This window comes from Aliiroseovarius sp. B-4 (assembly GCF_056857795.1).
In genome coordinates, this window is sequence record NZ_JBSXNV010000039.1 from 57,428 (window position 1) to 172,770 (window position 115,343).

Here is a 115,343-nt window from a genome sequence, read left to right on the forward strand (position 1 = left end):
CGCCCGTCACGTCGCCAACGTTGGCCCCGTCCCGGCGCGCCTTCGCGACAACTTCTTTGCGCTTGATGTTCGCTTCATTGAACAGCGCCGCAAAGACGGTCAAAACAACGATCATGAAAGCCAGCGCCGAGATCGCGGGTGTGATGCCATAGCGCACCTTCTGCGCCAGTTCGATGGTCAGTGTAGGGTATTCGCCGAAGGTGAAGGTGGTGGTGTTGTAGTTCTCGAACGAGGCCAAGAACGCCAGCACCGCCGCGGACGCAATCGCAGGCCGCATGAACGGCAACAGGATCTTGCGGAACGCTTGGGCATGGGTTGCACCCAAGTCCAGAGCGGCTTCTGTCAGCGCCAGGTCATAGCGTTGCAGGCGGGCCACCAACACCAACATGCAGTAACTGGCGATGAAGGTGGACTGACCGATGATGGTCAGAAACAGCCCGTTGGACAAGAAGCTGTCCGCACCCAGCCCCAGCATCCTGTTGATCCGGTCCCAGAACACCAGCGTCGAGATACCCAGCACCACGCCGGGGATCAGGATCGGGGCGATGATGATTGTGTAATAGGTTGCGCGCAGCTTGGGCCAGATTTGCGTCAGCATCAGCGCACCGGCCAGTCCCATTGAGACGGACAGGATGATCGTGCCGATGCCCACCAGGATCGAGTTCTTGATGCCATTCAGGATACGCTCATCCTGAAACAGGGCCGAAAACCACTCGAAAGTCAGACATTCCCACGGCGTTGCCCGCGGAAAACTGGGCGAGTTGAACGCCGTGATCGACATGATCACAAGAGGGCCGAGCAGGTAGGCAAAGAAGATCGCCAGATAGATCCAGATCGAAATACGGATGACGGGATTGTTCATTTGCCGATATCCCCCATGTTCACCTTGAACAGGCGCATCACGGCCAAGACCAGCATGATACAGGTCACCAGAAGCACAATCGCGTAGGCCGCGCCTTGCGGCCAATCGGAATTGTCATTGAACTGCTGATAGATCAACTGCGTGAACCACAGCGAAGATGGTCCGCCAAGGATCTGCGGCGCAGCCAGTGCGCCGGCAGACAGCATGAATACCATCGTGCAGCCAGAGCTGATGCCGGGTTTGGCATAAGGGATCACCACACGTTTATGGATGCGCCACCACGGGGCACCAAGGTCGCGCGCGGCCTCGATCTGGTTGTGATCAAGGCTTTCGATCACGTTATAGATCGGGAAGATCATCAGAAGGATATAGGCGTATCCAAGACCGGCGTAGAGCGCGATGTCATTGCGAATGAAGTCAAACGGCGTATCGAATATCCCGGTGCCGACCAGCAGAGTGTTCAGGACGCCGCTTTCTCCGAAGATAATGCGCAAGGCAAACGCCCGCAGGATTTCGTTGATCCAATAGGGAATGATCAACATCAGGGCAAAAATGCGGATGTGATTGCCCTTGGTCTGGCCCAGATAATAGGCGATGGGGTAGCAAATAATAAGGTTGAAGATGGTCACAAACACCGCCGCAACAAGCGTGCGAAAAAACACCTTCAGATCGACCGCATTGTAATCCTGACTGCCGCCTTCCGGCCCGTAGACCAGATATTTGTAGTTCTCAAGCGTATAGACATCTTTCGGCCCGCCGATTTCAGGTGGCGGCAGGTTTGGACGGAACGAAAAGTCGAGCATCGACAACTGTGGCAGGATAATCAGGCCAATGGTCCAGAACAGGACCAGCCCCAGCATCACCGACCCCATCATCGTGCCGTTTCGGTTGAAAAACTCCCGCAGGAAACGTGGCATGACGACCCCCTATTCCGCAGCCAGTTCGCCGGCAGGGACTACAACGGCGTTGTCGACCTCGTATTCCAGCGTCATGGCTTGCCCGGTGTGGTCATCGAAAGATTGCCCGTGGTTCGGGATCGCGACTTTGATCTCTTTCCCGCCGTCGCCTGCCATGAAGATATTGAAGGAGTTTCCTTCGAACTCTTCGTGGGTCACTTGCGCGGTGACATAGTGGTCGCCGGTTGATCCCTTGGCCGCCAGCGACAGCGCCTCGGGGCGAATGAACATCATTGCATCGTCACCCACATTCATCCTGCCGACATTTGCCGTCGAAATGCGTGATCGCAAAACGCCTGAACGGTTGGTCCGTATCAGGGCTTCAGTCCCGTCCACCTCAAGCACCTTGCCACGGAACACATTATTTTCGCCTACAAAGGAGGCGGCGAAGGCAGTGGCGGGATCGTTATAGATCGTCTTGCCATCTCCGATCTGATCAATCACGCCAGCGCGCATGACGGCAATGTCGTCGGACATGGTCAGCGCCTCGCCCTGGTCATGGGTGATATAGATGAAGGTGATGCCCACACGCTTTTGAATCTCGCGCAGCTCGGTGCGCATATGTTGGCGCAGCTTCAGGTCCAGCGCGGACAAGGGTTCGTCCAGCAGCAGCACATGCGGTTCGGCGCACAAAGCGCGCGCAATCGCCACGCGCTGACGCTGACCGCCTGAAAGCTCGCTGGGCAGCTTGTCGCCCTGATCCGACAACGCGATCATGTCCAGCAATTCATCGGCCCGCTTGCGGCGCTCTTTCGCCGAAGCCCCCGCGATTTCCATTGAAAACGTAATATTCTCCCACACCTTCATCAGCGGGAACAGGGCAAGGTTCTGGAAGATCAAAGCTGTCGGGCGCTTGTTCGGGCCGATGCCCTTCATGTTATTGCCACCGATCAGCACATTGCCTTCGCTGGGTTCCAGAAACCCGGACACGGCGCGCAGGATCGTGGTCTTGCCGCAACCCGATGGGCCAAGAAACGAGAAGAAATCGCCCCCGTTGATGTGCACATTCGCATCGCGAACCGCGACGAAATCCCCAAAGCGAATCCACAGGTTTTCAAGATCGACGCCTACTCCGGCACTCATATGGCTTCTCCCCGTGCACGAATTGATCACACCCTTCTGGCGGGGTGCGGCTCCGTGTTTATCGTTTCAAACTGAGCTATAACGTTCCCCCACCAGCAGGCAGGGGAACGCAATTCCAAAGCGATCAGGCGCTCTTGAACTTGTTGACGAACTCTGTCCGCACATCTGCATACCAAGGCGCTTCTGCTGGCCACGGGTTCAGGTTGGCCAGACTGTCACCCGGATAGGCTTCCGAGAAGTTCTTCTTGTAGGTGTCACCTGAATAGGTGTCTGCCCCGAGAACGGGCGAGTTGTAGCCATGGCTGTCAATCGCTTTACCTGCCGGTTCCTGACGATAGGCATAGTCGATGAAGGCATAGATCTCGTCCATATTCTCGGCACCCACCGGCATCGACATGCCGTCGACCCAAGCCATCGCACCTTCGACCGGTGCTTGGTAATGCACCGGCTCTCCAGCCGATTTAAGCGCCAGTGGCGGGCCATCCCAGGTCTGACCAACCACTACACCTTCGTTCAGAAGGCCGTTCTTCTGCGTGTCGGCATCGTTCCAGATCAGCTTGATGCGATCCTTGCGAGCCACACACCAATCGGTGACCTGACCCCAGACCTTGCGCATCGTTTCCTCGTCTTCATATGCCGACCAGATCGAGCCCGGCTCCATCTCGCCCGATGCTTCCATGTACAGGCCAGCGCCCAGCATCATCGAATGCGCACGGCCCATGGTCTTGCCAGCGTTTTCTTCCGACCAAACGTCGCCATAGCTTGGCGCGTCACCCGCGGGCAGCCACAAGTCGGTGCGATATGCGATGCCTTCGGTGCCCCAGATATGCGGCAGCCAATGGACGCCAGCATCCCCGAAGTTCCATGCATCGGTGCCGATTTTCGCCATGGCAGGGTTCACCGCATCAATGTTGACCTTCGACAGATCAAACGGTTGCAGAAGCTCCAGCGGCCCCCATTGCAGCGACCGGTTGTTGGTCGGCGATATGATGTCGAAACCCTGACCCTTGGTGGCCTTCATCTTGTTGATGATCTCTTCGTTCGAGCCGATCCCGGTATAGTTCACCTTGATCCCGGTTTCCGCCTCAAAGCCAGCGATAAACTCGGGCGGCAGGTAATCCGACCACATCAAGATGTTGACTTCACCGGACGACGCCAGCGCGCGTTTCACATAAAGCGGTGTGGCAAGGGCAGCAGCACCCATTGTCGTCGCCCCTTTCAGCACCGACCGGCGGCTGAATTTGGTATCCGTTGTCATTTTATTCTCCTGTTGATTACGTTTTTTCTGATTTTTGTTTTGTGCCGTCAGTCTTTGTCATTATCCCGGCATGAAATAGCGCCAGCTGGAAACGCCCAATCAGTCCAGTTCACCTCGCTTTACCATCGACACGGTTTTGGCGGCGGACATCGTACTGCAAGATGCAATTTGAAAGAACACGAGCCCCCACTTCTGCGCCCCACATCCGGGGTGCCTGTCACAGAACGCATGTGGATCATCAATCAGGAAAGAATCGATTTGATGACACGCGACTCTGCGACGATCGTGTAAGTGTCATGCGCTATCACCGCCGCTGTCAACACTCTGCCAATCAACTCTTTTTTCATCTCCGCTCTCCTGCGGGCTTTGGTCGGGCGTGTTGTCAGCCACAATCCATCACCGCTTCGTCAAGTATTTCTTGAAGGCGTCGGGTTTTTCCTCGACCCTCCTCGCAGATTTTTGGACGGTTTGTGCCGGGTCTTCCATTCGAACGGAAAAAGGGCAGCACGAACAATCCACAACACCGGGATTGACGATATGGCCAAGAAGCGGAATGTCCTTTTCATCATTATTGATCAGTTGCGCGCCGATTGCCTGCACGGCGCCTTGGCCGATCATGTTGACCTGCCCAACCTGCGCGCTCTTATGGCTGACGCGGTGACGTTCCGACATCATTTTTCTGTCACCAATCCATGCGGCCCGTCGCGCGCCTCGATCCTGACCGGGCAATATGCGATGAACCACCGCTCGGTCCGCAATGGCACGCCCTTGCGGCATGATACGCCGACAATTGCCAGTGAAATGCGCAAGGCCGGATACCTGCCAATGCTGTTTGGCTATACCGACACCTCGCACGACCCACGCATTCATGCGCCAAGTGACCCTGCGATGCAGACCTATGAATTTCCAATGGAGGGCTTTTCCGAACAGGTCGAGATGCGGCTGGAAATGTCCTATCCATGGCGTTCATACCTTCTGAACAAAGGCTACACCTTCGACAATTACTGGCAGCTCTACATCCCGGGGGGTGATGGAGGGCGCCTGAACGCCCCGGCCGTTTATGCAGCCGAAGACAGCGACACCGCATTTCTGACCGATCGGTTTCTGGACGCGATGCCAGCCTACACTAATCAGAGCTGGTTTGCGCATCTGACCTATATCCGGCCACACCCGCCGCTGGTTGCGCCAGCACCCTATAACGACATGTATGACCCAGCGTCCCTTCCCTTGCCCAACCGTATCGGGGACCGCAAAACCGAGGCCTCGGTCCACCCCTTCTTCGGGCCAGCCCTCGACACCACGACCGAGGCAAATTTTGTCATCGGCTGCGCAAACGTGCCGCCTTGTGATGACACCACCCAAACCCTGCGCGCGGTCTATCTGGGTTTGGCGACCGAAGTGGACCACCATATTGGCCGCGTGATCGCATTCCTGAAAGACAGCGGCCAGTGGGATGACACGCTACTGATCGTCACCTCGGATCACGGGGAAATGCTGGGCGATCACCACGCATGGGGCAAACACAACGTCTATGACGCTGCCTATCACACGCCGCTGGTCATACACGCCCCTGGCTGTGACAAAGGCTACGAAGTTAACGCGCCAACAGAATCAATTGACCTGACCCCGACCATCCTCGATTGGGTCGGGCAAGGGGTGCCAAATTCGATGGATGGGCGATCCCTTCTACCACTTCTGAACGGCACGGTGCCCGACGACTGGCGCAGCTATTCCTTCTCGGAACTGGACTTTGCCGAACCGGAGGCACCCAACCTGTGGCAAAAACGGCTTGGGACGACCCCCTGCAATTCCTGCCTTGGCATCCTGCGTGATGAGCGTTTCACTTTGGTTGAGTTTGCCGCCGACCTGCCCCCACTTTTGTTTGACCGCGCCGGTCAAGGAGAGATGGAGAACGTCGCCGAAAACCCCGCCTTCGCCGCGGACCTGTCACGCCTGACCCGGCAGATGCTACGCCACAGAATGCAAAACATGGATCACACCCTGTCGCTGGACACGATCACCAATGACGGCCCGAAACGACAAGACCGCCATCACCCCAGCACGTAATCCGCCACGTCGGTCAGTGACCGACCCCGCGCATTCGGCTCGACGCCCAACCGCTCCATCGGTTGGACATAACGGTTCAGCCAGATCGTGTGATACCCAAACCACGTCGCCCCGCAGATATCCCAGCAATTCGAGGACACAAACAGTATCTCAGACACCGCGCACCCAAACGCCTCGGGTCCAAGCTGATAGACTTCGGGCGCGGTCTTGAACACCTGAACACTGTCCGCGCTCAACACGTGATCAAAGAACCCGTCCAACCCGGACGCCCGCAAAGCGGCCCCGATCATCCCCGTGCTGCCGTTGGTCAGAACCGCCATGGGAATACCCGACTCCTGCAAACGGGAAAGCGCCACGCGGTTCTCAGGAAACGCCGTCAGCACTTCATAGGCATCCATCAACGCACGGCGCGCACCCTCTGACAACACCACACCGTGCGCCTCGCACGCATAATCCAATGCGTCGCCCGTCACCTGCCAGAAATCCGCGAACTTGTCGCTCATACTGCGCAGCCGCGTATAGTCGATCTGCTTGTCCCGCCACGTCGTGGCGATTGCCGCACCTTTGCCGGGAAACATCGTTTCCGCCAAAGTGCCGACCGAAAAGACATCCAGCAGCGTTCCGTAGGCGTCAAACGCAATCGCCCTGATCTTCATGTCCCCCCCCCCTCGCAAATATGCCTGCCCTGATGAAACCACCTTGGGTTTCTTCTGGCCATAGATATCTACCGTGTTGCTTCGGTCAACATCTGATAGCGAGGAAGCATGGGCAAAGAATGTGTCGACACCAAGTATCGGCTTTGGCGAGTTGCTCCGTATCAACCCCTCGACATTTTGACGAGCTTTGCAACCATATTGATGTTACGAAGAGTGCCGTTGGACATGGTTGCCAGTCGCAGTCTCGATTTTCCCATCCCGGATGGAAAATGAACATATACCTCGCGCTCCCCGAGTCCGATTTCTTCATCAGCTTGCCCTTTGGCCTCCTCAATCGTTTTGGAAGGCGGTGACGTATCGAGAAAAAGAACGCCGACCTTGCTTGGTTCGGCATTCGGGAACGGGTTTGCATCGAGCACATCTTGCATATCTTGTGCGGTGCGGACAAAGACGCCAACGGGCTTGCCTGCATATGTTTCAAGGCTTTTCTCAATCGCCGTTTTCACCGTCGGCAGGTCGTCGGCGGTAGAGAATACGAGATTTCCTGACTGAATGTAGGTTCGCACATCGGTCAAGCCCGCCGCTTCCGCCATCGAGCGCAACTCTGTCATAGGCAGTTTGCCGGTCCCGCCAACATTGATCGCGCGAAGAAGTGCTACACGTGTTTTCATTCAGTCATATTACCCTTTCACGGCCAGTCGCAACAGCAGTCATCCGGCCTATCCCAAGCAACGGCAACGAAGCCCCGCAGCCTGGGGTCAGGGCCTACTAATTTCTAGCGAGACGCCGACGGTTCTGAAACACTGCCATCCAAAACCAAGAGAGCAGCAAAGCGACCGCATGGAGCCGCCATCCTTCTGTCTGATCTGCGGCCCGCATTCGAACTGATTGGCGATAAGGGATACGACAGTGATAGTTATCGTGAAGCCCCGGAAGCACGTCGGTTCACGCCCTGCATTCCGCCAAGAGCCAGGTGGAGGCGCGCTGCAAGCTCCTGTAAAACCTTATACAAACAGCGCCACAAGATAGAGAATCTGTTCGCCAAGCTCAAAGACTGGCGTCGTATCGCAACAAGAAACGACAGATGTGCAAACGCATTCTTCTCACAAACTGTATCGCAGAAATCGTCATTTTTCAGGTCAATCAATGAGCCCTGAGCCTAGTCCCCGTGCCGCAATAACCGTTGCTTCTGGCGTCCCCAATCACGCTTGGCCTCGGTCGCCCTTTTGTCGTGGGCCTTCTTGCCCTTGGCGATGCCAATCTTGATCTTCACCAAGCCCTTGTGATTGAAATACATGACCAGCGGCACAAGGGTCATGCCCTTGCGCTGGGTCGCATTCCACATCCTCGAAATCTCGCGCTTTGACGCCAACAGCTTGCGCTTGCGGCGCTCCAGATGACCCCAGGTCACGGCTTGCTTGTAAGGTGCAATATAGCCGTTTGTCAGGAACAGCTCGCCATCCTCGACCGCCGCGTAGCTCTCGGCGATGTTGGCACTGCCTTCGCGCAACGACTTCACCTCGGACCCCATCAGAACGATGCCACATTCGACATCTTCCTCAATCGCGTAATCATACCGCGCCCGCCGGTTCTCGGCGATCACCTTGTAGTTGGGGTCGTCTTTCGTCTTGGCCATGACGCGGATGTAGGCGTTCGATCGGGCGCTGTCCAGCCCGGCCATCTGCAATTCACAGACCACCGGGCTGTTTTGATCAGTTCAGCAAACCTGCGTGGCGCAAGGCATCGTCGATCTGTGTCTTGGTGCCATCCGTCACCTCGACCATCGGCAGGCGCAGTTCGCCATCACAAATGCCCAGCCGCGACATCGCGTATTTCGCCCCGGCCACGCCGGGTTCAAGGAAGATCGCGCGATGCAGAGGCATCAGCTTGTCGGACAATTCAAGCGCCTTGGCAAAATCGCCGGCCAGTGTCGCCTCCTGCACCTGGCTGCACAGTTTCGGCGCCACGTTCGCGGTCACGGAAATGCAACCGACCCCGCCCATGGCGTTGTATCCAACCGCCGCCGGGTCTTCGGCGCACAATTGGATGAAATCCTTGCCGCAGGTCATGCGCTGCATGGCAACCCGGCCCGGGTCGGCCGAGGAATCCTTGACGCCGACAATCATGTCCAGCTTCGCCAGCTCTCCCATCGTCGCAGGTGACATATCCACCACCGAGCGCGGCGGAATGTTGTAGATGATGATCGGAATACCAACTTCGGCAAGCACCGAATAATGCGCGATCAGCCCACTTTGGGTGGGTTTGTTATAGTATGGGGTTACGACCAGCGCTGCGTCCGCGCCCACAGTCTTGGCATGTTTCACAAGACGTAGGCTTTCGGCAGTGCTGTTCGACCCAGCCCCGGCAATCACCGGCACGCGGCCGGCGACGGCGGTCACAACGGCCTCGACCACCTGTTCGTGTTCCTTGTGGCTCAGCGTCGGGCTTTCTCCGGTTGTCCCCACCGGCACCAGCCCGTGCGAACCTTCGGAGATATGCCATTCGACCAAGCGTTTGAGCGTGTCGAAATCCACTGCGCCGTCCTTGAACGGCGTGACCAGGGCAGGAAGAGATCCTTTGAACATGACACGCTCCAATTTTGTTGTTTCAGATTTTCAGGGTCGCGAACTGACTCGCGACCTCAAACGCGGCGGAAACTAGCCGGGTTCAACACAAATGCCAAGTTTGTGTGTTGCGTATCCGGCTGCCATTACTAGTTTTTCCAAATGAGCAGGATTTTTAAGCACACAATCGGGGCCATGTCCCTGTCGTTATTGCCCTTGTTTGCCTTGCAAACCGGGGCATCGGCGCAAGAATCAGACGCGGTCAGCGCGTTGAAACAAGCCGTTCAACAGGCGAGATCTGACGATTGGCCATCGGCATTGGCGACCGCACAGTCAAGCGGTCCGCTGGTGCGAGATATCGTCGAATGGCACAGGCTGCGTCGCGGCGAGGGCAGTTTCGAGGATACCCGCACCTTTTTGGCAAATCATCCGGATTGGCCGGGCCTGAAATACCTGCGCAAACAATCCGAAGAAACCATTCCACATCGCTATGATCCCGCGAAGGTTTTGGCCTTCTTCAAACCAGAGCCGCCACAGACCGGTCGGGGCGCATTGCGGTTGGCCGAAGCCCTGACTGCCACCGGTGCAGCCCAAGACGCACGCGCCCACATCATACTGGCATGGCGCACCCTGTCGCTGGACGAGGAAGAGCATGAGGCCTTTATCTCGCGCTATGGCGACACTCTCAGGCCTTACCATTGGGACAGGCTCGACACCCTGTTGTGGCGTGGTGCTACCGCCGAAGCGACCCGGATGCTACCTTTGGTCAGCAAGGATCAGCAAGCATTGGCCAAAGCCCGATTGGCTCTGCGCAAAAAGGACGACGGCGTCGATGCGCTGATCGCCGCGGTGCCGTCCGCGTTGGCAGACGATGCAGGGCTGGCATACGAGCGTTTCCTGTGGCGAGCGTCGAAAGGGCGCAATCAGGATGCGGTTGACCTGATCCTGGCCCGTTCGAACAGCGTGGCGTCGCTGGGGAAACCCCAACGCTGGGCCAGTTGGCGCCGCGTCCTGGCCCGATGGTCGATGCGCGAGGGCAAAGCTAAGCAGGCCTATCAACTGGCATCGTTTCATTATCTGAATGGCGGATCGGATCGGGCCGACCTTGAATGGATCGCCGGCTATGTCGCCCTGCGCAAGCTGAACGATCCGATCACCGCGCTTGAGCATTTTCAGATTTTTCGGCAGAGTGTGAACTCTCCGATCAGCATGGGGCGTGCGGGCTATTGGCTGGGTCGGGCCTATGAAGCCGCCGGCGACACGGTCGCCGCCAAGGCTGCGTATGAATTGGGCGGCGAGTATCAGACCAGCTTTTATGGACTGCTGGCGGCAGAAAAAGCCGGAATGCCAATGGATCCGACCTTGATCGGAAACGAACCTTTCCCGCCGTTCGCCAAGGCGCGGTTCTGGGGTGGATCCGTTATGGAGGCCGCACGTCTGCTGCAAGCCGCAGGCGAAAGATCCTGGGCCAGACGCTTTACCGTGCAACTGGCTGAAAACCTGAACCGCGAGGAGCTCGGCCAGCTTAGCGCATGGGCGGAAAGCGTGGACGAGCCGCATTTGCAGGTGATGGTCGCAAAACAAGCTGCCAGTGTCGGCCTGACGATTCCGCGCCCCTATTACCCAACGCCGGATATCGGTCGCGGCAACCGGACCGTGCCCCGTGCGCTTGAACTTGCCATCGCGCGACGTGAAAGCGAATTTGACCCAAGCGTCATGTCCGGCGTGGGTGCGCGCGGGTTGATGCAACTTATGCCCGGCACGGCGTCGGACATGGCCAAGCGTCTGGATATGCCCTATTCGAAATCACGCCTGATCACCGACCCGGCATACAACACACGGCTGGGGTCCGAATACCTTGCCAAGCTGATCGAGGATTTTGGTATGAACCCAGTGCTGCTTTCGGTGGCGTATAACGCTGGACCCACCCGTGCGACCCGGTGGACCGAGCAGTTGGGGGACGTGCGCGCCAGTTCAACCGACATCATCGACTGGATCGAGCACATTCCGTTTCGCGAAACCCGCAACTACGTCATGCGGGTGGCCGAAAGCCTGCCGATCTACCGGGCGCGGCTGACCGGCAAGACCGAACCCCTGTCCCTGTCGAAAGAGCTTAAGCAATAGGTCGTGTCGCGCGGCGGCTGCGGATCAGGGTGAATATCCCTGCGCCGACCACGATGGCCGCGCCGATCACCACGTTTGTCCGAAGCTCTTCACCAAACAGGGACACGCCAAGAATCGCGACAAACACCAGTTGCAGATAGGCGAAGGGCTGCACCACGCTGGCCTCGGCGAACTCATAGCATTTGATCAACAGCCAATGCCCGAGCACACCGGTGACGCACAAAAGGGCCATCCAGGCCCAATCGCGCGCGATCATCGGTTCCCAGAACGACGCGCCAATGACGGTCATCACGACCGCGCCGACAATGCCCGTCCAGAAAAAGCTGGTCTGGGTGCTGTCGGTTTTCGCAGCCAGCCGGGTCAGCAACCCGTAAAGCGCAAACATCAGGGCCCCGATCAAGGGCACGATCGCCTCGGGGGCGAAAACACCGACGCCGGGTTGCAGGATCACCAGAATGCCGATGAACCCAATGCCGATCGCCAACCAACGCCGCCAGCCGACGGTCTCACCCAATACCGGACCCGAGAACGCCGCGATGAGCAGCGGGTAGCTGGTAAAGATCGCATGGCTTTCCACCAGCCCCAGCAGAACGAAAGACAACACCGTCACACAGATTTCAAGCGCCAGAAGCGCGCCACGAAAGGCTTGCAGATACGGGCGGGCGGGTCGCAGGGCATTCCTTAAACTGCCATTTCGGCGGGTCAGCCAGATGACGAAGGCCGCGAAGAACCAATACCGGATCATCACGATCATCCAGACGTTGTAGGTTCCGCCAAGATGACGTGAAATCCCGTCTTGCAGCGCAAAAACAAAGGTCGCACCAATCATCAGCAGGATACCGGCGCGGGTGTTCTGGTCCATCTGGTGGCTCCTCAACGGCGCAGGGTGCCGCGGCTCATATGCCGCTTGCGCCCGTATCCCGGTGCGCGTTCCACGTCAAAGCCTGCCGCGTCCAGCGCCCGACGCACGAAACCGGCCGCGGTATAGGTCGCGAATGTGCCACCGGGGACGGTATGCGCGCCGACCTGCATCATCAGGTCTTCCCCCCAAAGCTCGGGGTTCTTGGCAGGCGAGAACCCGTCCAGAAACCACGCATCGGCCTTGCCCCGCCACGCGGGCAGGGTTTGGCGGGCATCGCCCATGATCACCTCGACCGCAAAACCGTCCAGATCAAACGTGCGCGCACCATCACCCCATGCCGATAGGAATGGCGCAGCGACGGCCCGCGCTTCCGGGAAGGCATCCAGCGCTTTGGCAATGTCCTCCACCGTCATGGGAAAGGCTTCGAACGAGGTGAAGCGGGCGCGGTTTGGCGCCCCCGCCTCCTGCCAAGTCAAGAACGTCGCCAGCATGTTCAACCCGGTGCCAAAGCCCAGTTCCGCGATATGAAACCCGGACGCCAACCGGGCAGACAGATCGTTGCCGCCCAGGAACACATGACGCGTTTCGGCCAACCCGTCTTCCAGTGAAAAATACGGGTCGCCAAACTGCGCCGCCACCGGCACGCCGCTTTCTTTCCACGAGATGTCTGCGATCTGGTTCTTTGCCATGACTTGCCCTAGAACTCGGCCCAACGCGCGTGACCATGAAGAAGGACCGATGCTTTGGCAATCGTGGATGTGACCATTTATGGCGCGGGCATTTTCGGCCTGTCGGTGGCGTGGAGTTGCCTGAAGCGAGGCGCGAAGGTGAGGGTGATTGATCCGGGTGGCGTCGGGGCCGGATCTTCTGGCGGGCTGGTTGGTGCATTGGCCCCGCATGTGCCGGAACGCTGGAACGCCAAGAAGGCATTTCAATTCGACAGCCTGATCATGGCGGAAGCTTACTGGGCCGAGGTCGAGGCGGTGTCTGGCCTGCCGTCCGGGTATGGCCGCACTGGCCGCTTGCAACCCATTGCCGATGATCGCCTTCTGGCCCTTGCCCACGACCGCAAGACCGAGGCCGCATCCCTGTGGCAAGGGAAGGCCATGTGGGAGGTTCGCCCCATCACCGATTTTCCGGGCTGGGCACCTGACAGCGCTACCGGATACCTGATCCACGACACGCTGACCGCGCGTATGAACCCGCGACTGGCTGCGAAGGCGTTGGCCGGGGCAGTTCAGGCCAAGGGAGGCGAGGTTGCAAGCGCGGCAGACGAAGAAGGGCGCGTCGTTTGGGCCACCGGCTGGCAGGGGCTTCTGGCCCTGTCGCAAGAGCTGAGCAAACACGTCGGCAACGGCGTGAAGGGGCAAAGCGCCCTGTTGCAGCATGACGCCGCCCACCTGCCACAACTGTTCGCCGATGCGTTACACATCATCCCCCATGCCAACGGGACGGTTGCCATCGGGTCCACCAGCGAACGCGATTTTGATGATCCCGTAAGCTGCGATGACGCCTTGGACGATGTGATCGCGCGTGCTCGCGAAGTCTGCCCGGCCATCGCGGACGCCCCTGTCATCGAACGCTGGGCCGGGGTGCGACCTCGCGCAAAGTCCCGCGCCCCGATGCTGGGTCATTACCCCGGCAGGCCCGATAACTTCATCGCCAATGGTGGCTTCAAGATCGGATTTGGGATGGGACCAAAGGTCGGCGAGGTGATGGCCGATCTGGTGTTGGACGGGCGCGACACCATCCCCGAGGATTTCAAGGTCGCGGCCAGTCTCTAACGTCGGGCACGCGCCTAACCACTTTCGACCTCGGCCTGCAATTTCTCCATCAGGGTTTTCAGGGTGGCTTCGTATCGTTCGCTTTTCAACTGCCCATCATCGTCAAATTCCTGACGACTGCCTGCGACGGCCATCTCTGGTCCGGTGATCAGGCGCGGCTGAAATGGCATCATCGCCAGAACCAGAGAGTTCTGGGCCCTCACCCCCCCAGCGCGCCCCGCTGCAGCAGACATGACCGCGACCGGCTTGCCCGTCCATGGCAAGGGCTTCACGCGGCTGACCCAATCAAGTGCGTTTTTCAGAACGCCTGACAGCATCCTGTTGTATTCCGGGGTCGAGATAATGACCGCATCCGCCACAGCAATCTGCCCGGCCAGTCGGACAACACTGTCAGGTGCGCCGTGCACCTCTTCGTCGTCGGCGTTGAACAGGGGCAGATCAAGATCGGCCTCGGTAAATTCGGCGTCGCCATACAGGCGGGCGGCATTTCGGATCAGAAGCCGGTTCGTTGCGTCTTTACGCAATGACCCGGACATGCCAAGCAAACGATGTTTAGACAAGTCAACCTCCTGCTGCATCACGCTAAGGTGCGGTGCGCATCGGGCAAGGTCAACGGTTGAATAGCGATAAGGAGCGAAGACATGCGGCATGGCGGACAGATATTGGTCGATCACCTGAAAACCGAAGGGGTGTGCCGCGTTTTCTCAGTGCCCGGTGAGAGTTTTCTGGCAGCGCTCGACGGGCTGCATGACAGCGGGATCGAAAACATCGTCTGCCGCCAGGAAGGTGGCGCGGCTATGATGGCCGAGGCGCATGGAAAGCTGACCGGAGAGCCGGGCGTGCTGTTCGTCACGCGTGGACCGGGCGCAACCAACGCCGCATCGGGCATTCACGTGGCGCAACAAGACAGCACGCCAATGGTGGTGTTCGTCGGCCAGATCGCGCGGGGCCACCGCGACCGTGAAGCGTTTCAGGAGGTCGATTATCGCGCCATGTTCGGCACACTTGCCAAATGGGCTTGCGAGGTGGATCAGACCGAACGCCTGCCCGAATACCTGGCCCGCGCTTTCCACATGGCCCGATCTGGTCGCCCCGGCCCGGTGGTGGTGGCCCTGCCCGAGGATATGCTGAGCGCCCATGCCGACGTGCCGGACCGCCCGGCGATGGCACGCACGAATGGGCACCTGACAGCCGAGGACGCGCAGGCAATCACCGCGATACTGACAGACGCGAAAACGCCTTTGGTGATCGCGGGTGGACCGGGCTGGACCCCAGACGCCGCCCGCAATCTTGCCGATTTTGCAAAGGCTCATGGCCTGCCGGTCGCCTGCACCTTCCGTCGGCAGGATTTCATGGACAACCGTCACCCGAACTATGTCGGCGACCCTGGGGTTGGAATGAATCCGAAACTGGGCGCGCGTATGTGCGATGCGGATACGCTGATCGTGCTGGGGTCGCGTCTGGGCGACAGTGTAACCGGCGGATACGAAATTCTGGACCCCGCTGCCACAGGCAAGCGTATCGTGCACGTTTATCCCGACCCGGACGAATTGGGGCGCGTCTTTCACGCCGATCTGGCGCTGGTGGCCACCGGGCCAGAGGCGCTGGCCGCCCTTGTGCGCACGAATGGAACGCAAGCGCCCCGCTGGGCAGACTGGACCAAGTCCGCGCGCGCAGACTATGAGGCGTTTCAGCAGCCCGTCACGACACCCGGCAATGTGAAGATGGAAGAGGTCGTTCTGTGGTTGTCCAGAAACCTTCCCGACGATGCCATCGTGACCAACGGGGCCGGAAACTATGCCACCTGGCTGCACCGGTATTTCAGCTTCAAGCAGCATGGCACACAACTGGCCCCGACCTCCGGGTCCATGGGATACGGGTTTCCCGCCGCGGTCGCTGCCAGCCTTGAACATCCAGACCGGACCGTCATTGCGTGGCTAGGGGACGGTGAATTCCAGATGACCCTGAACGAGATGTCCACCGCGATCCAGCATGGTGCCAAACCCATCGCGATCATCGCCAATAACGGGCGATACGGCACGATCCGAATGCATCAGGAGCGCACCTATCCGGGGCGCGTGTCTGGCACCGACATGGCCAACCCCGATTTCGCGGCGCTTGCCCGCGCTTACGGCGGGCATGGCGAGACCGTGACCAATGGCGAAGATTTCGCCGCCGCCTTTGCCCGCGCCAAAGCCGCCGATACATTGGCGGTGATCGAACTGGTGCTGGACCCGCAGGTTGCGACGCCCAGTCTGACACTGAACGCCTTGCGCGAGATCGGGAAACAGCGTTGAAGGGCCGCGACCGGCGCTTTCAGCCCTGCGGCATATCCATCATTTCCGCCAGATGAATGGTGCCCATCTGGAGGAATGAGTTTTCGCTGGCAATCGCCAATGCCGTATCTGCGTCGGCCGCTTCGATTACGCAAAAGCCCATCATGGGTTGCTTGAATCCTTCACGTGCGCCATCGCCATCTACCGTCCATTGCGCCTTGAACGGCGTTTCGGGCATGACGAAAGTGTCGGAATACTTGGCAATCCACGCTTTATATGCGGCTTGCATATCTGCCTTCTTATCATCAGGCACATCGCGCGGCTCGTGATAGGCAATATAGTATTTGGGCATCTCTCGTCCTCCTTCGAGGCCTAGTATTCGACCCCCTGTTGCGCCTTGATGCCTGACCGGAACGGGTGCTTGATCAATTCCATCTCAGTCACCAGATCGGCGATTTCGAGCAGTTCATCCTTGGCGTTGCGCCCGGTTAGAACAACATGCGTCATCTCGGGTTTTTCTTCGGCCAGGAATTTGACGACCTCGTTCGCATCCACATAGTCATAGCGAATTGCGATGTTGATCTCGTCCAGCAACACCATGGTGTTCGACGGATCACGGATCAGCTCTTTCGACTTCTCCCATGCAGCCTGCGCCATTTCCACGTCGCGGGTGCGGTCCTGTGTTTCCCAGGTAAAGCCCTCGCCCATCGTATAGAACGCGCACACATCACTGAACTTGGCATTGATCAGATCACGTTCACCGCAATCCATCCCACCCTTGATGAACTGGACCACAGCGCATTTCATGCCATGCGCGATGCAGCGGAAGATCATCCCGAACGCGGCAGAACTTTTGCCCTTGCCCTTGCCGGTATGGACGATGATCAAGCCCTTTTTGTCGGTCTTGGTCGCCATGATCTTATCGCGGGCGGCTTTCTTCTTGGCCATCTTCGATGCGTGGCGGTCGGGGTCTACGGTCATGGTATCCTCATGAATTGCTCGCGCTTCACTGTGCGGGTCATGAAGACCAGATGCAAGAGAGGGCACGCCGTTTCAGGCACGCCCTCTGCAATTTCGATGGTGTTCAGATCACTCGGCAAGCACAACCTGCGATGTCGCGCGCCCGAAATGCTGCTTGTTCAGGCGGAAAACCATAGCGATCATGGCGAACTGGAAGGCAATGGCGATTGCCGTCACGATCCAGTAGATCACCGAGAATTTGTCCACCAAGCCCGCTTGTACCAGCCCGGCATTCACGAAGAACTGAATTAGCACCGACAAGGCCACACCGGGGCAGACCAGCGCGTAGGACCCCGGCGAGGTTTCGTTGCCGATCACATAGCTTTTCCAGTAACCATGGCGGGCCAGCACAACCAGACCCATCAGGCCGAACAGCACCTGAACCGTCAGCAACCGGGCCAGCAAGACCATGGTTTCGCCCGCCGTCACTTGGGCTTCGAAGGTGGCATGCAATCCGTGGTTCTGACGCATCGCCATGATGCCAAGAACGGTCATCAAGGGGATCACGATCATAAGCGTCGGTGCGGTTTCTTTCGAGGTGCCATAATGCAGCATCGAGTTGAACGCCGTGAACAAGGCCAGCGCTGCATAGATAACCGAGGCGATCCCGAAGAAGGTTGACCCGACGAGAGAGACGCCGACGACCACGGAATTGGTGCTCATCGCGGCGGGGGCCGAGAAGCCAACCGCGATCATGGCCAGCGCGAAGGCCGGCAGCATCTGGGCAAAGCTGTTATGCGCGGTCACATCGAAGACTCCCCCGTTGGTTAACACGCGCCCAAGAAAATCACCGATATAGATCAGCGCCTGAACACCGATGGCCAGAAACGCCGCCATCGCGAAGGGAAACAGGTATTCGACGATTGACCACAGGCCAGGCACAAACACCAAGCCGACAATGAACAGCGCGTTCACGCTCATCGCCAGGGCCAACGGCATTGCCAGTATGGTCGTTTCTGCATTTGATTTCTTCAGCAATTCATAAGCGTCCGATTTACGAAAGGCCAAGAAGGCCTTCAGGTTCCACACCAGATACTTGATGTTCAGAAAAACAAATGTCGCGATACCGACAAGTGCCACAGCAATGGCAGTTTTCAGGCCGACCGATCCGGCCCCAAGGGTCGCGAATATGTCTTCGAAGACAGGCACCGGTCGGTCTTGGTGGGGCACCCAGAACATCAGATACATGAAAAATGTAACCGTCAGGCCACCTGCCCCGACCGAGGCAAGGAAGTAGAGCGGCGAGTACTTGTCCGCTGGGCGATTGGGGTGCATTGGACCTCTCCATTCATATTCATTTTCTTGAATATCAATAGAACTGTTTGTCCCCCAAAGCAAGCAAACGCGGTGCACATGTTGTCGCACCTGCGACCTCACTGGTTCTTAACCGGTTGTTAACCATCCTGTCGCAACCTGCCCAGAAACAGGAGAGTCAGAGTGAAACCCATTCGTACCTGTGCCGCGTTTCTTGTAACCGGCCTGGTTGTTGCCGCCTGCGACAGCCCCAGCCCGCAGTTCATGTCCGCCGACACCAGCGTGAAGAAAGCAACCGTCGACGGCTCAACCTTTTCGGTTCACCGGCGCGAAAACTGGGTTGAGGTTTATCGCACAAGTTTCGAAGCGTTGCCACGAATCCCCGTCATCCTTGCCCGCGCCAAGACCGCCATCGAACAGGCCACTGGTTGCAAGGTGGTCGAGGGGTCATTGTCCGGTGATCAAGCCATCCAGCGGGCCGAGATTGATTGCGGCTAAGGCACTTGGGCGCAGTAATGGACGTTACCCGCGCAGGGATTTCTCAAATCGATACGACGTGGGCCGATCAAACCCGTCATGAGCAATCTCGGCAGTTTTCACGAACCCGAGATGTTGGAATATGGCGTGGTTGTCGACCAGTTCAACGCGCGTTTGCAAAACCAGACGTGAAAGACCAAGCACAGCGGCGCGGTCTTCGGCAAGCTTGATCAGATGCCGCGCCAGCCCTTGCCCCCGCGCTGTAGGGTCCACAGCCAGCTTTCCGATATAAAGATCTGGAGGCGTTGCATCACATTGCGGGGTCAGGAAAATACAAGCCTTATCTTCAATCACCCAGACCTCGCCCATGCGGGCCTGCTCCGCAATCCCAGAGGGGGTCAACCGGTGCAGCGAGCTTGGGGGGTCAATACGCCCCTCCATCTGTGCAAACGCGCGATGCAGAAGCGCGAGGATGGGCGCGGTATCTTCATCAGGCGAAACTTGACGGGGTTTCATCTGAGCGCATCCAACCGCGCCCGAGCCGAATTCGACCGGGGCATCCAAAGCCCGCGTTCTATCGCTTCGGTCAGACGTTCGGCGATTTCCTTCAACGCAGGCGCATTGTGTTCATCAATGAAGTCGCGCGTGTCATCGTCGTCGATGAAGGCTGAATAAACCAGATCGAAATGGTGCCCTTTCACCGCGCCCGTGGTGGCCGCAAAGGCGAACAAGTAATCGACCGTCGCGGCAATCTCGAACGCTCCCTTGTAGCCATGGCGCTTCACACCTTCGATCCATTTGGGGTTCACCACGCGCGATCGCACCACCCGCCCGATCTCGTCATCCAGGGTGCGGATCACGGGACGTTCGGGGCGCGAGTGGTCGTTGTGATAGATCGGCCGATCTCGCCCCTGCAACGTGGACACGGCAGCGGCCGCCCCGCCCTCAAACTGGTAATAATCATCGCTGTCCAAGATATCGTGTTCGCGATTGTCCTGGTTCTGCACGATGGCTTCGACCTGGCTCAACCGCGCCTCGAACCCTTCCCGGTCGCGCGCGCCTTCGCTGCCCGCGCCATAGGCGTACCCACCCCATTCCAGATAGGCGTTGGCCAAGTCGGCCTTGTTTGCCCAAAGCCGTTCGTCGATCATTGCCTGAAGCCCCGCGCCATACGCACCGGGTTTCGAACCATAGACCCTATGCGCGGCCTCACCCGCCCGCACCCGCACGGCAGCAGGGTTCACATCGTCAGGTTCATCCAGCGCCTGCACTGCGCGCGCAGCGCTATCGACCAGAGATATAAGCTGCGGGAACGCATCGCGGAAGAAACCGGAAACACGCAACGTTACGTCTACACGTGGACGGCCCAGCGCGGTCGCCGGGATCACCTCGAACCCCGTGACGCGCCGATTGGCGCTGTCCCATTTCGGCTTCACACCCATCAGCGCCAGCGTTTGTGCGATGTCGTCGCCGCCGGTGCGCATATTCGCGGTGCCCCACGCAGTTACCAACATGGCGCGCGGCCAATCGCCATGGGTTTGCAGGTGTTTCTCAATCAAAAGGCTGGCCGATTTCCAGCCCAGCGCCCAGGCGGTCGGGGTGGGCACGGCGCGGCTGTCGACGGAATAGAAGTTTCGGCCAGTTGGCAGCGTATCCAACCGCCCGCGGGTTGGCGCGCCGGACGGCGCAGGGGCGACGAATTGCCCTGCAAGGGCGGTGAGAAGCCCCGTTTCCTCGCAGGGACCACAGGCTGCCACATTGGGACGCACGCGCGCGGCAATCTCGGTCAAAACGGCAGCACTGGCGTCCCCAGGTTCCTTGATTTCACCGTCGAGCATACGCGATGCCAACTCTTCAAGCCTTTCGACCGTATCACCATGGCTGCGCCATGACCCTTCGCCCGACAACAGGTCGGGGCGCGGCCCGGTCCAGGGCGCGGCCATGTCGCAATCCAGCGGATCGAAGTCCAACTCCAGATCCTTGGCCAAAGCCCGGATGAGTGACGCATCTCCACCCTCGCCCGACCCGCGCGGCACACGAACCAGTGCTTGCACAAGATCCCGCTCCAATCGGCCTTCCGGCGACTGGCCAAAGATGTGAAAACCATCACGGATCTGGGCTTCTTTCAGTTCACACAGATACGCGTCGAGCTTGGCAAGATCCTGATCCTCGTCATCTCCGACCATCCCGACATCAACGTCCAGCCCGGTGGCCGAAGTCAGCGTCAGAATCTCGCGGCGCAGATATTCAATCCGGCGGGGATCAACTCCGGCGGCTTCGTAATACTCGTCCACCAGTGCTTCCAGATCGCGCAGCGGGCCATAGGTTTCGGCCCGTGTCAAAGGCGGTGTCAGGTGGTCGATGATCACCGCTTGTGATCGGCGCTTGGCTTGTGTGCCTTCGCCCGGATCGTTGACGATGAACGGATAGACATGCGGTATCGGGCCAAGCACAGCCTCGGGCCAGCATTCACCGGACAGCGCCACCGATTTCCCCGGCAGCCATTCAAGGTTGCCATGCTTGCCCATATGCACGATCGCATGGGCACCGAACGTGTGGCGCAGCCAGAAATAGAAGGCGAGGTAATTGTGTGGCGGAACAAGGTCGGGGCTGTGATAGGTGTCGGTCGGGTCGATGTTGTAACCACGTGCGGGCTGCACACCGACGACCACGTTGCCATATTGCAGAACAGCCAGGGCGAACGATCCGCAATCGACATCACCGGGGGTATAGAACGGGTCGGCTTCGGGCTTGCCCCAGCGCGTTTCGATGGCTTCGCGCAAGGTCCATGGCAGTTGACCATAGCTGATTTGATAGTCCGCCATCGACAGGGCGACGCCGCCTGCGCGCGCGGCCCGGTCTGTCAGCCAGTTGGTCGGTCCGGTCATCACCGCTTGCATCAAAGTGTCACTGTCGGCGGGGGCACCGGTAACGCGATAGCCGTTGATGTTCAACAGGCCCAGCGCATGAACGACCGCAGCAGGCGTATCCAGCCCGACACCATTGGCCAGCCGCCCGTCCTTGTTGGGATAGTTCGCCATGATCAATGCCACGCGCCGATCCGCCGCTTTCGCCCGCCGCAGCTTGGCCCAACTGGCGGCAAGCTCGGCCACGAATTGCACGCGGTCGCCGCGCGCGCGATAGGTGGCGATGGCGCATTCGGTGGCGTCGTCAAAGAACGCCTCGCCTTTGAAGCTTATGGCGCGGGACAGGATGCGCCCGTCCACCTCGGGCAGCGCGACGTTCATCGCGATGTCGCGGGCCGACAGGCCGGTCAGACCTTCGGCCCATGCCTCTTCGCTGGATCCGGCAAGCACGACCTGAAAGACCGGGGCGGCCTGGCACCAAGGCATCTGGAAGGGGTTCGATGCCCCTGACTGATGCTCGCCCTCATGCGGTGATCCGACCGCGAACGAGGTGCAGTTCAGGATCACATCCGGAGCGGCCTCGGTGAACAAATGCTCCATCGTCGCGACCGACACCGGGTCTTTCAGCGACGCGACGAACACGGGCAGAGGGTTCAGACCCTGCCTGAGCAGCGCCCGAACCAACCGGTTGATCGGGTTCAGCCCGGCCCCCTGCACCAGCGCGCGGTAGAACACAATCGGCACCACAGAGGCACCATCGGTCCAGTCTGCCCGCGCCGTGTCCAGATCGGATACCCCGGCGCCGGGCCAATAGACGCCTGCGCGCAACAAGGGGCGTGCGGCTTCGGGTTTGTCGCTGCCATCCAGCATGGCACGGGTGTAATTCAGGAACCCGACCGCATTTTCCGGCCCGCCTTCGACCAGATAGGCCCAGAGCGCGTCATAATCCTCATCCGAAACCGTCGACAACGCCCGCAATTCGGCATCTGGCTTGTCGTCACCGGGCAACAGGGCCAAGGGCACGCCCGTGTCGCGCAAATGCGCCGCGTATTGCTCGGCCCCGTATTTCCAATAACCGACACCGCCCAGCACGCGGGCGATCACCAGCCTGGATTTGGTCGCGCAATTGTCGATATGCAGATCAACCGACATTGGGTGCGCCAGATGCATCATGTTGGCCAAACGCAACCCGGGTGGGTTGGTCACCTCACCGCGCGCTTGCGACAGACCTGCCAGTTCCGTATCTGCGGCCGATATGAACACCACGTCGGCAGGCGTCTGCCCCAGATCGACGGGTTCCTTTCCGTCGTCGATGGAACCGGGTGTGGCGGCCAGAAGATGCATGTCGCGCCCTTTGCGAATTGGTGTTATGTGACCGGGCAAACACATGCCCAATCAAGGTAGAACGATGGACTATAAAGCAGCCGGCGCGCCCAAGCCCGCCAAAGGCACCCCGCGCCATTCCGAACACAACGCCCGTGGAACCGAGAAGAACCCGCTGAACCGAAAGGACGACAAGGCGGCCCTGCTGGCACGCATGAAAGCCGCCGCCAAGGCGAAGAAGGGCTGAGCATTCGTCACAGCGCCTTCTCCATGAAGATTGAGCTGTTCGCCTCGGGGTAGCCTCCGAACGGACCACAAATGCTGAAACCGGCGCGCTGGTAAAGCCGGTGCGCCGCGTGAAGCACATTGCCCGTTTCCAGCTTCAAGGCGGCCAGACCCTTTTGGCGGGCAGTCTCTTCGATCCGCGCCAGAAGCGCCTCGCCGACACCTTTGCCGCGCGCCTCGGTGGCGACGAACATCGACTTCACCTCGCCATAGCTGCCCTTGTCGGCCAACGCCCCAGTGCCCAGCACGCGACCCTCCTCGCGCGCCACGAAGAATGAAATCGCGGGCACGCAAAGGTCGTCGATGTCCAGATAGAAATTGTCTTCCGGCGGGAACAGTTCTTCCATCAACGCGTGACTTTGCCGAAGCAAAGCGGCGGCCCCGGGATCGCGGGGATCGCCGGGAGTCACGTCGATGGTCATGCCACCAGGGCCTTTTCGATGGCCACGCGATCCAGCCCCGACTGGCCAATCACCACCAGCCGCGTTTCGCGTGGTTGTGCGCCGAAGGGCTGGTCGTAGTAGGTATCCACGCGCGGACCGACCGCTTGCAGGGTCAGGCGCATGGGTTTCCCAGATACGGCGGCAAAGCCTTTCAGGCGCAGGATGTTGTGGTCGCGGATCGTCTGGGCAACCTGTTCGGCAAACGCTCCCGGATCAGCGACTTCGGCCCGCGTCACAACAAAACTTTCGAACGCATCATGGTCGTGGTCATGATGATGGTGGTGATCATCGTCGTGATGGTCATCATCGTGGTCATCATCATGGTGGTGATGGTGATGCACTTCGTGACGTGCGGCCATATCATCTTCGGCACCGACGCCCTGACCCAGCAACACCTCGATCGGAATCGCGCCCATTGAGGTGCGCACGACCTGCACACCTTTGCGCGCATCGCCGGACAGCTTGCCGACCAGCGCCGCGGCTTCATCCTCGCCCAGCAGGTCAGATTTGTTCACGACGATCATGTCGGCACAAGCCACCTGATCGGCGAACAGTTCTGACAATGGCGTTTCATGGTCAAGATTATCATCCATCTTGCGCTGCGCTTCGATTGCCGCAAGGTTCGACGCGAATTGGCCGTCCGAAACGGCTTTGCCATCCACCACGGTCACAACACCATCAACCGTCACGCGGGTCGAGATTTCAGGCCACTGAAACGCTCGAACGAGGGGTTGAGGCAGCGCCAAACCCGAGGTTTCGATCACGATGTGATCGGGAGGCGTATCGCGGTTCAACAGCTTTTCCAACGTCGGAATGAAATCCTCTGCCACAGTGCAGCAGATGCAACCGTTCGACAGTTCCATGATATCGTCTTCGCTGCAAGTTTCGTCCCCGCAGCCTTTCAGAATGTCCCCATCCACACCCAGATCGCCAAATTCGTTGATGATCAGTGCGATGCGCTTGCCGTTTGCGTTGTCCAGCATGTGACGGATCAACGTGGTCTTGCCCGCGCCCAGAAAGCCCGTGACGACGGTGGCCGGTATCTTTGCTTGCATCTTGTCCTCCATACCCCGTCTCCCCGACGGGTGGGTTGCATTTTTGCATGGCAGGTCTCCTGGCTTCGCGGGTCGAGGCCCCTGCCGCCTTCCCAGCCGATCAGGGCCAGTGGCATCGTGCAGGTGCTCTCCGCTTACAGTCGCGGGGGCGGCTGCAACATCAGGCCCCGGATTGGGTCGCCTCCGCTGCATTCCCTCTTGTCCCAATGGGAACCATGCCGGACTTGTTTGCCGCGTGGGGCTTGGCGGGGTCAAGACGGAAACCGACTCGATGGGCGGGTTTGGCGGCAAAGGTTCGGTTCAGGACGGCAGGCAGATGCAATATCTTGTGGATAACCTGCCAATTGCACCCATATATCGACGTCTGCCGTTGACTCGCCCCATTTCCCCCGGAAAACTCCGGGTTCAAGAAGAATCAATGATGAGGCAGACCGCTTGCGGTTTTCGAAACTCCGACTGAATGGCTTCAAAAGCTTCGTGGACCCGACCGATCTGGTGATCGCGGACGGGCTGACAGGCGTGGTCGGGCCAAACGGCTGCGGCAAGTCGAACCTGCTGGAAGCCCTGCGCTGGGTTATGGGTGAAAACCGCCCCACTGCGATGCGTGGCGGCGGGATGGAGGACGTGATCTTCGCAGGCGCGTCAACCCGGCCTGCCCGCAACTTTGCCGAAGTGGCGTTGCTGCTGGATAACAGCGAGCGGTTGGCCCCCTCGGGGTTCAACGACAATGACAATCTTGAGATTGTGCGCCGGATCACCCGTGACGCCGGGTCGGCCTATAAGGTCAACACCAAGGACGTGCGGGCGCGGGACGTGCAAATGCTGTTCGCCGATGCGTCAACCGGGGCGCATTCGCCCGCGTTGGTGCGGCAGGGGCAGATCAGCGAGTTGATCAACGCCAAACCCAAGTCGCGGCGCCGCATTCTGGAAGAAGCGGCGGGCATCTCGGGCCTGTATCAACGTCGGCACGAAGCCGAGTTGAAACTTAAAGGCACCGAGACCAACCTGTCGCGCGTCGAAGATGTGATCGAACAACTGGCATCCCAACTGGGTCAACTCGCGCGGCAGGCCCGGCAGGCCGCCCGGTATCGCACCATCGGCGACGATCTGCGCCGCGCCGAGGGGTTGCTTCTGTATCGCCGCTGGAAAGAAGCCGATGCGGCGCGTGCCGAGGCCGAGGCCCAGCTGACCGAACGCGTAAAAGCCGCCGCTGCTGCCGAAGGGGCGTCGCGCGCCGCCACCAAGGCCCGGCAAGAGGCCGAGGATCGTCTGCCCCCGCTGCGCGAGGAAGAAGCCGTCGCTGCCGCCATCCTGCAACGCCTGCAAGTCCAGCACGACCAGTTGTCGGACCAGGAAGCCCAAGCCCGGCAGCGGATTGAAACGCTGACCGCCCGGATCGCCCAACTGACGCGCGATATGGAACGTGAAAGTGGGTTGAACAAGGATGCGGGCGAAACGATCGAGCGGTTGGAGTGGGAACAGTCGCAGATCACCAAGGCGTCCGACGGGCATGATGCCGCACTGGAAGCCGCAAGTGCCGAAGCGCGCGAAAGTGCCGCGATTCTGCAAGAACGCGAAGGCGATCTGACGCAACTGACCGAAGACGTCGCCCGGCTGGCGGCCCGCCACCAGTCGGCGCACCGCCTGTTGGAAGACAGTCGCAAATCACTTGAGAAAAGCGAAGGCGAAGCCGACCGCGCCCGTTCGGCTATGGACGAAGCAAAGGCCGCATTGGGCAAGGCCGGTGCAGATTACGAAGCGGCCAAAACCGCCGAAGCGACTGCCTCTAGAGCCGCCGAAGAAGCAGAAGCTGCATTGGCCGCTGCCGACGATGCGCGTGCGGATGCACAGGCCCGCGAGGCTGATGCTCGTGCCGCCCGGTCTGCCGCCGAAGGTGAACTGAATGCCCTGCACGCCGAGGTTCAGGCCTTGGCGCGATTGGTGGAGCGTGACGCGTCCGAAGGCGGGCAGGTTCTGGACGATCTGCGCGTGAAGCCGGGATACGAAAAGGCGCTTGGCGCGGCCTTGGCGGATGACTTGCGTGCACCAGCGATTGACGGGGACGCGCCGTCAGGCTGGGCGTCGCTCCCCGCTTATGCGCAGGCGCAATCACTGCCTAAAGGTGTCAGTGCGCTGTCAAACTACGTGACCGTGCCCGAAGTGTTGGCCCGCCGGATGAGCCAGATTGGCTTGGTCAGAACGCAAGACGCTGCACGGCTTCAGACCGAGTTGAAGCCCGGCCAGCGGCTGGTGTCGATGGAAGGGGACTTGTGGCGCTGGGACGGGTTCCGCGCTGGTGCGGAAGATCAACCTTCAACAGCGGCCTTGCGGCTAGAGCAACTGAACCGTTTGCAAGAGCTGAAACAGGAACTGGAAGACGCCTCGGCCCGTGCGGATGGTGCGCGCGCGGCGCATGAAACGCTGAAGGCGCGTCTGGTTGAAACAACCGAGGCCGATAAGCATGCACGGGACGTGCGCCGCGATGCGGACCGCGCCATGGCAGACGCCAACCGCGCCCTGTCGCGCGCTGAAGCGGACCGCAACATCGCGGGTGGCAAGCTGGAAAACCTTGGTATGGCGCTGAAACGCCATGAAGAAGAAACCATGGGCGCGCGTCAGCGGTTGATTGATGCCGAGCGCGGTGTGACCGACCTGGGAGATCTGGAGGCTGCCCGCGCGCAGGTCGAGGACGTCAAGATGGCAGTGGAAGCCGCGCGCATGACGATGATGACCAAACGCTCGGCCCATGACGAATTGCGTCGAGAGGGCGAGGCCCGGACCCGCCGGAGTCAGGAGATCACGAAGGAAGTCTCGGGCTGGAAGCATCGGCTTGAAACGGCGGGCAAACGGATTGCCGAGCTGCAAGAACGCAAGGCCGAAAGCGAAACTGAGTTGAGCGAAGCAAGCGCAGCGCCCGAGGCATTGGCTGCCAAGCGGGGTGAACTGACAAATGCGATCGGCGAAGCGGAAACCCGGCGCAAAGCATCCGCCGACAAACTGGCTGAAGGTGAAACTGCCGAGCGTCAGGCCGCCACGGCTGAACGGGGTGCCGAACGCGCCGCAGGCGAGGCCCGCGAGGCCCGCGCCCGTGCCGAAGCCCGCACCGATGCCGCGCGCGAAACCGTAACCTATGCCGCCGAGCGTATTGCCGAGGATATGGAAGCCACACCGGACGCCCTGCTGGACAGTTTGGATACCGATCCCGACAAGATGCCATCGTCTGAACAAATCGAGCATGACGTAAACCGTCTGAAACGCCAACGCGACGCATTAGGGGCGGTGAACCTGCGCGCCGAAGAAGACGCGAAAGAGGTTCAGGAAGAGCACGACACGCTGCTGAAGGAAAAGACTGATCTGGATGAGGCGATCAAGAAGCTGCGTGCAGGCATCGCGAGCCTGAACAAGGAAGGTCGCGAACGTCTGCTGACGGCATTTGAGCAGGTAAACGCCAGCTTCGGCAATCTGTTCAAACATCTGTTCGGCGGCGGCGAGGCCAAGCTGGTTCTGGTCGAAAGCGATGACCCGCTGGAAGCCGGGCTCGAGATCATGTGCCAACCGCCGGGCAAGAAGCTCTCGACGCTCAGCCTGTTGTCGGGCGGGGAACAGACACTGACCGCGCTGGCCTTGATCTTCGCGGTGTTCTTGGCCAACCCGGCCCCGATCTGTGTGCTGGACGAGGTGGACGCACCTTTGGACGATTCCAACGTCACGCGGTTCTGTGACCTGCTGGACGAGATGACCCGCCGAACCGACACACGGTTCCTGATCATCACCCACCACGCCGTCACCATGGCGCGGATGGATCGACTGTTCGGTGTGACCATGGCCGAAATGGGTGTCAGCCAGTTGGTCAGCGTCGATCTGAAGAAGGCCGAGGCACTGGTGGCCTGAGCGATCCGTTGCGCAACCTGACAATCTCTTTTAGAACCAGAAAACGGTTCAGGAGCAATACCATGAAGTTGCAAGAGCTTACAGCGTCTGCAGTGATTGGAGCCGGTCTGGCGACCAGCGCTTTTGCCGATCCGATCAAAGCGTCTGATCCACAAACCGTGCTGGCTTATTTTCAAGATATTGGCGCCCCGGCCACGCTGACCGAAGACAGCGTGGGCGATCCGTTGATCGAGCTTCAGTACTATGGCACGACTTTCGCCATCTTCTTTTATGGCTGTTCTGACAACACCAACTGCAATTCGCTTCAATTCTATGCCGGCTACACGGCCGAAAATGAAATCTCGTCCGAGGCGCTGAATACATGGAATGCCGAACAACGCTATGGCCGTGTTTATCAGGATGACGAAGGAAATAAGAAGCTGGAATACGATATCTATACCGGGAATGCCGGTGTCGATTCAGACGACTTTGACGAAATGTTCGACATCTGGACCGAGCTTGTAGAGAGCTTCGAGGCCGTGCTTTCCTGACTGTCCGCGCGGCCATCCATGCTGGCTCACAGCTGCATGCGCAAGACCTACAACACCTTTAACAATTGCGCGGTTGGCCATGCGTCGGCTGGCAAGTCAAGCCTGACCTGTTCTTTTTGAACCGCGGCACGTGTCTTTGCACCCAGAATGCCATCGACCTTGCCCACATCATGCCCGCGTGCCTGTAGCTTTTTCTGAAGTGCCTTCATCTGCTGGCCCGAGAAAGCCGGATCCGGGTTGCCCGCATTGTATACCGGCGCCCCTTCCAACCGGGTGGCGAAATAGGCGGCGGTGGTCACGTAAACGAAGCTCTTGTTCCATTCAAAATACACGCTGAAATTTGGGTAAGCGATGAAGGCTGGTCCCTTGCGCCCCTGCGGCAAAAGAATCGATGCTTGCAGATCAGACGCGCCGAACGACCCGTGGCGCGGCTTCACGCCAAGACCTGCCCAATCAGCAACGCTGAGCGTTGTGTCCAGACCGGTTGTTGACCAGTCGAGGTCCTGGGGAACTGTCACCTCCTGCAACCAGGGTTCGCCCGCGCGCCAACCCAGTTTGCGAAGCATATTCGCCCCGGACAGAAGCGCATCGGGGGGCGAGGTGCGCAGATCAACCGTGCCGTTGCCATCGGCATCTACACCCGCCTCGATAATGTCGCCGGGCAGCATCTGGACCATGCCAATCTCGCCGGCCCATGCGCCCTTGGAGGTTTTGGGGTTGAAACTGCCCTTCTCGAAAAGCTCCAGTGCCGCAAAGACTTGTGGCTGAAACAGCTCTGGACGCCGGCAATCATGCGACAGGGTCATCAGCGAGTTCAAAGTGTTGAAGTCCCCCTGCACCGCGCCGAAGTCAGTTTCAAACGCCCAGAATGCCGTCAGAACGCCGCGACTGATGCCATATGTCTGCTCCATCTTGTCAAAAACACTATCGTATTTCTTCATCATCGACTTGCCACGCGCCATTCGGTCATTGCTGATCAAGCGACGAGAGAAGTCGATAAACGGCCGCTGAAAGATGCCTTGCGCCCGATCTGCCTTGATCGTCGCCGGATCCTGCCGAACCGATGCAAAGAAGGCATCGACGGCGGATTGCGCATGTCCACGATTGATCGCCTCGGCCTTCATGGCGGCGGTGAAACTATTAAACCCGCCACCACATTCCACAAGCTGGGCAAAGGACGGTGCGGTGCCCAACAAAATCGCCAATGTGGCATGGGTCAGGATCTTGTGCATGGTGCAACCTCGTATTGTGCAACCTCGTATTGAACTGAAGTGCACGTTACCTGACTGACACTAGGTGACAACCGCAACCAGGATCACAAAGCCGAGCATCACCAACCAGCCGGACCACAACAGGTCAACGGATTGGTCGATTTCCTTCGGGCCAATGTCACGCACGCCCTCTGCATTCACCCAAGGAAAGTCCCGCATTTCGCCTTCATACGAACGTGGGCCGGACAGCGCGACACCCAGCGTCGCGGCCATGGCGGCCTCGGGCCAACCGGCATTGGGCGAACGGTGCAAGGGCGCATCGCGGCGGATCACGCCCCACGCCTGCCATTGCCAACGGCTGACCATGAACAACACCGCTGTCATGCGCGCGGGCACCCAGTTCATCGCGTCATCCAGCCGGGCGGCGAACTTGCCGAACGCTTCGTGACGCGCGGTGCGATAGCCAATCATGCTGTCAGCCGTGTTTACGAGCTTGTAGACAAGGATCCCCGGCAGGCCTGCGATCAGAAACCAGAAGACTGGCGCAACAACGCCGTCCGAGAAGTTTTCGGCCGCGCTTTCGATGGCGCTTCGGGATACGGCGGGGCCATCCATCTCGGCGGTGTCGCGCCCGACGATCTGACTGACCGCGTCCCGCCCCTGTTCCACAGATTGCCGCAGCGCATCCGCCACCGCCTGAACATGCTGCGTCAGCGATTTCTGCGCCAGTAGGACTGCGACCACGATGACCTCTAGCACGCCACCGAAGGACACATCTTCAATGGCCCAACCGATCATCGCCGCAATCACACAGAACGCGAGCACCCCAAGCGCCCCGCTGGCCATAGGGTTGTCGCCTTTGTTGAATGTCTGATCCAGCCATTCGATCGCCTTCCCCATCAGCACGGCCGGGTGCGGCACGCGTTTCCACAACCACTCCGGTTCGCCAACCAGAGAGTCCAGAAGCAAGGCGAGGACAAGGATCAGGGCGCCGCTCATAACGCGCGTTCCAACTGTGCCCAGCCGGTTGCAGACGGCAGGCCAAGTCGGAGCCATCGGTCGGAATAAGGAAACACCCGCGACCAGATGTGTCCCTTGGCCAGACGTTGCTGCCAAGCGGCGGCGTCGCCGACATCATAAAGCCGGAAAAGTGTAGTCCCCCCGACCAGCGTCACCCCTTTACTCGTCATCAGCTCATCCAAGCGCGTCGCATCAGCGGCCAGCCGGGCGCGGGTCCGGTCCGCCCAGTGCCGATCTGCCAAAGCCCGCGTGCCAATAGTCAGCGCCGGACCAGAGATTTGCCACGGCCCGATGGATTCTCGCAATCGAGCGACAAGCGCAGGGTCGCCAATTGCAAAGCCAAGCCGCAACCCTGCCAAGCCCCAGAACTTGCCAAAACTTTTCAGGATCAGAACGCCGGGTTTAGTCGCGGAATTGATATGACTTGCGTCCGGTGTGACGTCGCAGAAACTTTCATCAATAACCGTCAGGGGTTGGTCAAAGATCGGCGTTGTCCACAGATGTCCGTCCGGGTTGTTCGGGTGCACAACCACGCGGGCGTCCGCGCTGCCGCTATCTTCGACAGACCACCCCTGGCCCCGAAAACTCGCCGCATGTTCGTTATAGGTCGGGCCCGGGATCACAACCCGGCTGGCCAGACGCAAGGACGGGATGCGCGCAATCAGGGCCGAGGCACCGGGCGCGGCCAGAATCGCGGCCCCCTCGGGCACCGACCAGAATCGGCGCGCGGCGCGCTCCAGTCGCTCAAACGCGGCTTCGTCCGGCAGGCTTTCCCACGCATAGGACGGCACGTCGCCCACCGGATAGGGCATGGGGTTGATCCCCGTGGACAGGTCCAGCCAATCCGTGCGCGCGCCACCATATTGGGCCATGGCGGCATCCAGTCCGCCGCCATGATCGCGTATCGGCCCGGTCTGGATCATTCGCCGTCAGGCAACGGCATGTGGCGTGTCACGAAATGCCCCTTCACCGCCTGCGGCCATTCGCGGTACGGCACCTGACCCGACGTGCTTTCCGCATGCGCCTTGGCATAGTCAACCACGCCCTGAGCCGCCTCGACCGTCGGATCGAACTTGCCCAGCGTATAAGACAGCTTGCCATCTGCCTGTATCGCCACGTTGCAGCTGTTGTCACATCCCATCAGGCACGACACGCGACGGGTTTTAACCACTGTGCCCGACGCGCGTTCTTCGATCAGGGCGGCCAAAACCTCGCCATCCGTCAGCGGGTTGCGTGCCGCATCCCAGTCTTCACGTTTGCATGTGTCACAGATTGTGATCCAGGTGGTCATTTCGCGCTCCCATGTTCTGTTGGGGTTTGAACCGGAAAATCATGCGAAACACAATGGTGGATGCGGCATCTGACACACACAACGCGGCATCCTTTTTTCCAGCGCGGCACTTTGTCCATTAACCTTTCCTGCGCGTTGTCATAGATATGCACGCTTGTTCATGCGATCCTGAAAGGCGGAGTGCATAAGATGCGGGTGTTGATTGTAGAAACCAACCCGGAACTGGCCAAACTTTGGGCCAGCCACTTGCTGCGGCAGGGGATTGAGGTTGAATGCGCACATGATCCTGACGGCGTCACCCACCTGCTGGATCACCAGAGTTTTGATGTGGTGGTCCTGAATGCAACGTTCGCCGGTGGGAACAGCATCGCGATTGCCGATTATGTGGCCTTTCGTCTGCCCACCGCGCGCGTCGTCTTTGTCACCGCAAGCACGTTTTTCTCGGACGGCTCGATTTTCAATCATATTACCAATGTCCACGCCTGTGTCTCGGCTGATATCCCGTCCGAGGATCTGGCCAATGTGATTGCCTTTCACGGTGCCGTTGACAACGGATAGGTGCAAAGCGGCTTGCGCCGCGATCTGGCTTCGCTAGGGTCTGGGCATGACCAAGGAAACTTCACCCCGCCACACCATCGGCGCCGTCGTCTTCGACATCGGAAACGTGTTGATCCGCTGGCAGCCCGAAGACCTTTACGACCAATGGATCGGGCGCGAGCGCCGACTGCAAATGTTTGAAAGTCTCGATCTGCACGCGATGAATGATCGGGTCGATCGGGGTGGAGTGTTTCAGCAGGTCATCTATGACTTCGCCGAGGCAAACCCGACCTATCGCACAGAAATTCGCTGGTGGCATGACCGCTGGCTTGAGATGGCTCAACCCGCCATCGACCTGTCGGTACAAACACTGCGGGCGTTGAAAGGACGGGGGCATCCGGTTTATGCACTTTCGAATTTCGGCCGTGAGCCATTCGTTCTGGCCGAGGAAAAGTTCGAGTTTCTGGCAGAGTTCGACCGCCGCTATCTTTCCGGGCATATGGGGGTCGCAAAACCCGATGCGCAGATCTATGAGATGGTCGAGGCTGACTGCGGCCATGATCCGCGCACGCTTTTGTTCGTCGATGACCGGGCAGAAAACATCGCCGTTGCCGCCAATCGCGGCTGGCAAACCCACCACTTTACCACTTCACGCAACTGGGCCGATCACCTGATCGCTTGCGGACTGATAGACAAGGATGACCTGTGACCCCTGCCATGATCCCCTTCGATGCCGAGACCCTTCTGGATTGGCGCGCACTAACCGATGCGATTTTGCAGGGTCACTTGCGGCCCAAAGCTGAAATTGGCGACACGTTCCTGTATCGCGGCGATGATACGATGCTCACCCGTTCGGCGTGGATCGACGGGCTTGGGATTGCAGTCAAGACCGCCAACATCATGCCCGGCAACCCGGCGCGGGGCGAACCGATGATCCATGGGGCAGTGAACCTCTATGACGATGTCACCGGGTTGCTGGATGCGATTGTCGATTTCCATTTGGTCACCAAATGGAAGACCGCCGGTGATAGTGTGCTGGGCGCGCGACTGCTGGCGCGGCCTGACAGTAGGGTGATCCTGATCGTTGGCGCGGGCACTGTGGGGCGCAACCTGCGTGACGCCTATGGCGCGCTGTTTCCCGACGCCCGTTTCCTGATCTGGAACCGCAGCCCCGACGGCGCACAGAAATTTGCGGATGAATGTGACAAGACCGACGCCGTGGCGGCGCTTGCGGACGGCGTGAAACGGGCCGACATCATTACCTCGGCGACCATGACCACCGATCCGCTGATCAAGGGCGATTGGTTACGACCGGGCCAGCATCTGGACCTGATCGGTGCCTATCGCCCGGACATGCGGGAAGCGGATGATGAAGCCCTAACCCGTGCGCGGCTGTTCATGGACAGTCGTGACACCGTTCTGGACCATATCGGAGAATTCAAAGACCCGCTGGCGCGCGGGGTGATCGCGCGCGATGATGTGGTGGGCGATCTTTACGATCACAAAGATGGTGTGTTCACCCGCCAGCCCGACGACATCACGCTTTATAAGAATGGTGGCGGCGCGCATCTGGATCTGATGACCAGCCGGTATATTCTGGAGGTTTGGCGCACGGCGCACTAACCCCAAAAACAAACCCCCGAAGCGGCTGCTGCGGGGGTCGTTTTTGGCAAGCGGTTGACAACCCGCCTGCCGAATACACTTGGGCGTGATTTACATCATGCCTTCGCGTTGCGCTTTTTTCCGAGCCAGCTTGCGCTGACGGCGAATCGCTTCAGCCTTCTCGCGCGCCTTCTTCTCGGAGGGCTTCTCGAAATGTTGCCGAAGCTTCATCTCGCGGAAGACACCTTCACGCTGAAGTTTCTTCTTCAGCGCACGAAGCGCCTGGTCTACGTTGTTATCGCGTACCGAAACCTGCATGTGGTTGTCACCACCTTTCTAAGTTAAAGTTTGCATCAGTTGCAGGAAGCGCCCATCTAGCAGCCCTTGCCGCTTTTGTCCAGTTCACCCTCATCCGCGAGGAACGCACTATGACCGACAAAGAAAAGATGCTTGAAGCCGCCATCGCCCATGTCCCCTTTGACGGCTGGAGCGATGCGACCCTGATCGCCGCCGCACAGGATTGCGATCTGACTGAAGCCGAAGCCCGCGCCATGTTTCCCCGTGGTGCCCTGGATCTTGCGCTGGCGTATCACCGCAAAGGCGACGCCGACATGGTGGCCCGGCTAAAGGCCGCAAATCTCGCTGACATGCGATTTCGCGACCGGATCGCGGCGGGTGTTCGGTATCGGCTTGAGGTCGCAGAGAAGGAACTGGTGCGCAAGGGAATGGCGTTTTTCGCCCTGCCGCAGAATGCCGGCGATGGGGCAGCCGCGCTATGGCACACCTGCGGGTTGATATGGGAGACATTGGGCGACAAATCGACCGATCTGAACTGGTACACCAAACGCGCCACGCTGTCGGCGGTCTATTCATCCGTCGTGCTGTTCTGGCTGGGCGACGACTCAGAGGGGAACGAAGCCACTTGGGCTTTCCTTGACCGCCGCATCGACGACGTGATGCAGATCGAGAAGATCAAAGGGCAAGCCCGCGACAGCGCACTTTACAAGGCATTCATGTCCGGACCGGGCAAGATATTGGACGCAATCAAAGCGCCCGGCGCACCCAATCCAAACTACCCCGGTCGCTGGCAACCGGAAGAGACTGGCGATAAGGCTGGGGGCAAGAATGACTGACACCATGCGCGCGATCGAGATCACGGAACCCGGCGGCCCTGAGGTTCTGCATCTTTCTGAACAGCCTATCCCAACAGCTGCCCCCGGCGAGATCCTTATCCGCGTGGCCTTTGCCGGGGTAAATCGCCCCGACGCGCTGCAACGTGCAGGCAGTTATGCCCCGCCCCCAACCGCCAGCCCCCTGCCCGGCCTTGAAGCCTCGGGCGAGGTTGTGGCTGTGGGCGACGGTGTGACCCAGTGGTCCGTCGGCGACAAGGTCTGCGCCCTTCTGCCCGGCGGCGGTTATGCCGAATACGTCACCACCCCCGCCGCCCACGCCCTGCGCGTGCCGGATGGGATGGGCATGAAAGAAGCCGCCTGCCTGCCCGAAACCTTCTTCACCGTCTGGTCCAACGTGTTCATGCGCGGCGGGTTGCAGGCGGGCGAACGGTTCCTTGTGCACGGCGGCAGTTCAGGCATCGGCACGACCGCGATCCAACTGGCCAACGCCTTTGGCGCGCGGGTGTTTACCACCGCAGGCTCGGACGAGAAATGCGCTGTCTGCCGCGATCTGGGGGCCGAACGCGCGATCAACTACAAGACCGAGGATTTCGTCGAGGTGATGAAGCCCGAGGGCGGCCCCAACCTGATCCTCGACATGGTGGGCGGCGACTATATCGCGCGTAACATCAAATGTTTGGCGATTGAGGGCCGCATGGTCCACATCGCGTTCCTGTCCGGCCCCAAGGCCGAGGTTAACTTCGCCATGATCATGGCCAAACGGCTGACTGTGACCGGATCAACCCTGCGCCCGCAATCCGATTTGGCCAAGGCACGTATCGCCAAGGAGTTGGCCGAGAAGGTCTGGCCGTTGCTGGATGCTGGCCGCGTCGCGCCTGTGATGGACCAGACCTTCCTGCTGGAAGACGCCGCCAAAGCCCACGCCCGGATGGAGACGAGCGCACATATCGGGAAGATTGTGTTGGAGGTTTGACTCAGAACGAGACCCCAAAATACGGAGGACATCTCCCCATTTGCAGATGACTTATTGTCCTTTCTTCTTTTGCGCCTATGCCTGCTTCCAAAGTAGCGATCAACAAGTAGTCATTTTGAAATATGCGGCGCTGAATTAGGTAACCTGATTATCCCGGCGCAACATCTTGCACCGGGATGAATTTATATATACCCGATTGGATGTATGTTTCAGCCAAGCAGGCTGACAACGTGGAGAACTAGCTTAAGGGCTGAAATCTTTTCAGCACGCGTAAAGCTACCCCACCACATGCGAAACTTCTGCATGTTGATTCCTTAGAATGCGTTATAGGGGGTGGGGTCTGAGCCCTTGCGTGGTGTGGGGTATGAGCCCATTCGGCGGCACGATAGCCTGATAAACAAATAATCATCGACGCAACTGCATTCAAGGCTCATTAAAAATTACTTCTCAACCAAGAGCAAACCACCTCATTTGGGCAACTACAAACACCAGGCAAAGGCAGTGCCATCTCTAGAGTTTTACACTCTTGCGCTTTGGTGATCATCCGCGCACATCACTTCTAATCGCCGTTACTCGAGACGACTTGTGACTAGTCCACGCGATCGAGACCATGTCGTTCTCAGTTTATAGGCTAGCAAATCCCCTACCGCACCGGGTCTAACAACCCCCTTTGCGCGCTACAATCCCGGCGCACGTCTCGGGCGCAGATGCGCGGTTCCAGGTCGCGGGTCAGGCACAAGCGCGCCTCCTGGATGCGGTCTGCGCGGCAGGTGATGGTCAGCATGTCGGGCTTCCAGTCGGGGTTGGCTTGCAGGAACGCTTCCTCGACGACAGATGCGGGCAGGCGGACGGGGGTGGTCAGTTTGCGCAAAACCTCGGGCCGGTTCACCATGTTGAACGCTCGTCGGGCAAGGGCATAATATTCCTCAGCCTCCAGCCCGGCGCAAGTTCCGTGCTTTTTCCACTGATACCAGGCCGCACCGCCCGCGCCGAAAATGTCAGCCTGTGCATTGGTCAGACTGCGCGACGGGGCGCGTGCGGATGTGCGGCAATAGCTTGGCCAACCTTCTTCATACTGTGGCCACAGCCCGTGCACGACCCAGCCCAGATCGCGGTCGGGGTCGCATTGTTCGGACCCGCGCGCATCGCCTTCAACGGCGCACCAGTTGGGCGACCAACTGAGCGACAAGACGTAATAATCAAAGTCGCCGGCCTGCTCACCATCCGCCCACAGCGCGAATGCCGAAACCAGCCAGAGAATACCGCCTGACAGCAACTTTCGCATTTTGCCTTCCCTCTTTCCCTCTTCCCCCTTATATAGGCCTCAAGTTCCCCGACAACGGAAACCGGCCTGATAAAGTCCACGCGACACAGGCAGCCCAGCCAGGGCGCGGGAAAGTTGTATCCGGGGTCAGTTTCTAAGGAGTGTTCAGATGAGCAAACTGATCATGGCAAAAGCCACCGCCGTTTGGCTGGTGGACAACACCACACTGAGCTTCAAGCAGATCGCCGATTTTTGTGGCCTGCACGAGCTGGAGGTTCAGGGCATTGCCGATGGCGATGTGGCGACCGGCGTCAAAGGGTTCGACCCGGTGGCAAACAACCAGCTTGACGCGGAAGAAATCGAGAAAGCCGAGAAGGACCCTCTGCACAAGCTGAAGCAGAAATTCTATGCGGCGGCGACCGGCGAAGAAAAGCGTCGCGGCCCGCGCTATACCCCGCTGTCCAAGCGTCAGGACCGTCCAAATTCGATCCTGTGGCTGGTCAAGTTCCACCCGGAACTGGCCGACAGCCAGATCTCGAAGCTGGTGGGCACCACCAAGCCGACCATTCAGTCGATTCGCGAGCGCACGCATTGGAACATCCAGAACATGGAGCCGATCGACCCGGTTGCATTGGGCTTGTGTAAGCAAAGCGAACTGGACCTTGCGGTTCAGAAGGCAGCTGCCAAGAAGGCCAAGGAAGGCGGCGTGATGTCGGATGACGAGCGTCGCAAGCTGGTTTCGACCGAGCAGAGCCTTGGGATGGACCCCGAGCCGAAAATGCCCAGCGCCATCGAAGGTCTTGAAACATTCACCCTCTCGGGTGCGCCGGATGACGATAAGGAAGAAGCCGTGCCCGATGCAGACAGCTTCTTCAATCTGCCGGACAATGATGACGACGACGACGACAAGGATTGATCCAGCCCCGGATTAACCCAAAGCCCCGGCCTTGTTGCCGGGGCTTTTTTGGTTGGGCACCTGTTTTCTGATCCGTCATTAAGACCCTGTTCACCCTGTTCCATGATGCTGTGTCTCATGGAAATGGTGACTCGGAGAACCGGGGATGAAGATCGAAGATATTCTCGCACAGGAACGGCGCGCCAGAATGGCCGCTGAACGACTTCTGGCGCAGAAACAGGCTGAACTGACCAACGCGAATCGCATTCTTTCACAACATGCGCTGAGCTTGTCGGACGAGATCATAGAAACACGCGTCGCCGTGGAAGAAATCAAGGGCGAGAACTCGCAAGTGCGCGCGGATCTTGAGAAGGCGAACGAAGAGGTGGTCATCGCCAAGCGACGGCTTTGGGATTCGCTGGAAACCATCGAGGATGGATTTGCCGTTTTTGACCAATCGGATCGGATGATTGCCGCCAACAGCGCCTATCTGGAACCATTTGACGGGCTAAGCTGTGTGGCCCCCGGCATTCCCTATACCGACATCCTGCACATTGCGACGGATGAAGGGATCGTCGACATTGGCGACATGCGGCCACTTGCCTGGCGCGACATGATGCTGGATCGCTGGCGCGCTCCGTCGCGCGATCCCGTTGTGCTGCGACTATGGGATGGCACTCATATCAAGCTGGTCGATCGACGCTCACGTGATGGCGACATGGTCAGCCTTGGCCTGAACATTACCGAGACAATCAAATACCAAGCCGAGTTGCGGGACGCGCGCCACCGGGCAGAGGCCGCAAATCGCGCCAAGTCAACGTTTCTTGCCAACATGAGCCACGAGATACGCACGCCAATGAACGGGGTTGTCTCGATGGCCGAGATCATGGCCGAAGGCGATCTGGACGATGAGCAGCGCCTGTACATTGATACGATCCGCCAATCGGGCGAAGCGCTACTGACCATCATCAACGACGTGCTTGATTACTCAAAGATCGAGGCCGCCAAACTTACGCTGCAACCCGAGGAATTCGATCTGGAACGCGTGATTTTGGATGTCGTGACACTGTTACAGCCTGCCGTGCAAGAAAAAGGCATCCGGCTGATCGTCGATTTCGACTTGTTCATGCCATCGAAATTCATCGGCGATGTGGTGCGGATACGTCAGATCCTGACCAACCTAATTGGCAATGCGGTCAAATTCACTGCGGAAGGGCACGTGTTGGTGCGCGCCATCGGGCTGCCGTTGAGCGACAGTGGTGAACAGCAGGTTCATGTCACCGTCGAAGATAGCGGTATTGGCATCCCGGAAGACATGCAGCGCCACATCTTCGGCGAATTCAATCAGGTTGACACGGAACGCAATCGCAAGTTCGAAGGAACGGGGCTTGGGCTGGCCATCACCTCTCAGCTGGTTGACCTGATGGGTGGCGAAATCTGGGTCGACAGCCAGGAAGGCGTCGGGTCATGTTTCGGGTTTCACATCGCGCTTCCGGTCAAGGAAACCACCGAACCGCCGCAACTGTCCGGCGATGCAGGCTGGGTGGTCATGGCGATGGAAGATCGTCTGAACCGAGCCATTCTGGAAAAAAGGTTCGAAGCGACAGGGTTGCGCACCAAACTATATGACCCGCTGAATCCGTCCAGTTCGACCGTGCAGGAGGCTGCGCTGATACTGGTCGATGAACAAAGCGCCAGAATTCACATGCAGGACGGGAAACCCTTCGTGCAGACGCTGCGCGCGCAAAACCCGACCGCGCCCATCATCTTTTTGACCGCACCCCAATCGATGACCGCAAAACAAAGCGATGACGTTGGCTGCGCCACGCGCGTTATGCAACTGCCCCTGACCCGCAGCGCGGTGTTCGAAATCATCAACCAGATCGGTGCCCCGCCCCCAGACCCCGTGCTTACAATAGCGGAAACGGGTGATGATGCGCCCTTGCTGCTGACCAATTCGGACCGATCCGACCTTCGGCGAATGCGCGTTCTTGCGGCCGAGGACAACAAGACCAACCAGTTGGTCTTTACAAAACTGTTGAAGGATCTGGATATCGACCTTCACTTTGTCAGCAACGGCATAGAAGCGGTTGAGGCGTTTCTAACATTGCAGCCCGACATCATCTTCATGGATATCTCGATGCCCGAGGTCGACGGAAAAGAGGCCACGCGACGCATTCGGATGTTGGAACGAGACCAGAGATTGCCCCGGACACGCATCGTCGCGTTGACGGCGCACGCTTTGACCGGGGATGACCGCGACATCCTTGCGCATGGGTTGGATCAGCATTTGACAAAGCCGCTCAAGAAACCCGAAATTCTGCATGAAATCCTGACACACTGCCCGGACGAGGCACGATGCCCCCTGCCGGGAAGCTGCTGCTAGCTTTCGTCGCGCAGGAAAATCAAGTCGTCACCCTCGCTCATGTCGGGCTGAAACGTATATCCGCCCAGATCAAAGTGTTTCAGGGTTTCAGGGTCGCGGACGCGGTTCTGCATAATGAACCGCGCCATCGCACCGCGTGCTTTCTTGGCGAAGAAGCTGACCACTTTGGGACCGCCCGGTTTCATCTCCAGAAACTGCGGTGTGATCACGCGCAGGTCGAGCGCGTCCCGATCCACCGCCGAAAAATATTCAACCGAGGCGCAGTTCACAAGGATATCGCTGGAGGTGCTGTCCGCCCGTTGGTTCAGCTCTTTCGCGATGTCATCTGCCCAAAACTCATAGAGGTTTTTGCCTTTCTGGTTCTTCATCCGCGTGCTCATCTCAAGACGATGCGGCGCGATCTGATCCCGTGGTCGCAGCAGGCCATACAATCCCGAAAGTATACACAGATGTTCCTGCGCGTATCGCAGTTCATCTTCTTCCAGACTGCCAGCGTCCAATCCGGCATAGGTGTCGCCCGCAAACATCTCGATCGCTGGTTTTTCACCCGCACCACCACCAAAGGCGGCGAACCGTTCGACATTCAACGCACCCAGCGCGGGCGAGATGTGCATCAGGCGTTCCAGATCTTTGCCCGACAGCTTCCGCGCTGCCTTGGCAAGAGTTTCTGCCTGTTCCTGAAAGACAGGGCGCGTCCCGCCTGTCATCCTTGCAGGTTTTTCGTCCAGCCGCTTGGCTGGTGACACGACAACCAACATGTCATTCCCCTTCTGTCAGCATGTCGATGAAAGCAGCTCCAAATCGCTCAGCCTTCTGATCACCCATCCCAGAGATGCGGCTCAGTTCGCCGATTGTCATCGGCTTGCGTTCGGCAATCTGGCGCAAAGTGGTCGCTGTCACACTCAAGTGCTTTCCGGTGCCATCCTCGCCCCGTGCCAGGTCGATCGCAACCGCATGCAACCGGTCAAACAGCCCCGCCGCCGCACGCCCGGCCAGCTTGCGCCTGTGCGGATGAAGCTCTGGTGTGTCTCCATTGATAACTTCAAGAAACGCCTGGCCATAACTTTCCAGCTTCTTCACCCCAACGCCACCAATCCGGGCCATATCGTCCAGATCAGAGGGCCGCTTTTCAGCCATTTCGATCAGGGTTTTATCATTGAAAACAACATAGGCCGGTACGCGGGCGGTTTCGGCCAAAGCGCGACGTTTTGCTTTCAATGCGGACAAAAGCGGCGCATCCTCTTCGGCGACCATCATCTTGGCTGTCGGTCGCCGCGTGCCGGTTTTCAACGTGTCGCGGCGCAGTTCGACCTGCGCCTCGCCGCGCAACACGGGATGCGCCTTTTCGGTAATGCGCAATGCACCGTGCCGTTCAGGGTCGGGGCGCACCAGATCAAGCCCCAGCATCTGCCGGAAGACCGCCTGCCACATGCGTTTGTCGTGATCCTTGCCAACCCCGAATGTCGGCAACTGGTCATGGCAACGGTCTCGGATACGGTCGGTCATGGTGCCGCGCAAGAGGTCGATCAGATGACCGGATCCGAAACACTCGCCCGTCCGCAAGATCGCCGACAGTGCCTTCATCACGTCGACCGTCCCGTCAAACAGGTCAGGCGGTGCGGTGCAGAGATCGCAATTGCCGCAAGCGGGCGTGTCTTCTCCGAAATAGGTCAGAAGTTGTTGACGACGGCAGCCATGAGCTTCGGCCAGACCCAAGAGGGCGTTCAGGCGGCCATGATCCGCGGAACGACGTTCAGATGGGGCCAGTCCTTCGTCGATTTGCGAGCGCCTCAGCCGGATATCATCAGCCCCAAACAGGGTCAGCGTGTCGGCGGGCGCTCCGTCGCGGCCAGCCCGGCCAATCTCCTGATAATAGGACTCGATGGACTTGGGCAGGTCGGAATGGGCGACCCAAAGAATGTCGGGTTTATCGACGCCCATGCCGAAGGCTACGGTGGCGACGACGATCAACCCGTCTTCTTGCTGAAACTGGCGTTCGACCTCGCGTCGGTCTTCGGCATCCATTCCACCGTGGTAATGGACCGCCGGATGACCTGCATCGCGCAGCGCCTTGGCCAGCGTTTCGGTGCGCGCGCGGGTGGCGGAATAGACGATGCCGGACTGCCCTTTGCGGGCCGCCGCGAAGCTCAGGATCTGATTGCGGGGGCTGTCCTTGGCGGCGAAGGCCAGATGGATGTTCGGGCGGTCGAACCCGTGCAGAAACGTGCGCGGAGGCGCGCCGTCGAAAAGTTTCTGAATAATCTCGGCGCGGGTTTCTTCGTCTGCCGTGGCCGTGAAGGCGGCCAATGGCACATCGAGGGCGCGGCGCAGCTCTCCGATCCTCAGATAGTCCGGGCGAAAATCGTGTCCCCATTGGCTGACGCAATGCGCCTCGTCCACCGCGATCATGGTCACGCCTGCGTTGCGCAACAGGTTCAAGGTGCCCCCCGACGCCAGCCGTTCAGGCGCCATATAGAGCAGCTTCAACTCATCCCTTGATATGGCGTCGAACACCGCATCGGTCTCGTCCTGCGTGTTACCCGAGGTCAGCGCGCCTGCGTTCACCCCGGCCGCCTGAAGCCCGCGCACCTGATCGCGCATCAGGGCAATCAGCGGGGAAATCACCACCGTCACACCATCACGGATCAGGGCAGGCAGTTGAAAACACAGCGACTTTCCGCCACCCGTTGGCATGATCGCCAAGGTGTTTTCACCACGCGACACGGCTTCGACTATTTCGGCCTGTCCGGGGCGAAATTCATCGAAGCCAAAAACGGATTTCAAAAGGTCCAGATCGCGGGGCATGTGTGCTGCTCGTTATTTTGAGGGCACATTCCCACGCGCGACCGCTCGGAACAAGGGGCTTAGTAGAAGGCGGACGCGTTGTTGATCAGAATGATCCGGACCGCATAAAGCGCGATAAGAGCAACCAGCGGCGCGAAGTCCAACCCACCCATTTGCGGCAGAAAGGCGCGAATGCGCGAATAGACGGGTTCCAGCAACCGGTTCAGCCCATACCAGACTTGCGCCACGATATGTTGCCGCAAGTTCAGCACCTGAAAATTAATCAACCACGACATCACGATATGCGCGATCAGGATGAACCAGGCGATATCCACGATCAGCATCAGGATTTGAAACAGCGACTGCATAGGGGCTCCTTTCGGGTTGTCCGTTTCATCTAGGGAAGGTTGCCCGGCAGGGCAAGGGTGACGCGCGGTTCCGGTTGACGTTTCCACGGGCCGAAGGCAGGTCGAACACAACCTGAAGGAGCCGCCATGTATCCGTTCATCCGCATGTTCAAAGAGTTGATCATAAACGCACGGGCCAAGCCCCTGCCGATCACCGGCACCCATGTCAGCCATCATATGTGCTGGCCGTGGGACATCGACCTGTGGCGCGAGTTGAACAATGGACGCACCCTGACACTTTATGATCTTGGACGCATTCCGCTGGCCGGACGCACGGGGCTTTCCCGGATGCTGATCAAGAACCGCTGGGGTCTGACAATGGCAGGTGCCTCGGTTCGGTATCGCGAGCGAGTGCGCACCTTCGTTCGGATCGAGATGCGCAGCCGCTTGGTGGGCTGGGACGACCGGTTCATCTATGTCGAACAAGGCATGTGGCTGGGCGGCGAGTGTGCGAACCAGATCGTCTATCGTTCCGCAGTCACCGATCGCAACGGCATCGTGCCCACCGCCCGCGTGGTCGAAGCGTTGGGATATGATGATCCGCCACCAGTGTTGCCTCAATGGGTGCAGGCTTGGATCCACGCCGACGCGCAGCGCCCCTGGCCGCCCGAAGCATGACACCCCTTGCCCGCGCGCTGGTTTCGCTGTTTGATCATCGGAAACAGGGAGCAGGCATGGCAGAGATCTCGACGCGCAAGCGCATATGGGGCTGGTTTTGGTTCGATTGGGCCAGTCAACCCTATCACACTCTGCTTCTGACCTTCATTTTCGGCCCGTTCTTCGCCGCCATCGCGACAGAGCATTTCATGGCGCAAGGGCTGGTGGAGCAAGCCGCCGATGCGAAAGCGCAAAGCATCTGGTCCTGGGGGCTGGCTGCCGCCGGTCTGATCGTTGGATTTGGCGCGCCGATCATGGGGGCACTTGCCGATACCGCCGGGCGGGTGCGTCCGTGGGTTGCGGTCTTCAGCCTTCTTTATGTCATTGGCGCAGGCTCGTTGTGGTGGACACAGCCGGATGGGTCAAACTTGTGGGTGATGATGCTGATGTTTGCCGTCGGCTTCATCGGGGCAGAGTTCGCACTGGTTTTCACCAATTCACAACTGCCCAGCCTTGCCGATCAGGATCAGGTGGGCGAAATCTCGGGCTCGGGCTTCGCCTTCGGTTATATCGGTGGTCTGGTGGCGCTGGCGATCATGCTGACACTGTTCGTCGAACAGCCCAACGGAAAAACCCTGATCGGACTTGCCCCCGGACTGGGCCTGCTGGACGCCGAGGCACGCGAAGGCACACGGATCGTTGGACCCTTCGTCGCGGTATGGTTCATGCTCTTCATGATCCCCTATGCACTGTGGGTGAAGGACCTTCCCGGACCCGCTGCAAAATACAGTTTTTCAGGTGCATTTGCCATTCTGGGCCGAACCATCCGCGGCCTGAAAAACAAGAGAAGCCTTGCAGCCTATCTGGGCAGTTCGATGTTTTATCGCGATGCGTTGAATGGCCTGTACGGGTTTGGCGGGGTCTATGCGAGCCTTGTTCTGAACTGGTCAATCGTCCTGATTGGGGTCTTTGGCATCATATCGGGTCTTGCCGCGGCGGGGTTTAGTTGGCTGGGGGGGCGTGTTGACCGAAAGCGCGGACCGAAGCCAGTCATCATCGGATCTATCCTCGTTCTGATGGCGGTCTGCTTTCTGATCGTGAATATGACGCGCGAGGCGATATTCGGCATCGCACTGCCTGAAGGATCGAATATCCCGGACATCCTTTTCTTTGGCTGCGGCATGTTGATCGGTGGCATGGGCGGCACGTTGCAATCGGCCAGTCGGTCGATGATGGTGCGCCATGTTGACCCGGAAGCCCCCACTGAAAGTTTTGGGCTTTATGGTCTGTCAGGTCGGGCCACGGCGTTCATGGCGCCCGCCCTGATTGCATGGTTCACGACGATGACAGGCAGCGCACGGCTCGGCGTATCTCCGCTGATCGGGTTGTTTGCATTAGGGCTTTTGCTTTTGATCTGGGTTAAACCTGAAGGTGAGCAGTGAGAGGCAGCAAGGCTATGGTTGTGAATTTCATTCGTGGTTCGGTTTTGATCGGCGCCCTGATGTTTGCTGGCGCAACGCTGGCCCCAACCAAATCCACGGCCGAAACCGCCGCAAAACAGCTGTTTGGTGCGAAACGTGCGGGATCTGCGCAGAAATCCGCGCCTTTTGGGTCTTATGCAAAAGGGTGTTTGGCCGGGGGCGAGCAGCTTTCGCAAACCGGTCCCACATGGCAGGCTATGCGTCTGTCACGCAATCGAAACTGGGGACATCCAGAGCTGATTGATTTCATCAAAGATTTGTCTCGCAAAGCCGCAAGGCAACCCGGTTGGAACGGCCTCTATATCGGTGATATGAGCCAACCGCGCGGCGGACCGATGTTGACTGGACACCGATCCCACCAGATCGGGTTGGACGCCGATATCTGGATGCTTCCGGCGAAAAGACTGAACCTGTCGGCAAATCAGCGCGAAAGTATCTCGTCCATATCGATGCGGCGGGCAAAGGGGGCGTTTGTCAATGACTCCTGGACCCGGGCCCATCACGAAATCCTGAAAGCCGCTGCAAAAGACAAGCGCGTGGCGCGGATTTTTGTTTTTCCCGGCGCGAAAGTTCAAATGTGTAAGGACGAAAAAGGCAACCGCGACTGGCTAAGGAAAATCCGGCCCTGGTATGGGCATCACTATCATTTCCATGTCCGTCTGAAATGCCCGAAGGGAATGCGCGGCTGTGTCGATCAGGCACCACCGCCCCCTGGCGACGGCTGCCAGGATGCGGTGAACTGGGTCAATGATATCCTGAATCCCAAACCTGCCCCGCCCACTCCTCCAAAACCAAGCAAGCCACGTGGCCCGCTGACGCTTGCTGACCTGCCAAATCAATGTCGCTCCGTCTTGTCGTCGCGTTAGGGGCGCTGGCAACGCTTGTTGGTTTCTATACCGTTGATCTTGGTGCGCAGACGGTGTCCGAGGCCAAGCTGCTGTCGACAACGCGCTGGTATGGCGGAGACGATGCAGTGTTTGGTGGCTTTTCAGCTCTTGAAGTCAGCGAAGATGGAAAAACCTTTGTCGCACTGACTGATCGCGGTCACATCACGCAAGGTCAATTCGTGCGCAAAGACGGCAAGATCAAAAAGGTCGCACATGGCCCGTTGAAGAAACTGACATCGCCGCGCGGCGACCCGCTCAGCGGTATCTGGACAGACAGCGAAGGCTTGGCCATTGCACCTGATGGCACGATCTATGTCAGCTTCGAAATTCGTCACCGCATCGTGCGGTACAAGCCCGGACAAACGAAAGGCGTTGACCTGCCGAACAATCCAGCCGCCAAAAGAATGTCGGCCAACGCGGCACTGGAAGCGCTTGCCGTGCAACCGGATGGCACCATCCTTGTGATCCCTGAAGGGAATGGTGCTCAGAAAACACCGCATCCCGTCTATCGCCTGCGCCCGGGTGCGACGGAATGGGAAAAGCCCTACGCCATTCCACGCTATCGGCCTTATGTGCCGGTTGGGGCAGATGTTGGGCCGGATGGGCGGCTCTATCTGCTGGAGCGGCATCTGAGCAGCATCTTTGGCTTCACCAGCCGCGTTCGCCGGTTCGACATGACCGACGAACGTCTGACCAACGAAACCATATTGCTGCAAACCGAAGTTGGCGAGTTTGATAACCTTGAGGGGTTGGCGGTCTGGCAGGATCAGGACGGGCTGATCCGATTGACCATGGTGTCAGACGACAATTTCAAGTTCTTTCAGGTCACGGAGATTGTCGAATATGTCGTTCCCCAAGGCGCCGGTGTGAAAACAGAACACTTGATCAAAAACCAATGAGCCGTTAAACGCAGCCCGTTCCCGCCAATTGGGAACCAAGTCTCCGCAACCTTGCTAAAACGGACCAACAACATGACACGTATCCTTCCTGGCGTGATCGCCATGGCCGCCATCGTGGTGGCGTCAAACATCCTGGTGCAGCATCTGTTCGGCCAATGGCTGACATGGGGTGCTTTCACATATCCTTTTGCCTTTCTTGTCACGGACGTGATGAACCGCGTCTATGGCCCGTCGGCTGCGCGCAAGGTTGTCTTTGCTGGCTTCGTCACCGGTGTGATTTGCAGCTTTATCGGCACCCAGATCATTGGTGAGTTTGGACCGCTTGTGACTTTGCGCATTGCGATCGCCTCTGGCCTTGCCTTCCTGACGGCACAGCTTCTGGACGTTGCTATCTTTGATCGATTGCGGGGCGGCAAATGGTGGCGCGCACCTGTGGCCAGCACCATCATCGGTGGCACGGTGGACACCGCGATCTTCTTCACCATCGCCTTCTCTGCCAGTCTTGCGTTCCTTGAAATCGGCAATGATGTTGGCTGGGCGAACGAGGTTCTGCCAATGCTTGGCAGTGGTCCGAACGCCCCGCTTTGGATATCTCTCGCGGTGGCCGATTGGCTGGTAAAAATGGCGATTGCATTTGTCGCACTGGTTCCATTTCGCCTCATTGTCACGAAACTTTCACCAAATCCTGCGTGAAAAGTTTTGACAAACGCAAAATCTGTGGCAACCTCCTAGATATAGAAACAACGAGAAAGGAGGTGTCCATGTCAAGAGATACAACGGAGCGAGGTGCCGGGACAATCTAGGTCGCGACTTTCCGGGGCAGCCCCCGGTGAGGAATGCGGATCTTATTGACCCAACTTCTTGGCAGTCTAACCGGTCCCACCTCCTTAATTCTCGAAAGGGTCGTCCCAAAGCGGGCGACCCTTTTCTTTTGGCATTTCCGGGATTTCCGTTTTGGATCCAATTCGATAAGTTGCCGCCATGATCCGCGTGACCGACGATATCACCCTGCAAGATTGGGAGCTGAGTGAAAGTTTCACTCGCAGTTCCGGCCCCGGCGGGCAGAACGTGAACAAGGTCGCGACTGCGGTCGAACTTCGGTTTGAAGCCGCGCGATCGCCGAGTCTGACACCGCCCGTGAAAACGCGGCTGAAGCGGATCGCGGGGCGCAAATGGACGCAAGACGGCGCGATTGTGATCCGGGCAGAAGAAACGCGCAGCCAAGCCCGCAACCGCGAGATCGCGCAAAACCGCCTTGTCGAAATGATACGCCGCGCACTGGTCGCACCAAAACGGCGGATTGCCACCAAGCCCACCCTGGGGTCGAAAAAACGCAGGCTGGACGCAAAGACCCGCCGCAGCCAAATCAAAGCCCTGCGCGGGCGCATCGACGACGATTAACCTGACTGGAGCCTTACCTATGTCGGACACCCCCACCCTTCTGCAACGTCGCGCGCGGCTTCTTGGCCCGAACATGACGACGTTTTACAGCGATCCCGTTCACATCGTGCGTGGTGAAGGGGCCTGGCTATGGGATGCCGATGGGAACAGATTCCTTGATTGTTATAACAACGTGCCCCATGTGGGACACGCCCATCCGAAAGTGGTCGAAGCAATCACCCAACAGGCTGCCACATTGAACACACACACCCGCTATCTGCACGAAGGCATCTTGGATTACGCCGAGCGGCTGACCGGCACGATGGATCATGACCTGGATACCATGATCATGGTTTGCACCGGGTCCGAGGCCAACGACATCGCCCTGCGTATGGGGCGCGCTGTGACGGGCAAGACGGGGATCATCTGCACCGATAACACATATCACGGAAACACCGATCTGGTGTCGCATCTGTCGGCCAAGAAAACACCCATTGGCGGCGCGGTCGAATGGGTCAAGAAAGTGCCATCGCCGGACACGCTGACACCGCTGGGTGGTCGTGACGAGGCGCAATCGCAAGCCTTTGCAGACGAGGTTCAGGCGGCGATCGACGCACTTGAAGCTGAAGGTCACGGCTTTGGCACCCTGATCCTTGATCCGTTCTTTGCCAACGAAGGGCTGCCCGAGCTGTCCCACGGCTTCCTTGACCCGACCGTTGATGTGGTTCGCAAAGCCGGCGGCGTCATCATCGCGGACGAGGTGCAGCCGGGCTTTGGCCGAACGGGTGGTCATTTCTGGGGACATCGACGGATCGGCTTAGCACCAGACATCGTGACCATGGGCAAACCGATGGGAAACGGCCACCCGGTTGCAGCCGTTGTCACCCGACCCGAGATCATGGCCGAATTTCGCAATCGTTTCGGCTATTTCAACACGTTTGGCGGCAATCCGGTTGCCGTCGCTGCCGCTTCAGCCGTGTTGGACGTGCTGGAAGAGGAGGGCCTGATGACAAATGCCCTCAAAATCGGCGAGCACCTGGAGAAGCTGCTTTGCCAAGTCAAGCATATCAACAAGGCCGACATTCGCGGGGCAGGCCTGTTCTGGTGCGTCGAGTTTGACATAGATGGCGACACCGAAGCCGCCGCGCCGTTCTGTGCGCAACTGGTGGACGAGATGCGCAATCGCGGGGTGCTGCTACACTCGGTCGGGCGCCATTACCACGGCATCAAGATTCGTCCACCCATGTGTTTTGATCGCGCGCAGGCCGAACTTCTGGCTGAAACGCTTGATGCCGCAATGAAAGCGCTGCCCGCATGAGCGCGCTGAAACAGGCCCTCGCGGCGTGGGATGCGAAGGACATTCGCATGATCAAGAACCGCGAAAACGTGGTTCACGAAGTGCGCATTGACGGACGTCCCGCCGCACTGCGCCTGCACAGGCCCGGCTATCAAAGCAAGGCTTCGATCCAGTCGGAGCTGGACTGGATGGCCGGATTGGCGTCTGCGGGGATGCGCGTGCCCGCCCCCATCCCGATGCGATCCGGCGACACGGTGGCCGATCTGGGTGCAGGTCAGATCGCGACGGTGGTTTCGTGGGTTGACGGTGCGCCGATTGGTGAAGGTGGCGTGCCGCTGCCGGGAACCGAGGTGGACCAGGTTGCGCTTTATCACTGTGTGGGGCGCGAGCTGGCAACCCTGCACAACCTGACCGACGCTATGATTCTGCCTCAGGGTTTCTCGCGCCACCGTTGGGACATTCCTGGCCTTTTGGGCGACAATCCCTTCTGGGGCCGGTTCTGGGAGAGCCCCGCTTTGACCGAGGGTGAACGCGCCCTGATCCTGCGTGCCCGTGCTGTGGCGCATGACATGGTGACGGCGTTTGCCGAAGATGGCGCCGATTTCGGACTGATCCACGCAGACGCCCTGCGCGAAAACATCTTTGTCAAAGACGGTGAGCTGACGTTGATCGACTTCGACGACGCGGGCTTTGGCTTCCGCATCTATGATCTGGCCGTGATGATGACCCAGAACGAGGATGAACCCGCCGCCGATGCCATCCGCGATGCCGCAATCGCAGGCTACCGCACCCTACGCTCGTTCCCTCATGATGCGGAAGCCCTGCTTCCGCTGTTCGTAATGATCCGCCGGTTTGCCTCGATGGGTTGGGCCGTGCCGCGAAATCCGCCCGACGGCCCGGCCGTGCGGGACTATGCTCAGAAAGCTGTCAGGGCCGCACGCACGTTCCTGAGGGCATAGCGCATCAGTCTAGACGATCACATCTAGTTTCGGCTGTGCGCCAACCCCGAACACCCGCTTGTAGCGCGCAATCTCATCCGCTGGCCCCATTGCCTTGTTGGGATTATCCGACAGTTTCACCGTCGCCCGCCCGTTCGCCCCGACCGCTTTGCAGACCAGCGAGAACGGGGCGAGGGTGTCGTTTGGCACAAGCCCACGGAAGTCATTCGTCAGTAGCGTCCCCCAACCGAAACTGGTGCGCACACGACCTGCGAATTGTTGGTGCAACTCGATGATCTTGTCCGTGTCCAGCCCGTCTGAGAAGATTACCATTTTCTGGGTCGGATCCTCACCCCGGTCTTTCCACCACTTGATCGCAATCTCGGCCCCGGTGGCTGGGTCGCCGCTGTCCACCCGGATACCTGTCCAGCCGGCCAGCCAATCGGGTGCGCGGTCAAGAAACCCTTGGGTTCCATATGTGTCGGGCAGGATGATCCGCAGATTGCCGTCATGCTCTTCCTGCCAGTCGGCCAGAACATCATAGGGCGCGCGCGCCAGTTCGTCGTCATCATCGGCCAACGCAGCGTAGACCATAGGAAGTTCATGCGCGTTTGTTCCGATTGCCTCGATGTCGCGCTTCATGGCAATCGAACAGTTCGAGGTGCCGACAAAACGCTCCCCCAGCCCCTCGATCATCGCCTGCACACACCAATCCTGCCACAGATAGCTGTGGCGGCGTCTTGTCCCGAAATCGGCAAGGCGCAGCCCGTCCAGCTTGCGCAGCCGTTCGATCTTTTCCCAGATACGGGTCATGGCGCGGGCATAGAGCACCTGAAGCTCAAACTTGCCCATGCCACGCAATACCGCGCGGCCCCGAAGTTCCATCAAGACGGCAAGCGCGGGAATTTCCCACAGCATGACCTCGGGCCATGAACCTTCGAAGGTCAGCTCGTATTGATCGCCCACCCGCTCAAGGTGATAATCCGGCAGCCGCATCCCTTCAAACCATTCCATGAAGTCCGAACGAAACATCTGGCGCTTGCCATAGAACATGTTCCCGCGCAGCCATGTGCTTTCGCCGCGCGACAGGGACAGCGAGCGGATATGATCCAACTGCTCGCGCAACTCACCTTCGTCGATCAGGTCGGCCAGCGGCACCGACTTGGTGCGATTGATCAGGCTGAATGTAACATGGGTGTCCGGTTTGTTGCGAAACACCGACTGACACATCAGCAGCTTATAGAAATCCGTGTCGATCAATGACCGCACGATGGGATCAATCTTCCAGTGGTGATTGTAAACCCGGCTGGCAATATCAGGCATCTAAGGCTCCAGTGTCACGCCCGCCGCGCGCATGTCAGCGCGGGCAGCATCCAGCGATCCGTCAAGGTCAATCGCGCGACACGCTTGTTCCCACACCGTCACATCGAACCCGAGCCGCGCGCCATCTATGGCCGAATAGGCCACGCAGAAATCCGTGGCCAAACCGACAAGTGTCAGCCTTTCGACCCCGCGTGTGCGCAGATAACCTTCCAGCCCGGTCGGGGTGGTCCGGTCATTTTCAAAGAATGCGGAATAGCTGTCGATCTCGGCTCGAAACCCCTTGCGGATGATCATATCGGCCCGGTCGCGATGCAGGTGATCGTGAAGCTTGGCCCCTATGCTGCCCTGGATGCAGTGATCGGGCCACAGCACCTGGGTGCCGTAAGGCATCTGGGTGGTCTGATATGGATCCTTGCCGTCATGCGAAGACGCGAACGAACTGTGGCCCGCCGGGTGCCAGTCCTGTGTGAACACCTTGACCGGAAAATCGGACAGCAGCTCGTTGATCAGCGGGATGATGTCGTCCCCGTGCGCCACGGCCAGCGCACCGCCGGGGCAGAAGTCATTCTGCACGTCGATTACGATCAGGGCTTCGTTTGCGTCACGCATGGGCGATCCTCCTTGAAACTCAATGGGTAAGGTTCGCATCCGGGCGGGTCAAGCAATTGGACGTCTTGATCCTTTGAAAATAGGGGCGTATGCCGCCAGTATGTATACGATCGCTGCACTCTATCATTTCACCCGCTTCGACAACCCGGCGGCTTTGCAGGCCCCGCTTCTGGACGTTGCCCGGCGCGAAGGGATATCGGGATCGCTTCTGTTGGCGCAGGAAGGCATCAACGGCACGATTGCCGGATCGCGCACAGGCATTGACGCGATCCTGACCTATATCCGCAAACTGCCCGGTTGTGCGGATCTGTCATGGAAGGAATCCACCGCAACAGAACAGCCTTTCGGCAAGATGAAAGTGCGGTTGAAGAAAGAGATCGTGACCATGGGCGTGCCGGCTGTGGACCCCCGCGCCTCGGTCGGGCACTACGTAACGCCCAAGGATTGGAACGACCTGATTTCGCAGGACGATGTTGTGGTGATTGATACTCGCAACGATTACGAGGTCGCCATCGGAACGTTTGAGGGCGCGGTCGATCCGAAAACCAAGACCTTTCGCGAGTTTCCCGACTGGTGGGCGCAAAACAAGGACCGTTTCCACAACAAGCGCGTGGCGATGTTCTGCACAGGCGGCATCCGCTGCGAAAAATCGACCAACTTCCTGATCAGTCAGGGGGTCGAGGATGTGTATCACCTGAAAGGTGGCATTCTTCAGTATCTTGAAGACGTGCCGGCAGAGGACAGCAAATGGGATGGCGCTTGCTTTGTCTTTGACAACCGCGTTTCGGTCGAACATGGCCTGGCCGAAGGTCCGCACGAATTGTGCCACGCCTGCCGCCGCCCCATCCTGCCAGACGACAAGAACCGCCCGGAATACGAAGACGGCGTCAGTTGCCACCAGTGCATAGACGAATTTGAGGAAGCCCGGCGCGACCGGTTCAGAGAACGGCAGAAGCAAATGGCTCTGGCGCGCGCGCGCGGCGAACGACACTTGGGCCGGGAGATGTAGCGCCCTGACGATCTAGGTTTCGTGTAGGATACGAAATTGGTTGTTGTCAGAGCCTGCTGACATCAAACGCAGCGCCCGTCATCTGCTTGATCAGAGTGAACAATAGCGTGGCTGACGCAACCGAGCTTTCCGTGACCAGCACTGTGTCCTGGTGATAGATCGGGAATTTTCCGGCGCTGAACAATCCGTCGGCTGTGGTCAGATCAATCACGAACACACTACGTGTATTACTTGGCCCCGACCGATCCGCACGAACCGCCTTGGGTGAATATTCCCGAAGAATAAGAATGCCCTTTGGGTTGGCCCGCATATCGGTCAGACCGCCAATCAATGACATCGCATCAAGTGCAGATATCTCGGCAGTCTCGAACGGAACGATGGCTTCGCGGCTGGCCGCGCCGAGAGAGCGGAAATAGCGATCGTCCTTTTCAATAGCGACTTTGTCGCCGGGCAGCAGTAGGGCGTCATTTCGCGGATTGCTCAGCACTTGCTCAAGCGGACGGCGGTAGGTCGCGCTGCCTCGGATCAGTTTGACCTGCGGATTCTGTATCTGAGCGGAAGGGCCGCCGGCGGCTGAGATGGCATTCAGAATTGTGAAATTCGGATCATCGACTTGTATTGGGCCGGGCCGGTTCACACCCGACACCATCGAGATCGTTCCACGGGTCCCTTGCCGTACATTCAATTGCACTTGCGCAGAGGGGATCACCTCTTCGTATTTTCGTTGAATGCGTGCGCGGGCAGCCGAATGTGGCAACCCCGCAATATTTAGCGTTCCAACGAAGGGCAAGAATATCGTCCCGGCGGGCGAAACCTGCATTTCCTGCATTCGAACGGTATTCTGGCCTGGTGATGCCAAAAGCGAATTTTCTTCACTGTCCCAGACAATAACATCCACCAGGTCGAATGGCCGAATTGGCTTGTCCGCAGCCGGGGTTCCACGGTTTGGCCATGAGTAGGAACCATTGGTGTTGGGCGCAGGCCACCGTGAAATCGACGACAGGGTCTCGCGTGAAACCCGGTAAATAGCGATATCAGACCGTTCCTGCGTCTCGTTTCCTATGATCTCGCTCTGAAGCGCACCCCCCCGGGGCAGCCCGCAACTTGCCATGCTTAGCAATAAAAGAGCGGTTAGAATTAAACGCATAGCGCCCCCGGAAACACCTCGTTAGCTGGCGGCCACCCTATGCGGTGGGGGCATACGGAACAAGCCTAATTCTGGCGATAGGCGCCTGTCCGACACAAGTTTACAACAAGCGCATTTTCCATGAGCGGCAGACGCTGCGTGCGGCAAACGAACGTGAAACGAGTGACGGCACGGTTTGCCGCAAAGGTTCAAGTTTCGGGGACCTTACTTTCAAACTCTTGCAGCTCTTGCTCCAGTTCAGAAACTCTTTCCTCAAGTTTCTGTACATCCTTTTTCAAAGCAGCGTTTTCATATCTCAGGAAATCCAGATACGCGGCCAGTTTCTTGGGTTCTGGTAACAACTCGAACTCTTGAATGATCATTGTGCACCCTCCTCGCTTGCAACTGCCGGACCGAAACCACGTTCTGCCAATGCGGAAAAGCGGCTTTCCACATCTTCGATACGAGCAAGCAGGCTCTTGTCATGGATGTATTCGTTTGGACCGACCCGTGACATCGATTCCGTATCAAAAATATCAGAAATCTTGCATTCCTTCAGGTCATAGCCCCAATGCTCGTTAATCTGTCTGACAATGTTCCGCCCCTTAAGAATGTCATCAAGCGCAACAACACAGGAACGACCGGAAAACTGCTCAAGAAACTCAAGGGCAGTTTCCGCGTAGGTCAGATACATTTTGACTGCCAGGTCTTCTTGCGTCCAGAACCGCGCATTCAGATCAGTATCAATGCCCAACCTGAGCCAATTTGCGGCGCGGCGCTTTATCGAGTGCACACATTCGATACAGGGACGGTGAACATAGAGAATGGTCGAACTGGGGAATACCGCTGTCCATTGGGACAAAAACAGGGTGCTGCGCGGGTCCTTAAATCCCCATGCACCGATTCCGGCGCGACGCGTCCCATAGTCACGCATCCAACTGATATCTGCGGCTGTTACGATTGGTTCAAAGTGGTCCGACACCATCCAATCCCGTCCAGCATTTGCAAGCAATCGATTATGGAAGGAGATCACCTCAACATCCTCGAAGTGTCCGCGGGGGTTAGAATAATTTGCCCCTAGGAGCCTGTCGCCCAAATACAAACCCGCGTTTAACAACAGATTCGAGGTCAACGAGGTTCCACTTCGGTGAAACCCCGCAATTATCATCGGTGATTGCTGTTCGGTGGACGTGGGGCTGTTCGGCCGAGATGCAACGCGCACCTTCATCACCGCTTCGGACGGCCAGAACACGCCATGCGTCTTGCGACCGTGAACCAGGAAATGCTTCCAGGTCTCGGGGTCTGACCAACCGGCTGTTTCCGGGTTTTTCGAACGGTAGTGCTCGGGATCAAATCCGGGAACAGCCGCGCGAACACCGTGATACCCTTCGCGAAGCATGTGGTTAAGCGCATCCATCGCGTCTTTTGGGGCATCCCGATTGTCGTTGAGATAGGCCGAGATATTAAGCAAGGGATGCGGCGATATCCCAATTTCGGCACAGCTTTCGATGTAAAAGGCCAGCGGATCACGGTCCGACCGGCCCGACATATGGGTTTTACGAAACCATTTGGCGTCAAAAACCGCTGACGGATTGAACCCCAGTTTCCAACCAACTTGTTCGTAATGTTCCAACGGGTTCTGGTCAGGTGCCCCATTCAGATAGGTGTCGGAATACCATTTGGAATCGAAAAGCGGCGTGGGGAAACGCCCCTCTCGCCAACCAAATTTCTGGTAATGACTATAAAGCGCGCCTTTGTAGCTCCGCATATCCGGATAGGTCGCGAGATAGTAGGCCTTGTCAAACAGGGCAGGTGAAGGCACCACCCGGTCAAGGCATCCCTGCAAAACGGACGCGATGTGCACGATAGTCTCCTTTTATCGCAGGTGCCGTTCCCGGACGACGGTTTCAAAGCCTGCGCAGCAACAGTGCCAACCACAGCGCCGCCGTGCTTGCGCGGGTTTGCCGATATAGCTTCATCTTCATCAGCACACGCCAGCTGCGCCGCCGCCGCATGTTCAGGATTCGGGTGAAATCTTGCAGCAACAACTGGTTTTCCGGAGAGAACCGATGAGCCGACGCACTCAGGGCATGTGCATTCAAGCGGTTCCATTCAGCAAAACGACCGCCGAGAAGCATCGCAATACGGGCCAATTTTGCCTTTGCGTTGTCATTCGCACCGATTTCATTGCCTTCATGCTGCCTATACAACAGCGTTGGTTGGTCATCGTGCACCAGAGCACCACCCACACCTGCGATAATCTGATAGGTCCACCAATCATGGATCACAACATCTGATGTCTGCGTTGCGGCTTCGTTCACCAGCCTTGTGCCTTCGGCATTCAGCAAAATGGTGTTTCCCGAAGCGACATTCTGCACCAGCGCGTTACGGAAGCTCAAGGGACGCGGTCGCGGCACAGACAGGCGGCGTCCTTGCAGCTGTTCATTCGTGATCCACGTCCTGCTGCAATACAGCGCCGGAACGGCGGCGTCCAGATTGGTCAGCGCTGCAACACTGCGCGCCAGTTTGTCGGGAAGCCAAACATCATCCTGATCACAAAATGACACCCATGCACCCGCCGGAGCATAAGCGGCAAACCGTTTCAACAAGGACATAAAATTTGCCGCCGCGCCGTTCTGAGGACCATCCAGCACTATGACATCATGACCTTCGGAAGCGAAGCTATCCAGTATCGAACGCGTTGCGTCAGATGACCCATCGTCACTGACAATCAGAGACCAGTTTTGATACTGCTGCTCGGCGATGCTGGCCAGTTGCTCATGCAGGTTCTCACCGCCATTATAGGTCGCAAGCAAAATGGCAACGTGTGGTCCAGAGGTCATGTGCATCGCTTCATTAATTGGGGGCAGATCAATCCGCCAATTGCGATAAGTATCGCCCATAATCGTTCTTGGCGAATACCTGCGCACGTGACTTAAGTTCGTTTCGGCTGATCCAGCCGTTTGAATAGGCTATCTCTTCCAAACACCCCACCTGCTGACCCTGGCGCTTTTCCAGTGTCCGGACGAAATTTCCGGCGTCAAGCAGACTGCCATGTGTCCCGGTATCCAGCCAAGCATATCCGCGACCCATCAGTTGGACTGAAAGACTATCTTCGACCAGATACATCTCGAGCAGCGTTGTGATCTCTAATTCGCCCCTCTCGGAAGGTGTGACCTTCTTTGCGCGTTCAGGCGCAGACCCATCAAGAAAATACAGGCCCGTAACGGCATAGTTTGACGGTGGCGTATGTGGCTTCTCGATGATCGTGTTGACCTTGCCGGAATCGTCAAATCCGACAACGCCATAGCGTTCCGGGTCCGCAACGCGGTAGCCAAACACCGTGCCCCCGGTTGTTTTCTCGCTGGCTTCGGTCAGCATATCCTGCAATCCGTGTCCAAAGAAGATGTTGTCACCCAAGACCAAGGCCGATGCGGCACCGTCAAGAAAACCCTCCGCAAGTATGTAGGCCTGCGCAAGCCCATCGGGCGAGGGCTGTTCAATATATGTGAAAGACATACCAAGCTCCGACCCGTCTCCCAACATGCGTTTGAACTGGGCTTGATCCTGGGGTGTCGTGATGATTGCAACCTCTTGGATACCGGCCAGCATCAAAGCGCTGATCGGATAGTAGATCATTGGCTTGTCATAAACAGGCAGCAGTTGCTTCGACACTGCCATCGTAATTGGATACAGCCGTGTCCCAGACCCTCCTGCCAAGATAATGCCTTTACGTTTCATTTTCTGGCTCACTTCTATCTCGCCGCATTACTTAGCTGGCAGCTTTCAAATCATCTAAAACAGCTGACAACGATGTTTTCCAATCGGGTGCCCGAATACCAAACACTTTTTCCAAGTCAGAACAATCCATTCGGGAATTTAACGGTCGGACTGCCGGTGTCGGGTAATCCGCAGTGGGAATACCGCGTACGTTTACTGCACGACCGGACTGCGAGAAAATTTCAACCGCGAATTCCTTCCAGCTTACGCTCGGCACGCCCGCAAAATGAAAAACGCCACCGTCTTGGCCATTCACCATTGCAACCGCCATTTTCAACAGTGCGTTGGCAATATCTGCTGCTGATGTCGGGCCGCCGATCTGATCGTCTACGACACTCAAGTCATCGCGTGTTTCAGACAAACGCAACATGGTCTTCACGAAATTGGCGCCGTGCGCCGAAAACACCCAGCTGGTTCGAAGAATCGCAAAGCGTCCACCAGCCAAGATAACACCTTGTTCGCCAACCAGCTTTGACCGGCCATAGGCATTTTGTGGTGAAACCGGGTCGCGCGGCCTCCAAGGTTTCTCTCCCTGACCGTTAAATACATAGTCGGTCGAAATATGCAGGAACGGTAGGTTGCGATCCCTCGCCGCCCGCGCCATTGCGGTGGGTGCGTGGCCGTTTATGATGGTCGCGATGTCTTCGTCGCGTTCGGCGTTATCAACTGCCGTATATGCAGCGGCGTTGATCACGACATCAGCATCACAATCGCGGATAATCGCAGCACAGGCAGCTGGATCGGACAGATCAACCTCGTTGCGATCCAAGGCCTGAACAGCCGATTGCCGTTGCAATTCGGTGGCAACTTGGCCAGTTTTCCCGAACACGAGGATTTTCATCACGCGGCTTCCTTTTGAGGCGCAGGTTTAGCCGGTCCCCAAGCGTTTGCCTACCCCATCACGGTTCTGCAACGCGCGCCACCAGTCTTCGTTGTCCAGATACCACTGAACAGTTTTGCGCAAACCTTCTTCGATGGTGACGGACGGCCGCCATCCTAGTTCGGTGCTAATTCTGGTTGGATCAATCGCATAACGCGCGTCATGGCCGGGTCGATCAGCCACGAAGGTGATCAGATCTTGATAAGAACCGCTTTCGCGGCTGCGATACTCGTCCAAGATACGACAGATGGTTTTGACCAACTCCAGATTTGTGCGCTCGTTTTCGCCCCCAATGTTATAAGTGCGACCGACTTCACCTTGTTTGATGACTGTCAGCAAGGCATCGGCATGATCTTCTACGTACAGCCAATCACGTATGTTGGATCCATCCCCGTAGATTGGCAATTCCTTGCCCGCCAGCGCATTAAGGATCACCACCGGAATCAGTTTTTCCGGGAAATGATAGGGCCCGTAGTTATTGGAGCAGTTCGTCAGAACAACAGGCAAGCCATACGTTTCATGCCATGCCCGGACCAGATGATCAGACGCAGCCTTTGACGCGGAATAGGGACTGCGAGGGTCATAGGCTGTATCCTCGGTGAAAAGGATGCTCTTGTCATCGGGAAGCGACCCATACACCTCGTCAGTTGAAATGTGATGGAACCTGAAACTTTCCGGTTTGCCTTTGTCGACCCAATAGGCACGCGCGGCTTCCAGCATGTTAAAGGTGCCCGATATATTTGTTTCGATAAAATCTGACGGACCATCAATAGAACGGTCAACATGGCTTTCCGCTGCAAGATGCATCACGGCATCAGGCTGATGTTCTGAAAAAACACGATCAAGTTCGGTACGGTCACATATGTCGACTTGTTCGAAACTGTAATTCGGACTGTTGGACACGCTGGCGACGTTCTCAATACACGCGGCATAGGTCAGAGCATCAACGTTGACCACTTTGAGGTTGTCGCGGATCGCTTGGCGGACCACTGCTGACCCAATGAATCCTGCACCGCCGGTAATGAGAAGTTTCATGTCAGAGCCCTTGATCAATCAGAGTGTCCTGTCTCGCCCTTGCGAAACCAAAATACGTGCGCACCACGACAAGGACACCCAAGAGCCCAAGTTCGAATGGTCGTCTGTCTTCTAATTCCAACCGGCCCGCATTTACAATGCTGAACCACCAATCTGCCGGATAAAACAAGATCGCATCCATCTGGTTTTTCAGAGGTTCAACGGGAAACGCATAATCACGGACAGAGCAAGCCGTGGGGCACGCCTTCGGACAGGTGCTTGCAAAACAGCGACCTTGTGGTAATTCGGGCGTTGATCTGCTGGGGACGCAACTGCCCTCGCTATGGTGGGCTTGGGACCACATTGCCAAAAGGGTGTCACTATGGACGTGCTTTCCATTGCCAAGAACTTGCTGCGGCGTATCGTTCTGCGGCTGGAGCGCTGGGTTTTCTGGACACGTTACATCGCGTTCGATCAGATCAAAGATCGCATCGCCCTGCGAAATTACGTTGATGACATCAAAACCTTCGAGACTTTGTCCGAGAAAACCGAAGGCACCTTTGCCATCTTCGTTTACTACGAACCTGGCGAGGCGGTGTCCGACAGTGTGCAACGGATAATCCGCACGCTCGACAAAGCTGGTGTCAATACCATTCTTGTAAACAATCACCCATTGTCGGAAACCCAAAGGGCTTTCTTTCGAACCCATTGTCATACACTCATTCAGCGCGGGAATCAGGGTTTTGACTTCGGCTGCTACAAGGACGCAGTCAAATTCATTGACGAGAAAGGTCTGACGCCTGATCGCCTGATGATCCTGAATGACAGCGTGTTCTTCGCAGCGCGTGGGTTGGACGATTTCGTCGAGGCACTGAACGGCCATCAGGATGTCATCGCAGCATATGAAAACTGGGGGGAAGACTACCATCTACAGTCTTTCGCACTCAGCGTAAGTCGGGATGTTATCACGTCGGAGGCGTTCCAGAACTTCTGGAAAGCCTATATCCCTTCAAACAACCGCGTCCTCGCGATTGACCAGGGCGAAAAGGGGCTGACCTATGCCATTCTTGAAGCGTCAAAATCGACGAAGGTCATCTATTCAGTCGATCAGCTATACTCTGAAATGCTGAAAACGGACAATGTTGACGAACCGATGCTGAACACCGTTGTCTGTCAGCCGTGGCGAGGTTCGCTTAAGGAAAACCCGATAAATTCAAAGGACCGAATTATCGAGCTTTGCGGCTTTATTGCCAAGACATCGACAATCCACAGTGGCGCCTTTTTCTTCCCCAATTATATGGCATCACCTTTGTACAAGAAAGATCTTGTCTACCGTGGCAGATATCAACTGTGGGAAGTCGCCGCGTGGCTGGAGACGATTATGTCGGCCGAGGAGCGAGCGCAGTTTCTAAACCTACTGCGCCTAAAAGGCGACGCTTCGCAGCTTTCCAAAATGGATCGTTTCAAATTCCGGCACGGGTTGAAGTGATAGATTTGCAAGCGGGCCTTGGGATCTCTCAGGATTAAGTCTCGAACTTCTCGCCACGGTTCCGAAGCGGCTCTGTTGGCTGCACATCAGTGCGCCGCCACGCAATTTTCTCCCCTGATCCTTGATCAACGGAAACCTAACTTGCGCCCCAAAAGCCGCAAGCGGCTTGATTGTCGGTACTTGTGCTTTATTGAATCAACATTTGGTCTGTTTGTCGTGTTTAGGAACGCCATGAAATACCTGGCAATTAAAAACCTGGTATCTGCGGGGGGAGACTTCAGACGGTGTGCATCAATCAGGTAGTTCCTTATCTTGTCCAATGCTTCTTCGACCGGTTGGCTCATGTATTTTCGCAACTCTTTCGGATCAAATTCTTTGTCTTGTTCTTGATCCGTGCGAAAATCAATCGACGAAACCGAATACAGCCAATCAATGTCCTGTTGATCCACAAGTGGCGCAATCAGTGCGGGTGGCAGCACAAATTTGCCGGGCAATAACAATCTGACATGCTCAATAAACTTTTTTCGTGCAGCAAGAATTGTATCGGCTTCGGCACCAACGGAAATAAGCTGATTTGTCAGGTACACAACGCGCAGCGCATCGGTCGAAAGCGATACGTTTGTGCGCCTCGAATTTCCCGGTGTATCAACACCGATGACTTCGGAAAAATCCTGAACGATATCTCCGTTCTTCAACACCTCCGGACTAAATTCGCGTATATTGACATTCTCACGACCGAAGTGCCGAATGAACTTCTCGATCCTGGGCCGATAATTGGGCGAAACCGGCTTGGCCATATTTTGACCTGATTTAACGAACTCCTGCATGTCGCTGGTCATGAACGACACAGGGTTTCGCACGTAAACTATCACTTCTATGTCAGATGACACTTTCTTCAGCTCATTATGGAACTCTATCAAACCCTCTTCCGGCAACTGGGATATGTCTTCGCCCGAGATGATAATGTTCTCTCGATCGACCCGATCCAGAAATGAAGCAATGTTTTTCTTGCTCTCAATTCGAAGTCTTTCTTTCGCCTCGCTGCCCGCACCCCGCCAGATATGGTACCGCTGATGCCTGCCAGAGTATGCCGTGTAAACAGGTATGGAGTGGTTTGCGAAGCCAAGATCGGCATAGATCGTCTGACCATCGTCATATCCTTGAAACGCCTCCTGGATCGATGTCGATCCAGTTTTGTGTGTTCCGATATGCAAGAAGATCTTGGGCATTTTGTCTCTCTGATTATTTGCCGCTAGTTGCCAATCAGGCAAGCTGCTCGCAAGCGATGTGCATACCTATTATCGCCATTCCGCCAAGACTTAAATCGGGAATGCGTCTCTAAGACTGCACCTAAGATTTCCGTGTAGGAACAGTTTCGACAGATTCCATCTGACTGAGGGTTCATTGCGCGTTCATTGTGCTCTCGTGAAACTCGATAGCATCTTTGACATCGTCGAACCAACTTGCCCGGCCACCGACAAGCACAACACCGGCATCGCATATTTCTTCCATCAAGTTCATGGAGTGTGAAACGACGATTGCAGCACTCTCTCCAACCCGCTGCTGTAGCAGTGTGGTGCTACGCTTGCGGAATGCGGCGTCGCCCACGGAAGTAACCTCGTCAACCAAATATGTGTCGAACTTAATGCCCATCGAGACGCCAAACGCCAGACGTGAGCGCATTCCGGATGAATACGTCCTGAAAGGCGCATGAAAATGCACACCCAGTTTTGCGAAATCCTGCACATAGGCAACCAACTCGTCTGTGTCCACGCCATAAACGCGCGCCACGAACCGGGTGTTCTGAGCACCGGTAAGATCTGCATGGAAACTGCCAGCAAAACCAACCGGCCACGAGATTGTACCGTCTGACCTGATGGACCCGCTGTCCGGATCCTCGACACCCGCGATCATTCTAAGCAGCGTTGACTTGCCAGCACCGTTGCGTCCAAACAGCCCAACGGACTTTCCAGTCGGGAATGTCAGATTAAGGTCCTTCGCAACCGTCTTGCCCACCCCTTTGACATAGTAGGTTTTCCACAAATTGCGGACCTCGATCATCAGCGGCGATCCTTGATCGCGTAGAAGATCAAGACGCCAATGGCCCAGATGAACCCAAGGAACGCCCCGAACACGCCCAGCAGAAGCATCCTTTGTGGGTATTCGGCGCGCTCGGCAAGCGTTGGCTTGATATACGCGGCCAGATACCGACTTTTGCGTTGCGCCTCGATCTTCGCCGAGTCCAGCGCGGCAAGCGCCGCGAGGTAAGTCTGTTCCGCAAACTCCCTCTCGACTGCAAGGCGCTCATACTCGCCGACAAGCGTGGAGAAGTCCCGATCATCATTGTCGTCGGCTCCATATTTCAAACGCTCTTCCTCAATCCTTTCACGGATCACTTCAATACGAAGTTCCGCTTGCGCCATCCGAGGATCATTTGTGCCAGCGCTTTCTCGTATCAGATCGAAAGCGATCAGAGCGTCGGACAGTTTTGTCTGCAACGCGGTCATCAATCCTGCCTGACCTCCGATCTCTGCTTCGGGGTCGACAATCTGATTACGTGACCGGAATTGCGTGACGGCTTGCCGCGCCGCTTTCAGCCGCTCGACAGCAAACTCCAATTCCTCAGTTGCATAACGGGTCGCATCGGCCCGAGCATCGGCACTCAGATCGTTGATCATATCAGAGCTTCGGCTAAAGATGCGCTCGGCGATATCCTTTGCGGTGTTCGCATCGAAGGCGTGGACACGCAGCTCGATCAGTCCTGTACCGCTATCATAGAATATCTTGACAACTTTCGACCAATAGTTGGCCAAATCTTCAATCGTTCCGCCATCATTGAATGAAAAAACCGGGTCAGTTTCGTAACCAGCAGAGTATATCGCCCTCAGGTCAATTTCTTCATCGATCAGTTTGACCAGCTCGCGGCTTTGGATGAATTCGTACAGGATATCTGTATCTTCGGATCCGCCGGTTCCAAACGCACTCAACCCCCCCAAGATATCGGTTGCAGAGCTTACATCCTCGGATCGCACGGTAAACGCGACATAAGACACATATTGGTCAAGTGCACGTGCATAAAGATACCAAGCACCGATGAGCAATGGAAAGATGACGGCGACAACAAAGCTGATAAGCACAACCCTATGGCGCGACTTGAAACGCGCCGGACGGGCCATTGGGGCAGTCTTCACTTCAGCGGACGCGCTGACGGCATCGGCAGGAGCAGTGTTGGCCTCAGTGGGTTTATTCATGAATCATCCTTCGAAGACGCCAGTCTGTCGGTGTTTGGCGCAACTAAGTTGCCGCATTTTATTGTTGATAGCTCGTTCGTCCGTCGTTTCGATGTAATTGATCACGTTTGTAAACCGCTCGTCGTGCAGCTTCCACCGCAATATGGACGCGTGGCTTATAACATTGAACCATTTTGCGTTGAAAGAGCTATTCTTCTTGCCGACACGTGTGGATTCGGCTTGCCAAAAACGCGCATCTAACGGCAAAACACGCGCATGAGCTTCAAAGCAGAGGGCCTGCACGCCCGCAATTTCAAAACCTGGCGAACGATCGTGGCCCTGATGCTGCGAGAGATGGCCACCAGTTACGGCAGATCGCCCGGTGGCTACCTCTGGGCTGTGCTCGAACCGATCGGTGGCTTGACCGTCATGACGGTTGCGTTCTCGATGGCCTTCGCTTCGCCTGCGCTTGGAAACAACTTTGCGCTGTTTTACGCAACTGGCTACTTGCCTTTTATGATGTATCTTGACCTGTCCAACAAAATTTCAAGGTCGATCAGATACTCCCGCCCTTTGTTATCTTACCCGTCAGTAACATATCTGGACGCTATCTTCGCACGCTTGTTTCTAAATGCGCTCACCCATTTTCTGGTGTTCTATATTTTGATGTTTGGCATCATGACGTTGTTCGATACTGGTAACATTCTGAACTACGCCGCCATATTCAACTCACTCAGTATGGCGTTGACCTTTTCGTTCGGGGTGGGTGTGCTGAACTGTTTCTTGCTTACCAAGTATCCGATTTGGGAGCGGGTCTGGGGGATCGTAACTCGCCCGCTGTTCATAATTTCTTCGATATTCTTTTTGATCGAAAGCATACCCCAACCTTTCCGTGATTACCTTGCATACAATCCGCTGGTTCATATCATTGGGGAAATGCGGCGTGGCTTCTATGCGACCTACGACGCGACTTGGGTCAATCCTCTGTACGTGTATGGCATTTCGTTGACGCTAACCGTGTTGGGCCTTGTGTTTCTGGGACGCTATCACCGCGAACTCCTCAACAACTGACCCATACTCGGGGTGGTTCGCACCTTACGACGGGGTCGTTTACCTAAAATCCACACTGCTATTTCACAGAAGTAAAGCGCTCTTTAACTCCAAGGATCCACCATAGACCTCATTAAGCTGGGTGAGCTGTACGAGGGGGTCGGGGTGGCCAGTCTGGTATTTACCGGCACTCATGCGGGTGCCGAATTAAGCTATGTTGCAAACGTTTCTGATCTGGAAGTCTTCCAGGCGGGAAACAGGACGTATTTATATGCTGCCACGGGTTCGAATGGTGGCGCGACGGTATTTTCCATTTCGGACGCCGGCGCATTCTCATTGTCAGCGCAATTGTCATATCCGCTTTCGGTTATGGCTTCACCATATGCTCAGATCGAACTGATTGAGGTGTCTGGCGCCACATATCTGCTGCCGTTCGGTAGATACGACTGGACCTTGAACGCCATTACTTTGGATGGTCCGGACCTGTTCGGTGCGACCGAGAGTTTTGAATGGGGTTTGGGAGGATTGGGAAACCTGAGCGCTCTGACATCGCGCAGCTTCGGGGACCAGACACATGTCTATGCTTCGAATGCGCAGAGCACAGGCTTCAACCATTATGTCGTGTCCGAACAGAATATCTTGGAATTGATTGACGGAAACAGCATTCCGACCGCCACGAACACCTCGGACATGGTGGCGCTTGGTATCGTCTCCAGCGGCGGCGCACAAATCTTGCTAGGTTTATCACAGCAGCAAGTTGGAATCTCCAGCTATCGTCTGGATAACGCCGGAAGCCCAACCTTCGCAGATTCGCTGTCTGCGGCAGAATACCTGCCGATTTCCGCCCCGACGGCACTGGTGTCCGGAAACGTACTGGACAAGACCTTCGCCATACTCGCAAGCGCCGGAAGTTCATCCCTGACAGTCGTTGAAGTTGGTGCCGACGGCTCACTGAATGCAATTGATCACATCATCGACAGCACGGCGACCAGATTCCAATCCATAACCGAACTGGCGTCGGCACAGGTTGGCGACAGACTTTACATCGTCGGCGGCGGCGCAGACGATGGATTGTCTCTGTTCACTCTTCTACCCAGTGGGATGCTTGTGCATCTGGATACGGTTTGGGACACCAATCAGACGGCATTACAGAACATCTCGGCGCTGTCGATGGAATACGTGGGTGGCAAATTGCAGATCTTTGCAACCAGCGAGACCGAGCGCGGCATCACACAGTTCGAGTACGATCTCGCTGGTGCGGGCGAGACAATTGCTGGTGACGGATCATCGTCCGCTCTTTTCGGGTCTGCTGGCAATGACCAGATCGACGGTGGCATTTGGAGCGAAACCATATCCGGCGGTGCCGGTAACGATCTGCTGCGCGATGGCATCGGCGAAGATACACTTGTTGGCGGCACAGGTGCGGATATCTTTGTGCTGGCCTCCGACGATATGGTTGACAAAATCATGGACTTTCAGCCCGGTGTGGATCGGCTGAACCTGACTGAGTTCCAGATGTTGTACGATGTTCGGCAGCTAAATGTTGAACCCCGCGCTTGGGGAGCTGAAATAGTCTATCGCAATGAAGTTACATATGTATACAGCGCCGATGGACGGTCTCTGGACATTTCACATTTCACAACTGCCGATACGCTTCTGCTTAACCGACCGCCAAATGGGTTTCAGTATATTCCCGAGATCATAAACGGGACCAACGCGAATGATGTCCTGGGCGGCGATGAAGGCACGGAAACCTTGTATGGCTTCGGTGGAGACGACGTTTTCAACTGGTCGCTCGACCCAGATGTTTTCTATGGGGGGGACGGAACGGACACCGTAAATTATGCCACCGCCGCTTCATCGATATGGGTTGATCTGGCGAACAGACAAGCAACGGGCGCGGCGGATGGTGATGTCCACCATTCCATCGAAAATATCGTTGGGACCGCTTTTGACGACACTTTGATCGGCGATGGCAGTGCCAATCGGCTGGTGGGTGGCAATGGTGACGATTATCTTGATGGCGGTCTTTCTGGTGACACCTTGGATGGCGGTGATGGACGCGATACCGTCACCTATGCCTGGGCTCGCGAGGCGGTTATCGCGCGACTCGATAATGGTCTTTTGGCGGGAGCCGCACTCGGCGATATTCTGATCAACATCGAAAACGTGGTGGGGACGGCCTTTGACGACACGCTTGCCGGAAACAATGCCGAAAACCTGCTATGGGGTGGCGAAGGCAATGACATCCTGACCGGCGGCGGTGGCGACGATAGCCTGGCAGGCGGCGGCGGAAACGACACGTTGTCTGGCGGCAGTGGCGCAGACCTGCTTGATGGTGGATCTGGTCAGGATTGGGTCGACTATCGTGACGCAAACTCTCAGGTGCAGGTTGACTTGGGAACACGCACAACCGGTTGGGGTGCGGCGGGCGACACGCTGGTGTCGATCGAACACATTTACGGCAGTAATTTTGACGATCAGATTTCTGGAGCCGATGGCGGCAACACGATCTTGGGTATGGACGGCGCTGATTTCCTGTCTGGAGGTTCGGGTAACGACGAACTGTTCGGCAACAGCGGTGACGACAGCCTGCTGGGCCAGAATGACAATGATCGGCTTTATGGTGGTTCGGGCAATGACGTCCTTTCAGGTGGGCACGGCAACGACGTGTTGTTTGGCCAATGGGGCGATGACATCATGAACGGCGGCAGCGGTGCTGACATTCTTCATGGATCCTATGGTGCTGACCTCATGAAAGATTTTGGCGGTCGGGATAAGTATCATGGTGGTCCGGGTTATGACACCGTTGACTATTCCGCATTAACCAACAATGTGCGCGTCGATCTGCGAAGCGGCAAAGGGTTCTGGGCCGCAACCGGTGATATCTATACTTCGGTCGAAGGTGTGATCGGAAGTCGGGGTTCGGATGTCATTTATGGCAATGCAGCTCACAACACACTCTCCGGGCGCGGTCAGGGCGACAGGATTTATGGCTTGGGAGGTCATGATACCTTGTCGGGGGATGACGGCGCGGACCAGCTATTTGGCGGGGTGGGTCGGGATCGGCTGTTTGGCGGGAACGGCCCTGACATTCTGAAAGGCGAAGGTGGCAATGATTTGCTACAAGGGGGGACTGGCCCCGATCAACTATTTGGCGGACCCGGTATCGACATTGCCAACTATGCTGATGCAATCACGGGCATTACGGTCAATCTGAGCACAAACGTGAACAAAGGAGCAGCCGCGGGCGACAAACTTTACTCGATAGAGATAGTTGTCGGGTCGGGGTCGGACGATCGGCTGATCGGCAACGGTCAAGCGAACACATTTCGGGGTGGCGACGGCGATGACCGGTTTCAAGCACTCGGTGGCAATGATCGACTGTTCGGAGAGGACGGAAATGACACGTTCATTGCCGGTTCGGGCCGGGATTACATTCATGGCGGTGCAGGAACAGATACGTTGGTCATGACGGCACTGGGATCGGGAGCTCACGTTTGGCTGACGCTGAACAAAGGCGGACGAAGTATGCAGGGCAACACAATCCTCTCTGTCGAAAACCTGACGGGCACTCATTTTGGCGACGTTCTTCATGGCGATAGCAACGACAATTTGTTTCGCGGTGCTCGGGGCAACGACAGACTGACTGGCGGCGACGGCGACGACCGGTTGTATGGGGACCTGGGCAACGATCACTTGCTTGGAAATACCGGGGATGACATGCTGTATGGCGGTCCCGGGGACGACATCCTGAACGGCGGACAAGGCGACGATGTCATGGTCGGTGGATCAGGAGGCGACACGTTCGTTTTCACGTCTGGCAATGACTCGATTTCAGATTTCGACGTCGGGTCAGACATCATCCGGATAAACCTACAAGGCGCGGCCGCCGCTGCGGTAACTTCCACCACCGTCAGCGATTTTGCCGACATACGCGATGACGGCATCTTTCTTGACTTTGGTGGTGAAGCCTCGCTTTTTATTGAGAACCTACAGGATTTGTCCAGCCTGCAAGACGCGGTTGTTTGGTTCTAATCCGCCGACCACACCTTGTCAGGCCATGCGCGCGCCCGGATCGTTACTCTTTAACCTTATCACCGGATCAATCGTCGGAAGCAAATTTCGCAACGGAGTATCCGAAATGTCCGACAGTTCGCCCATTCTGTCCCTTCCTCTTATCCAAGTCGCGCAGGCGCAGAAACACGTCACACATAACGAGGCGTTACGCCTTCTGGACATTCTGGTTCAGCTGTCGGTCGCAACCGCCGATGGGATGAGTCCGCCAACAGGTGCGGCCGAGGGCGACCGTCACATTGTTCCCAGCGGTGCCACGGGCGACTGGACCGGCAAAGATCAGAACATCACCTGGTTCCAGGATGGTGTTTGGCAGTTCATCGCCCCTCTGCAAGGGTGGCGTGCAGATATCGCAGCGACCGCGCAGCAAATGCGGTTTGATGGTACCCAATGGGTCGATACGACACCTGCGACCAACAACCTTGATCTGGTGGGCGTGAACACGACCGCAGATGCCACCAACAAGTTGGCAGTTGCGGCAGATGCCACGCTGTTGTCGCATGACGGCACATCGCATCAGTTGAAAATCAACAAGGCGGCAATGGGTGACACGGCGTCCCTGCTGTTTCAGTCCAACTGGTCTGGCCGGGCGGAGTTCGGTTTGACAGGTGATGACGATTTCCACGTCAAAACCAGCCCGGATGGCAGCGTGTGGAACGAGACTATCGTCGCAACAGGCGCGGGCGACGTGGGAATCGGCAAAACCCCGGCGGCAAAACTGGATGTGGATGGGGTCCTGCGTCTGACGCCGACTGCAATTGCTGGCTTACCGGCTGCTGCGACTGTCGGAGCGGGCGGCATTGCCTTTGTGTCGGATGCGACGGGTGGTGCACAACTGGCCTATAGCGACGGAGCATCATGGCTGAAGGTCAGCGACGGCACAGCCCTCTGACCGGAACTCCGCGCAGGAGGCGGCCATCAAAACGCCCGCAGGTTCTTACTGCGGGCGTTTTTTTATGATCAACGAGGTCCACCGTCCGGACCGAATGGCGTAACAAATTCGGCCATGGACTTGGCCTCGCCGTCCTTGCCGCTGAGTGTCGCTTGATCCGCGGATATGCCCCAATCGATACCGATATCCGGATCATCAAACCGCACCGACATCTCGGTCTCGGGCGCATAGTGGTCCGAGCATTTATAAAACACATCGACACCGTCAGTCAGCGTAACGAAGCCGTGCAGGAACCCTGTGGGCACCAACAGCGCCGACCCGTTTTCATCAGACAGTTCGACCGCAACCCATTCACCATAAGTGGGCGAGCCATGACGAACATCAACTGCAACATCCAGAATGGACCCACGCAGGCATCGAACCAGCTTGGCCTGTGCATGGGGCGGCGCCTGGCAGTGCAGGCCGCGTATCGTGCCCTTGGTCGCCGACCGCGACAGGTTGTCCTGAACGAAATTGGAGGGAAGGTCGGCCTGCTCCATCGCGCGGGTTGAAAAGGTTTCGCTGAAGAACCCGCGGTTATCTCCATGGCGCGGCGGCGTCACGATAACGCAGCCATCAAGCTTGGTCTTTTCTACTTTCACGGAAGTGACTCCATCAGGTTTTCAGGGCGGTTCGGCGAAGCATGTCGCGGGCCGACTGGGCCGGGCGAATTTGCCTTAACCCCGGATACGTCTTGCACGACGTCCGGGCAAGGGGAACAACTTGGCGGCCGTCAGGTAAAGAATATACAGATCGAGGCGCAACGACTTGTTGACGTGATAGATGTGATCCAGCGCCGCCTTGCGCGGAACACAGCGTCTCAGGTAAACGCCTTCGGCCTCTTTCTGGGTTTCGCAAGCCGCGAGCATTTTTTCTTCGTGGCTGTGGAAGATGATCGATGCCAAGCCCGTAATTCCAGGGCGATCAAGCAAAACCTGCCTATAGATGTTGGGCCGGGCCTGAACATAGCGCGGCTCTGGTGGGCGTGGGCCAACGAAGCTCATTTCGCCCTTCAGCACATTCCAGACCTGGGGCAGCTCGTCCAAACGATGGGCGCGCAGGAATTTCCCCATCGGCGTGATGCGGTTCTGTTTGTGGCCACCGGTGATACCGACATTCTCATGGTCCGGCACGGTCCGCATGGTGCGGATTTTCAACAGGTCGAACGTCTTGTCGAAGGTCGTATTCCGTTCCGAACGATAAATGAAAGGCCGACCGTCGCGCAGGGTGACGATCACATACAGCACCAACAGCGTCGGAATGACGACGATACAAAGAACCAATGCAAGACCTATGTCGAAAAGGCGCTTCATCCCCAGTTCTTTCCGCTCATTCAGTTCGGCTTTAGAATACGTGACTTCAACCATCCCAACCATCCGGCCCAAATCCACGCCGTCCAACGGCACAATATGAGACAAAGCCGGCCTTCTTTGCATCTTTCGGCGAATAGATGTTGCGCAAATCAGCCATTCTGGCCGTTTCCATACGTCGGGCAAGGCGCTTCAAATCCAAGGCTCGAAACTCGTTCCATTCGGTCAGGATCACAACAGCATCCGCGTTCTGAACAGCCTTATACGCATCTTCAAACCAATGTGCACCCGGCAAAAGTGCCTCCCCTTCGTTTAACCCCTGCGGGTCGACAACACGCACTTTCGCGCCGCTGCCGATCAAGGCGGGAACAATTGTCAGGCTGGGCGCATCGCGCATGTCATCGGTGTTGGGTTTGAAGGTCACGCCCAGCACGGCAATCGTTTTGCCCGACACAGACCCGTCGCAGAGATCGGTGATCTTATCGACCATACGGCGCTTGGTTTCATCATTGACGGCGATCACGGTTTCGGTGATCTGCATTGGCATTCCGGCTTCCTGTCCGATGCGCGCCAAGGCTTTCGTGTCTTTTGGGAAACAACTGCCACCGTAGCCCGGACCGGCATGCAGGAACTTGTTGCCGATTCGACCGTCCAACCCGATGCCTTTCGAGACCTGTTTGACATCCGCCCCCACACGCTCGCACAGCGCGGCGATTTCGTTCACAAACGTAATCTTCGTCGCCAGGAAAGCATTGGCGGCGTATTTGATCATCTCGGCGCTTTCCAGATCAGTTGTGACAATCGGAAAATCGCGCAGGAACAGGGGTCGGTAGATCTCGGCCATGATGTCCGTGGCGCGTTCATTCTGCACTCCGACGACAACGCGATCCGGCCGCATGAAATCATCAATTGCCGCACCTTCGCGCAGGAATTCCGGGTTCGAGGCAACATCGAAATCAAGGTCGGGATGCGCCTTTTGAATCAACTGCTTCACCTTGCGATTCGTGCCGACCGGAACGGTCGATTTCGTGACCACAACTGCATAATCTTCAAGCGAATCAGCAATCTCTTCGGCGGCGGCATAGACAAAAGTCAGGTCTGCATGACCGTCACCACGTCGAGTCGGCGTGCCGACGGCAATAAAAATCGCTTTTGCGCCTTGCACCGCTTCTTTCAGGTTCTGGGTAAACGAAAGTCGGCCTGCGGCCACGTTTTTCGCCATCAGATCTTCAAGGCCTGGCTCGTAGATAGGCACCTGCCCAGCTTCAAGCATGTTGATTTTCGCGGGATCTTTGTCCACGCAAACAACTTCATGTCCAAAATCTGAAAAACAAACGCCAGAGACCAGGCCCACATACCCGGTGCCGATCATCGCAATTTTCATTGGCTCGAAACCTCTTTTTTCAAATAATCTACGATGGGATGATGCATCACGCAAACACTGTCAACGGACGGCGAACCTTCGCCCATCCAGACATCGCCCTATTCCCGTCACGCCCATGCCATGGCAAGTTTGCACGCTGCGGGGCGAAACTGGATGGTTAGGCCTGAATCATGTTTGGAAATACACTCAGAACACTCGGCGTCGCGGCGCTTCTGTCATTTGCCGCGCTGCCGGACGCTGCGGCTGCTGCCTGCACCGTGGCAAAGGTAGCCGGGGCAGAAAAACCAATTCCTAACAAAGGCTTGAACCAAGGCCTGCTTGACAAGGCCGTTGTTGCGCGGGTGAACGCCGAACGGTGTCGACGCGGCCTTCCAGCCCTGACAACGACTTCGGGCCTTCGTAAGCAGGCAGCACGACATTCACAATGGATGGCACGCAGTCAGAAACTCAGCCACAAGGCCAGTGGCTCGTTTAACCGGACCCTCACCGACAGACTGCGAGCATCTGGTGTGCGGTTTCGCACCGGGGCAGAGAACATCGGATGGGTCCATCTCTATGGCATTGATGGCAACAAGTTCATGATTCGCTCGTCGCAGCAGTGTTTTTTCACAACGAAAAGCGGTCGCAGGATTGGGCGGCACAGCTATAACAGTCTGGCCAGTCTGATTGTTCGAAAATGGATGGATTCACCCGGACATAGAAAGAACATTCTGGGCCGAAAACTTCGATATAGCGGTGTCGGCGCGGGCGTTCAGCCCAGTGCGAAGTACTGTGGTTCGGTATTCCTTACCCATATCTTCGCCGGATAATGCGGACTATTGCATCGCTGCCACAGGGTGGCGAAGTTCTGCGTGAACGGGGTATTGAATGCAAGAACAGACTTCCAATAGCGTTCATGGTATGCAAAACAAATATGGACGGCTCGCTAAATCGGCGCTGCCCGCTAATTAATTATGGAGTATGAAACATGAAAAAAGTGATGACCCTTGCCGCTGCTGGCATGATCGCTCTGTCCGCACCTGCTTTCGCTGGCGCATACGGCGACGCAGTTGTTGAAGAAGAAGTTGTTGTTGTTGAAGAAGCTGGTAGCTCGCTGGGCAACACCGGTCTGGCTCTGCTGGGTCTGGCTGTCGTAGCTGGCATCATTGCAGCTTCGGACGACGACACCGAGGCAACCAGCACCAACTAATTTGAACGCTTCTTCGGAAGCATTCAATCGGAAACGGCAAGTCCTTGGGGCTTGCCGTTTTTGTTTTCAGAGGCCATGATTCCACCGTTGGATGAACAATCCCCACCGGTGCGAAGGGCGCTTTGAATTGCAAAAAATCACGCCGATCATTTTGGCAGGCGGCATTGGATCGCGTCTTTGGCCAATATCCCGTGAAAGTTTTCCCAAGCAGTTTCTTAAGATCAATGATGCGCCAAGTTTGTTTCAACAAACCGTGCAGCGCTTTCAATTGGCGGGGTTCACACGCCCCATCATCGTCACGAACGAGGATTATCGTTTTCACGTGGTCGAACAGATGGGAGAAATCGGCACTCTGCCCGAGTTGATATTGCTTGAACCTTGTTCGCGAAACACCGCAGGTGCCGTTTTGGCTGCGGTTCGCATGCAAGCCGGCAGGAATCCTTCGGCGTTGTGCGTTGTCGCGCCGTCGGATCATTTGATTACGGATCGCGCCGGTTTCACCTTGGCCATAGAAAAGGGTGTTTCTGCGGCGATTTCGGGCAAACTGGTTACATTCGGGATCAAACCAGACCGACCCGAAACAGGGTATGGGTATCTTGAGCTTGGCAAAGACGATGTTGGCGGTGGCCAGCTTGCACCCGTCCGGTCCTTTACCGAAAAACCGGATCTACAGACTGCGGCCCTGATGATGTCCAGCGGACACCATCTGTGGAATGCGGGCATTTTCCTGTTTCGTACCTCTGACATGCTTGCCGCGTTCACGCGATACGCGCCAGAAGTCGCCGCCCATGTCGATAAAGCGCTTTCTGGAAATACGCTCGATCTTGGGTTTACCCGTCTTGATAAGGACGCATGGCAGGCAATGCCCGATATTTCCCTAGATTTCGCGGTGATGGAACACGCCGACAACATCTGCGCCGTGCCGTTCGACGGGCACTGGTCTGATCTGGGCAGTTGGCAGGGATACTGGCGCGAAGAATGCAGGTCGAACACGACGCAAGACGGCCTTGTGACCATCGGCAATGCGCACGGCATTGATTGCGAAAGCAGCTTGCTGATGTCCGAAAGTGAGGATCAGACGATTGTGGGTCTTGGGCTGCGCGATCTGGTGGCTGTGGCCATGAAAGACGCGGTGCTGGTCGCGGATCGCAACCGCTCGGATGAGATTGGCACCGTGGTCAACTACCTGAAGTCACGGAACGCGTCGCAGGCTACATTCCGGCCACAGGATTTCAGACCATGGGGCTGGTTCGAGGAACTGGTCACTGGTCCCGGCTTCAAGGTGAAACTTATCACCGTGCATCCGCGGGGTGTTCTGTCGCTGCAATCGCATACCCATCGCGCCGAACACTGGGTGGTGGTTGAGGGATCCGCCAGTGTCACCATCGGAAACCAAACGCTGGACCTGTCTGCGAACCAATCTGCCTATGTGCCGAAAGGCGAGGTTCACCGCTTGGAAAACAACAGCCTGTCCGATGCCGTTCTGATCGAGGTTCAAACCGGTCCTTATCTGGGCGAGGATGATATTGTCCGATACGAAGACGCCTATGCGCGCAGCTAGACGGCACGCCTGCGCGGGTTACAGCCGCAGGTTCTGAATGGCCAGACTGCCGATCCGTTGACCAACCCATTGGCTGGATTTCAGGACACGGCCATTTCCGTCTACCCAATAGACATTGTTGAACGAAATCTCGCCACGCTTGCAGCTTTCCTTCATGACAACAGCATCCGCATTGATTGCACCCAGACTCACGCGCTCCGACTTGCCGCGCGCAAGCGAACAATCCAGCACAAGGCTGGTGCTTTGACCCAGATTGCCAAGATAGAAATGCTCGCGCTTGTAGGTGGCGTTGCGCCGCGCGGTGATCGCCGACACGGCGGCATCGATGCGCGACGCCATCAGGTCTTCGCCCAGACCGCGCGTGTTGGCCAGAACCCCGCGCTGGAAGGTCAGTCCTTGCCCGGGGGCGCTGCCCCACGTGACATAATCGCCATTCCGTCCAACCGGGCTGATGGCCAGGACCGCCTTGGTCTCGATCCGCACGACCAGGGCGATTGGCCCTTTTGTTGCGGCCAAAGCTTTGCTTACAACGGCATTTGGATCGGTCGTCGCTGCCGTCGCGGTGGTGGGTGAAGCTTCTTTGCCACCGCCCAATTTTGCACCCAACTGCTTGCCTGAGTTTTTCAGTAGACTGGCGGTGATCTTCGGCAGTTCAACCGCATCCGTATCCGAACCACATCCGCTCAGCACGACTGAGGCGGCCAAAATGTACCCGGCGACGCGCACAGAGCGTCTGGTGAAACGGACTTTCACGCTCATCTCCAGAACTTGCCCCAACGGGACGCCAGGGCATCTCCGTGGCCTTCGTCCACCCATTCGAACAGGCGGCCATCCACTTCCAGACGCGCGCCGCCGTCACGAGACAGGGATCGTAAACTGGCGTTCGATGCACCGCGTGAGGGTGTGCCGAACGCCCATTCAAACGGAATCGACAGGCGGATGCCTTTGTCAAACGACCCTTCGCCGAAATCCTCGGCCGAGACGTTCGTCTTGGTCACGAAACCACCAACCTTCCAGCCGTTGTCAAATGTCCGGTCGATGGACAATGTGGCACCGTAATCGCCAGCCAGATAGCGGCCCACGTCAAGTTGGCCCGTAAACCCGTTTCCGAAATCATAATACGCGGACACATGCCCGGTAACGACACTGTAATCCTGAAAGCTGAACAGCTGATCAAACTCGCGTTGCTTCACCCAGGCAACTTCGGCGCCTACTGCAAGCTGGCTGTCGACCGGTTTCCACAGCACTTCGGCCGAGACCCCGCCAAACATGCTTTCAAGATAACCAATGGTCACGCGGCTATAAAGGTTCTTGCCGGGGCGACCATACATGCTTGCCGTCAAATGAGAGATCGCCGGATCACCTTCTGCCGCGTACCGCCCGGCCTGCGTCCGTACGGGTGGAAGCGCCGAGGAGCTGCCATCCGAATCTTCGCTCAGGTTGCCCCAGATGCTTTTCGAAATCGACCCGGACAAGAAGATGTTCGGGGCGACTTCATAAGACCCGCTCAGTTTCAGGCCGAAATCTGCGCGGATGGGGCTGGCCGGATCAAAGAAGCTCAATCCCATATAGGGGGCCAAAGCCCAGCGGAACCGGCTTTCGGGATAAGCCAGTTCAGAATTGCGCACCGCACGCGGTGTTGCTTCGCCGATCGAGACACGCTGGAACATATCAGTCGCGGGGGCGTGTTCCAGCCGCTCAATATCGCTGCGGCGCATGGTGACCGTGGACAGCGGAATCCCCCGGTCCACCAGCGTGATCACGAATGTCTCGATTGATGGCGGCAGGGCATGGGTCAATATCCGTGCAGTGCGCCCAACGGCTTGCGCCGGGGAATAGAATTTTCTGTTGTCAACTTTCAGTTCGGCCCGCGTGGCACCCAACGCAAGGGATTGCAGCGTGATCCCGTCCTTGTTCAGCGCATCCCCGACAGCTTTGCGAATGCCTGTTTCGTTGGTCGGATCAGAAATCCAACTCGTGCTCCAGGCCTCGGTGTTGCTGCGCGATGGTCGTGGTTTGACGGGCAAAGGTGCACGTTCGTTCCCCGAACGGGCGATGGGTTGACGCGGGTTCAGACGGATAACGACACTTGCCCCGATCGTATCACCAGCCAGGTAAAACGCATTCAGGTGAATGGCCGGTGATACCTGATAGTCCACAGCAAAATTCAACGGAGACTTATGCTCCATTATCCCTGCCGCCACCTCTTGAACATAAGCGTCCGAGCTGTATTCCGCCTTCAGAGTCAGCTTGTCGTTCACCTTATAGGACACACCGGCAAATGGTGCGAAATCGCCCTTGAACCATTGGCTTGCATTTAGTGTGCCGCCTTGGCCAAAATTCCATGGGGGGCGCGAGCCGGTTGCGCCAATCGGTTCATAGCTGCCCATCCGGCCCCAGCCAAGACCACCCGTGACGCGCAAACGATCACCGATGGTTTTTGTGGCAACGATATACTCGCTGGAATAAATACCCGTGCCGATAAAGTCGCGAATCCCGACGGACACGGCCGGGAAATATTTGCTTTCGTTCAGAACCCGATATCGGACATCGAAGCTCCGGTCGAAGTAATCCCCGACAACAGGGTGGAAATCGGAAATCTTGGCATAGCGGAAGCTGCCTGACAGACGCGGCGTGATCTGGAAGCTCAGCGTGCCGTTGGCATTCGGTCCGAACTGCGAATAGGTGAATGCCAACTCGCTGTCAGCGGCGGCCTCGGCAGTCGGCATCGCGATCAGACCGGGCGTCCCGTAAATCGTGTAGCTGGACGTCAGCGTCCCAACCTCGGCCACGGCCGGCGTGGCTGTCGCCGCTGCGACACCAAAGGCTGCCAGTTTACAAAAATCCACCCGAGAAATGCTCACTGCCATCTCCGTTCAACATCTTTTTTTGTTCAAATACGCGATCCCAGCAGACAAATCACGTAAAACCGACACGGGTCAGCGGTTTGCAGTGGATTGTCGCGCAATTGCACAAATGATCCTGTGGCTCCTCTAGCCTTTGTAACGCGACGTTACCAGCCTTAACAAATCATGGTGGGATATACTGACGAAAACCCTATAAATGTCGGAGCCGATCATGTCACTTTTCACACCATCCGCCGCATGGGTCAGCGACGAACACCGCATGTTTGCTGATATGACCAACCGTTTCTTTGCTGACGAACTGGCACCCAACATCGAACGCTGGGTCGACCAAGGCATCGTTGACCACGACTTTTGGCGCACCGCCGGGCAAGCGGGCATCATGGGCGGTGCCATTCCCGAAGACTTCGGCGGCGCAGGGGGAGACATGGGGTTTGAAAGCGTCGTCATCTATGAACAGGCACGCACGGGCGATTGTGGTTGGGGCTATGGCATCCAGTCCATCGTGGTCCACTACATCACCGCCTATGGCACGGACGAACAAAAGGCGCGCTGGCTGCCCGGCTTGGCGTCGGGCGAGATTGTCGGCGCTATTGCCATGACCGAACCGGGCACCGGGTCAGACCTTCAGGCCGTGCGCACCCGCGCCGAGAAGGACGGCAACCAATACAAGATCAATGGGTCGAAGATTTTCATCACCAACGGACAAGCCGCCGACCTGATCATCACCGTCTGCAAGACCGACCCGAATGCTGGATCAAAAGGTATGTCCCTGATCGTTGTCGAACCGGACCAATGCGAGGGCTTCAAGCGCGGTCAGAATCTGAAAAAGCTGGGTATGAAAGCCAATGACACATCCGAACTGTTCTATGAGGATGTGAAAGTACCCCAGACCAATCTGTTGGGCACGGAAGAGGGGCAAGGGTTCTATCAACTGATGAAGCAACTGCCGTGGGAACGGCTGCTCATTGCCATTCAAGCCCTTGGTGCGATTGATTTCGCGTTGGAACAGACCATCGCCTATACACAAGAACGCAAAGCCTTCGGGCAACGAGTGATGGATTTCCAGAACACACGGTTCAAGCTGGCCGAATGCAAAACCAAGGCCGAAGTGCTGCGCAGTTTTGTCAATGACGGGATCGCACGGCTGATCGACGGCACGCTGGATGCGCCCACCGCTTCGATGGCAAAATACTGGGGCAGCGAGGTCCAGAACGAGGTCATGCACGAATGCCTGCAACTGTTCGGCGGCTATGGCTACATGATGGAATACCCCATTGCCCGGCTCTATGCCGACGCCCGTGTGCAGATGATTTATGGCGGCACGAACGAGATCATGAAGGAACTGATTGCACGGGCGATTGATGAGTAAGGTTGCTGCAAACGGCCCGCTTCACGGCGTCAGGGTTGTGGAAATTCAAGGTCTTGGCCCGACCCCCTTTGCCGCGATGTGGCTGGCAGATATGGGGGCAGATGTGGTGCGCATCCAGCGCCCGAACCTCAAACCCTTGATCCCGCAGAAGGTTGACGTGCTGAACCGAGGACGCGGGTTTGTTGAACTGGACCTGAAAGACGATGCTGATCGCAACGCCGCCTGCAACCTGATCAACCGCGCCGACATGCTGATCGAAGGGATGCGCCCCGGCGTGATGGAGCGTCTGGGGCTTGGCCCGGCTGGCTTTTCGGGCACCAATCCTCGGCTTGTTTATGGACGCATGACGGGTTGGGGGCAATCCGGCCCGCTGGCGCAGGCGGCCGGACATGACATCAACTATATCTCGATCACTGGCGCGCTTCATGCCATCGGAGGCAAACATCCTGTGCCGCCCCTGAACCTGTTGGGCGATTTTGGCGGTGGTGGCATGTATCTTGTCGCTGGAATGCTGGCGGCGTTGTATGCGGCGCGCGAAACGGGCAAAGGCAACGTGGTGGACGCCGCTATCACCGATGGCACGGCGCATCTGATGGCGATGATCTATTCCATGCACGGTGCTGGGATCTGGGCGGACGCGCGCGAGGCAAACCTGCTGGATGGCGGCGCTCCCTTCTACACCGTTTATGAATGCGCCTGTGGCGGGCACATGTCGGTTGGCGCGCTGGAGGCGAAATTCTATGCAGAGCTTCTGTCACGACTGGGGCTGGATGATGCCGACTTGCCCGCACAGATGGATGTCGAAGGCTGGCCTGTCCTGCGCACCTGTTTCGCCGCCCGTTTCAAGCAGAAAACCCGCGATGAATGGGCAGAGCTTCTTGAAGGAACCGACGCCTGCTGCGCCCCGGTCTTGTCCTTGCAGGAAGCGCCCAACCACCCCCATAATCGCGCACGCAATACCTTTGCGGCGATAGACGACGTCATACAGCCAGACGCGGCACCAAAACTGTCAGATACCGCGATTCGCGCAACCATAGGGGAAGAATGCAAGCCATTGCAGATCGACGAACTTATGGCGCGTTGGTCCGGTTAGCCATATTAGCATTCCCATTATCACAGGTACCTCCGCTGCCCGAAGAACGACGGAAAAGACTTCCGGTTTTCCCAATTTGCCCCTTGCAAACCCGGCGCTGGACCGCTAAATCCCCGCCTACCGCGCTCTGGTAGCTCAGCTGGATAGAGTACTTGACTACGAATCAAGGGGTCGGGGGTTCGAATCCTCCCCAGAGCGCCATTCAAACCTTGTCGAACGTCACACGACTTTGACCTTTGCGTCATAAACTGACCCAACATCTTCATTTTATGCTCCCACGTTTTGTTTCATTGATCTGACTTCCGTTCCCGAAAATCAGGGCTGATTTGGAGGTCAGACGGCGAAGCCGCCTGTTCCTGCTGATCTGCCACGTGGCGAATGCGGGAGGGGGCGAGGCAATGCTATTCGACAGGGGTGGTGCGGCCCGCAACCGGAGGTGAGGACACTGCCCTGACTAATAGGGTTGCCCGAGGGGGAGGGCAGCGCCTTCACCCTATTTTTTGTGTATCGGGTGTGGCCGGCTCATCCCTGCTGGTGGCAGGTCTGGGACCGATGCTATCCTTGTTAAAGTTGCACCAGCATTTGGCGGCCCTGAGTCCAGAGTGACTGATGCTGAGTTGAATGCCACAGAAGGAGTGCCTAAATCCTTTTCCTGAATATACTGTTTGGAGCTGGCATTGCTGAAATCTCGGGAAGACGCTTTCAACCTGCTCGAACGATTAGGTGCACCGCGAAGATTGTTCATACACCTCGAATTAGTTGGGGAAGTCGGCGGTGAGTTCATTTCAAAGCTCGATGATCTTGGGATTCAGTACGATAAACGCTTCGTTCAAGTCGGCATTGCGGTACATGATGCGGGTAAAATCGTTCATCCGAACGAGCTTGAAGGAGGTGGTAACCTGCATGAAGCAGCAGGCGAAAAGTTACTTCTTGAACAGGGAGTTTGCGCCCAAATTGCTCGGTGCTGCCGCAGCCACTCACAATACGCCAGCATGAGTGTGTCGTTCGAAGAACTTTTAATCGCGCTTGCTGATACATTGTGGAAAGGTTCGCGAGACGCCGACCTGGAGCTACGAATTATCGATGGCGTCGCAGCACGGCTGCAAACTGACCGATGGGAATTGTTTCAAACTCTCGATAGCCTCTTCGAAGAGATTGCCGCTGACGGAGATGAACGACTATCTCGGAGTATTTAGTTTACGTAGGCTACGTGCAAGATTGGTGTGGAGCGTTCTCACTGGGCGACAACGACGGCCCATACCGGACGTTGATCCATCCCCGGCTATGCTAAGGTAAAGTCTCGACCGTCAGATCATCGCAACGCGCCGGCCACAAGCGCCCCTGCCGCGCGAGCGGCTTCGTCCTCGGGCTCTTTGCGGCCATTCGCTGCATGTTGCCCCAAGGTCGGCAACGCGGACAAAACCGTCATTCGAATTGGGATCTTCGCTGACGCAGCATCCTCTCGCGGGTGCAGCACTCTCATTGTTGCGTCGCGGCGTGCGTCGCCAATCCAGCCATTCGTCGGTTTGAATTTGGCCAGAACCGAAACTGCCATTTCGCCGCATCCCGGTCGGACAAGCAAGACGCGGACTTTTCTGTCGTTGAGCTTTCTTTGGCGACTGGTTGCTAGCCAAGAGTTTCGGGCCTCCATGCAGGTCCTGAGGAGCTGGTAGTTGCTTTGCTTGATCGCTGAGCCGATCGGTCGATACCGGCACAGTTTTAGGTTCAGACAATCATCCTCAACAGCTTGTCTTGAGCAGCGTCAAGTCGTTGATAGTGTTTTGCTCCCATTTCAGCTGGGTATCAGACTCGGCGGCGGCGCTATCGGTCCGGGGTCAATCACTTTGCGCTGCTTCAGGTCGTAGACCACGCCCGGCGTAAGGACGGAATAGATCACATTTGTAAGGGCAAATGGATGACCATTCTCGACGTAGCCCACATGATTGATTTCAATTGCGCTGCCGTCGATCACGATCACTGTACCCGTGCCGATTACGCGGGCCTTGGTTTCGTCCTCAATCAGCAGCCCGGTATTTTCTCCGATACCGAGGCCCAGCATAGCCGGATTGGTCGAAACCGCATGTACGAGACGTGAGATCCGGGATCTTTCGACAAAGTGAGTGTCAAAAATGATGTCACGGATCAATCCCAGCCCTTTGGTCATTTCAATTCCACCTTTACGGAACGGGCGGAAATTGTTGTTTTGAAATATCATGCCTTCGGGAATGACGGCAGCACCGGCAGACGTTCCGGCGATGACACAACTGCCTGATTGATATCGCTCCAAAAGGGTCTTGTGCAGAGGTGTTCCGCCAATCAGGGATGACAGCCGAAGTTGGTCTCCACCTCCAAACATAAACAGCGTCGCCTTGCTTACGATATCGGCGAGCGCGTCTGACGCAGCATCGGGACGCTCCCCGATATGGACGACATCTACTGCCTCGGGGTCGAAACCGGAAAACAGCTGCTGGTAATCACGCCCACGGTCTTCAGGATCTTCGCTGGCCGTTGGCACGATGACGATACGCGCCTTAGGTCCCCCCGCCAATGCAACCATCTCTTGAAAAATACCCGAGTCCTTGGATTTCTTTTCATTTCCGCCGATTGGGATCAGATAACGTGGCATATGCAGTGGCTCCAGGTGTTATGCAGTCTCTTCATTGCAATCGGCGCAATCGCATGCTGCTGGCAATGAAGGTCGAGCCGTGTTAGTTCCATTCTCATATCTTGAAGAGCTGACGCCGTTTCTTGTCAGTAAGACCTGTCCCGTTCCAGTTTCCCATCGCTGCACGACAACATGTGCGCGACAGGTGTGTTTGAACGTATGAAACAGCTAACAGATTTCGAAACGGGCGGGGTGCAGTCACCCTGACCGGCTACATGCACCGTTTATCGTCAACAAGACAGCGAAAACGCTTTGCTCAAGTGAATTGAGCTTGGCGTCCACTTGCGCGGTCAGCGCGCGGAAGGTCATCACATGAGAATTCTAGAGCATCGAGCCCTGCGCGGTCCAAATCGCTACAGCCGTTATCAGGCAATCTTCATGCTGCTGGATATTGGCACATATGAGCAGCAACCCTCTGACACCTTGAATGGTTTTACAGACCGCTTGATCACGCTGATTCCAACGCTGCAAAGTCATGGATGTTCGGTCGGCGGGCCCGGAGGGTTCATTCAACGGCTACGACGTGGCACCTGGCTTGGCCATATCGCCGAACATGTTGCCATAGAATTGCAGTGTCTGGCTGGAATGGAAGTGGGGTTTGGCAAAACATACGACACAAACGACGATGGCATTTACAAGGTTGTCTATCGTTACCGCGTTGAATCAGCTGGCCTAAAAGCCGGTGAAGCGGCTGTCGCGCTGGTGCATGGGCTCGCTCAAAATCAACCCTTTGATATTGAAGCTATTATCGCTGAGCTTAAGGAGTTGCGGGAAAACGATCTTCTCGGCCCTTCAACCAACAGCATTGTCGAAGAGGCCAAGCTGAGGGGTATCCCTGCCATACGCCTCAACACTGACAGCCATGTGCAGTTGGGCTATGGCTGCAAGCAGCGTCATGTTCAGGCAACAATGACTGATCGTACCAGCGCAATCGGGGTTGAAATCGCGGATGAGAAATTCAGAACCAAAGAGCTTCTTAGCCGGGCCGGAATTCCGACGCCTGAAGGGAAACTTGCGATCTCACTGGCTGAAGCCATCCAGATTGCGGATGACATTGGTTATCCTATCGCGGTCAAACCTGAGGTTGGTAATCATGGTCGTGGCATATCGGCTCGTGTGTCTGACGATAACGAGCTTGAAACAGCCTTCGCGTCTGCTGTCGCAATCTGCGGCAACGTCATCGTTGAAAAAACCATGTCAGGGTTTGATTTCCGCGTGCTTGTCATTGATGGACATCTGGTCGCGGCAGCACGCCGGGAACCCGCCCATATCGTGGGGGATGGAACGTCCACGGTTCAACAGCTGATTGATCAGGTGAACGCAGATCCGCGACGCGGTATCGGGCATGAACGGGTGCTCACTGCCATCACGATTGACGATATGTCCCAGCGTCTGCTCGCATTCCAGGACCGTGCGCTTGATAGTACATTGGCTGCCGAGGAAAAGCTGTATCTGAAATCCACGGCCAATCTCAGCACCGGTGGCACCGCCTGTGACGTGACCGACAACGTGCATCAGGACGTGCGCTTGATGTGCGAACGGGTGGCGCGCATTATCGGCATGGACTGTATCGGGATAGACATCGTGGCCCCCGGCCTTGACCAGCCGCTCGCACATGGGACCGCTGGGATCGTCGAAGTGAACGCGGCCCCCGGCTTCAGGATGCATTTGGCACCAACCGATGGCCAGGCCCGCAATGTCGCCAAACCCTTTGTTGATATGCTGTTTCCGCCCGCTTTGGATACGAACGTCCCGACTATTGCGGTGACAGGCACCAACGGCAAGACAACGACCGCAAAACTGATCGCGCATACGCTCAAATATAGCGGACACATGGTTGGTTTTGCTGGAACGACGGGCGTTGCTATCGACGGTGTAGAAATCGTTACTGGCGATTACAGCGGCCCCGAAGGGTCCAGCATTGTTTTGCGAGAGCCGACGATTGACCATGCCGTGCTTGAAATTGCGCGTGGCGGCATCATTCGACGGGGCTTGGGCTTTGACAGCTGCGACATTGGTGTATTTCTCAATGTCGACGAAGACCATATCGGCGTTGATGGTGTTGAAGACCTCGAAGAGCTGTCTTTGGTCAAATCAACTGTCATCGAAGTTGTCAAAGACACTGGCGTATCCGTCTTGAATGCGGACGACTCAATTGTCGTGGGACTTGCAAGTCGAGCTGGCGGCAAGGTCGTCTATTTTTCACTCCAGCCACAGAATGAAACGATCAAGCAGCATCTTGAAGAAGGCGGAACCGCCGTTGTCCTGCAGGATGGCAATATCGTCATCCACTCCGCCGAACCAACCATTCACGTGTCCTCGGTTCTCGACGCCCCGATCACCATGAGTGGTGCAGCAACGTTCAACATCGCCAATGTTTTGGCCGGGGTGGCCGCGCTCCACGGTCTGGGGCTGTCTGTAGACATGATACGAAACGGCATCAGCACGTTCCACCCAAGCGCATCCCAGAACCCCGGGCGCATGAACCTGATCGACTTTGTCACGTTCAAGGTGATCGTCGACTACGGCCATAACACGCCTGCGGTAAAAGCCATGGGGCGCGTGCTTCCCCATCTGACCAAGGGGAAAAAGATTGTCGTCGCCCATGGCACCGGAACCAGGGTGGACACGCAGATCGAGGCGTTTGGTGCCGCACTTTCCAACGTGTACGACAAAATCATTCTGGCCGACGCCGATCCGCGCGGGCGCAAGCCGGGCGAAACCCCGGAGCTGGTGCGATCCGGTGCTTTGGGCAATGGATTTCCTGCGGGCGCGGTGGAAATTGTCAATGACCCGGACAAAGCCCTCGCGCGCGCATTCGAAATCGTCCGCCCCGGTGATCTGATCGTGGTTCAAGTGAACGAAGTTGAACCTATGCTTCAGGCTGTCATGGCGCATTTTGCACGCATCTCAGGCCCTGCCACGATCCCTGAAGCGGTGCCTTGAGCGTCAACGGTCTAACCTACACATCGATCCATTTGTCTTTGACGAATTGAGGATAGGCACACCATGAGATACGATAATGATCGCCCTCCAATGGCCGTCATACTTGCAGATGGCATTGGCTCTCGTCTCAGCCCCATGACAGACAGCAGTGCCAAATGCATGTTGTCCGTTGGCGGGTCCGTCATTCTTGAGCGCACGATCCGCAACTGCCTCAGCTGCGGCATTTCGCAGTTTGTTCTGGTGCTGGGACACAGGCGGATGAGATCAAGTATTTCGTCAACAAGGCATTTAGAGGCATCCGTGTCACCTATGTTATCAATGATCGATATCGCGATACCAACACCGGCTACGCGCTGGGGGCGGCCGCTTCGAAGATCGGGAGTTCTGAATTCATCAGGATTGATGCGGATCTGGTGTTTGACGCAAGGATACTGCGCCAGCTTACCGACAGCGATTTGCCCAACGTCCTGTGTATCGACAGCACTGGCACGCGCATGACTGCACAGATGAACGTGATCGCTGACGAACAAAAGCATGTGCGTACCGTGGGCGCCTCCGTTGATCCTGAATTGGCCGTAGGCGCCTCCATCAAGATCGACAAAGTTAGCGGCAAGATGGCGCCGCTGCTGTTTGCCGAGCTTGCGATTATGATGGAGAACCCCGCCAATCTAAGAGCCGATCTCGAAGCCGCTTATGCGCGACTGGTGGAAAAGGGAACCATCATTCATGCCTTGGATATTGCCGGGCTGAATTGGACGAATATTGAGACAGCCGAGGGTTTTACCGCGGCGAACGCTATGTTCCGATCGCCCATCACCACGGTCTCGCGAGGCCAGCAACGCGCGTTGGACGAAGCTACTGAAAAAGAACCCCATCCGACGTGAAGCCAGAAAGCAATCCACCGGCGCAATTCTATCAGCGACCGGTGCGTACCGCAGTCAGACCTTGCCATCTCGGCATTGGATCGCTGCACTTTGGAAGGACAGACAATGTCAAAGGGCAACAGCAAGCGTGGCAACAAGGAAGCCAAGAAACCCAAACAGGAAAAGCCGAAGGTCTCTGCTACAGCCAACTCTCTCGCAGGAAAGCCGGCGCTGGCGATTGGTGGGAAAAAGGTGAAGTAAGACAAGTTTCAAGGTCGGCAATTCCTGACAGACATACCTCAAAGGAAATATAGTTCCGTTGGCTATTGTAGAGATCTGTCGGGATAGCCATTTTTCATACATTGGCACTCAGGTGTGGCGAGTGCCAATGTTTCCCTAAGCATGCCACCCCTACCCGGAAATCCCGAAAAGGAGCATTTCCATGATGTTTACCCCATTACATGACCGTGTCTTGGTCCGCCGTATTGAAGGCGACGAAAAGACCTCGGGCGGCCTGATCATCCCTGACAATGCAAAAGAAAAACCGCAGGAAGGCGAAGTTGTATCCGTCGGTGCCGGTGCAAAAGACGACGCAGGCGCGCGTATCGCAATGGACGTCAAGGCTGGCGACAAAATTCTGTTCGGCAAATGGTCGGGCACGGAAATTAAGATCGACGGTGAAGAGCTGATGATCATGAAGGAGAGCGACATCTTGGGCATTATGGCCTGAACGACGCGTCCCCTTTCACACATCTTTCATTTAGGAATACCGACATGTCTGCAAAAGACGTCAAATTTGGCACGGACTCCCGTGACCGTATGCTCAAGGGCATCAATACGCTCGCAAACGCCGTCAAGGTCACGCTTGGCCCCAAGGGCCGCAACGTGGTTCTCGACAAGTCCTATGGTCGCCACGCATCACCAAGGACGGTGTTACGGTCGCCAAGGAAATCGAACTCTCGGATGCGTTCGAGAATATGGGCGCACAGCTCGTTAAAGATGTTGCATCGCGCACCAATGACGAGGCTGGCGACGGCACGACCACCGCGACAGTTCTGGCCCAAGCCATCGTCAAAGAAGGCATGAAATCAGTCGCAGCGGGCATGAACCCGATGGACCTCAAACGCGGTATCGACAAAGCGGTCACCGCCGTTGTTGCCGAGGTCAAGGCAATGTCGCGGCCAGTGGGCGATACGGCCGAGATCGCCAAAGTCGGCACTATCTCCGCAAACGGTGAGGCTGCTATCGGTCAACAGATCGCGGACGCGATGGCGAAAGTCGGCAACGAAGGAGTCATCACCGTCGAAGAGAACAAAGGCCTTGAGACCGAGACCGAAGTGGTCGAAGGCATGCAATTTGATCGCGGCTATCTCAGCCCGTATTTCATCACAGATACCGCCAAGATGACGGCGACCCTGGAAGACTGCGTCATCCTCCTGCACGAGAAGAAACTCACGTCTCTGGCCCCCATGGTGCCTTTGCTTGAGGCAGTCATGCAGGCGAACAAGCAGCTCTTGGTGATGGCCGAGGACATTGATGGCGAAGCGCTCGCAACCCTTGTGGTGAACAAACTGCGCGGTGGCCTGAAGGTTGCTGGTGTCAAAGCGCCCGGTTTCGGAGATCGTCGCAAGGCGATGTTGGAAGATCTTGCCATCCTTACCGGTGGACAGGTGATTTCCGAAGAGCTGGGCATCAAGCTCGAAAACGTCACGATGGACATGCTTGGCGATGCCAAGAAGATTGCAATCACCAAGGACACTACAACTGTGATCGACGGCGCAGGCGACAAAGAAGCTATCGCTTCGCGTGTCACCCAAATCCGTGCACAGATCGAAGAGACCACCTCAGACTACGACAAGGAAAAACTGCAGGAGCGGCTGGCCAAACTGGCAGGCGGCGTTGCGGTGATCAAAGTTGGTGGTGCGACCGAGATCGAAGTGAAAGAGCGCAAGGATCGGGTTGATGACGCCTTGAACGCAACACGTGCGGCCGTCCAAGAAGGCGTCGTGCCAGGCGGTGGCGTCGCACTTGTCCATGCAGGCAAGGTTCTGGAAGGACTCAAGGGCGACAACGCGGATCAGGATGCGGGTATCAAGATCATCCGCAAAGCCCTCCAGGCGCCGTTGCGCCAGATCGCTCAAAACGCCGGTGTCGATGGCTCAGTCGTTGCTGGAAAGGTACTTGAGAACACCAGCAAGACGTTCGGCTATGATGCGCAGTTGGACGAGTACGGCGACATGTTGAAGGCCGGTGTCATCGATCCGACCAAGGTCGTTCGGATCGCGCTGGAATATGCGGCATCGGTTGCGGGCCTGCTCGTTACCACCGAAGCGATGGTGGCGGACAAACCCGCCAAGCCAAACCGCCACGGCATACCCGACATGGAGGGTATGGAAGGCATGATGTAAGCGACGGCGTCTAAAGAACGGCCCGCAGGCATTCGTTTGCGGGCTAGGTCAATTTTACTTAACAAACGATGGAATATGGCGTATCGGGACGCGGCCTCTCCGAGTAACAAAGCGTGCTGAATTTAGCGTCATCATTCCAGCTATTTTCGGTTGCTGACTCTCAAGTTTTCGCGTGCATATTTACGCAGCACCTGCGCCACCTTACCTGTGATACTATCGCTCTGGCTTTTGACGTAGGTCCGGTTTGTCCCGCGTCTCAATCCTTGACCTCATGATCCGCGCCGCAACGCGCACCAATGGCCGATTTTCCCGCCGCAATGCAGCTTGAAGAACTGAGCATGTGCAGAATTCTTTACGCTGCGTGCGCGCGCAGCACAAATTTAAGACTTCTGCTGTGGGCTCGTTCCAGACCTTCGCCGCAGCCTTTACGAACAGCCGCCTTTCGATTTGGACCGGAATTGCTCGACGTTTGGGCCAGAATTGAAAGACATGATTATCTGTTTTCTTGAGGTTTTGGTTATCGAAAGAGTCAAAGATCCGTGACGTTCCACAAACCTTTCAAGACATTGTAAATAACGATAAAGCCAATTTGCTATGGCCGTTACCCCATCTCTATCCCAGACTTGGAGTGCGGTGGTGTGACGGAATGTGATACGTTATCTTCACAAAAGTAGTGCGAAATAGAGGACTTTGTGATTTGCGGATTGGCGCTTGCAATATTCCTGCCTGAAAAGTAAGCGCCGCAAGGCTGGATCGCACTACGATAGAAAGGGCTAACACCTTCTGCACTCACCATTTCCCGAATAGATTGCCTGGTTCCATCTCGATGAACGGGCGTGGCAGATACCTCGACAACATCTTCGTCGAACGCCTTTGGCGGTCACTGAACCAGGAGGCCATCTATCTCGAAGAAATCGACGACGGCTGCAAGGCCCGTTGCATCATCAGAGGCTGGATGGCCTTCTACAACACCAAACGCCCCCATTCCGCGCTTGATCGGCAGACGCCCGATGACGTATATTGGACAGGCTTGGAGCAACGACACGCAGCATGAGACTTAAACCCGATACACCTTAGAAATGCTGCAAACCTGTCCGAAAAGATGGGACCATCTTCAACCGATGCAGCCTTAACGCACAATCCCCATAGCACCGAGACCTGCCCGCGCTTTCCTCCTTGTCAGATTTGTCGCCGCTGCATCTCGCGATGGCAGCAGCCACAAACCTTAGACAAAGTAAGCTTTCGCCACAGCTGTACCAAGGTCCGGTATTGTTTGCCCCCGGTGTTTCTCGCTACATTCTCCCCATGCAACATGCCGAGCTTCCATTTTTCCCTCCCGCCAGATCCCGCACACATGAGGTTTGCGGCGCGGGCGCGTATGTGTTTGCCTTTGCGCTCGCGGCACGATTGGGTGGCCATACGATATGGGTTCGTGAAAGCTGGGATAGCGCTCAGATCAACCCAACCGGGTTTGCAGATTTCGTGGAACCCTCAGAACTGACGGTTTGTAACACGAGGGCTCAAACAGAAGCGCTTGCGATTGCTGAAGAGGCGCTGCGGTCGGAGGCGGTTTCACTGGTCGTCGTGCAACTCAATAAGCCCTTGGGATTAACAGAGGGGCGGCGACTGCAATTGGCAACGCGAGATGGAATGTCCACAGGGCTAGCCATTATTCCCGAAGGCATGGGAAGTCATGCGGCGGAAACGCGTTGGCGCTGCACCCCCGTTTTCGACCCTGAAGACTCGACACTCCAGAAGTGGGAGCTTATTAAGAACAAAACAGGAACAATGGGTGTCTGGCATGTTCGATGGGATACAGCGTCGCGTCGTATCACTGTGGTTTCCCCGGCTCGCGAGTGACCGGGTTTTACGCCAGTGCCCGATCGAAGGGCCCTTTGCCCTGACGTTGAAACAGCAAAATTCCAACCGGATCTACTGCCTGAATGCTGCCGCAGAGAAACAAGGCTTGCATCAGGGCATGCCCTATGCGGATGCGCGCGCTTTTTTTCCAAGCCTGCAAAGTCGAGAGGCGGAGATCGAAAAAGATCAACAATTTCTACGCATCTTGTGCCGCTGGGCGCTGCGCTATTGCCCGTGGGTGGGGTTGGAGGGGAAGGATGGGTTGGTTCTGGACATCACCGGCTCGGCGCATCTGTTTGGAGGAGAAGCCCCCATGCTGGCCGATATGCGCACACGCCTGATGCGAGCGGGATTATCGGTGCAAATCGGCTGTGCTAATACGCGCGGGGCGGCTTGGGCCCTAGCGCATCATGGCGAGGGAATTGCCTCAAGCAGGGATACGCTGCCCGCCCTAAGAGCCTTACCAGTGGCGGCCTTGCGGATTGAAGACAGCATGTCGATCACGTTGCAACGCCTGGGGCTGCGCAGCATTGGCGATCTGGTCGGGGCCGCGCGCGCGCCGCTGACCCGCCGGTTTGGACCTGGCCTGCTGTTGCGGCTGGATCAGGCCCTGGGCGCACAGCCCGAAGAGATATCGCCGCAGACAACACCGCCGCATTACGCCGTGCGGATGACATTGCCCGAACCGATTGGTCTGTTGTCAGACGTGATGGCAGGTGCCGAACGGCTTTTGGCTCAGCTTTGCACGAAGTTGAAAACACATGAGGTCGGCGCGCGCAAACTGTGCCTCTCTTTGCGCCGGGTTGATCAGGGTCATCAGCAGGTTGAGCTGCGCCTGGTCCGGCCCTTGCGCGACCCACAGCGTATTCTGCCGCTCTTTGAACGAGGGTTGGCAGAAATTGATGCGGGATTTGGTATTGACCAGCTGAGGCTTGAAGCCACGCTGATCGACCCCCTGCCAGTACAACAGATCAGCCATGCCTCGGATGGTGGAAAAGGCAAGCTGGATGACCTGATTTCCCGGATCGGCACACGGATCGGATTGGAGAACATCCAGCGGTTCCTTCCCGCTGACAGCCACATCCCGGAGCGGAGTTTCATCATTGCGCCAGCGGCCTATTCAGAGCCTGCCAGTGGTTGGAACCTTTCTAACACACGCCCGATCCTCCTGTTTCCATCAGAGCCGATTTCCGGAGCGGGTGCACGCCCGCCCGCGCAATTTCGCTGGCGGCGAATGGCTCTGACCACAGGTCGGGTGACCGGCCCGGAACGCATTGCCCCGGAATGGTGGCTGGAGGATGACAACTGGCGCTCGGGCCTGCGTGACTACTGGCGCGTGGAAACGCGTGAGGGGCGGCGGCTTTGGCTTTTTCACACACCGCAAAACCCGGGCTGGTTCGTGCAGGGAGAGTTTGCATGATCGAGGTTAACCGCACTCACCACCCGATCGAGCCGTTCCGGCACGACATGCTGGCTGCCCGGATGCAGGGGCAGGACTATGCCGAGCTTTGTGTCACCACGAATTTCACCTTTCTGACCGGGGCTTCCCACCCCGAGGAACTGGTGGTACGGGCGGCTGAACTGGGCTTGTCGGCCATTGCTATCACGGATCGTAATTCGCTCGCAGGGATGGTGCGGGCCTGGTCGGCTCTGAAGGAGCTTAAACTCGAAAGACAAGAAGCGGTGCAGATACGCTCGCAACAGCGGGTGGACAATTCATCCCGGCAAATCATTGGGCAGAGTGATCCGCTGGCCAAGCCCGACACTGCATCGCTGCCTAGGTTGATAGTGGGCTCTCGGCTTGTCTTGCAGAACAGTTCAGTCGAATGGATCGCCCTGCCACGCGACCGGGCCGCCTACAAACGCCTGACGCGCCTGCTGACCCTGGGGAAGCGACGTACGGAAAAGGGCGGATGCATTCTTCACACCAAAGACATGATGACAGCCTGCAAGGGCATGATCCTGATCGCCTTGCCACAGGGGTGTTTGAATGAGGCTATACCCGATATTCGAAGGCTTCGTCAGCAGTTCCCCAACCATGTCTTTTTGGGCGCTGCTCCACGTTATGATGGGAGCGATCAAGCCTATTTCAATGCCTGCGCGCAGGCGGCGCAAAAAGCCTCGGCCCCGATGGTGGCGGTGGGCGATGTGCTGATGCACCGCGCAAACCGTCGCCAGCTTGCCGATGTGCTGACCTGCATGCGCGAGCGTATCACCATTGATCAGATCGGCACCCGCGCGCTGGCCAATGGCGAACACCGCCTGAAGGCCGGAGCGGACATGGCGCGGCTCTTTCGAAATCATCCGGCGGCGCTGCGCCGAACCTTGGAAATTGCCGACAGGTGCAGTTTTGATCTGAGCGAGCTGTCCTATGAATACCCGCATGAGGAAACGAGCGAGGAAACCCCGCAGGCCCGGCTGGAACGCCTGGTCAAGGAGGGGTTGAAGCGCCGCTACCCCGACGGCCCGCCGGACAGGGCGCTTGAGTTGATGGCAAAGGAACTGGCCGTTGTGAAAGAGCTGAACTTCCCTGCCTATTTCCTGACCGTGCATGACATTGTTCAATTCGCCAGATCAGAGGGCATCCTGTGCCAGGGGCGCGGCTCTGCGGCCAATTCCATTCTTTGCTATCTTCTGGGCATCACCGATGTCAGCCCCGATATGATTGCAATGGTCTTTGAACGCTTTGTGTCCAAACATCGGGGTGAGCCGCCAGATATCGACGTGGATTTCGAGCACGAACGGCGCGAAGAAGTCATCCAGTGGATTTATCGCAAATACGGTCGCCACCGCGCCGGGCTCTGCGCCACTGTGATCCACTTCCGCACCCGCGCTGCCATTCGTGAGGTCGGTAAGGTCATGGGGCTCAGCCAGGATGTGACCGCAGGACTGTCCGGGCAAATCTGGGGTATGACCAATGGCGGTGTCGACCTGAAGCGCATTCGCGAGCTTGGCCTTGACCCCGAGGATCGCCGCCTGATGCAGACCATCCGTCTGATTGGCGAGATCATCGGCTTTCCCCGCCACCTGTCCCAACATGTGGGAGGTTTTGTCATCACTCGTGGGCGGCTGGATGAGCTTGCCCCGATTGAAAACGCCGCGATGGAAGATCGCACCGTGATCTGCTGGGACAAGGACGACATTGACGCTTTGGGCATCCTCAAGGTGGATGTGCTGGGGCTGGGCATGCTCAGTTGCATTCGCAAAGCCTTTGCCTTGCTGCAAGAGCACGACAACGTAACACATAGCATTGCCTCGGTCCCCCAAAACGATGAAGCCACCTATGACATGCTGTGCCGGGCCGATGCGATTGGCGTCTTTCAGGTGGAAAGCCGGGCGCAGATGAACTTTCTGCCCAGAATGCGGCCTCGTGAATTTTATGATCTCGTGATTGAGGTCGCCATTGTCCGTCCCGGTCCCATTCAGGGCGATATGGTTCAACCCTATATCCGGCGGCGTAACGGCCAAGAAAGCGCAGAACCCTTTGGGCCAGCGCTGGGACAGGTTACCGAACGCACCCTCGGTGTGCCTCTGTTTCAGGAACAGGCTTTGCAAATCGCGATGGTCGGGGCCGGATTTTCCGCTGAAGAAGCTGATCATCTGCGTAGATCTTTGGCCTCATTCCGGCGCATGGGGACGATTGGCAAATACCGGGAGAAATTCATCGCCGGTATGTTGAACAATGGTTATCGCTCGGACGTGGCCGAACGCTGCTTCGGCCAGATCGAGGGCTTTGCCGATTATGGTTTCCCTGAAAGTCATGCGGCAGCCTTTGCCATGCTAGCCTATGTCTCGGCCTGGCTGAAATGTCACCACCCGGCGATCTTTGCCTGCGCTTTGCTCAACTCTCAGCCGATGGGGTTCTATGCGCCTGCCCAGATCGTGCGGGATGTGCGTGAGCACGGGGTCGAGACACGGCCCATTTGCGTCAACCACTCGGACTGGGACAACACGCTGGAGCGGCGCCCCGATGGGGCCTTGGCGCTACGGCTTGGCTTTCGCCAGATCAAAGGGCTGAAAGAAGAGGATGCAGGCTGGATCGTGGCGGCGCGCGGCAATGGGTACCCCGACCCCGAGGCGCTGTGGCTGCGTGCGGGGGTGCGCCCCAATGTCCTGAGGCGCCTGGCCGAGGCCGATGCGTTTTCCGATATGGGGCTCATGCGGCGCAATGCGCTGTGGCAGGTCAAGGCCATCCAAAGCCCCACGCCTCTTCCTCTGTTCAATAATCCGATTGACGGGGAAAATATCCATGAACCACAGGTCGAATTGCCGGTCATGCAATTGGGCGAAGAGGTGGTGGAAGATTACGTTTCCACCCGCCTGACTCTGCGTGCTCACCCGATGGAACTGCTGCGCCCCGCGCTTCCCGGCCTGATCACACATGCGTCTTTGCAAGATGTTGCCTTGGGGCGGTATAGCGTTTGCGGCCTCGTCATCACCCGGCAACGCCCCGGCACAGCCTCTGGCGTGATCTTCTTAACGCTGGAAGATGAAACCGGAGTCAGCAATGTAGTTGTATGGCCTAAGGTCTATGAACAGTTTCGCCGCATTGTCATGGGCGGTCGGTTGTTGCGCGTCACAGGCTACCTGCAGCGCGAAGGGATTGTCGTGCATCTGATCGCGCAGGAGGTGCAGGATCTGTCACATAAACTGACCGAACTGGGCCACCCACAACCTGAAGCCCTGACCACCGAAGGCTCCCGTGCCGATGATACTCCGAAAAATTCACGCTATCCGGCTCGTGCGATGCATCCACGTGATCAGGCAAAACGGTTGTTTCCAAGTCGAGACTTTCACTAAAACAGACGTTCCAGAACATCGCAGAATTCGGTAGGGATGGGCTCTCTCGCGCGCTTTCTCTGTGCGGATGATCAATGGCAGCTTTCCGGTTGCGGCAATGTGATGGAAGATCTTTGAGCCGCAAATGGAAAAATTAGTGCGCCAGTAAAAACCCGGCCAATTCAAGATCAATGACTTAGCAATGCGGCAATGACAAAACTATGTGTCGCGCGCCACTTGATCCGTCTGGCCCCGGCGCTTTACTCTGGTCATGTTTCAATGTTGGTCTGAGCACGATCTGTCGGCTGGGGCTGACAATAGTACTGACCGCGCATCAATCAGGGAGGCCACCGAATGAGCTTGGCGGAATATGTGCGAATTCTGGGGCGTGGTCCGGGTCGTGCGCGATCGCTGACGCAGGACGAAGCCTATCGCGCCATGACGCTGATGCTGTCCGGTGAAGGTCCGCCCGAGGCCGTTGGCGCCATCCTGATGCTGATGCGGATGAAAGGCGAAACCGCAAGCGAGATTGCAGGATTTGCCAAAGCAGCGCAGGATGCTTTGCCTGCGGGACCGGCAGCCGATCTCGATTGGCCATGCTATGCGGCGGGGCGTACGCGTGGTGCGCCGTGGTTCCTTCACGCTGCGAAGGCCATCGCCCAGAACGAAACGCGCGTTTTGCTGCACGGCTGGAACAAGCCCGACGCACGGGTCCGTGCCGGACTGGACGTGCTTTCCATCCCCTTCTGCACCACTCTGGACGACGCGGCATCCGCGCTTGACCACGGACAGATTGCCTATCTGCCACTCGAGATAATTCACCCACGCCTTTTTGCACTGCTCAATCTGCGGGATGCTTTTGGACTCCGGTCATGTGTAAACACAGTGTGCAGAATGCTGAACCCCGGTCGCGCCGTGGCAAGCGTTCAGGGCGTGTTTCATCCATCATACCGGCTGTTGCAGGCCGACGCGGCACAGCTTCTTGGGTGGGAGGCATTGACGGTAATCAAAGGCGGCGGCGGCGAGTTCGAACGCCATCCCGGCAAGACCGTTGAAGCGTTTGGATTGCGTCAGGGCCGGCCCTGGCAAGGCAGCGTGCCGCCCTTGGTAAATGAAACCGCCCGCCTTCAGGATTATGATGGACCTCTGGTTCCCGTCGACGCGCCATTTGCGCAAGCCATGGTCGCTGGGACCATCGACCTTGCCCGTGACACACTTGCCGGAGCATGCCCATCTGGTCGCCTAAAGGATTCGGCCTGAGCGTGTTTACCGCCAGTAATCATTGGCCGCAGCGACCGTGGCAAAATGAGTTGCGACAACCTGACTGACCGCGATCAACGCCTCGGCGTCCTCTGCATATTCGGGGCGCATTCGACTGCGGGCTTCGTCGTCGGGTTGGGTCATCTTGACCGCAACACGTGACAGTTTGACAGCCAGCTCATAGCCTTGCTCAGGTGTTTCCGTGATCAGGGATGGAAGCCAGGATGACATGATATGTCCTTTCACGCAGGCATCTTTCGCCCATAGTTTGGGTCCACCGCGCCGACAAAGCAACACCTCGCCTGATCCGACGAAACAGGTCTGTTCGCATTGGCCTATGATCGTGGTATCAGGTAGTGTTTTCAACAGGTTAAATATAACAGGAATACGCCATGAAAATCGTGCGGACGGACAGCGAGCTTCAGACGCCGAAACTGGACGCAGACCTGACTGCGGCCGGTCATGACCTGGTGCTGTTGCCGGGTGGGGTTACTGAGGATGTGATGTTGGCGGCAACGCGCGACGCCGATCTGATTCTGATGTGCTACACGCCGATCACGAAACGGATGATCGGCAACGCGACCCGGCTGAAAGGCATCGTGAAATATGGTGTCGGCATTGACGCTATCGACATTCCCGCCGCCATCGACGCGGGCGTGGCCGTGGTGAACGTGCCGGAATATGCGGAAGAGACGGTGGCCGAAGGTGCCTTTGCCTTGCTGATCGCGCTGGCCAAGAAACTGGCCACGCTTAACACCCATATGACATCTCAAGGATGGGCGTGGCCCGAACCCACATGGCTTGGGTCGGACATCGCCGGCAAGACCGTCGGGATTGTAGGGCTTGGCAAGATCGGGTGCAGCATGGCGCGCATGGCGGGGCTGGGGTTCCGGGCAAATGTGATCGCCTACAGCCCACATACCACGGCGGCGGAAATGGCGAGGCTGAGTGTGACGAAAGTTGACAACCTGCTTGACCTGATGACGCAAAGCGATTTCGTCACGATCCACGCAGTTCTGAACGATGACACCCGTGGCATGATTGGCGAGGCGGAGCTGCGGGCGATGAAGCCCTCCGCCTTTCTGATCAATGTATCTCGCGGTGCGATTGTGGACGAAGCTGCCCTTGTTCGGGCGATCCGCGAGGGCTGGATTTCCGGAGCGGGGTTGGATGTGTTCAGTCAGGAACCCCTGAGCAAAACGGGCCATCCGATGAGCGTGCTGTTTGACCACCCCAACGTGATCTTGTCGCCACATCTGACCTTCTATACCGAGGACGCAATGCAGCGGTTGGAGGATGAAACGCTGGAACGGTGTTTCGAGGTGCTGGAAGGCCGCGACGTGCTGATCAAATCCCGCGACCCACGCCTGCGCGCGCAAACCAAGGGCGTGGTTTTTGCCGATTAGGGTGCGGGCTACCGCACCAAACCGATGAAGATGATCCCGGCCCCGACAGCCGCTGCCGACATAAGACGCCGTGCCCGCGGCCCTTCGCCAAACCAAAGAACGCCGATCAGGGCGGCGAAGATCACCGAAGTTTCGCGCAGCGCGGACACGATGCCCAGCGGCGCGATTGTCTTGGCATAGAGCACCAGCGCATAGGCGGTGCCAGACACCACACCCCCCATGAACCCGATCAAAAGCATTCTGGGCGGTTGCGCGCGCAACCGGTCCAAGCGGGAGGGAAACAGAAACAGAACGATCAGGATTTTCGACAGGAACAGCCAGCCAATATAGCCAAGCGCGCTGCCGGAAGTTCGCACGCCGAACCCATCGACCAACGTATAGGCTACCACGGTGCCTCCAACCGCCAAGGCCGCGAAAAGTGCGTTTCTGGAAATCGTCGCGCTGAATGCGCCTTGGGCAAGAAACATGATCCCTGCCGAGACGCTGAAAATGCCGATCCACGCCTGCAAAGGCAGCGTTTCGCCCACCCAAAACTGCGCGCCTAACGCGACAAGAACCGGGGCGAAGCCGCGCGCCACGGGATAAATGAAGCTCAGATCACCCAGACGATAGGCGACGCTCAGGAAATAGAAATAAAGCCAGTGAATCGCGACGGACGCGATCATAAAGGGCCATGCTGACGGATCCGGGATGGGCACGAACCCGATGAAGGTCAGGGCAAAGGCCACATGCCCCAAGGCCATCATGCCCAGCATGATCACCCTGTCCCCTGCCCCTTTAACCAGGGCATTCCACAGCGCGTGCAGGAAAGCAGCCGACAAAACAATCAAGGCGACTTGAGCAGTCATGCCGCGTCTTTGATCGCCGTCACCACAATCTCAAGCGCGCGGTCCAGATCATCGCGCGCGATGGTCAGCGGGGGCGACAGGGTCAACACACAGCCCTGGCTGATCTTGAAGCTCAGACCCGCTTCGAGACAGGCGTAATAAATCCGCTCTGCCTTCGCATTGCCAGGGGTTTTCAGGGCGCGGTCTTCGACGATTTCGACACCGAACATCAGACCGCGACCACGAATGTCGCCGACAATCGGGACATCTTGAAGACGATCCTGAAGCACATGCATCGCGTAGGTGCCAAGATCGGCGGACCGGGCGACCAGTCCTTCTTCCTCGATGATCTCGATCGTGGTCAGGGCGGCGCGGGATGTGACCGGGTTTTTTTCGTGCGTGTAATGCCCGATGGCGAAGTCACCGCAGACATCCAGTTCCTGTCGCGCCACGCAGGCCGCGATCGGAAGGATGCCGCCGCCCAGCGCTTTGCCCATGGTGACGATGTCGGGGATGATCTCGTCATGTTCGAACGCGAACATCTTGCCGGTCTTGCCCAGCCCGGTCGGAATTTCGTCCATGATCAAAAGTGCGCCGTGTCGGCTGCACGCCTCTCGCACGGTCTTCCAGAAACCGGGGGGCGGAACATACGGCACCGCACGCATGGGTTCCGCGATCACCGCGGCCACGTCGCCTTCGCGCTCCAGCACATATTCGACCATCCTGGCACAGGCCAATCCGCAGGTGTCGGGGCTTTCGTGATTATACGGGCAGCGATAGCAGGCAAACGGCGCGACATGTTCGGTGCCCGACAGAAGCGGCCCGGCGATGTGGCTGCGGAACGTCGCCTCGCCCCCCACGCTGGCCGCGCCCATCCCCGCGCCGTGAAACGCATCCCAGAACGAGATTGTCTTGAACCGCCCCGTCGCGGCACGCGCGATCTTCAACGCCACCTCATTGGCGTCCGACCCGCCAGTGGTGAACAGCACCTTGCCAAGATCGCCGGGCGCAATCGCGGCCAGTTTCTCGGCCAGTTGAACTGCCGGGTCATTGGTGAACCGCCGTGGTGCGAACGGCAGATCGTCCAACTGCGCCTTGATCGCGGCAATCAGTTTGGGGTGGCCATAACCGATATGGTGCACGGAATTTCCATGAAAATCCATGAAGCGGCGCCCGTCCATATCCTCGATCCAGATTCCGTCGGCCTTTGCAATGGTGCTGACACAGGGGCTGGACAGGCTTTGGTGCATGAACGCATCGGCGTCGCGTTTCAACAACGGACCGGATTTGGGCCCGATGGATTTCTTCAACCAAACCCGCCGTGCGTCCGACGTGTTGGATTCGCCTTCGGTGTGAACGATCTTGGTTGTCATGGCACCTCAAGAAGAAAAGGTGAGACCCGGACACCGGGCCTCACAGACAGGGAGGGGAAATGGTCGCGCACCACCCTAGTTCGGCCAGGGCAGCGAATAGGTTTTGACGTTGGTAAAGAACTTCATCGCTTCGGTGACGCCTTCCTTGACGGCATTGCCTGAATCCTTGATGCCGCCAAACGGCGATGTTTCGATCCGGTAGCCGGGCTGTTCCCAGATGTTGCAGGTCCCCACATCCAGACCGTTGATAAAGGCGATCGCGCGGTTCAGATCATTTGTGCAGACCCCCGAAGACAGGCCGAACTGGGTCGAGTTCGAGATCCGCATAACCTCGTCATCATCATCGGGCACACGGACGATTGGTATGATCGGGCCGAAAGTTTCCTCCATCACCAATTCACTGTCATGGGGCACGTGGTCGACCACAATGGGCGGCAGAAGCGCGCCGTCGCGACCGGGGTGATACAGGATTTCGGCACCATCCTTTTCGGCCATGAAGACGCGTTTTTCGAACAGTTCTGCCGCCTGCGCATGGATCACGCAACCCAGTTCCGTGTCGGGGTCTTGCGGATCGCCAAACTTGATCTTCTTGGCCTTCTCAAGCACCAGCGGCACGAACTTGTCAGCCACGCTTTCCTGCACCAGAATACGTTTGATCGCGGTGCAGCGCTGGCCGGAATTGCCCGTGGCCCCCGCCACCGCAATGGTCGCGGCCTTGTCCAGATCGGCATCGGTCAGATCGTTGCAAACGATCAGAGGATCGTTGCCGCCAAGCTCCAGCGCCTGCCGCTTATAGGACGCCTTTTCAGCGATCATCTTGCCCACGGGCACGCCGCCGGTGAAGGTGATGATGTCGATGTTTTCGTTGACGATCATCTCCTCCCCGATATCCTGCGGCCAGCCGGTGACAACCTGGAACATCTCGGGCGGCAGGCCCGCTTCGTAAAGGATATCTGCCAGCGCAATCGCGGTCAGCGGCGTCAGCTCGGTTGGCTTGCAAACCATACAATTGTTGGTCGCAATCGACGGCGCAATCTTGTGGCTGACCATGTTCAGCGGATGGTTGAACGGCGTGATCGCGCTGATCGCCCGCACCGGTTCGCGCTTGGTGAAAATCTTGCGCTCTTTCCCGTTGTGGGTCAGGTCACACGAGAAAATCTCGCCATCGTCATTCAATGCCTGCGCGGCAGCGAACTGATAGACATCCTGCGCGCGCTTGGTTTCGTAAATGGCGTGCTGGTGGCAAATGCCCAACTCCAGCACCAGCCACTTGGCCAGAAACTCGCGCCGCTCACCGATCAGCTCACCAGCACGTTGCAGGATTTGCGACCGTTCATAGCGGGACAGCTTCGACTTGTAGTTCGCCGCAATGTCAAATGCGCGACGGGCGTGTTCAGCCTGACCGGCGGGCACTGTGCCGATGACCTCATCAGTATAGGGATACTTCACCGGAACGACATCGTCAGTGAACACGATCTCGCCGCCGATGCGCATACCTTCGTGGCGGATGTCGTCTTTGCTCATCACGTTATCCTTCATATCAAAGCGCCGCTGCCTGAGTGGCATAGAAGAACGCGTCGAAGTTCCGCAGCACCGGGCGCTCCGGCAGGGGCAGAACGCGGTTGCAGACGAACGGCACCTCTTGTTCGGTCAGTCCACCGTGGCTGCGCAAAGGTTCGTTCAGCGCGGCCAGATCGTGACGATGTTCTGATGTTCCGATGCAGATGTTTTCGCCCGACACCAGAACGATGTCACCAATCCGATCCGCAGGCAATTCAAAGCGGGCAACCGCCTCGGTGTTGGTCAGCACATCCGTAATCCCATCCGTGGCGCGCAGCTTGGCCATGATGTCATCCTGATCGGCACTGTCGGGCAGATAGGCCGTCGCAAACGAACCAAGCGCGCCATGGTGCACAACATAAGGGTCGGTGATCGGCAGGATCAGGCGCGCAGCAGCTTCGCCCAGCCATTGGTCAAGCAAGTCTTGCACATAAACGACCGAGGGCGAGCCATCAGCGTGATGCTTGGGCTTCATTCCGTGATCTGCGGTCACAACGATGGCGGCCCCCATGGCATCCAGCTCGGTCAGATACTTGTCGAACATCTCGTAAAACGCTTTCGCCTGGGCCTGATCGGGGGCGTATTTGTGCTGCACGTAATCGGTGGTGGTCAGATACATCACGTCCGGTTTCCATTCGCGCAGCAGCTTGACGCCGGCGGCAAAAACAAACTCGGAAAGTTCAGCGGAGTATACCTCGGGTTGGGCCATGCCCAGCCATTTGCTGGCCGCATCCTGACCGTGCTCTGCTTGGGTCGATGTGTCGGATTTCTCGGCCGAGAAGCACTTGGCGCGGTCCTCATCAAACTTCAACCCCGCCCCCAGAAGGGCACGCAACTTGTCTTTGGCCGTTACTACTGCGACACGCGCTCCCGCCTCGTAAAACTGTGAAAAGATCGTCGGCGCGCGCAGAAAACGCACGTCGTTCATCATCACCTCCTCCCCGGTCTCCGGTTCATACAGGTAATTGCCGCAGATCCCGTGCACGACCGGCGGGCGGCCCGTGGCAATAGACAGGTTGTTAGGGTTGGTAAACGACGGGACCACCGAATGCGCCAGCCGGTCGGTGCCGGTTTCCCGCATCCGCTTCAAGGTCGGCATCAACCCGTCGGCAATCGCCTTGTCCAGATACTCCGGCTCGCACCCATCAAGGCAGATCGCAATCGCACAGGTTTTCGGAGCAGGGTAAGCGCGCCCGTTCACGACGACGGGGGATTGAATGGTCATAGAGTATTCCTTCGTATTTATCAGGCAGCCAGTTTGGCGCGTTCTTCAAGTGCGATGGCAGGTGGGGCGGCGCTTTCGACGCCCATCTCGTTCAGTGTTTCCTTGGCGGCGGTCACAACCTGCCGCATCACATTCTCATCCATCTGACCAATGCAGCCGATGCGGAAACTGTCCACGACGGTCAATTTGCCCGGGTAGATGATGAACCCTTTGCCTTTCATAAGCTCATAGAAGCGGTCAAAGACGAAGTTTTCATCCGCCGGACAGAAGAATGTCACGATGATCGGCGACAACCAGCGATCTTTCAGTAGGGTTTCAAACCCAAGCGCGCGCATCCCATCGACCAAAACATCGCGATTGCGCGTATAGCGCCCGCCACGACCGGCAACACCGCCTTCGGCTTCGTGCCCGCGCAACGCCTCAAGGAAGGCGGCGACCACATGGGTGGGCGGGGTGAACCGCCATTGTCCGGTCTTGTTCATATGCGCCCATTGCGCGTGGACATCCAGGCTCAGCGAATGACTGTTGCCCTTGGCGGTTTCCAGTTCTGACTTACGCGCGATGATGAAGCCGAAACCCGGCACACCTTCGATGCACTTGTTTGCCGAAGATACCATCGCTTCGTAGCGAATGTCTGCGACCCTCAACTCGATCGCGCCAAAGGCTGACATCGAGTCGATCAGGAGCTTCCGTCCGGCAGCATATGTTGCTTCCGAGATTTCCTCGACCGGGTTCAAAATGCCAGAGCTTGTTTCGCAATGGATCGCGACGACATGGGTGATCGCCGGGTCGTTGGCCAATATCTGCGCGACCTCGTCGCCACGCGGCGGCAGGTAATCGCCCTTATTCAGCACAACATGTTCGCGGCCAAGATACTCCAGCGTCTGCGCCGAGCGCATCCCATAGGCGCCGTTGGCCAACACCAACGCCTTGCCATCACGCGGAATGAAGGACGCCAGCATCGCTTCGACCGAGAACGAGCCGCTGCCCTGCATGGGCACACAATCGAAGTCATCGGACCCGTCGCCAAGCAATGCCAGAAGGCGCGCGCGCATGTCCCGCGTCATGGCGCGGAAGTCATCATCCCAGCTGCCCCAGTCGCGCAGCATCGCTTCTTTCACTGCGTAAGACGTGGTCAAGGGACCGGGGGTCAGAAGATACGGCTCGCCCAAACGCGGCGGTTCGATTTTGAGGTTTGCGGCGGTCATGATCTGTCTCCGAAAGGGGGGAACGCAAGAACAGCATTGCAGCAGTTTCATCCATATGTGAAATTGCAATTAACGATCAAAGCATAAGTTGTGCCTATACCAGAAATAAGCGGAAAGATGATGCGCCACAGCCAGTTGAAAGCCTTTCACCACGTCGCCCTGTTGGGTGGATTCTCGCGCGCCGCCGAGGCGCTTTTCCTGACCCAGCCCGCAATCTCGGAGCAGGTAAAAAAACTGGAGCAGGAACACGACACCCTGTTGTTTCACCGCGAACGCAAACGCGTTCGGTTGACCGAAGAAGGTGCACAGCTTTTCCTGTTCACCAAGCAATATTTCGAGATCGAGCAGAAGATCGAGGATTACATGTCCTCGACCAGTGCCGCGATTGACGGAGAGTTGCGCATCATCGCCGACAGCGCCCACCATATCACCCACTTCCTGGGTGATTTCCGCACCCGCTATCCCAATATCTCGGTCACATTGCGCACCGGGAACACCGAGGAAATTCTGGAAGACCTGCGCGCCTACAACGCCGAAATCGGCATCGTCGGAAGCCTGACTCCCGGTGCCGACATGACGGCGCTGAACCTTGGAACAACCAAGATCACAGCCTTTGCTGCGTGCGGATCGTTGTTGGCTGCGCGCCCAGCGCTCAGCCTGCAAGACCTGGCGGATCTTCCGCTGATTTTTCGCGAACAGGGGTCCAAGACACGACAGAAGCTGGAGGAGCGGGCGAAGCAGAAAGGCGTGACCCTGACCCCTGCCATCGTTGCCGAAGGGCGCGAGGCTGTGCGCGAGGTTGTCGCTTCGGGCGCGGGAATCGGGTTTGTGTCGCAAGCCGAGTACGGGCACGATGACCGGCTGACCCAGATCACGCTTGTCGATGCCGATATCGAGATGAGCGAGACATTGGTGCATTTGGCACAACGGAGCGATGTCAAAGTGATCCGCGCCTTCATGGAGTTCGCACGCAAGGCTCAGGACGAAAAAAGCGCCGGCGATTAGGCCAGCGCTTCGCGGGCTTCACCAGTTGGCAATCAACGTGTCCGCCATGCCTGCGTGCGCGTCAGGACACCCTTGGATACAATCAGGTGAATGATCCGTGCCAGTGCGTTGGTGTAGAAGATCATCATCCCCATCGCCGCCGCCGGGGCAATGTCACCCGCATCGTCCATGTTCAACACTGCAATCGACGCCAGCGATGTCTTGGGCGAATACAGGAACACCACCGCCGACACCGTCGTCATCGCATTGACGAACAGATAGATCGAGATATCCAGGATCGACGGCAGGCATACCGGCACCGTGACCCGGCTGAACAGTTTCATGGTCGGTTGCTTCAGAGATGCCGACACGGACTCAAACTCGCGATCCATCTGTTTCAATGCGGTGACGGCCGTCAGGTGTGAAACGGTGTAGAAGTGCGTCACCGAGCAGATCACCAGAATCGCCATAGTGCCATAGATCGCATTCAGCGGGTTGGACGGGTTGTTGAAAAAGAAGATATACGCCAGGCCCAGCACCATGCCCGGAATGGCCATGGGCAACATGGCGAACATCTGAAAGAGTGCGCGACCGGTTCTGAAGCCATTGGTCTTCTCGACCAGATATGCGCCGAAGAACACGATGGCCGTTCCGAACACTGCCGTCAGCAGGCCCAGCTTGATCGAGTTGTAATAAGACCCCCAACCGCCGCCATCCATCCGGTCGAATTGATAATTGTTCAGGCTCAAGCTCAGGTCATAGGGCCAGAACTTGATCAGGGCCGCGAATTGACAGACCGCCAGAATGCCGATGATGAACAGGCCGACAATGGCGCAATAGATGAACGAGATCGTGTCAGTACGCTTGTCGGGCTGCGGCTGATAGGGAACCGAGCGCGCCGACAAAAGCGCCACCTGCTTTGACTGCACCAACCGGTCGATGGCAAAGGCGAAGATCGCGGGGATGACCAACACGACCGACACCACCGCGCCCATTTCAAAGTTCTGCTGGCCGATAACCTGTTTGTAGATATCCACCGCCAACACGTTGAACTGACCACCGATCACCTTTGGCAGGCCGAAATCGGTGATCACGAGGTTGAACACCACGAACGCCGCCGAGATCAGGCCATAGCGTGCACCGGGAATGGTGACAGTCCAGAAGGTGCGCCAACGGGTTGCCCGCAAACTGGCCGCCGCTTCGTAAAGACGCGCATCCGAGATCGCCAACGCGGTCGAGATAATCATGAAGGCGTGTGGGAACGTAAAGAATATCGACCCGATGACGATCCCGATCGGGCCATAGATGCTGGCCCCGAACAACAGCTCTTTCATCATGCCCTGATTGCCGAACAGATAGACCAGCGCGATCCCCGGCAACAGCGATGGCACGAGGATTGGTGCCATGGCGATCAAGCGGAACACGCCTTTGTAACGCATGCAGCTGCGGTTCAGCGCATAGGCAAACCAGAAGGCCAGCGTCACGGTCACAATTGTGCTGACCACTGCGATCCAAAGCGAGTTTTTGATCGAGTTGAACAGCGCAGGCGTCGAGAAATAATTGATGAAGTTGTCAAACCCGGTTGCTTTCACAGGTCGCAACTGCACCCGGCGGAAGGTGTTGCTGTCCAGTGTCACCCAATCGGTGCCATCCTGAAGCGTCGATCCGACCAGAAACCGACCGGCCTGGCTGGTGTTTCGGATTTGATACATGACCGGACTGCGGAAACTGAAATCCGGAAAAAAGCCCGTCACACCAATGCGCCCATCCGATCCGGCGCTTAGATCAAACTCATCAATCGCCCCGGTTTGCGCGTTCAACTCCGCGCCGTTCAAGACGGTGCCATCAAACACGCCATCCTCGTCGCTGACCTGGAATTCATACTGGGACAGCTCAAAACGATAGGTCGAAAACGATTTTGACAGCATGGCATAAAGCGGAAACGCCAAGGTAATGACCAGATACAGGGCAATAACCAGCATTCCGCCGCGCATCATGATGTCATCACGGCTCAGCTTGCCTTTGATGGTCGGGCCACCGGGCAGTTGTGAAAGATCGGTCGCGCCGGCCATCAACTTGCCTCCGGGCGGTCGAAAGCCATCAAGCGATCGGTGGGCAATTCGATGACCATCTTGCGACCTTCTCCCAACCCAAGCCGGCGTACCGCATTGATCGAGAAATCAGCGATCAGTTCGGACTGGCCGAAGCGGTCGTTGCGCAAGCGGCAGCGCCAGAACGATCCCAGAAACTCCATTTCATGCAGCAACACGTCGATGCAGTTGCGGTTCGGATCTTCTGCGCTATAGCCGTCTTCGTGAGGGATGATATCTTCGGGACGAATGGCCGCCACAACGACGGTGCCATCTTTGAAGCTGTGTTCATGGCAGGCGAAAGTCTTTTCACCCACGCTGAGCCGGCCACCCTTGGCAACCATTGATTCAACCTGGTTCATCTCGCCGATGAAATCAGCAACGAACAGGTTTGCAGGTTCGCGATAAATTTCAGTGGGCGAACCGACCTGTTCGATCACACCATGGTTCATCACCACGATCCGGTCGGCCATCGCCAAGGCTTCTTCCTGATCATGCGTCACCATCACTGTGGTCACACCCAGCTTGCGCTGAAGCTCTTTGATCTCGTGACGCAGGTGAACGCGCACTTTGGCATCCAGCGCGGAAAGCGGTTCATCCAGCAACAGCAGGCCGGGGTTGGTGGCAATCGCTCGGGCCAGCGCAATCCGTTGTTGTTGCCCGCCGGACAGTTGCGCCGGATATTTGGTGCCCTGCTCGGGCAGCCCGACCAGTTCCAGCAACTCGCTGACCCTGACGGCAATCTCGGATTTGCTGCGGCCGGTGTTTTCCAGCCCAAAGGCGATATTCTTTTTGATCGTCAGGTTGGGAAACAAGGCATAGGATTGGAAGACGATACCAAAATCCCGCTCGGACGGCGGCAGGTTCGACACATCCTTGCCGTCCTGCATGACGGTTCCCTTGGTTTGCAGATCAAGCCCTGCGATAGCCCGGAGCAAGGTCGTCTTGCCACAGCCTGACGGGCCAAGGAAGCACACGAACTCACCCTCTTTAACGTCCAGAGAGACATCTTTCAGCGCGAGAAACGTGCCGAAAGCTTTCCACAGCTTATCGATGCTGAGATAGGTTTTCTGGCCTATAGCAGTGTCTTGTATCACAGGCTTGTCCTTACATATTCCGTTGGCTTACGGCCAAATCTGTCCGGTCGCGACCGGGCGCGTGTGTCAGGTCTGGAAGGGGCTTGGGTGAAAGCGGGGAGCATCAGCTGTCCCCCGCTCACTTAGCTTATGACTTGGGTTCGGACTTGCCGTCATAGCGGCTCTGCCATTCTTCAAGAATGGCCGCCCGATTGTTGGCTGCAAACTCAAAATCATTGTCGATCATTGCGTCCAGCAGACCCTCGGGGAAGTGCTCAACCGGCTTGGCGATGCCGGGATAGGCAACAACCGCATAGCCGGTATTGTACATCTCGTTGGCTTCCTTGGTGACGGTGAAATCAACCAGCGCCTGCGCGGCTTCAAGATTGGCCGTGCCCGCAACGATTGCCGTGGCCTCCATGTCCCAACCGACCCCTTCGGACGGCACGATGATTTCCAGCGGCGCACCGTCGGCTTTCGACTTGGCACCACGGAAGGCAAACGAGATGCCGATCGGAATTTCACCCGACGCGGCCAGCTTGCAAGGTTTGGAGCCGGAATGGGTATAGCGCGCGATGTTTTCATGCAGCGCGTCCATATACTCCCAGCCGCCTTCTTCACCAAACATTTGCAGCCAGCTGGACACGTCCAGGAAACCTGTGCCGGACGAATTTGGGTTCGGCATGATCACATGACCCGCATACATGGGATCGGTCAGATCCTTCCACGATGTCGGTGGTTTCAGTCCAAGCTTTTCGGCCTCGACGGTGTTATAGCAGACCGAGGCGACCCAGGCGTCCATGCCAACCCAGGCGGGCGGGTTGTCGCCATCCACGAATTTCGGATCAAGGTTTTCAACACCGGCCGGGGCATAAGGCTCAAGCATCCCTTCGGATTTCAGCAGCAACAATGACGTGGCTGCCAGACCCCAGATCACGTCTGCTTGCGGGTTGTCACGCTCGGCTAACAGTTTTGCGGTGATGATCCCGGTGGAATCGCGCACCCAGTTGATCTTGATGTCGGGGTTGCTCTGGTTGAACGTCTCGGCGTAGCGGGCCAGATCTTCGGCTTCTACGGCAGTATAGACCGTCAGTTCTGTCTCTGCGACCGCAGCCGTTGCGAAGGCGACGCCAGCCAGAAAGGACGTCAGTCTTTTCGCTGTGTGTTTCATTATCTTCTCCTCTGTTGATCTTCTGTTGTCGTGGCGGGAGCGATCAACTTCCACGCCATCCTTTTTCAAGCCAGTTTGGCAGGTTCTGACGACAAGAAAAATCGATTATACCTACCATATGATTGGCCTGCCTTATACCATATCCAGCCACTGGGGCTTGGCGTGTGAGCCTCGCTTCGAACCTAGTGACAGCGCAGATCATGCCCTGCGCCTCGTGACATATGTTTATCAATGTTTTGTGACAGATCGGGCTGCACCGTCTGGCGTTTGAGCTTCCAAGGAGGTCACATTGCTTGTTGCGCATCAGTCGCTCACCTCCGTGCCATCCAGGTCTTCGATCAAGCGCGTCTCCAAAAGCTGGCCATTCCGATACAGGATCGGATACGCAATCGCGGCGATATGGTTGTTGATATCACGCAGGGCGCGCAGCGTTTCCAAATGGATATCGCTGGTCTCGAAGCTCTCGACACGACCATTTTGCAGGCGCGCAAGGTGATATTTTCGGCTTTTGCGCTCGGCCCGTTTGAAATCGGCTTTCTCGACCACAAGCAAACGCGCGCTTTCCAGATCATCCGAGATCAGAACATTGCTGGCCAGATGGAAGTTCGCGCAGACCGCCTCGTACATCCGCAGAAGTTCGGCCCAGCCTTCCTCTGAAAAACTCAGATGCCCATCCAGTTTTTCTTTCGCAACCGAGGTCAATTTCATCGCAATCACATCGCCCGCGGCTTCAAGTCGGATGGCATATTCCATCAAACCGCGAACAGATTTGACGTCCGCTTTTGAGTAAGTGTTTTGCGGCATAGTCGCGACGTAGGATCGGATACCTGATAGCGTCTCATTCACCTCGTCGTCCTTTGCGCGCGTCGCCCGCAGCACCGATGTATCGCTTGCCTCGTAAAGTCGGGGCACGGTGTGAAACATCCGCTCAACCTGACCGATCATCCGCAGCAACTCCCGTTTCAAACTGGCGATCGCCTGTTGCGGCGTATCGAGCGCGGATGGGTCCAATGCGCTGACTGGCTGATCTTCCCCATTTGCCTGATTGCCCGAATATTTTGGGAACAACCGCACAATCGGGTGTTCGATCAGGCTACAAAATGGCAGCGCCAGCACCAGAAGCGACAGGTTGAACCCGATATGGGCATAGATCAGCGACTGGCCAGGACCAACAAACAGCAGGTGATCTGGGTCAGCCAACAAATTTATGACCAGCAGAACAATCAAGGCCCAACTTCCGCGCAGCATCAAGTTTGCGAACGGAATACGTCGCCCCTCTGACGACATTCCACGGGTCAGCCAGATCGGAATGAACGCGCTGCCCATATTTGCCCCCAACAAAAGCGACAGCGCGGCGGCGAAGGGGATTGCGCCGATCTGAACCAGCGTCACACACATCAGGATCGCGGCAACACTGGAATGCATGACGAATGCCAAGGCGGCACCGACGATGAAAGCTGTCACGAAATCACGCGCCAGATACCCGGACACAGCCGGAAGAAATGCGCTATCGCTGATCGGGGCAACGGCATCGCGCAGAAACTGAAGCGAAATCAGGATGAACGCCACACCCATCAGGATACGGCCAAATTGCCGATCTTTCTTGCTTTCAACCTTCACAAACAACCAGCCGCCAACAGCCAGCAGCAAGGGCACGAGCCAATCCAGCTTGAACGACAATATCTGAATGATAAGCGCCGATCCCAGATCGCCACCCAGCACGATTGCAAGC

103 protein-coding genes, 1 tRNA gene, 1 pseudogene and 1 riboswitch (2 of these 106 running past the window's edge) are annotated in these 115,343 nt (G+C 57.4%); of the genes and pseudogenes, 49 read left to right on the plus strand and 56 right to left on the minus strand.

Going from position 1 to position 115,343, the window contains the following annotated elements:
• The 4 genes from AC13C8_RS11265 to AC13C8_RS11280 form a co-directional block, all read right to left on the minus strand.
• Positions 1-862: the 5' portion of an ABC transporter permease gene (locus tag AC13C8_RS11265; protein ID WP_482847365.1), read on the minus strand. It extends 404 nt beyond the left edge of the window; only the first 862 of its 1,266 coding nucleotides appear in the window; its start codon is at positions 860-862; the stop codon falls past the left edge of the window.
• Positions 859-1,779 carry an ABC transporter permease gene (locus tag AC13C8_RS11270; protein ID WP_091427262.1) on the minus strand — a complete coding sequence of 307 codons (921 nt, stop codon included), beginning with the start codon at positions 1,777-1,779 and terminating at the stop codon, positions 859-861. Before AC13C8_RS11270 ends, AC13C8_RS11265 begins: the two co-directional genes overlap by 4 nt.
• A 9-nt stretch (positions 1,780-1,788) precedes the next feature.
• Entirely contained in the window at positions 1,789-2,901 is a 1,113-nt protein-coding gene (locus tag AC13C8_RS11275; RefSeq protein WP_482847367.1) for an ABC transporter ATP-binding protein, read from the minus strand.
• Between the two features lie 124 nt (positions 2,902-3,025).
• Positions 3,026-4,159 carry an ABC transporter substrate-binding protein gene (locus AC13C8_RS11280; protein ID WP_091427269.1) on the minus strand — a complete coding sequence of 378 codons (1,134 nt, stop codon included), beginning with the start codon at positions 4,157-4,159 and terminating at the stop codon, positions 3,026-3,028.
• 537 nt (positions 4,160-4,696) lie between these two features.
• Between AC13C8_RS11280 and AC13C8_RS11285 the strand changes: the two genes are divergently transcribed.
• Positions 4,697-6,226, plus strand: coding sequence for an alkaline phosphatase family protein (locus AC13C8_RS11285; RefSeq protein ID WP_482847368.1), 1,530 nt, complete (start codon positions 4,697-4,699; stop codon positions 6,224-6,226).
• Here AC13C8_RS11285 and AC13C8_RS11290 read toward each other — a convergent pair.
• Both AC13C8_RS11290 and AC13C8_RS11295 read right to left on the minus strand, forming a co-directional pair.
• A complete protein-coding gene (locus AC13C8_RS11290) occupies positions 6,211-6,882 on the minus strand; it encodes a haloacid dehalogenase type II (RefSeq protein ID WP_482847370.1) in 672 nt (223 codons plus the stop codon). The two genes, AC13C8_RS11285 and AC13C8_RS11290, sit on opposite strands and share 16 nt — an antisense overlap.
• 161 nt (positions 6,883-7,043) lie before the next feature.
• Positions 7,044-7,553: a DUF1697 domain-containing protein gene (locus tag AC13C8_RS11295; RefSeq protein WP_482847372.1), complete on the minus strand. Its 510-nt coding sequence runs from the start codon at positions 7,551-7,553 to the stop codon at positions 7,044-7,046.
• A gap of 216 nt (positions 7,554-7,769) precedes the next feature.
• Here AC13C8_RS11295 and AC13C8_RS11300 point away from each other — a divergent pair, with 216 nt between their 5' ends.
• Positions 7,770-8,039, plus strand: coding sequence for a hypothetical protein (locus tag AC13C8_RS11300; RefSeq protein WP_482847866.1), 270 nt, complete (start codon positions 7,770-7,772; stop codon positions 8,037-8,039).
• Positions 8,040-8,041: 2 nt separating this feature from the next.
• Here AC13C8_RS11300 and smpB read toward each other — a convergent pair whose 3' ends face one another.
• Both smpB and dapA read right to left on the minus strand, forming a co-directional pair.
• On the minus strand, positions 8,042-8,518 hold the full coding sequence (smpB, locus tag AC13C8_RS11305) for an SsrA-binding protein SmpB (RefSeq protein WP_091431860.1): 477 nt from the start codon (positions 8,516-8,518) through the stop codon (positions 8,042-8,044).
• Positions 8,519-8,594: 76 nt separating this feature from the next.
• A complete protein-coding gene (dapA, locus tag AC13C8_RS11310; RefSeq protein ID WP_091427280.1) occupies positions 8,595-9,467 on the minus strand; it encodes a 4-hydroxy-tetrahydrodipicolinate synthase in 873 nt (290 codons plus the stop codon).
• 141 nt (positions 9,468-9,608) lie between these two features.
• On the opposite strand from dapA, the gene AC13C8_RS11315 reads away from it, so the two are divergent.
• On the plus strand, positions 9,609-11,570 hold the full coding sequence (locus tag AC13C8_RS11315; protein WP_482847373.1) for a lytic transglycosylase domain-containing protein: 1,962 nt from the start codon (positions 9,609-9,611) through the stop codon (positions 11,568-11,570).
• On the opposite strand, the gene AC13C8_RS11320 is transcribed toward AC13C8_RS11315, so the two are convergent.
• Together AC13C8_RS11320 and mnmC2 are read right to left on the minus strand one after the other, a co-directional pair.
• On the minus strand, positions 11,560-12,432 hold the full coding sequence (locus tag AC13C8_RS11320) for a DMT family transporter (RefSeq protein WP_091427284.1): 873 nt from the start codon (positions 12,430-12,432) through the stop codon (positions 11,560-11,562). The genes AC13C8_RS11315 and AC13C8_RS11320 overlap by 11 nt on opposite strands.
• An 11-nt stretch (positions 12,433-12,443) precedes the next feature.
• Positions 12,444-13,121, minus strand: a complete 678-nt coding sequence (gene mnmC2 / locus AC13C8_RS11325) for a tRNA (5-methylaminomethyl-2-thiouridine)(34)-methyltransferase MnmC2 (protein WP_091427286.1) — start codon at positions 13,119-13,121, stop codon at positions 12,444-12,446.
• Between the two features lie 54 nt (positions 13,122-13,175).
• On the opposite strand from mnmC2, the gene AC13C8_RS11330 reads away from it, so the two are divergent.
• The gene (locus tag AC13C8_RS11330; RefSeq protein ID WP_482847376.1) at positions 13,176-14,216 is read left to right on the plus strand and encodes an NAD(P)/FAD-dependent oxidoreductase; all 1,041 of its coding nucleotides are present in this window, start codon (positions 13,176-13,178) and stop codon (positions 14,214-14,216) included.
• A 14-nt stretch (positions 14,217-14,230) separates the two neighbouring features.
• Here AC13C8_RS11330 and AC13C8_RS11335 read toward each other — a convergent pair whose 3' ends face one another.
• Positions 14,231-14,776 carry an NADPH-dependent FMN reductase gene (locus tag AC13C8_RS11335; RefSeq protein WP_482847377.1) on the minus strand — a complete coding sequence of 182 codons (546 nt, stop codon included), beginning with the start codon at positions 14,774-14,776 and terminating at the stop codon, positions 14,231-14,233.
• Between the two features lie 81 nt (positions 14,777-14,857).
• Here AC13C8_RS11335 and AC13C8_RS11340 point away from each other — a divergent pair, with 81 nt between their 5' ends.
• Complete coding sequence (locus AC13C8_RS11340) at positions 14,858-16,513, plus strand: thiamine pyrophosphate-binding protein (RefSeq protein ID WP_091427291.1); 1,656 nt, start codon at positions 14,858-14,860, stop codon at positions 16,511-16,513.
• 19 nt (positions 16,514-16,532) lie between these two features.
• Here AC13C8_RS11340 and AC13C8_RS11345 read toward each other — a convergent pair whose 3' ends face one another.
• From AC13C8_RS11345 to AC13C8_RS11355, 3 genes are all read right to left on the minus strand, one after another.
• Positions 16,533-16,844, minus strand: coding sequence for a YciI family protein (locus AC13C8_RS11345; RefSeq protein ID WP_091427293.1), 312 nt, complete (start codon positions 16,842-16,844; stop codon positions 16,533-16,535).
• Between the two features lie 20 nt (positions 16,845-16,864).
• Positions 16,865-17,473: a cob(I)yrinic acid a,c-diamide adenosyltransferase gene (gene cobO, locus AC13C8_RS11350; RefSeq protein WP_091427296.1), complete on the minus strand. Its 609-nt coding sequence runs from the start codon at positions 17,471-17,473 to the stop codon at positions 16,865-16,867.
• 108 nt (positions 17,474-17,581) lie between these two features.
• A complete protein-coding gene (locus AC13C8_RS11355) occupies positions 17,582-18,787 on the minus strand; it encodes a TsoY family (seleno)protein (RefSeq protein ID WP_482847380.1) in 1,206 nt (401 codons plus the stop codon).
• Between the two features lie 162 nt (positions 18,788-18,949).
• Here AC13C8_RS11355 and AC13C8_RS11360 point away from each other — a divergent pair, with 162 nt between their 5' ends.
• Positions 18,950-19,264 carry a hypothetical protein gene (locus AC13C8_RS11360; protein WP_091427300.1) on the plus strand — a complete coding sequence of 105 codons (315 nt, stop codon included), beginning with the start codon at positions 18,950-18,952 and terminating at the stop codon, positions 19,262-19,264.
• A 24-nt stretch (positions 19,265-19,288) separates the two neighbouring features.
• On the opposite strand, the gene AC13C8_RS11365 is transcribed toward AC13C8_RS11360, so the two are convergent.
• Positions 19,289-19,759 (minus strand): GNAT family N-acetyltransferase, encoded by a 471-nt coding sequence (locus tag AC13C8_RS11365; protein WP_482847382.1) that lies wholly within the window; start codon positions 19,757-19,759, stop codon positions 19,289-19,291.
• Positions 19,756-23,454 (minus strand): cobaltochelatase subunit CobN, encoded by a 3,699-nt coding sequence (gene cobN, locus AC13C8_RS11370; protein WP_482847384.1) that lies wholly within the window; start codon positions 23,452-23,454, stop codon positions 19,756-19,758. The genes AC13C8_RS11365 and cobN overlap by 4 nt, the downstream gene beginning before the upstream one ends.
• Before the next feature lie 64 nt (positions 23,455-23,518).
• On the opposite strand from cobN, the gene AC13C8_RS11375 reads away from it, so the two are divergent.
• On the plus strand, positions 23,519-23,680 hold the full coding sequence (locus AC13C8_RS11375; RefSeq protein WP_177179257.1) for a hypothetical protein: 162 nt from the start codon (positions 23,519-23,521) through the stop codon (positions 23,678-23,680).
• Between the two features lie 7 nt (positions 23,681-23,687).
• Here AC13C8_RS11375 and AC13C8_RS11380 read toward each other — a convergent pair whose 3' ends face one another.
• Both AC13C8_RS11380 and cobW read right to left on the minus strand, forming a co-directional pair.
• The gene (locus AC13C8_RS11380) at positions 23,688-24,140 is read right to left on the minus strand and encodes a GNAT family N-acetyltransferase (protein WP_482847386.1); all 453 of its coding nucleotides are present in this window, start codon (positions 24,138-24,140) and stop codon (positions 23,688-23,690) included.
• Positions 24,137-25,216 carry a cobalamin biosynthesis protein CobW gene (gene cobW, locus AC13C8_RS11385; protein WP_091431864.1) on the minus strand — a complete coding sequence of 360 codons (1,080 nt, stop codon included), beginning with the start codon at positions 25,214-25,216 and terminating at the stop codon, positions 24,137-24,139. The genes AC13C8_RS11380 and cobW overlap by 4 nt, the downstream gene beginning before the upstream one ends.
• 32 nt (positions 25,217-25,248) lie before the next feature.
• A riboswitch (cobalamin riboswitch) is annotated at positions 25,249-25,449 on the minus strand.
• A 202-nt stretch (positions 25,450-25,651) separates the two neighbouring features.
• Here cobW and smc point away from each other — a divergent pair.
• Together smc and AC13C8_RS11395 are read left to right on the plus strand one after the other, a co-directional pair.
• On the plus strand, positions 25,652-29,107 hold the full coding sequence (gene smc, locus AC13C8_RS11390; protein ID WP_482847387.1) for a chromosome segregation protein SMC: 3,456 nt from the start codon (positions 25,652-25,654) through the stop codon (positions 29,105-29,107).
• 62 nt (positions 29,108-29,169) lie between these two features.
• Entirely contained in the window at positions 29,170-29,637 is a 468-nt protein-coding gene (locus tag AC13C8_RS11395; RefSeq protein ID WP_482847389.1) for a YbjN domain-containing protein, read from the plus strand.
• 47 nt (positions 29,638-29,684) lie between these two features.
• Here AC13C8_RS11395 and AC13C8_RS11400 read toward each other — a convergent pair whose 3' ends face one another.
• From AC13C8_RS11400 to AC13C8_RS11415, 4 genes are read right to left on the minus strand one after another with little or no spacing between them, the layout of a single operon-like run.
• Positions 29,685-30,869 (minus strand): lytic murein transglycosylase, encoded by a 1,185-nt coding sequence (locus AC13C8_RS11400; RefSeq protein ID WP_482847390.1) that lies wholly within the window; start codon positions 30,867-30,869, stop codon positions 29,685-29,687.
• A 60-nt stretch (positions 30,870-30,929) separates the two neighbouring features.
• Positions 30,930-31,847: an adenosylcobinamide-phosphate synthase CbiB gene (cbiB, locus tag AC13C8_RS11405; protein ID WP_482847392.1), complete on the minus strand. Its 918-nt coding sequence runs from the start codon at positions 31,845-31,847 to the stop codon at positions 30,930-30,932.
• Positions 31,844-32,791 carry a threonine-phosphate decarboxylase gene (locus tag AC13C8_RS11410; RefSeq protein ID WP_482847393.1) on the minus strand — a complete coding sequence of 316 codons (948 nt, stop codon included), beginning with the start codon at positions 32,789-32,791 and terminating at the stop codon, positions 31,844-31,846. Before AC13C8_RS11410 ends, cbiB begins: the two co-directional genes overlap by 4 nt.
• Positions 32,788-33,159 carry a DUF1636 family protein gene (locus AC13C8_RS11415; RefSeq protein WP_091427317.1) on the minus strand — a complete coding sequence of 124 codons (372 nt, stop codon included), beginning with the start codon at positions 33,157-33,159 and terminating at the stop codon, positions 32,788-32,790. The genes AC13C8_RS11410 and AC13C8_RS11415 overlap by 4 nt, the downstream gene beginning before the upstream one ends.
• A 189-nt stretch (positions 33,160-33,348) precedes the next feature.
• Here AC13C8_RS11415 and AC13C8_RS11420 point away from each other — a divergent pair, with 189 nt between their 5' ends.
• From AC13C8_RS11420 to AC13C8_RS11430, 3 genes are read left to right on the plus strand one after another with little or no spacing between them, the layout of a single operon-like run.
• Positions 33,349-33,717 carry a response regulator gene (locus tag AC13C8_RS11420; RefSeq protein WP_091427319.1) on the plus strand — a complete coding sequence of 123 codons (369 nt, stop codon included), beginning with the start codon at positions 33,349-33,351 and terminating at the stop codon, positions 33,715-33,717.
• A 46-nt stretch (positions 33,718-33,763) separates the two neighbouring features.
• Positions 33,764-34,405 (plus strand): HAD family hydrolase, encoded by a 642-nt coding sequence (locus AC13C8_RS11425; RefSeq protein WP_482847394.1) that lies wholly within the window; start codon positions 33,764-33,766, stop codon positions 34,403-34,405.
• Positions 34,402-35,319, plus strand: a complete 918-nt coding sequence (locus AC13C8_RS11430) for an ornithine cyclodeaminase family protein (protein WP_482847395.1) — start codon at positions 34,402-34,404, stop codon at positions 35,317-35,319. The genes AC13C8_RS11425 and AC13C8_RS11430 overlap by 4 nt, the downstream gene beginning before the upstream one ends.
• Before the next feature lie 90 nt (positions 35,320-35,409).
• Here the strand turns inward: AC13C8_RS11430 and rpsU are convergent, their stop codons facing one another.
• Positions 35,410-35,616, minus strand: coding sequence for a 30S ribosomal protein S21 (gene rpsU / locus AC13C8_RS11435; protein ID WP_091427324.1), 207 nt, complete (start codon positions 35,614-35,616; stop codon positions 35,410-35,412).
• Between the two features lie 110 nt (positions 35,617-35,726).
• On the opposite strand from rpsU, the gene AC13C8_RS11440 reads away from it, so the two are divergent.
• Both AC13C8_RS11440 and AC13C8_RS11445 read left to right on the plus strand, forming a co-directional pair.
• Positions 35,727-36,431, plus strand: a complete 705-nt coding sequence (locus AC13C8_RS11440) for a COQ9 family protein (RefSeq protein WP_482847396.1) — start codon at positions 35,727-35,729, stop codon at positions 36,429-36,431.
• Positions 36,424-37,404, plus strand: coding sequence for an NAD(P)H-quinone oxidoreductase (locus tag AC13C8_RS11445; protein WP_482847397.1), 981 nt, complete (start codon positions 36,424-36,426; stop codon positions 37,402-37,404). The genes AC13C8_RS11440 and AC13C8_RS11445 overlap by 8 nt, the downstream gene beginning before the upstream one ends.
• 643 nt (positions 37,405-38,047) lie before the next feature.
• Here the strand turns inward: AC13C8_RS11445 and AC13C8_RS11450 are convergent.
• On the minus strand, positions 38,048-38,689 hold the full coding sequence (locus tag AC13C8_RS11450) for a ribonuclease T2 family protein (protein ID WP_482847398.1): 642 nt from the start codon (positions 38,687-38,689) through the stop codon (positions 38,048-38,050).
• Positions 38,690-38,837: 148 nt separating this feature from the next.
• Between AC13C8_RS11450 and AC13C8_RS11455 the strand changes: the two genes are divergently transcribed.
• Positions 38,838-39,584, plus strand: a complete 747-nt coding sequence (locus AC13C8_RS11455; protein WP_091427334.1) for a DUF1013 domain-containing protein — start codon at positions 38,838-38,840, stop codon at positions 39,582-39,584.
• Between the two features lie 145 nt (positions 39,585-39,729).
• The gene (locus tag AC13C8_RS11460) at positions 39,730-41,949 is read left to right on the plus strand and encodes an ATP-binding protein (RefSeq protein ID WP_482847400.1); all 2,220 of its coding nucleotides are present in this window, start codon (positions 39,730-39,732) and stop codon (positions 41,947-41,949) included.
• Here the strand turns inward: AC13C8_RS11460 and yaaA are convergent.
• Genes yaaA through AC13C8_RS11475 form a run of 3 tightly spaced genes read right to left on the minus strand, consistent with a single transcriptional unit; the run spans position 41,946 to position 45,101 of the window.
• A complete protein-coding gene (yaaA, locus tag AC13C8_RS11465; RefSeq protein ID WP_482847401.1) occupies positions 41,946-42,707 on the minus strand; it encodes a peroxide stress protein YaaA in 762 nt (253 codons plus the stop codon). The genes AC13C8_RS11460 and yaaA overlap by 4 nt on opposite strands.
• Position 42,708: 1 nt before the next feature.
• Positions 42,709-44,754: a DNA helicase RecQ gene (gene recQ / locus AC13C8_RS11470; RefSeq protein WP_482847403.1), complete on the minus strand. Its 2,046-nt coding sequence runs from the start codon at positions 44,752-44,754 to the stop codon at positions 42,709-42,711.
• 59 nt (positions 44,755-44,813) lie between these two features.
• On the minus strand, positions 44,814-45,101 hold the full coding sequence (locus tag AC13C8_RS11475) for a YggT family protein (protein ID WP_091427340.1): 288 nt from the start codon (positions 45,099-45,101) through the stop codon (positions 44,814-44,816).
• Positions 45,102-45,227: 126 nt separating this feature from the next.
• Between AC13C8_RS11475 and AC13C8_RS11480 the strand changes: the two genes are divergently transcribed.
• From AC13C8_RS11480 to AC13C8_RS11515, 8 genes are all read left to right on the plus strand, one after another.
• Positions 45,228-45,758, plus strand: coding sequence for a thioesterase family protein (locus AC13C8_RS11480; protein WP_482847405.1), 531 nt, complete (start codon positions 45,228-45,230; stop codon positions 45,756-45,758).
• A 56-nt stretch (positions 45,759-45,814) separates the two neighbouring features.
• Positions 45,815-47,179, plus strand: coding sequence for an MFS transporter (locus AC13C8_RS11485; protein ID WP_091431865.1), 1,365 nt, complete (start codon positions 45,815-45,817; stop codon positions 47,177-47,179).
• Positions 47,180-47,238: 59 nt separating this feature from the next.
• Positions 47,239-48,084, plus strand: coding sequence for a penicillin-insensitive murein endopeptidase (gene mepA, locus AC13C8_RS11490; RefSeq protein WP_482847868.1), 846 nt, complete (start codon positions 47,239-47,241; stop codon positions 48,082-48,084).
• Positions 48,057-49,004 carry an esterase-like activity of phytase family protein gene (locus AC13C8_RS11495; RefSeq protein ID WP_482847407.1) on the plus strand — a complete coding sequence of 316 codons (948 nt, stop codon included), beginning with the start codon at positions 48,057-48,059 and terminating at the stop codon, positions 49,002-49,004. Before mepA ends, AC13C8_RS11495 begins: the two co-directional genes overlap by 28 nt.
• A gap of 72 nt (positions 49,005-49,076) precedes the next feature.
• Entirely contained in the window at positions 49,077-49,697 is a 621-nt protein-coding gene (locus AC13C8_RS11500) for a queuosine precursor transporter (RefSeq protein ID WP_091427346.1), read from the plus strand.
• Positions 49,698-49,985: 288 nt separating this feature from the next.
• Positions 49,986-50,405, plus strand: coding sequence for an alternative ribosome rescue aminoacyl-tRNA hydrolase ArfB (arfB, locus tag AC13C8_RS11505; RefSeq protein WP_091427348.1), 420 nt, complete (start codon positions 49,986-49,988; stop codon positions 50,403-50,405).
• A gap of 19 nt (positions 50,406-50,424) precedes the next feature.
• Positions 50,425-51,702: an aspartate aminotransferase family protein gene (locus AC13C8_RS11510; protein ID WP_482847409.1), complete on the plus strand. Its 1,278-nt coding sequence runs from the start codon at positions 50,425-50,427 to the stop codon at positions 51,700-51,702.
• Entirely contained in the window at positions 51,699-52,640 is a 942-nt protein-coding gene (locus AC13C8_RS11515) for a phosphotransferase enzyme family protein (protein WP_091427351.1), read from the plus strand. The genes AC13C8_RS11510 and AC13C8_RS11515 overlap by 4 nt, the downstream gene beginning before the upstream one ends.
• A gap of 9 nt (positions 52,641-52,649) precedes the next feature.
• Here AC13C8_RS11515 and pncB read toward each other — a convergent pair whose 3' ends face one another.
• Both pncB and pncA read right to left on the minus strand, forming a co-directional pair.
• Positions 52,650-53,942 (minus strand): nicotinate phosphoribosyltransferase, encoded by a 1,293-nt coding sequence (pncB, locus tag AC13C8_RS11520; RefSeq protein ID WP_482847410.1) that lies wholly within the window; start codon positions 53,940-53,942, stop codon positions 52,650-52,652.
• Positions 53,943-54,551, minus strand: coding sequence for a bifunctional nicotinamidase/pyrazinamidase (gene pncA, locus AC13C8_RS11525; RefSeq protein WP_482847411.1), 609 nt, complete (start codon positions 54,549-54,551; stop codon positions 53,943-53,945).
• A 100-nt stretch (positions 54,552-54,651) separates the two neighbouring features.
• Between pncA and trhO the strand changes: the two genes are divergently transcribed.
• Positions 54,652-55,560, plus strand: a complete 909-nt coding sequence (gene trhO, locus AC13C8_RS11530) for an oxygen-dependent tRNA uridine(34) hydroxylase TrhO (protein WP_482847413.1) — start codon at positions 54,652-54,654, stop codon at positions 55,558-55,560.
• Positions 55,561-55,606: 46 nt separating this feature from the next.
• Here the strand turns inward: trhO and AC13C8_RS11535 are convergent, their stop codons facing one another.
• The 7 genes from AC13C8_RS11535 to rfbB all read right to left on the minus strand — a co-directional run bounded on the left by AC13C8_RS11535 (position 55,607) and on the right by rfbB (position 62,381).
• Positions 55,607-56,707 carry a polysaccharide biosynthesis/export family protein gene (locus AC13C8_RS11535; protein WP_482847415.1) on the minus strand — a complete coding sequence of 367 codons (1,101 nt, stop codon included), beginning with the start codon at positions 56,705-56,707 and terminating at the stop codon, positions 55,607-55,609.
• A 188-nt stretch (positions 56,708-56,895) separates the two neighbouring features.
• On the minus strand, positions 56,896-57,069 hold the full coding sequence (locus tag AC13C8_RS11540) for a hypothetical protein (RefSeq protein WP_177179259.1): 174 nt from the start codon (positions 57,067-57,069) through the stop codon (positions 56,896-56,898).
• Positions 57,066-58,550: a hypothetical protein gene (locus AC13C8_RS11545; protein ID WP_482847417.1), complete on the minus strand. Its 1,485-nt coding sequence runs from the start codon at positions 58,548-58,550 to the stop codon at positions 57,066-57,068. The genes AC13C8_RS11540 and AC13C8_RS11545 overlap by 4 nt, the downstream gene beginning before the upstream one ends.
• A 43-nt stretch (positions 58,551-58,593) precedes the next feature.
• Entirely contained in the window at positions 58,594-59,529 is a 936-nt protein-coding gene (locus AC13C8_RS11550) for a glycosyltransferase family 2 protein (protein ID WP_482847419.1), read from the minus strand.
• A 28-nt stretch (positions 59,530-59,557) separates the two neighbouring features.
• On the minus strand, positions 59,558-60,427 hold the full coding sequence (rfbA, locus tag AC13C8_RS11555; protein ID WP_091427359.1) for a glucose-1-phosphate thymidylyltransferase RfbA: 870 nt from the start codon (positions 60,425-60,427) through the stop codon (positions 59,558-59,560).
• A gap of 31 nt (positions 60,428-60,458) precedes the next feature.
• Positions 60,459-61,307: a dTDP-4-dehydrorhamnose reductase gene (gene rfbD, locus AC13C8_RS11560; protein WP_091427361.1), complete on the minus strand. Its 849-nt coding sequence runs from the start codon at positions 61,305-61,307 to the stop codon at positions 60,459-60,461.
• Between the two features lie 27 nt (positions 61,308-61,334).
• Positions 61,335-62,381 (minus strand): dTDP-glucose 4,6-dehydratase, encoded by a 1,047-nt coding sequence (rfbB, locus tag AC13C8_RS11565; protein ID WP_091427363.1) that lies wholly within the window; start codon positions 62,379-62,381, stop codon positions 61,335-61,337.
• A gap of 361 nt (positions 62,382-62,742) precedes the next feature.
• On the opposite strand from rfbB, the gene AC13C8_RS11570 reads away from it, so the two are divergent.
• Positions 62,743-63,849 (plus strand): rhamnan synthesis F family protein, encoded by a 1,107-nt coding sequence (locus AC13C8_RS11570; protein WP_482847421.1) that lies wholly within the window; start codon positions 62,743-62,745, stop codon positions 63,847-63,849.
• 125 nt (positions 63,850-63,974) lie between these two features.
• Here the strand turns inward: AC13C8_RS11570 and AC13C8_RS11575 are convergent, their stop codons facing one another.
• The 3 genes from AC13C8_RS11575 to AC13C8_RS11585 all read right to left on the minus strand — a co-directional run bounded on the left by AC13C8_RS11575 (position 63,975) and on the right by AC13C8_RS11585 (position 67,100).
• Complete coding sequence (locus AC13C8_RS11575; protein ID WP_091427367.1) at positions 63,975-65,078, minus strand: sulfotransferase domain-containing protein; 1,104 nt, start codon at positions 65,076-65,078, stop codon at positions 63,975-63,977.
• Positions 65,079-65,250: 172 nt separating this feature from the next.
• On the minus strand, positions 65,251-65,910 hold the full coding sequence (locus AC13C8_RS11580; RefSeq protein WP_091427368.1) for an ABC transporter ATP-binding protein: 660 nt from the start codon (positions 65,908-65,910) through the stop codon (positions 65,251-65,253).
• Entirely contained in the window at positions 65,910-67,100 is a 1,191-nt protein-coding gene (locus tag AC13C8_RS11585; RefSeq protein ID WP_245744611.1) for a KpsE/RkpR family capsule polysaccharide export protein, read from the minus strand. Before AC13C8_RS11585 ends, AC13C8_RS11580 begins: the two co-directional genes overlap by 1 nt.
• Positions 67,101-67,355: 255 nt before the next feature.
• On the opposite strand from AC13C8_RS11585, the gene AC13C8_RS11590 reads away from it, so the two are divergent.
• The 3 genes from AC13C8_RS11590 to AC13C8_RS11600 all read left to right on the plus strand — a co-directional run bounded on the left by AC13C8_RS11590 (position 67,356) and on the right by AC13C8_RS11600 (position 73,098).
• Positions 67,356-68,150, plus strand: coding sequence for an ABC transporter permease (locus AC13C8_RS11590; protein ID WP_091427370.1), 795 nt, complete (start codon positions 67,356-67,358; stop codon positions 68,148-68,150).
• A gap of 348 nt (positions 68,151-68,498) precedes the next feature.
• Complete coding sequence (locus AC13C8_RS11595; RefSeq protein WP_482847422.1) at positions 68,499-72,167, plus strand: calcium-binding protein; 3,669 nt, start codon at positions 68,499-68,501, stop codon at positions 72,165-72,167.
• 106 nt (positions 72,168-72,273) lie between these two features.
• Positions 72,274-73,098 carry a DUF2793 domain-containing protein gene (locus AC13C8_RS11600; RefSeq protein ID WP_482847423.1) on the plus strand — a complete coding sequence of 275 codons (825 nt, stop codon included), beginning with the start codon at positions 72,274-72,276 and terminating at the stop codon, positions 73,096-73,098.
• Positions 73,099-73,166: 68 nt separating this feature from the next.
• Here AC13C8_RS11600 and rfbC read toward each other — a convergent pair whose 3' ends face one another.
• The 3 genes from rfbC to AC13C8_RS11615 form a co-directional block, all read right to left on the minus strand.
• Positions 73,167-73,739, minus strand: coding sequence for a dTDP-4-dehydrorhamnose 3,5-epimerase (gene rfbC, locus AC13C8_RS11605; protein WP_482847424.1), 573 nt, complete (start codon positions 73,737-73,739; stop codon positions 73,167-73,169).
• 75 nt (positions 73,740-73,814) lie between these two features.
• Positions 73,815-74,504: a sugar transferase gene (locus tag AC13C8_RS11610; RefSeq protein ID WP_245744612.1), complete on the minus strand. Its 690-nt coding sequence runs from the start codon at positions 74,502-74,504 to the stop codon at positions 73,815-73,817.
• Positions 74,497-75,831: a UDP-glucose dehydrogenase family protein gene (locus tag AC13C8_RS11615; RefSeq protein WP_091427380.1), complete on the minus strand. Its 1,335-nt coding sequence runs from the start codon at positions 75,829-75,831 to the stop codon at positions 74,497-74,499. The genes AC13C8_RS11610 and AC13C8_RS11615 overlap by 8 nt, the downstream gene beginning before the upstream one ends.
• A gap of 170 nt (positions 75,832-76,001) precedes the next feature.
• Here AC13C8_RS11615 and AC13C8_RS11620 point away from each other — a divergent pair, with 170 nt between their 5' ends.
• From AC13C8_RS11620 to AC13C8_RS11630, 3 genes are all read left to right on the plus strand, one after another.
• The gene (locus tag AC13C8_RS11620; protein WP_482847426.1) at positions 76,002-76,640 is read left to right on the plus strand and encodes a CAP domain-containing protein; all 639 of its coding nucleotides are present in this window, start codon (positions 76,002-76,004) and stop codon (positions 76,638-76,640) included.
• Positions 76,641-76,798: 158 nt separating this feature from the next.
• Positions 76,799-77,020 (plus strand): hypothetical protein, encoded by a 222-nt coding sequence (locus AC13C8_RS11625; protein ID WP_482847428.1) that lies wholly within the window; start codon positions 76,799-76,801, stop codon positions 77,018-77,020.
• 91 nt (positions 77,021-77,111) lie between these two features.
• Positions 77,112-78,581 carry a mannose-1-phosphate guanylyltransferase/mannose-6-phosphate isomerase gene (locus AC13C8_RS11630; protein ID WP_482847430.1) on the plus strand — a complete coding sequence of 490 codons (1,470 nt, stop codon included), beginning with the start codon at positions 77,112-77,114 and terminating at the stop codon, positions 78,579-78,581.
• 18 nt (positions 78,582-78,599) lie between these two features.
• Here the strand turns inward: AC13C8_RS11630 and AC13C8_RS11635 are convergent, their stop codons facing one another.
• Together AC13C8_RS11635 and AC13C8_RS11640 are read right to left on the minus strand one after the other, a co-directional pair.
• A complete protein-coding gene (locus AC13C8_RS11635; protein WP_177179262.1) occupies positions 78,600-79,340 on the minus strand; it encodes a YjbF family lipoprotein in 741 nt (246 codons plus the stop codon).
• A complete protein-coding gene (locus AC13C8_RS11640) occupies positions 79,337-81,445 on the minus strand; it encodes a YjbH domain-containing protein (protein ID WP_482847432.1) in 2,109 nt (702 codons plus the stop codon). The genes AC13C8_RS11635 and AC13C8_RS11640 overlap by 4 nt, the downstream gene beginning before the upstream one ends.
• Positions 81,446-81,659: 214 nt before the next feature.
• Here AC13C8_RS11640 and AC13C8_RS11645 point away from each other — a divergent pair, with 214 nt between their 5' ends.
• From AC13C8_RS11645 to AC13C8_RS11660, 4 genes are all read left to right on the plus strand, one after another.
• Complete coding sequence (locus AC13C8_RS11645; protein ID WP_482847433.1) at positions 81,660-82,817, plus strand: acyl-CoA dehydrogenase family protein; 1,158 nt, start codon at positions 81,660-81,662, stop codon at positions 82,815-82,817.
• Entirely contained in the window at positions 82,810-83,910 is a 1,101-nt protein-coding gene (locus AC13C8_RS11650; protein ID WP_482847435.1) for a CaiB/BaiF CoA transferase family protein, read from the plus strand. The genes AC13C8_RS11645 and AC13C8_RS11650 overlap by 8 nt, the downstream gene beginning before the upstream one ends.
• Before the next feature lie 124 nt (positions 83,911-84,034).
• Positions 84,035-84,111: transfer RNA gene (locus tag AC13C8_RS11655), tRNA-Arg, on the plus strand.
• 464 nt (positions 84,112-84,575) lie between these two features.
• Positions 84,576-85,106 (plus strand): hypothetical protein, encoded by a 531-nt coding sequence (locus tag AC13C8_RS11660; protein ID WP_482847436.1) that lies wholly within the window; start codon positions 84,576-84,578, stop codon positions 85,104-85,106.
• A gap of 116 nt (positions 85,107-85,222) precedes the next feature.
• Here AC13C8_RS11660 and AC13C8_RS11665 read toward each other — a convergent pair whose 3' ends face one another.
• Both AC13C8_RS11665 and AC13C8_RS11670 read right to left on the minus strand, forming a co-directional pair.
• Positions 85,223-85,465, minus strand: coding sequence for a hypothetical protein (locus AC13C8_RS11665; RefSeq protein WP_482847438.1), 243 nt, complete (start codon positions 85,463-85,465; stop codon positions 85,223-85,225).
• Between the two features lie 237 nt (positions 85,466-85,702).
• Positions 85,703-86,536 (minus strand): cyanophycinase, encoded by an 834-nt coding sequence (locus AC13C8_RS11670; protein ID WP_482847440.1) that lies wholly within the window; start codon positions 86,534-86,536, stop codon positions 85,703-85,705.
• Between the two features lie 351 nt (positions 86,537-86,887).
• Between AC13C8_RS11670 and cphA the strand changes: the two genes are divergently transcribed.
• The 11 genes and pseudogenes from cphA (at position 86,888) to AC13C8_RS11725 (ending at position 100,691) form a co-directional block, all read left to right on the plus strand.
• A complete protein-coding gene (gene cphA / locus AC13C8_RS11675) occupies positions 86,888-89,521 on the plus strand; it encodes a cyanophycin synthetase (RefSeq protein WP_482847441.1) in 2,634 nt (877 codons plus the stop codon).
• Positions 89,522-89,656: 135 nt separating this feature from the next.
• A complete protein-coding gene (locus AC13C8_RS11680) occupies positions 89,657-90,019 on the plus strand; it encodes a hypothetical protein (RefSeq protein ID WP_482847870.1) in 363 nt (120 codons plus the stop codon).
• A complete protein-coding gene (locus AC13C8_RS11685; protein WP_482847882.1) occupies positions 89,935-90,405 on the plus strand; it encodes a hypothetical protein in 471 nt (156 codons plus the stop codon). Before AC13C8_RS11680 ends, AC13C8_RS11685 begins: the two co-directional genes overlap by 85 nt.
• 105 nt (positions 90,406-90,510) lie before the next feature.
• Positions 90,511-90,645 (plus strand): hypothetical protein, encoded by a 135-nt coding sequence (locus AC13C8_RS11690; protein ID WP_282129048.1) that lies wholly within the window; start codon positions 90,511-90,513, stop codon positions 90,643-90,645.
• A gap of 181 nt (positions 90,646-90,826) precedes the next feature.
• Positions 90,827-91,114: a co-chaperone GroES gene (locus AC13C8_RS11695; protein WP_298976177.1), complete on the plus strand. Its 288-nt coding sequence runs from the start codon at positions 90,827-90,829 to the stop codon at positions 91,112-91,114.
• 44 nt (positions 91,115-91,158) lie between these two features.
• Positions 91,159-92,792: pseudogene (groL, locus tag AC13C8_RS11700) on the plus strand (chaperonin GroEL).
• A gap of 808 nt (positions 92,793-93,600) precedes the next feature.
• Entirely contained in the window at positions 93,601-93,846 is a 246-nt protein-coding gene (locus AC13C8_RS11705; RefSeq protein ID WP_482847443.1) for an integrase core domain-containing protein, read from the plus strand.
• A gap of 251 nt (positions 93,847-94,097) precedes the next feature.
• The gene (locus AC13C8_RS11710) at positions 94,098-94,652 is read left to right on the plus strand and encodes an ImuA family protein (protein WP_091427399.1); all 555 of its coding nucleotides are present in this window, start codon (positions 94,098-94,100) and stop codon (positions 94,650-94,652) included.
• A complete protein-coding gene (locus tag AC13C8_RS11715) occupies positions 94,594-96,072 on the plus strand; it encodes a Y-family DNA polymerase (protein WP_091427403.1) in 1,479 nt (492 codons plus the stop codon). Before AC13C8_RS11710 ends, AC13C8_RS11715 begins: the two co-directional genes overlap by 59 nt.
• Positions 96,069-99,452 carry an error-prone DNA polymerase gene (locus tag AC13C8_RS11720; protein ID WP_482847445.1) on the plus strand — a complete coding sequence of 1,128 codons (3,384 nt, stop codon included), beginning with the start codon at positions 96,069-96,071 and terminating at the stop codon, positions 99,450-99,452. The genes AC13C8_RS11715 and AC13C8_RS11720 overlap by 4 nt, the downstream gene beginning before the upstream one ends.
• Positions 99,453-99,785: 333 nt before the next feature.
• Positions 99,786-100,691, plus strand: coding sequence for a glycosyl transferase family protein (locus AC13C8_RS11725; protein ID WP_482847447.1), 906 nt, complete (start codon positions 99,786-99,788; stop codon positions 100,689-100,691).
• Positions 100,692-100,697: 6 nt separating this feature from the next.
• Here the strand turns inward: AC13C8_RS11725 and AC13C8_RS11730 are convergent, their stop codons facing one another.
• A complete protein-coding gene (locus tag AC13C8_RS11730; protein WP_482847448.1) occupies positions 100,698-100,922 on the minus strand; it encodes a hexameric tyrosine-coordinated heme protein in 225 nt (74 codons plus the stop codon).
• Between the two features lie 161 nt (positions 100,923-101,083).
• On the opposite strand from AC13C8_RS11730, the gene AC13C8_RS11735 reads away from it, so the two are divergent.
• The gene (locus AC13C8_RS11735) at positions 101,084-102,097 is read left to right on the plus strand and encodes a C-terminal binding protein (protein WP_482847450.1); all 1,014 of its coding nucleotides are present in this window, start codon (positions 101,084-101,086) and stop codon (positions 102,095-102,097) included.
• An 8-nt stretch (positions 102,098-102,105) separates the two neighbouring features.
• Here the strand turns inward: AC13C8_RS11735 and AC13C8_RS11740 are convergent, their stop codons facing one another.
• The 5 genes from AC13C8_RS11740 to AC13C8_RS11760 form a co-directional block, all read right to left on the minus strand.
• Positions 102,106-102,945: a DMT family transporter gene (locus AC13C8_RS11740; protein ID WP_091427412.1), complete on the minus strand. Its 840-nt coding sequence runs from the start codon at positions 102,943-102,945 to the stop codon at positions 102,106-102,108.
• Complete coding sequence (gene pbfA / locus AC13C8_RS11745; protein WP_482847452.1) at positions 102,942-104,297, minus strand: (R)-1-hydroxy-2-aminoethylphosphonate ammonia-lyase; 1,356 nt, start codon at positions 104,295-104,297, stop codon at positions 102,942-102,944. Before pbfA ends, AC13C8_RS11740 begins: the two co-directional genes overlap by 4 nt.
• Before the next feature lie 75 nt (positions 104,298-104,372).
• On the minus strand, positions 104,373-105,821 hold the full coding sequence (gene phnY, locus AC13C8_RS11750; RefSeq protein WP_482847454.1) for a phosphonoacetaldehyde dehydrogenase: 1,449 nt from the start codon (positions 105,819-105,821) through the stop codon (positions 104,373-104,375).
• Between the two features lie 16 nt (positions 105,822-105,837).
• Positions 105,838-107,082, minus strand: coding sequence for a phosphonoacetate hydrolase (gene phnA, locus AC13C8_RS11755; protein WP_482847456.1), 1,245 nt, complete (start codon positions 107,080-107,082; stop codon positions 105,838-105,840).
• A gap of 20 nt (positions 107,083-107,102) precedes the next feature.
• A complete protein-coding gene (locus tag AC13C8_RS11760; RefSeq protein WP_482847458.1) occupies positions 107,103-108,290 on the minus strand; it encodes a 2-aminoethylphosphonate--pyruvate transaminase in 1,188 nt (395 codons plus the stop codon).
• Between the two features lie 117 nt (positions 108,291-108,407).
• Between AC13C8_RS11760 and AC13C8_RS11765 the strand changes: the two genes are divergently transcribed.
• Positions 108,408-109,295, plus strand: a complete 888-nt coding sequence (locus AC13C8_RS11765; RefSeq protein ID WP_245744614.1) for a LysR substrate-binding domain-containing protein — start codon at positions 108,408-108,410, stop codon at positions 109,293-109,295.
• 32 nt (positions 109,296-109,327) lie between these two features.
• Here AC13C8_RS11765 and AC13C8_RS11770 read toward each other — a convergent pair whose 3' ends face one another.
• The 4 genes from AC13C8_RS11770 to AC13C8_RS11785 form a co-directional block, all read right to left on the minus strand.
• Positions 109,328-111,346: a putative 2-aminoethylphosphonate ABC transporter permease subunit gene (locus tag AC13C8_RS11770; RefSeq protein WP_482847460.1), complete on the minus strand. Its 2,019-nt coding sequence runs from the start codon at positions 111,344-111,346 to the stop codon at positions 109,328-109,330.
• Positions 111,346-112,461 carry a putative 2-aminoethylphosphonate ABC transporter ATP-binding protein gene (locus tag AC13C8_RS11775; protein WP_245744615.1) on the minus strand — a complete coding sequence of 372 codons (1,116 nt, stop codon included), beginning with the start codon at positions 112,459-112,461 and terminating at the stop codon, positions 111,346-111,348. Before AC13C8_RS11775 ends, AC13C8_RS11770 begins: the two co-directional genes overlap by 1 nt.
• 127 nt (positions 112,462-112,588) lie before the next feature.
• Positions 112,589-113,611, minus strand: a complete 1,023-nt coding sequence (locus AC13C8_RS11780) for a putative 2-aminoethylphosphonate ABC transporter substrate-binding protein (RefSeq protein ID WP_482847462.1) — start codon at positions 113,609-113,611, stop codon at positions 112,589-112,591.
• A gap of 303 nt (positions 113,612-113,914) precedes the next feature.
• On the minus strand, positions 113,915-115,343 hold the 3' portion of the coding sequence (locus AC13C8_RS11785; RefSeq protein WP_482847464.1) for a Na/Pi cotransporter family protein. 251 nt of this gene lie beyond the right edge of the window; 1,429 of the gene's 1,680 nt are visible here — the last part of the coding sequence; its start codon lies off the right edge, out of view; it ends in the stop codon at positions 113,915-113,917.

Coding starts and splice junctions, on each gene's coding strand:
- cobN (WP_482847384.1), bottom strand. CDS start 23,454: ATGCATCTTCTGGCCGCCACACCCGGTTCCATCGACGACGGAAAGGAA.
- AC13C8_RS11355 (WP_482847380.1), bottom strand. CDS start 18,787: ATGCACCCCAATCGCCCAGCGGACAAGTACTCGCCGCTCTACTTCCTT.
- AC13C8_RS11450 (WP_482847398.1), bottom strand. CDS start 38,689: ATGCGAAAGTTGCTGTCAGGCGGTATTCTCTGGCTGGTTTCGGCATTC.
- cobO (WP_091427296.1), bottom strand. CDS start 17,473: ATGACCGTAGACCCCGACCGCCACGCATCGAAGATGGCCAAGAAGAAA.
- AC13C8_RS11345 (WP_091427293.1), bottom strand. CDS start 16,844: ATGCCCAAATACTATATTGCCTATCACGAGCCGCGCGATGTGCCTGAT.
- AC13C8_RS11725 (WP_482847447.1), top strand. CDS start 99,786: ATGAGCTTGGCGGAATATGTGCGAATTCTGGGGCGTGGTCCGGGTCGT.
- rfbB (WP_091427363.1), bottom strand. CDS start 62,381: ATGAAACTTCTCATTACCGGCGGTGCAGGATTCATTGGGTCAGCAGTG.
- AC13C8_RS11680 (WP_482847870.1), top strand. CDS start 89,657: ATGACAGACAGCAGTGCCAAATGCATGTTGTCCGTTGGCGGGTCCGTC.
- AC13C8_RS11445 (WP_482847397.1), top strand. CDS start 36,424: ATGACTGACACCATGCGCGCGATCGAGATCACGGAACCCGGCGGCCCT.
- AC13C8_RS11290 (WP_482847370.1), bottom strand. CDS start 6,882: ATGAAGATCAGGGCGATTGCGTTTGACGCCTACGGAACGCTGCTGGAT.
- AC13C8_RS11580 (WP_091427368.1), bottom strand. CDS start 65,910: ATGATCGAGGTCCGCAATTTGTGGAAAACCTACTATGTCAAAGGGGTG.
- AC13C8_RS11615 (WP_091427380.1), bottom strand. CDS start 75,831: ATGAAAATTGCGATGATCGGCACCGGGTATGTGGGCCTGGTCTCTGGC.
- AC13C8_RS11460 (WP_482847400.1), top strand. CDS start 39,730: ATGAAGATCGAAGATATTCTCGCACAGGAACGGCGCGCCAGAATGGCC.
- cbiB (WP_482847392.1), bottom strand. CDS start 31,847: ATGAGCGGCGCCCTGATCCTTGTCCTCGCCTTGCTTCTGGACTCTCTG.
- AC13C8_RS11285 (WP_482847368.1), top strand. CDS start 4,697: ATGGCCAAGAAGCGGAATGTCCTTTTCATCATTATTGATCAGTTGCGC.
- AC13C8_RS11600 (WP_482847423.1), top strand. CDS start 72,274: ATGTCCGACAGTTCGCCCATTCTGTCCCTTCCTCTTATCCAAGTCGCG.
- mnmC2 (WP_091427286.1), bottom strand. CDS start 13,121: ATGGCAAAGAACCAGATCGCAGACATCTCGTGGAAAGAAAGCGGCGTG.
- AC13C8_RS11665 (WP_482847438.1), bottom strand. CDS start 85,465: ATGGCAGTTTCGGTTCTGGCCAAATTCAAACCGACGAATGGCTGGATT.
- AC13C8_RS11590 (WP_091427370.1), top strand. CDS start 67,356: ATGAGCTTCAAAGCAGAGGGCCTGCACGCCCGCAATTTCAAAACCTGG.
- AC13C8_RS11620 (WP_482847426.1), top strand. CDS start 76,002: ATGTTTGGAAATACACTCAGAACACTCGGCGTCGCGGCGCTTCTGTCA.
- AC13C8_RS11280 (WP_091427269.1), bottom strand. CDS start 4,159: ATGACAACGGATACCAAATTCAGCCGCCGGTCGGTGCTGAAAGGGGCG.
- AC13C8_RS11650 (WP_482847435.1), top strand. CDS start 82,810: ATGAGTAAGGTTGCTGCAAACGGCCCGCTTCACGGCGTCAGGGTTGTG.
- AC13C8_RS11595 (WP_482847422.1), top strand. CDS start 68,499: ATGGCTTCACCATATGCTCAGATCGAACTGATTGAGGTGTCTGGCGCC.
- AC13C8_RS11380 (WP_482847386.1), bottom strand. CDS start 24,140: ATGACCATCGACGTGACTCCCGGCGATCCCCGCGATCCCGGGGCCGCC.
- phnY (WP_482847454.1), bottom strand. CDS start 105,821: ATGAGCAAAGACGACATCCGCCACGAAGGTATGCGCATCGGCGGCGAG.
- AC13C8_RS11415 (WP_091427317.1), bottom strand. CDS start 33,159: ATGACCACCTGGATCACAATCTGTGACACATGCAAACGTGAAGACTGG.
- AC13C8_RS11510 (WP_482847409.1), top strand. CDS start 50,425: ATGTCGGACACCCCCACCCTTCTGCAACGTCGCGCGCGGCTTCTTGGC.
- AC13C8_RS11340 (WP_091427291.1), top strand. CDS start 14,858: ATGCGGCATGGCGGACAGATATTGGTCGATCACCTGAAAACCGAAGGG.
- AC13C8_RS11735 (WP_482847450.1), top strand. CDS start 101,084: ATGAAAATCGTGCGGACGGACAGCGAGCTTCAGACGCCGAAACTGGAC.
- arfB (WP_091427348.1), top strand. CDS start 49,986: ATGATCCGCGTGACCGACGATATCACCCTGCAAGATTGGGAGCTGAGT.
- AC13C8_RS11610 (WP_245744612.1), bottom strand. CDS start 74,504: ATGGTTGAAGTCACGTATTCTAAAGCCGAACTGAATGAGCGGAAAGAA.
- rpsU (WP_091427324.1), bottom strand. CDS start 35,616: ATGCAGGTTTCGGTACGCGATAACAACGTAGACCAGGCGCTTCGTGCG.
- AC13C8_RS11670 (WP_482847440.1), bottom strand. CDS start 86,536: ATGCCACGTTATCTGATCCCAATCGGCGGAAATGAAAAGAAATCCAAG.
- AC13C8_RS11315 (WP_482847373.1), top strand. CDS start 9,609: ATGAGCAGGATTTTTAAGCACACAATCGGGGCCATGTCCCTGTCGTTA.
- AC13C8_RS11495 (WP_482847407.1), top strand. CDS start 48,057: ATGTCGCTCCGTCTTGTCGTCGCGTTAGGGGCGCTGGCAACGCTTGTT.
- AC13C8_RS11570 (WP_482847421.1), top strand. CDS start 62,743: ATGGACGTGCTTTCCATTGCCAAGAACTTGCTGCGGCGTATCGTTCTG.
- cobW (WP_091431864.1), bottom strand. CDS start 25,216: ATGCAAGCAAAGATACCGGCCACCGTCGTCACGGGCTTTCTGGGCGCG.
- phnA (WP_482847456.1), bottom strand. CDS start 107,082: ATGACCATTCAATCCCCCGTCGTCGTGAACGGGCGCGCTTACCCTGCT.
- AC13C8_RS11395 (WP_482847389.1), top strand. CDS start 29,170: ATGAAGTTGCAAGAGCTTACAGCGTCTGCAGTGATTGGAGCCGGTCTG.
- AC13C8_RS11765 (WP_245744614.1), top strand. CDS start 108,408: ATGATGCGCCACAGCCAGTTGAAAGCCTTTCACCACGTCGCCCTGTTG.
- AC13C8_RS11365 (WP_482847382.1), bottom strand. CDS start 19,759: ATGAAACCCCGTCAAGTTTCGCCTGATGAAGATACCGCGCCCATCCTC.
- pbfA (WP_482847452.1), bottom strand. CDS start 104,297: ATGACAACCAAGATCGTTCACACCGAAGGCGAATCCAACACGTCGGAC.
- AC13C8_RS11740 (WP_091427412.1), bottom strand. CDS start 102,945: ATGACTGCTCAAGTCGCCTTGATTGTTTTGTCGGCTGCTTTCCTGCAC.
- AC13C8_RS11400 (WP_482847390.1), bottom strand. CDS start 30,869: ATGCACAAGATCCTGACCCATGCCACATTGGCGATTTTGTTGGGCACC.
- AC13C8_RS11420 (WP_091427319.1), top strand. CDS start 33,349: ATGCGGGTGTTGATTGTAGAAACCAACCCGGAACTGGCCAAACTTTGG.
- AC13C8_RS11625 (WP_482847428.1), top strand. CDS start 76,799: ATGAAAAAAGTGATGACCCTTGCCGCTGCTGGCATGATCGCTCTGTCC.
- AC13C8_RS11270 (WP_091427262.1), bottom strand. CDS start 1,779: ATGCCACGTTTCCTGCGGGAGTTTTTCAACCGAAACGGCACGATGATG.
- AC13C8_RS11710 (WP_091427399.1), top strand. CDS start 94,098: ATGCAACATGCCGAGCTTCCATTTTTCCCTCCCGCCAGATCCCGCACA.
- AC13C8_RS11375 (WP_177179257.1), top strand. CDS start 23,519: ATGGACTATAAAGCAGCCGGCGCGCCCAAGCCCGCCAAAGGCACCCCG.
- AC13C8_RS11540 (WP_177179259.1), bottom strand. CDS start 57,069: ATGATCATTCAAGAGTTCGAGTTGTTACCAGAACCCAAGAAACTGGCC.
- AC13C8_RS11695 (WP_298976177.1), top strand. CDS start 90,827: ATGATGTTTACCCCATTACATGACCGTGTCTTGGTCCGCCGTATTGAA.
- AC13C8_RS11715 (WP_091427403.1), top strand. CDS start 94,594: ATGTTCGATGGGATACAGCGTCGCGTCGTATCACTGTGGTTTCCCCGG.
- smpB (WP_091431860.1), bottom strand. CDS start 8,518: ATGGCCAAGACGAAAGACGACCCCAACTACAAGGTGATCGCCGAGAAC.
- pncB (WP_482847410.1), bottom strand. CDS start 53,942: ATGCCTGATATTGCCAGCCGGGTTTACAATCACCACTGGAAGATTGAT.
- mepA (WP_482847868.1), top strand. CDS start 47,239: ATGTTTGCTGGCGCAACGCTGGCCCCAACCAAATCCACGGCCGAAACC.
- cphA (WP_482847441.1), top strand. CDS start 86,888: ATGAGAATTCTAGAGCATCGAGCCCTGCGCGGTCCAAATCGCTACAGC.
- AC13C8_RS11550 (WP_482847419.1), bottom strand. CDS start 59,529: ATGACCTCTGGACCACACGTTGCCATTTTGCTTGCGACCTATAATGGC.
- AC13C8_RS11485 (WP_091431865.1), top strand. CDS start 45,815: ATGGCAGAGATCTCGACGCGCAAGCGCATATGGGGCTGGTTTTGGTTC.
- AC13C8_RS11645 (WP_482847433.1), top strand. CDS start 81,660: ATGTCACTTTTCACACCATCCGCCGCATGGGTCAGCGACGAACACCGC.
- AC13C8_RS11770 (WP_482847460.1), bottom strand. CDS start 111,346: ATGGCCGGCGCGACCGATCTTTCACAACTGCCCGGTGGCCCGACCATC.
- AC13C8_RS11455 (WP_091427334.1), top strand. CDS start 38,838: ATGAGCAAACTGATCATGGCAAAAGCCACCGCCGTTTGGCTGGTGGAC.
- AC13C8_RS11760 (WP_482847458.1), bottom strand. CDS start 108,290: ATGACCGCCGCAAACCTCAAAATCGAACCGCCGCGTTTGGGCGAGCCG.
- AC13C8_RS11630 (WP_482847430.1), top strand. CDS start 77,112: ATGAACAATCCCCACCGGTGCGAAGGGCGCTTTGAATTGCAAAAAATC.
- recQ (WP_482847403.1), bottom strand. CDS start 44,754: ATGCCCCGCGATCTGGACCTTTTGAAATCCGTTTTTGGCTTCGATGAA.
- AC13C8_RS11440 (WP_482847396.1), top strand. CDS start 35,727: ATGACCGACAAAGAAAAGATGCTTGAAGCCGCCATCGCCCATGTCCCC.
- AC13C8_RS11425 (WP_482847394.1), top strand. CDS start 33,764: ATGACCAAGGAAACTTCACCCCGCCACACCATCGGCGCCGTCGTCTTC.
- AC13C8_RS11575 (WP_091427367.1), bottom strand. CDS start 65,078: ATGCCCAAGATCTTCTTGCATATCGGAACACACAAAACTGGATCGACA.
- AC13C8_RS11475 (WP_091427340.1), bottom strand. CDS start 45,101: ATGCAGTCGCTGTTTCAAATCCTGATGCTGATCGTGGATATCGCCTGG.
- AC13C8_RS11730 (WP_482847448.1), bottom strand. CDS start 100,922: ATGTCATCCTGGCTTCCATCCCTGATCACGGAAACACCTGAGCAAGGC.
- yaaA (WP_482847401.1), bottom strand. CDS start 42,707: ATGTTGGTTGTCGTGTCACCAGCCAAGCGGCTGGACGAAAAACCTGCA.
- AC13C8_RS11535 (WP_482847415.1), bottom strand. CDS start 56,707: ATGCGTTTAATTCTAACCGCTCTTTTATTGCTAAGCATGGCAAGTTGC.
- AC13C8_RS11480 (WP_482847405.1), top strand. CDS start 45,228: ATGTATCCGTTCATCCGCATGTTCAAAGAGTTGATCATAAACGCACGG.
- rfbD (WP_091427361.1), bottom strand. CDS start 61,307: ATGAAAATCCTCGTGTTCGGGAAAACTGGCCAAGTTGCCACCGAATTG.
- AC13C8_RS11410 (WP_482847393.1), bottom strand. CDS start 32,791: ATGATCCAGACCGGGCCGATACGCGATCATGGCGGCGGACTGGATGCC.
- AC13C8_RS11295 (WP_482847372.1), bottom strand. CDS start 7,553: ATGAAAACACGTGTAGCACTTCTTCGCGCGATCAATGTTGGCGGGACC.
- AC13C8_RS11515 (WP_091427351.1), top strand. CDS start 51,699: ATGAGCGCGCTGAAACAGGCCCTCGCGGCGTGGGATGCGAAGGACATT.
- AC13C8_RS11690 (WP_282129048.1), top strand. CDS start 90,511: ATGTCAAAGGGCAACAGCAAGCGTGGCAACAAGGAAGCCAAGAAACCC.
- AC13C8_RS11320 (WP_091427284.1), bottom strand. CDS start 12,432: ATGGACCAGAACACCCGCGCCGGTATCCTGCTGATGATTGGTGCGACC.
- pncA (WP_482847411.1), bottom strand. CDS start 54,551: ATGCGTGACGCAAACGAAGCCCTGATCGTAATCGACGTGCAGAATGAC.
- rfbA (WP_091427359.1), bottom strand. CDS start 60,427: ATGAAACGTAAAGGCATTATCTTGGCAGGAGGGTCTGGGACACGGCTG.
- AC13C8_RS11635 (WP_177179262.1), bottom strand. CDS start 79,340: ATGAGCGTGAAAGTCCGTTTCACCAGACGCTCTGTGCGCGTCGCCGGG.
- AC13C8_RS11585 (WP_245744611.1), bottom strand. CDS start 67,100: ATGAATAAACCCACTGAGGCCAACACTGCTCCTGCCGATGCCGTCAGC.
- AC13C8_RS11275 (WP_482847367.1), bottom strand. CDS start 2,901: ATGAGTGCCGGAGTAGGCGTCGATCTTGAAAACCTGTGGATTCGCTTT.
- AC13C8_RS11780 (WP_482847462.1), bottom strand. CDS start 113,611: ATGAAACACACAGCGAAAAGACTGACGTCCTTTCTGGCTGGCGTCGCC.
- trhO (WP_482847413.1), top strand. CDS start 54,652: ATGTATACGATCGCTGCACTCTATCATTTCACCCGCTTCGACAACCCG.
- AC13C8_RS11500 (WP_091427346.1), top strand. CDS start 49,077: ATGACACGTATCCTTCCTGGCGTGATCGCCATGGCCGCCATCGTGGTG.
- dapA (WP_091427280.1), bottom strand. CDS start 9,467: ATGTTCAAAGGATCTCTTCCTGCCCTGGTCACGCCGTTCAAGGACGGC.
- AC13C8_RS11720 (WP_482847445.1), top strand. CDS start 96,069: ATGATCGAGGTTAACCGCACTCACCACCCGATCGAGCCGTTCCGGCAC.